The organism is Janthinobacterium sp. LPB2021202312-11-4 (assembly GCF_037049705.1).
Lineage (GTDB): Bacteria > Pseudomonadota > Gammaproteobacteria > Pseudomonadales > Pseudomonadaceae > Aquipseudomonas.
This window is the reverse complement of sequence record NZ_JBAGKV010000019.1, coordinates 1-112,800: the sequence shown is the minus strand read 5'-3', so window position 1 is coordinate 112,800 and position 112,800 is coordinate 1. Positions and strand designations below refer to the sequence as shown.

108 protein-coding genes and 2 pseudogenes (1 of these 110 only partly in view) are annotated in these 112,800 nt (G+C 59.3%); 58 read left to right on the top strand and 52 right to left on the bottom strand.

Annotated elements, in window-relative coordinates; all coding sequences use genetic code 11:
• The 3 genes from V5E99_RS20385 to V5E99_RS20375 all read right to left on the bottom strand — a co-directional run.
• A protein-coding gene (locus V5E99_RS20385; RefSeq protein WP_499804050.1) for a DUF1652 domain-containing protein crosses the window boundary here: on the bottom strand, positions 1–72 show its 5' end (the start). 177 nt of this gene lie to the left of the window's left edge; 72 of the gene's 249 nt are visible here — the first part of the coding sequence; it begins with the start codon at positions 70–72; its stop codon lies beyond the left edge, outside the window.
• A gap of 119 nt (positions 73–191) precedes the next feature.
• On the bottom strand, positions 192–1,091 hold the full coding sequence (locus tag V5E99_RS20380) for a polysaccharide deacetylase family protein (RefSeq protein WP_499804049.1): 900 nt from the start codon (positions 1,089–1,091) through the stop codon (positions 192–194).
• 146 nt (positions 1,092–1,237) lie between these two features.
• On the bottom strand, positions 1,238–2,185 hold the full coding sequence (locus V5E99_RS20375; protein WP_499804048.1) for an ABC transporter substrate-binding protein: 948 nt from the start codon (positions 2,183–2,185) through the stop codon (positions 1,238–1,240).
• 297 nt (positions 2,186–2,482) lie between these two features.
• Between V5E99_RS20375 and V5E99_RS20370 the strand changes: the two genes are divergently transcribed.
• From V5E99_RS20370 to V5E99_RS20350, 5 genes and pseudogenes are all read left to right on the top strand, one after another.
• On the top strand, positions 2,483–3,469 hold the full coding sequence (locus tag V5E99_RS20370; RefSeq protein ID WP_499804047.1) for an aliphatic sulfonate ABC transporter substrate-binding protein: 987 nt from the start codon (positions 2,483–2,485) through the stop codon (positions 3,467–3,469).
• Positions 3,470–3,559: 90 nt separating this feature from the next.
• Positions 3,560–4,395: pseudogene (locus tag V5E99_RS20365) on the top strand (ABC transporter permease).
• A 3-nt stretch (positions 4,396–4,398) separates the two neighbouring features.
• On the top strand, positions 4,399–5,112 hold the full coding sequence (locus tag V5E99_RS20360; RefSeq protein ID WP_499804046.1) for an ABC transporter ATP-binding protein: 714 nt from the start codon (positions 4,399–4,401) through the stop codon (positions 5,110–5,112).
• Between the two features lie 307 nt (positions 5,113–5,419).
• Positions 5,420–5,692 (top strand): hypothetical protein, encoded by a 273-nt coding sequence (locus tag V5E99_RS20355; protein WP_499804045.1) that lies wholly within the window; start codon positions 5,420–5,422, stop codon positions 5,690–5,692.
• A 193-nt stretch (positions 5,693–5,885) separates the two neighbouring features.
• On the top strand, positions 5,886–6,113 hold the full coding sequence (locus V5E99_RS20350; RefSeq protein WP_499804044.1) for a DUF6555 family protein: 228 nt from the start codon (positions 5,886–5,888) through the stop codon (positions 6,111–6,113).
• Between the two features lie 87 nt (positions 6,114–6,200).
• On the opposite strand, the gene V5E99_RS20345 is transcribed toward V5E99_RS20350, so the two are convergent.
• From V5E99_RS20345 to V5E99_RS20335, 3 genes are all read right to left on the bottom strand, one after another.
• The gene (locus tag V5E99_RS20345; protein ID WP_499804043.1) at positions 6,201–6,359 is read right to left on the bottom strand and encodes a hypothetical protein; all 159 of its coding nucleotides are present in this window, start codon (positions 6,357–6,359) and stop codon (positions 6,201–6,203) included.
• Positions 6,360–6,425: 66 nt separating this feature from the next.
• Entirely contained in the window at positions 6,426–6,740 is a 315-nt protein-coding gene (locus V5E99_RS20340) for an AzlD domain-containing protein (RefSeq protein ID WP_499804042.1), read from the bottom strand.
• Complete coding sequence (locus tag V5E99_RS20335; protein WP_499804041.1) at positions 6,737–7,435, bottom strand: AzlC family ABC transporter permease; 699 nt, start codon at positions 7,433–7,435, stop codon at positions 6,737–6,739. Before V5E99_RS20335 ends, V5E99_RS20340 begins: the two co-directional genes overlap by 4 nt.
• Positions 7,436–7,612: 177 nt before the next feature.
• Here V5E99_RS20335 and V5E99_RS20330 point away from each other — a divergent pair, with 177 nt between their 5' ends.
• From V5E99_RS20330 to V5E99_RS20315, 4 genes are all read left to right on the top strand, one after another.
• Positions 7,613–8,548, top strand: coding sequence for a diguanylate cyclase (locus V5E99_RS20330; RefSeq protein ID WP_499804040.1), 936 nt, complete (start codon positions 7,613–7,615; stop codon positions 8,546–8,548).
• A 296-nt stretch (positions 8,549–8,844) separates the two neighbouring features.
• Positions 8,845–9,711: a 4-hydroxy-tetrahydrodipicolinate synthase gene (gene dapA / locus V5E99_RS20325; RefSeq protein WP_499804039.1), complete on the top strand. Its 867-nt coding sequence runs from the start codon at positions 8,845–8,847 to the stop codon at positions 9,709–9,711.
• Between the two features lie 60 nt (positions 9,712–9,771).
• Positions 9,772–10,146 carry a DUF2784 domain-containing protein gene (locus V5E99_RS20320; protein ID WP_499804037.1) on the top strand — a complete coding sequence of 125 codons (375 nt, stop codon included), beginning with the start codon at positions 9,772–9,774 and terminating at the stop codon, positions 10,144–10,146.
• 94 nt (positions 10,147–10,240) lie between these two features.
• A complete protein-coding gene (locus V5E99_RS20315; RefSeq protein ID WP_499804036.1) occupies positions 10,241–11,158 on the top strand; it encodes a LysR family transcriptional regulator in 918 nt (305 codons plus the stop codon).
• A 2-nt stretch (positions 11,159–11,160) separates the two neighbouring features.
• On the opposite strand, the gene V5E99_RS20310 is transcribed toward V5E99_RS20315, so the two are convergent.
• On the bottom strand, positions 11,161–12,738 hold the full coding sequence (locus V5E99_RS20310) for a sensor domain-containing diguanylate cyclase (protein WP_499804035.1): 1,578 nt from the start codon (positions 12,736–12,738) through the stop codon (positions 11,161–11,163).
• Positions 12,739–12,840: 102 nt separating this feature from the next.
• A complete protein-coding gene (locus V5E99_RS20305; protein WP_499804034.1) occupies positions 12,841–13,368 on the bottom strand; it encodes a DUF3087 domain-containing protein in 528 nt (175 codons plus the stop codon).
• Between the two features lie 232 nt (positions 13,369–13,600).
• Between V5E99_RS20305 and ppnN the strand changes: the two genes are divergently transcribed.
• The 4 genes from ppnN (at position 13,601) to V5E99_RS20285 (ending at position 16,918) form a co-directional block, all read left to right on the top strand.
• Positions 13,601–14,974, top strand: coding sequence for a nucleotide 5'-monophosphate nucleosidase PpnN (ppnN, locus tag V5E99_RS20300; protein WP_499804033.1), 1,374 nt, complete (start codon positions 13,601–13,603; stop codon positions 14,972–14,974).
• Between the two features lie 78 nt (positions 14,975–15,052).
• Positions 15,053–15,493 (top strand): NUDIX hydrolase, encoded by a 441-nt coding sequence (locus V5E99_RS20295; protein ID WP_499804032.1) that lies wholly within the window; start codon positions 15,053–15,055, stop codon positions 15,491–15,493.
• 349 nt (positions 15,494–15,842) lie between these two features.
• Positions 15,843–16,577 (top strand): substrate-binding periplasmic protein, encoded by a 735-nt coding sequence (locus V5E99_RS20290; RefSeq protein ID WP_499804031.1) that lies wholly within the window; start codon positions 15,843–15,845, stop codon positions 16,575–16,577.
• 107 nt (positions 16,578–16,684) lie between these two features.
• Positions 16,685–16,918, top strand: coding sequence for a hypothetical protein (locus tag V5E99_RS20285; protein WP_499804030.1), 234 nt, complete (start codon positions 16,685–16,687; stop codon positions 16,916–16,918).
• A gap of 60 nt (positions 16,919–16,978) precedes the next feature.
• Here V5E99_RS20285 and V5E99_RS20280 read toward each other — a convergent pair whose 3' ends face one another.
• The 12 genes from V5E99_RS20280 to V5E99_RS20225 form a co-directional block, all read right to left on the bottom strand.
• Positions 16,979–18,046 carry an FAD/NAD(P)-binding protein gene (locus tag V5E99_RS20280; RefSeq protein ID WP_499804072.1) on the bottom strand — a complete coding sequence of 356 codons (1,068 nt, stop codon included), beginning with the start codon at positions 18,044–18,046 and terminating at the stop codon, positions 16,979–16,981.
• Positions 18,027–18,407: an FAD/NAD(P)-binding protein gene (locus V5E99_RS20275; RefSeq protein ID WP_499804029.1), complete on the bottom strand. Its 381-nt coding sequence runs from the start codon at positions 18,405–18,407 to the stop codon at positions 18,027–18,029. The genes V5E99_RS20280 and V5E99_RS20275 overlap by 20 nt, the downstream gene beginning before the upstream one ends.
• Positions 18,408–18,420: 13 nt before the next feature.
• Positions 18,421–19,188: an ABC transporter ATP-binding protein gene (locus V5E99_RS20270; RefSeq protein WP_499804028.1), complete on the bottom strand. Its 768-nt coding sequence runs from the start codon at positions 19,186–19,188 to the stop codon at positions 18,421–18,423.
• A 3-nt stretch (positions 19,189–19,191) separates the two neighbouring features.
• Complete coding sequence (locus tag V5E99_RS20265) at positions 19,192–20,532, bottom strand: ABC transporter substrate-binding protein (protein ID WP_499804027.1); 1,341 nt, start codon at positions 20,530–20,532, stop codon at positions 19,192–19,194.
• Positions 20,533–20,557: 25 nt separating this feature from the next.
• Entirely contained in the window at positions 20,558–21,607 is a 1,050-nt protein-coding gene (locus V5E99_RS20260; protein ID WP_499804026.1) for a branched-chain amino acid ABC transporter permease, read from the bottom strand.
• Positions 21,608–21,611: 4 nt separating this feature from the next.
• Positions 21,612–22,493 carry a branched-chain amino acid ABC transporter permease gene (locus V5E99_RS20255; RefSeq protein WP_499804025.1) on the bottom strand — a complete coding sequence of 294 codons (882 nt, stop codon included), beginning with the start codon at positions 22,491–22,493 and terminating at the stop codon, positions 21,612–21,614.
• Complete coding sequence (locus V5E99_RS20250; RefSeq protein WP_499804024.1) at positions 22,493–23,269, bottom strand: ABC transporter ATP-binding protein; 777 nt, start codon at positions 23,267–23,269, stop codon at positions 22,493–22,495. The genes V5E99_RS20255 and V5E99_RS20250 overlap by 1 nt, the downstream gene beginning before the upstream one ends.
• On the bottom strand, positions 23,266–24,171 hold the full coding sequence (locus tag V5E99_RS20245) for a hypothetical protein (RefSeq protein WP_499804023.1): 906 nt from the start codon (positions 24,169–24,171) through the stop codon (positions 23,266–23,268). Before V5E99_RS20245 ends, V5E99_RS20250 begins: the two co-directional genes overlap by 4 nt.
• Positions 24,172–24,357: 186 nt before the next feature.
• Positions 24,358–25,761: an LLM class flavin-dependent oxidoreductase gene (locus V5E99_RS20240; RefSeq protein ID WP_499804022.1), complete on the bottom strand. Its 1,404-nt coding sequence runs from the start codon at positions 25,759–25,761 to the stop codon at positions 24,358–24,360.
• Entirely contained in the window at positions 25,761–26,198 is a 438-nt protein-coding gene (locus V5E99_RS20235) for a hypothetical protein (protein WP_499804021.1), read from the bottom strand. Before V5E99_RS20235 ends, V5E99_RS20240 begins: the two co-directional genes overlap by 1 nt.
• 10 nt (positions 26,199–26,208) lie before the next feature.
• A complete protein-coding gene (locus V5E99_RS20230) occupies positions 26,209–27,402 on the bottom strand; it encodes an SfnB family sulfur acquisition oxidoreductase (protein ID WP_499804020.1) in 1,194 nt (397 codons plus the stop codon).
• Between the two features lie 157 nt (positions 27,403–27,559).
• Entirely contained in the window at positions 27,560–28,123 is a 564-nt protein-coding gene (locus V5E99_RS20225; protein ID WP_499804019.1) for a helix-turn-helix domain-containing protein, read from the bottom strand.
• A gap of 84 nt (positions 28,124–28,207) precedes the next feature.
• Here V5E99_RS20225 and V5E99_RS20220 point away from each other — a divergent pair, with 84 nt between their 5' ends.
• The 7 genes from V5E99_RS20220 to V5E99_RS20190 all read left to right on the top strand — a co-directional run bounded on the left by V5E99_RS20220 (position 28,208) and on the right by V5E99_RS20190 (position 35,391).
• Positions 28,208–29,146 carry a DMT family transporter gene (locus V5E99_RS20220; RefSeq protein ID WP_499804071.1) on the top strand — a complete coding sequence of 313 codons (939 nt, stop codon included), beginning with the start codon at positions 28,208–28,210 and terminating at the stop codon, positions 29,144–29,146.
• 181 nt (positions 29,147–29,327) lie between these two features.
• Complete coding sequence (locus V5E99_RS20215) at positions 29,328–32,246, top strand: monovalent cation/H+ antiporter subunit A (protein WP_499804018.1); 2,919 nt, start codon at positions 29,328–29,330, stop codon at positions 32,244–32,246.
• Positions 32,246–32,590 (top strand): Na+/H+ antiporter subunit C, encoded by a 345-nt coding sequence (locus V5E99_RS20210; RefSeq protein WP_007944721.1) that lies wholly within the window; start codon positions 32,246–32,248, stop codon positions 32,588–32,590. The genes V5E99_RS20215 and V5E99_RS20210 overlap by 1 nt, the downstream gene beginning before the upstream one ends.
• On the top strand, positions 32,587–34,272 hold the full coding sequence (locus tag V5E99_RS20205) for a monovalent cation/H+ antiporter subunit D (RefSeq protein ID WP_499804017.1): 1,686 nt from the start codon (positions 32,587–32,589) through the stop codon (positions 34,270–34,272). Before V5E99_RS20210 ends, V5E99_RS20205 begins: the two co-directional genes overlap by 4 nt.
• On the top strand, positions 34,269–34,757 hold the full coding sequence (locus tag V5E99_RS20200) for a Na+/H+ antiporter subunit E (protein WP_499804016.1): 489 nt from the start codon (positions 34,269–34,271) through the stop codon (positions 34,755–34,757). Before V5E99_RS20205 ends, V5E99_RS20200 begins: the two co-directional genes overlap by 4 nt.
• Positions 34,754–35,032, top strand: coding sequence for a K+/H+ antiporter subunit F (locus V5E99_RS20195; protein ID WP_499804015.1), 279 nt, complete (start codon positions 34,754–34,756; stop codon positions 35,030–35,032). Before V5E99_RS20200 ends, V5E99_RS20195 begins: the two co-directional genes overlap by 4 nt.
• A complete protein-coding gene (locus V5E99_RS20190; protein WP_499804014.1) occupies positions 35,029–35,391 on the top strand; it encodes a Na+/H+ antiporter subunit G in 363 nt (120 codons plus the stop codon). Before V5E99_RS20195 ends, V5E99_RS20190 begins: the two co-directional genes overlap by 4 nt.
• Before the next feature lie 101 nt (positions 35,392–35,492).
• Here V5E99_RS20190 and V5E99_RS20185 read toward each other — a convergent pair whose 3' ends face one another.
• The gene (locus V5E99_RS20185) at positions 35,493–35,930 is read right to left on the bottom strand and encodes a DUF3995 domain-containing protein (RefSeq protein WP_499804013.1); all 438 of its coding nucleotides are present in this window, start codon (positions 35,928–35,930) and stop codon (positions 35,493–35,495) included.
• A 95-nt stretch (positions 35,931–36,025) separates the two neighbouring features.
• On the opposite strand from V5E99_RS20185, the gene V5E99_RS20180 reads away from it, so the two are divergent.
• Both V5E99_RS20180 and V5E99_RS20175 read left to right on the top strand, forming a co-directional pair.
• Positions 36,026–36,412 (top strand): DUF2946 domain-containing protein, encoded by a 387-nt coding sequence (locus V5E99_RS20180; protein WP_499804012.1) that lies wholly within the window; start codon positions 36,026–36,028, stop codon positions 36,410–36,412.
• Positions 36,413–36,501: 89 nt separating this feature from the next.
• A complete protein-coding gene (locus V5E99_RS20175) occupies positions 36,502–38,634 on the top strand; it encodes a TonB-dependent receptor (protein ID WP_499804011.1) in 2,133 nt (710 codons plus the stop codon).
• 110 nt (positions 38,635–38,744) lie between these two features.
• Here V5E99_RS20175 and V5E99_RS20170 read toward each other — a convergent pair whose 3' ends face one another.
• From V5E99_RS20170 to V5E99_RS20160, 3 genes are all read right to left on the bottom strand, one after another.
• Positions 38,745–39,761, bottom strand: coding sequence for an ABC transporter substrate-binding protein (locus V5E99_RS20170; protein ID WP_499804010.1), 1,017 nt, complete (start codon positions 39,759–39,761; stop codon positions 38,745–38,747).
• 129 nt (positions 39,762–39,890) lie between these two features.
• On the bottom strand, positions 39,891–40,094 hold the full coding sequence (locus V5E99_RS20165; protein WP_499804009.1) for a hypothetical protein: 204 nt from the start codon (positions 40,092–40,094) through the stop codon (positions 39,891–39,893).
• Positions 40,094–40,564: a hypothetical protein gene (locus V5E99_RS20160; protein WP_054052821.1), complete on the bottom strand. Its 471-nt coding sequence runs from the start codon at positions 40,562–40,564 to the stop codon at positions 40,094–40,096. The genes V5E99_RS20165 and V5E99_RS20160 overlap by 1 nt, the downstream gene beginning before the upstream one ends.
• Positions 40,565–40,973: 409 nt before the next feature.
• Between V5E99_RS20160 and V5E99_RS20155 the strand changes: the two genes are divergently transcribed.
• From V5E99_RS20155 to V5E99_RS20145, 3 genes are all read left to right on the top strand, one after another.
• Positions 40,974–41,222 (top strand): hypothetical protein, encoded by a 249-nt coding sequence (locus V5E99_RS20155; RefSeq protein WP_499804008.1) that lies wholly within the window; start codon positions 40,974–40,976, stop codon positions 41,220–41,222.
• Between the two features lie 90 nt (positions 41,223–41,312).
• Positions 41,313–41,609, top strand: coding sequence for a hypothetical protein (locus tag V5E99_RS20150; protein WP_499804007.1), 297 nt, complete (start codon positions 41,313–41,315; stop codon positions 41,607–41,609).
• Positions 41,610–41,738: 129 nt separating this feature from the next.
• Complete coding sequence (locus tag V5E99_RS20145) at positions 41,739–41,978, top strand: DUF2789 domain-containing protein (RefSeq protein ID WP_033057641.1); 240 nt, start codon at positions 41,739–41,741, stop codon at positions 41,976–41,978.
• Between the two features lie 199 nt (positions 41,979–42,177).
• Here the strand turns inward: V5E99_RS20145 and V5E99_RS20140 are convergent, their stop codons facing one another.
• The 13 genes from V5E99_RS20140 to V5E99_RS20080 form a co-directional block, all read right to left on the bottom strand.
• Positions 42,178–43,740 (bottom strand): methyl-accepting chemotaxis protein, encoded by a 1,563-nt coding sequence (locus V5E99_RS20140; protein ID WP_499804006.1) that lies wholly within the window; start codon positions 43,738–43,740, stop codon positions 42,178–42,180.
• 278 nt (positions 43,741–44,018) lie between these two features.
• Complete coding sequence (locus tag V5E99_RS20135) at positions 44,019–44,423, bottom strand: TraR/DksA family transcriptional regulator (protein WP_074875645.1); 405 nt, start codon at positions 44,421–44,423, stop codon at positions 44,019–44,021.
• A 327-nt stretch (positions 44,424–44,750) separates the two neighbouring features.
• Positions 44,751–45,773 carry an ABC transporter permease gene (locus V5E99_RS20130; RefSeq protein ID WP_054052830.1) on the bottom strand — a complete coding sequence of 341 codons (1,023 nt, stop codon included), beginning with the start codon at positions 45,771–45,773 and terminating at the stop codon, positions 44,751–44,753.
• A gap of 57 nt (positions 45,774–45,830) precedes the next feature.
• Entirely contained in the window at positions 45,831–47,396 is a 1,566-nt protein-coding gene (locus V5E99_RS20125; protein ID WP_499804005.1) for a sugar ABC transporter ATP-binding protein, read from the bottom strand.
• A gap of 70 nt (positions 47,397–47,466) precedes the next feature.
• The gene (locus V5E99_RS20120) at positions 47,467–48,393 is read right to left on the bottom strand and encodes a sugar ABC transporter substrate-binding protein (RefSeq protein WP_499804004.1); all 927 of its coding nucleotides are present in this window, start codon (positions 48,391–48,393) and stop codon (positions 47,467–47,469) included.
• A gap of 146 nt (positions 48,394–48,539) precedes the next feature.
• Positions 48,540–49,592, bottom strand: coding sequence for a Gfo/Idh/MocA family protein (locus V5E99_RS20115; RefSeq protein ID WP_499804003.1), 1,053 nt, complete (start codon positions 49,590–49,592; stop codon positions 48,540–48,542).
• Between the two features lie 167 nt (positions 49,593–49,759).
• Positions 49,760–50,770, bottom strand: a complete 1,011-nt coding sequence (iolG, locus tag V5E99_RS20110) for a bifunctional inositol 2-dehydrogenase/D-chiro-inositol 1-dehydrogenase (RefSeq protein ID WP_499804002.1) — start codon at positions 50,768–50,770, stop codon at positions 49,760–49,762.
• 33 nt (positions 50,771–50,803) lie between these two features.
• Positions 50,804–52,735 carry a 3D-(3,5/4)-trihydroxycyclohexane-1,2-dione acylhydrolase (decyclizing) gene (iolD, locus tag V5E99_RS20105; RefSeq protein ID WP_499804001.1) on the bottom strand — a complete coding sequence of 644 codons (1,932 nt, stop codon included), beginning with the start codon at positions 52,733–52,735 and terminating at the stop codon, positions 50,804–50,806.
• Between the two features lie 128 nt (positions 52,736–52,863).
• Positions 52,864–53,685, bottom strand: coding sequence for a TIM barrel protein (locus V5E99_RS20100; protein ID WP_499804000.1), 822 nt, complete (start codon positions 53,683–53,685; stop codon positions 52,864–52,866).
• Positions 53,686–53,710: 25 nt separating this feature from the next.
• Positions 53,711–55,213 carry a CoA-acylating methylmalonate-semialdehyde dehydrogenase gene (locus V5E99_RS20095; RefSeq protein ID WP_499803999.1) on the bottom strand — a complete coding sequence of 501 codons (1,503 nt, stop codon included), beginning with the start codon at positions 55,211–55,213 and terminating at the stop codon, positions 53,711–53,713.
• A 44-nt stretch (positions 55,214–55,257) separates the two neighbouring features.
• Positions 55,258–56,067, bottom strand: a complete 810-nt coding sequence (gene iolB / locus V5E99_RS20090; protein ID WP_499803998.1) for a 5-deoxy-glucuronate isomerase — start codon at positions 56,065–56,067, stop codon at positions 55,258–55,260.
• Complete coding sequence (iolE, locus tag V5E99_RS20085) at positions 56,067–56,957, bottom strand: myo-inosose-2 dehydratase (protein WP_499803997.1); 891 nt, start codon at positions 56,955–56,957, stop codon at positions 56,067–56,069. Before iolE ends, iolB begins: the two co-directional genes overlap by 1 nt.
• 134 nt (positions 56,958–57,091) lie before the next feature.
• Positions 57,092–59,029 (bottom strand): bifunctional 5-dehydro-2-deoxygluconokinase/5-dehydro-2-deoxyphosphogluconate aldolase, encoded by a 1,938-nt coding sequence (locus tag V5E99_RS20080; RefSeq protein WP_499803996.1) that lies wholly within the window; start codon positions 59,027–59,029, stop codon positions 57,092–57,094.
• A gap of 309 nt (positions 59,030–59,338) precedes the next feature.
• Here V5E99_RS20080 and V5E99_RS20075 point away from each other — a divergent pair, with 309 nt between their 5' ends.
• The 30 genes and pseudogenes from V5E99_RS20075 to V5E99_RS19930 all read left to right on the top strand — a co-directional run.
• A complete protein-coding gene (locus V5E99_RS20075; RefSeq protein WP_499803995.1) occupies positions 59,339–60,259 on the top strand; it encodes a MurR/RpiR family transcriptional regulator in 921 nt (306 codons plus the stop codon).
• An 83-nt stretch (positions 60,260–60,342) separates the two neighbouring features.
• Positions 60,343–60,954 (top strand): glutathione S-transferase, encoded by a 612-nt coding sequence (locus V5E99_RS20070; protein ID WP_499803994.1) that lies wholly within the window; start codon positions 60,343–60,345, stop codon positions 60,952–60,954.
• A 25-nt stretch (positions 60,955–60,979) separates the two neighbouring features.
• Positions 60,980–62,083, top strand: coding sequence for a DNA alkylation repair protein (locus tag V5E99_RS20065; protein WP_499803993.1), 1,104 nt, complete (start codon positions 60,980–60,982; stop codon positions 62,081–62,083).
• A gap of 336 nt (positions 62,084–62,419) precedes the next feature.
• Positions 62,420–63,847: a purine-cytosine permease family protein gene (locus V5E99_RS20060; protein WP_499803992.1), complete on the top strand. Its 1,428-nt coding sequence runs from the start codon at positions 62,420–62,422 to the stop codon at positions 63,845–63,847.
• A 102-nt stretch (positions 63,848–63,949) separates the two neighbouring features.
• Entirely contained in the window at positions 63,950–64,564 is a 615-nt protein-coding gene (locus V5E99_RS20055) for a TetR/AcrR family transcriptional regulator (RefSeq protein ID WP_499803991.1), read from the top strand.
• A 1,440-nt stretch (positions 64,565–66,004) separates the two neighbouring features.
• A complete protein-coding gene (locus tag V5E99_RS20050) occupies positions 66,005–66,856 on the top strand; it encodes an ABC transporter ATP-binding protein (RefSeq protein WP_499803990.1) in 852 nt (283 codons plus the stop codon).
• 39 nt (positions 66,857–66,895) lie between these two features.
• Positions 66,896–67,897 (top strand): ABC transporter substrate-binding protein, encoded by a 1,002-nt coding sequence (locus V5E99_RS20045; protein WP_499803989.1) that lies wholly within the window; start codon positions 66,896–66,898, stop codon positions 67,895–67,897.
• Positions 67,898–67,925: 28 nt separating this feature from the next.
• On the top strand, positions 67,926–68,702 hold the full coding sequence (locus V5E99_RS20040; RefSeq protein WP_027923579.1) for an ABC transporter permease: 777 nt from the start codon (positions 67,926–67,928) through the stop codon (positions 68,700–68,702).
• Positions 68,702–69,466, top strand: coding sequence for an SDR family oxidoreductase (locus tag V5E99_RS20035; RefSeq protein ID WP_499803988.1), 765 nt, complete (start codon positions 68,702–68,704; stop codon positions 69,464–69,466). The genes V5E99_RS20040 and V5E99_RS20035 overlap by 1 nt, the downstream gene beginning before the upstream one ends.
• A gap of 13 nt (positions 69,467–69,479) precedes the next feature.
• Entirely contained in the window at positions 69,480–70,031 is a 552-nt protein-coding gene (locus V5E99_RS20030; RefSeq protein WP_499803987.1) for a cupin domain-containing protein, read from the top strand.
• 4 nt (positions 70,032–70,035) lie between these two features.
• Positions 70,036–70,920, top strand: coding sequence for an alpha/beta fold hydrolase (locus V5E99_RS20025; protein WP_499803986.1), 885 nt, complete (start codon positions 70,036–70,038; stop codon positions 70,918–70,920).
• On the top strand, positions 70,917–71,753 hold the full coding sequence (locus tag V5E99_RS20020) for an IclR family transcriptional regulator (protein ID WP_082555898.1): 837 nt from the start codon (positions 70,917–70,919) through the stop codon (positions 71,751–71,753). Before V5E99_RS20025 ends, V5E99_RS20020 begins: the two co-directional genes overlap by 4 nt.
• 1 nt (position 71,754) lies before the next feature.
• Positions 71,755–72,552, top strand: a complete 798-nt coding sequence (locus tag V5E99_RS20015; protein ID WP_499803985.1) for an SDR family oxidoreductase — start codon at positions 71,755–71,757, stop codon at positions 72,550–72,552.
• A complete protein-coding gene (locus tag V5E99_RS20010; RefSeq protein WP_499803984.1) occupies positions 72,545–74,227 on the top strand; it encodes a thiamine pyrophosphate-binding protein in 1,683 nt (560 codons plus the stop codon). Before V5E99_RS20015 ends, V5E99_RS20010 begins: the two co-directional genes overlap by 8 nt.
• 10 nt (positions 74,228–74,237) lie before the next feature.
• Positions 74,238–75,041, top strand: a complete 804-nt coding sequence (locus V5E99_RS20005) for an aspartate dehydrogenase (RefSeq protein WP_123368849.1) — start codon at positions 74,238–74,240, stop codon at positions 75,039–75,041.
• A gap of 10 nt (positions 75,042–75,051) precedes the next feature.
• On the top strand, positions 75,052–76,548 hold the full coding sequence (locus V5E99_RS20000) for an aldehyde dehydrogenase (protein WP_415756765.1): 1,497 nt from the start codon (positions 75,052–75,054) through the stop codon (positions 76,546–76,548).
• Positions 76,545–77,510, top strand: coding sequence for a VOC family protein (locus tag V5E99_RS19995; RefSeq protein WP_499803983.1), 966 nt, complete (start codon positions 76,545–76,547; stop codon positions 77,508–77,510). Before V5E99_RS20000 ends, V5E99_RS19995 begins: the two co-directional genes overlap by 4 nt.
• 13 nt (positions 77,511–77,523) lie before the next feature.
• Positions 77,524–78,666, top strand: coding sequence for an FAD-dependent monooxygenase (locus V5E99_RS19990; protein ID WP_499803982.1), 1,143 nt, complete (start codon positions 77,524–77,526; stop codon positions 78,664–78,666).
• A gap of 14 nt (positions 78,667–78,680) precedes the next feature.
• A complete protein-coding gene (locus tag V5E99_RS19985) occupies positions 78,681–78,998 on the top strand; it encodes a hypothetical protein (protein ID WP_123368846.1) in 318 nt (105 codons plus the stop codon).
• Position 78,999: 1 nt separating this feature from the next.
• Positions 79,000–79,227: a recombinase-like helix-turn-helix domain-containing protein gene (locus V5E99_RS19980; RefSeq protein WP_027923567.1), complete on the top strand. Its 228-nt coding sequence runs from the start codon at positions 79,000–79,002 to the stop codon at positions 79,225–79,227.
• A 27-nt stretch (positions 79,228–79,254) separates the two neighbouring features.
• Positions 79,255–80,283 carry an aromatic ring-hydroxylating oxygenase subunit alpha gene (locus V5E99_RS19975; protein WP_236713353.1) on the top strand — a complete coding sequence of 343 codons (1,029 nt, stop codon included), beginning with the start codon at positions 79,255–79,257 and terminating at the stop codon, positions 80,281–80,283.
• Positions 80,280–80,717 carry a Rid family hydrolase gene (locus tag V5E99_RS19970; protein ID WP_499803981.1) on the top strand — a complete coding sequence of 146 codons (438 nt, stop codon included), beginning with the start codon at positions 80,280–80,282 and terminating at the stop codon, positions 80,715–80,717. The genes V5E99_RS19975 and V5E99_RS19970 overlap by 4 nt, the downstream gene beginning before the upstream one ends.
• 3 nt (positions 80,718–80,720) lie before the next feature.
• Positions 80,721–81,680, top strand: coding sequence for a PDR/VanB family oxidoreductase (locus V5E99_RS19965; protein ID WP_499803980.1), 960 nt, complete (start codon positions 80,721–80,723; stop codon positions 81,678–81,680).
• A gap of 389 nt (positions 81,681–82,069) precedes the next feature.
• Complete coding sequence (locus tag V5E99_RS19960; RefSeq protein WP_499803979.1) at positions 82,070–83,299, top strand: putative porin; 1,230 nt, start codon at positions 82,070–82,072, stop codon at positions 83,297–83,299.
• A 760-nt stretch (positions 83,300–84,059) separates the two neighbouring features.
• Complete coding sequence (locus tag V5E99_RS19955; protein WP_499803978.1) at positions 84,060–84,443, top strand: fimbria/pilus outer membrane usher protein; 384 nt, start codon at positions 84,060–84,062, stop codon at positions 84,441–84,443.
• Positions 84,377–84,529, top strand: a complete 153-nt coding sequence (locus V5E99_RS19950; RefSeq protein WP_499804073.1) for a hypothetical protein — start codon at positions 84,377–84,379, stop codon at positions 84,527–84,529. The genes V5E99_RS19955 and V5E99_RS19950 overlap by 67 nt, the downstream gene beginning before the upstream one ends.
• Before the next feature lie 15 nt (positions 84,530–84,544).
• A complete protein-coding gene (locus tag V5E99_RS19945) occupies positions 84,545–84,862 on the top strand; it encodes a fimbria/pilus outer membrane usher protein (RefSeq protein ID WP_499803977.1) in 318 nt (105 codons plus the stop codon).
• A gap of 29 nt (positions 84,863–84,891) precedes the next feature.
• Complete coding sequence (locus V5E99_RS19940; RefSeq protein WP_499803976.1) at positions 84,892–85,029, top strand: hypothetical protein; 138 nt, start codon at positions 84,892–84,894, stop codon at positions 85,027–85,029.
• Between the two features lie 152 nt (positions 85,030–85,181).
• Positions 85,182–85,592: a hypothetical protein gene (locus tag V5E99_RS19935; RefSeq protein ID WP_499803975.1), complete on the top strand. Its 411-nt coding sequence runs from the start codon at positions 85,182–85,184 to the stop codon at positions 85,590–85,592.
• A gap of 216 nt (positions 85,593–85,808) precedes the next feature.
• Positions 85,809–86,107 (top strand): annotated as a pseudogene (locus V5E99_RS19930) (IS21 family transposase); the annotation flags it as partial.
• Positions 86,108–86,365: 258 nt separating this feature from the next.
• Here the strand turns inward: V5E99_RS19930 and V5E99_RS19925 are convergent.
• From V5E99_RS19925 to V5E99_RS19905, 5 genes are all read right to left on the bottom strand, one after another.
• Positions 86,366–87,430 carry a 2,3-butanediol dehydrogenase gene (locus V5E99_RS19925; protein ID WP_499804070.1) on the bottom strand — a complete coding sequence of 355 codons (1,065 nt, stop codon included), beginning with the start codon at positions 87,428–87,430 and terminating at the stop codon, positions 86,366–86,368.
• Positions 87,431–87,520: 90 nt separating this feature from the next.
• On the bottom strand, positions 87,521–88,633 hold the full coding sequence (locus V5E99_RS19920) for an acetoin dehydrogenase dihydrolipoyllysine-residue acetyltransferase subunit (protein WP_499803974.1): 1,113 nt from the start codon (positions 88,631–88,633) through the stop codon (positions 87,521–87,523).
• Entirely contained in the window at positions 88,630–89,649 is a 1,020-nt protein-coding gene (locus V5E99_RS19915; protein ID WP_499803973.1) for an alpha-ketoacid dehydrogenase subunit beta, read from the bottom strand. Before V5E99_RS19915 ends, V5E99_RS19920 begins: the two co-directional genes overlap by 4 nt.
• Before the next feature lie 33 nt (positions 89,650–89,682).
• Positions 89,683–90,666 (bottom strand): thiamine pyrophosphate-dependent dehydrogenase E1 component subunit alpha, encoded by a 984-nt coding sequence (locus tag V5E99_RS19910; RefSeq protein ID WP_499804069.1) that lies wholly within the window; start codon positions 90,664–90,666, stop codon positions 89,683–89,685.
• Positions 90,663–91,739 (bottom strand): ATP-NAD kinase family protein, encoded by a 1,077-nt coding sequence (locus tag V5E99_RS19905; protein ID WP_499803972.1) that lies wholly within the window; start codon positions 91,737–91,739, stop codon positions 90,663–90,665. The genes V5E99_RS19910 and V5E99_RS19905 overlap by 4 nt, the downstream gene beginning before the upstream one ends.
• 352 nt (positions 91,740–92,091) lie before the next feature.
• On the opposite strand from V5E99_RS19905, the gene V5E99_RS19900 reads away from it, so the two are divergent.
• Positions 92,092–93,978 carry a sigma-54-dependent Fis family transcriptional regulator gene (locus V5E99_RS19900; protein ID WP_499803971.1) on the top strand — a complete coding sequence of 629 codons (1,887 nt, stop codon included), beginning with the start codon at positions 92,092–92,094 and terminating at the stop codon, positions 93,976–93,978.
• 254 nt (positions 93,979–94,232) lie between these two features.
• Here the strand turns inward: V5E99_RS19900 and V5E99_RS19895 are convergent, their stop codons facing one another.
• The 4 genes from V5E99_RS19895 to V5E99_RS19880 form a co-directional block, all read right to left on the bottom strand.
• A complete protein-coding gene (locus tag V5E99_RS19895) occupies positions 94,233–94,469 on the bottom strand; it encodes a helix-turn-helix domain-containing protein (RefSeq protein ID WP_499803970.1) in 237 nt (78 codons plus the stop codon).
• An 843-nt stretch (positions 94,470–95,312) separates the two neighbouring features.
• Positions 95,313–96,248: a diguanylate cyclase gene (locus V5E99_RS19890; protein WP_499803969.1), complete on the bottom strand. Its 936-nt coding sequence runs from the start codon at positions 96,246–96,248 to the stop codon at positions 95,313–95,315.
• 11 nt (positions 96,249–96,259) lie between these two features.
• Positions 96,260–100,891, bottom strand: coding sequence for a PAS domain-containing hybrid sensor histidine kinase/response regulator (locus V5E99_RS19885; protein ID WP_499803968.1), 4,632 nt, complete (start codon positions 100,889–100,891; stop codon positions 96,260–96,262).
• Positions 100,892–100,904: 13 nt separating this feature from the next.
• Complete coding sequence (locus V5E99_RS19880) at positions 100,905–102,029, bottom strand: response regulator (RefSeq protein WP_499803967.1); 1,125 nt, start codon at positions 102,027–102,029, stop codon at positions 100,905–100,907.
• Positions 102,030–102,412: 383 nt separating this feature from the next.
• Here V5E99_RS19880 and V5E99_RS19875 point away from each other — a divergent pair, with 383 nt between their 5' ends.
• Complete coding sequence (locus tag V5E99_RS19875) at positions 102,413–102,595, top strand: hypothetical protein (RefSeq protein WP_499803966.1); 183 nt, start codon at positions 102,413–102,415, stop codon at positions 102,593–102,595.
• A 651-nt stretch (positions 102,596–103,246) separates the two neighbouring features.
• Here the strand turns inward: V5E99_RS19875 and V5E99_RS19870 are convergent.
• From V5E99_RS19870 to aldA, 4 genes are all read right to left on the bottom strand, one after another.
• Complete coding sequence (locus V5E99_RS19870) at positions 103,247–104,863, bottom strand: GMC family oxidoreductase (RefSeq protein ID WP_499803965.1); 1,617 nt, start codon at positions 104,861–104,863, stop codon at positions 103,247–103,249.
• Between the two features lie 2 nt (positions 104,864–104,865).
• A complete protein-coding gene (locus V5E99_RS19865) occupies positions 104,866–106,101 on the bottom strand; it encodes a mandelate racemase/muconate lactonizing enzyme family protein (RefSeq protein ID WP_499804068.1) in 1,236 nt (411 codons plus the stop codon).
• The gene (locus V5E99_RS19860; RefSeq protein WP_499803964.1) at positions 106,101–107,390 is read right to left on the bottom strand and encodes an MFS transporter; all 1,290 of its coding nucleotides are present in this window, start codon (positions 107,388–107,390) and stop codon (positions 106,101–106,103) included. Before V5E99_RS19860 ends, V5E99_RS19865 begins: the two co-directional genes overlap by 1 nt.
• Before the next feature lie 88 nt (positions 107,391–107,478).
• Complete coding sequence (gene aldA, locus V5E99_RS19855; RefSeq protein WP_499803963.1) at positions 107,479–108,903, bottom strand: aldehyde dehydrogenase; 1,425 nt, start codon at positions 108,901–108,903, stop codon at positions 107,479–107,481.
• 325 nt (positions 108,904–109,228) lie between these two features.
• On the opposite strand from aldA, the gene V5E99_RS19850 reads away from it, so the two are divergent.
• Positions 109,229–109,990, top strand: a complete 762-nt coding sequence (locus tag V5E99_RS19850; protein ID WP_499803962.1) for an IclR family transcriptional regulator — start codon at positions 109,229–109,231, stop codon at positions 109,988–109,990.
• Positions 109,991–110,246: 256 nt separating this feature from the next.
• Here V5E99_RS19850 and V5E99_RS19845 read toward each other — a convergent pair whose 3' ends face one another.
• Entirely contained in the window at positions 110,247–111,776 is a 1,530-nt protein-coding gene (locus V5E99_RS19845) for an aldehyde dehydrogenase (protein WP_499803961.1), read from the bottom strand.
• A gap of 142 nt (positions 111,777–111,918) precedes the next feature.
• The coding region (locus V5E99_RS19840; RefSeq protein WP_499803960.1) for an NAD(P)-dependent oxidoreductase at positions 111,919–112,800 on the bottom strand (882 nt) is incomplete at its 5' end.

Genomic DNA, 112,800 nt, shown 5'->3' with positions numbered 1-112,800 from the left:
CACCGTGCAGTCGCAGGCGAGTGGCTGAAAACCGGACGCCATAATGCGACAAAGCTCTGGAACTGAAACCATGAGTGGGGCCTCCATGGCGATTGATCGGATTCAACCCGATCAGGATAGATGAGCTTTTGCCACGCCGCGCCCGCCAACATGAGCAATAAGTGTTATCGACGTCTCATTTCGGCCAGCCATCAGTGGGAATCGCCATCCCAAAACCAGTTCCAGATCCCCGGCAACCGCACCGGCTCGGCACTTTCAGTAACCGCGCGAGCCATGGCCGCTCGGAGCAATTGGCCTTGATCGTCGTAAAACGGCTTCTCTGCGGTTTTCACACCGGTGGCGCGAGCACTGTCGAGCAGGATTTGCAGGTACTCGCGGGTGTGCCTGGCGGTGTACCGGTTGATGTCATGGAAAGTCACCACCACCGGAATCACCCCGTCCACCGTGGGCAGTTCACCTTGGGCGATGCGCTCGCGGACTTCCGATAGCTGACGCAGCATGTTCGACCGCCGCCGGGGGCTGGCGTTGAAACCCCAGATTTTGCCGTCATTGGCGCTCAGGTCGGTCAGCAACACGTGCAGGCCATGCCGTTGATAAGCGGCGAAGGTTCGTTTGTCGTAATTCCAGAACGGCGGACGCAACAGGATCGGCGGCGCCCCGGTGATGGCCGCGATGTCGGCACAGCCCTTGGCCAGGGACTGCTCCAGGTCTTCGGGGCTCAACGAGCGATGATTGGTATGCCAATGGGTGGCGGTGTGAAAACCGAGGATTTGCCCCTCGGCGCGCTCGCGATGCATGACCCGCCGACCGATGTCACTGTCGCCGGCCCGTGGCGCGCCGGTCTGGACGAAGAACACCGCTTTGATGTTTGGCTGTACCGGGTTTTGCGCGAGGCTGTCGAGCACCGTTTCGGTCGGGTTCCACAAGCTCGATGCGCTGGGGCCGTCGTCAAAGGTCAGCAGAAAACGGATCGGCGGCTGCGCTTGCAGACGCTGTTGGGTCTGGGTGGTCAACTCGATGGGCGACGCAATACAACCCGCCAGCCCGAGAGTCAGGGCGAGCGTCGATAGAACCTTGAACAGCTGTGTCATGTTTTGCCTTCGGCCAGACCTTTGCGGTCATCACGTTAATGGCAAAAACCCCTCGCCCGGTGATCCTCCAATCGGCCCGCCTGTCGCTGCGGGCCGAAGTTGGATAAGGGTACACAGTTTTGGTTCAAGTGCTCGTATCGAATGGATTACTCGGCCAACGCCTGCTGGAACGAGTTGTCGATGATCGGGGCTGTCGCCAATGCCGTCGGCAGCGCCTTGACCTTGAACAGGAAGTCGGCGGTGCTCTGCAAATCAGCGGCGGCCTGCTGATCCACCGGGCCGACGGTCATTTGTGCCTGACGCAGCCAGTGACGCGAAACGTCTTGGTCGAGGTTGGCCTTTTTCGCCCAGAGGTCGGCGTATTCGTCAGTGTGGTGATCGACCCAGGCCCGGGCCTTTTTCAGGCGCCCGAGGAAATCAGCGATGGCTTCGCGCTTGCTGTCGATCGAGGGCGTCGAGGCGGCAATTGCGCTGAGGCCGGGCATCAAATTCTTGGCCGTGAGAATCGGGCGGGCGCCGGAAAACAGAATCTGTTGCGAGATGTACGGCTCCCAGACCGGGAACGCATCGATGCTGCCTTGGGGCAAGGCTGCGGCGGCGTCGATAGGCATCAGTTTGATGAAGTCAACGTAGTCCTCCGGCAAGTCGGCTTTCTCCAGGGCGCGCAAGGTCAGTTGCTGGCTCCAGGCGCCGGGCCAGTAGGCGACTTTCTTGCCCTTGAGGTCGGCGATGGTTTTGACCGGCGAATCCTTGGGCACCAACAAGGCGATGGTGTCCGGGTTCTGCCGCGACACGCCGATCAACTTCACCGGCGCCTGTTTCGCGGCGAGGAACAGAAAACCCGAATCACCGAGAAAGCCCAGGTCCAGCGCCCCGGTGTTCAACGCTTCCGCCAGCGGTGCGGCGGCCTGGAAGTGTTTCCAGTCAACGGTATAAGGCGCGCCTTCCAACACGCCTGACGCTTCGACCGAGGCGCGCACGTTGTAGTAATTCTGGTCGCCGACGTGCAGGACAACGGGTTCAGCGGCGTAGGCAAACGGTGCAGTAAACAGCGCGCCAGTCAGCAGGCTGCGCAGGAATCGGGACAGGTTCATCGGTGGCTCCGAGGGGTGTTATTCCGATAGACCATAACGTTCTTATATAAACATTTTTAAATTCGATTTATGCATAAGCTAATGACCGACAACGCTCAGTGTTTGCCCAGCAACAGCGGTGCAACAGTGCTGTTCTGGCACCGACATTGTTTGGGCCGACCACACCCCGCAAAGCCCGGAAAACCGTGATTTCGGCAACATGGCACAGAGCCTGCAATATTCCTTTTATGCAGGAAGCATTCATTCGTACCAACAATCAGGACATAAGAATCCCGTTGCCTTGCCGGAGTTGCATCCATGAGTTCCCTCTTCCGTTTTCCCAAAGCCAGGCACTTGATCAGCGCCGTTGCCATTGCCCTGAGCCTGCAACCCCTGGTCCAGGCCGCCGAAACAACACCAGCCGAAGTACACCTGGATTACGCCTATTACTCGCCAGTGAGCCTGGTGCTCAAACACTTCGGCTTCCTGGAAAAAGCCTTGCCCCAGACCAAGGTCGGCTGGGTGTTGAGCCAGGGCAGCAACCGTTCGCTGGAATACCTCAACAGCGGCGGCGTCGATTTCGCCTCTTCCGCCAGCCTCGCCGCGGTGTTGAGCCGAGCGAATGGCAGCCCGATCAAATCGGTTTACGTCTACAGCCGCGCTGAATGGACCGCACTGGTGGTGCGCAAGGATTCGCCCTACAAGACCGTGGCCGACCTGAAAGGCAAGAAAATCGCTGCCACCAAAGGCACTGACCCGTACCTGTTTACCCTGCGCAGCCTGCAACAGGCCGGCCTGAGCAAGGACGATGTGGAACTGGTGCACTTGCAGCATCCGGACGGTCGCACCGCTTTGGAAAAAGGCGATGTCGACGCCTGGGCCGGGCTCGACCCGCACATGGCCGCGAGCCAGGTCCAGGCCGGTTCCCGTTTGCTTTATCGCAACACCCACTTCAACAGTTATGGCGTGGTCAGCGTCACCGACAGCTACGCCAAGGAACACCCGAAAACCATCGAAACCGTGCTCAATGCTTATGAACAGGCGCGGGAATGGGCGGTAAAAAATCCGGAAGAATTGGCAAAACTGCTAGCCACCGAATCCGGCCTGCCGCTGGAAGTGGCCAAGTTGCAACTGTCGCGTACCGACCTGAGCAGCCCGCAATTGACCGCCAAGGACGTGATTGCCTCCAAGGCTGCGGCGCCGATTCTGGTGTCTGAGGAACTGGTTCGCAAAGGGGTGAATGTCGATCAAGTGATCGATCAGTTGATTGACACCGGCTTCAAGGAAACCGTCGCCCGTCAATAAAAAGCAAAAGATCGCAGCCTCCGGCAACTCAAAAAGGCGCGTAGGAGCTGCCGCAGGCTGCGATCTTTTGATCTTCGCCCGGAGAACCCCATGACCAGCAAAACCAAAAACCTCCCCGCCCAACTGACATTGCCCGCACCGAAGCGCCTGAACACCGCATGGAAACTGCGCCTCAAGGGTCTGGCCCTGCCAGTGCTGATCATCCTGGTGCTGGAATTCGTCGTACGCATCGGCTGGCTACCGTCCTACCAGATGCCCGCCCCCAGCGAAGTGGCCCTGACCCTGCGCGACCTCGCCGAAGGCGCGTTGTGGAAACACATCAGCGCCAGCCTGCTACGAGTGCTGCTGGGCTTTGCCATCGGCGCGACCTGGCCCTGATGTTTGCCGCGTGGGTCGGTTTGAGCCGGGAAGCCGAGGCCTATCTGGAGCCGACCTTCGCCGGCCTGCGCTCGATCCCGAGCCTGGCCTGGGTGCCGCTGTTGCTGTTGTGGCTGGGCATCGACGAGACCTCGAAAATCGTCCTGATCGCCATCGGCGCGTTCTTCCCGGTGTACCTCAACGGCGTCGCGGCGATCCGCGACATCGACCGCAAACTGGTGGAAGTCGGGCAAATGTACGGCTTCAGCCGGGCGCGCCTGGTCCGGCGAATCCTGCTGCCCGCCGCCCTGCCCGGCCTGTTCACCGGACTGCGCAGCGGCATGAGCCTGGCCTGGATGTTTCTGGTGGCCGCCGAGCTGATCGCCGCGACCAAAGGCTTGGGCTATCTGCTCAGCGACGGTCGTGAAACCTCACGCCCGGACATCGTGCTCGCCGCGATCATCGTGCTGGCGGTGCTGGGCAAACTCAGCGACGGCATTCTCGCCAGCCTGGAGCAACGCTTCCTGGCCTGGCGCGACACCTTCAACGGCCAAAGCGCAGAGGATTGAGCCATGACCGAACACCTGCTGGACATTCGCGTGGCGCGCAAAACCTTCGCCACCACCACCGTACTCCACAACATCCACCTGCAATTGCAGCCTCGGGAAACCGTCAGTCTGCTGGGCCCCAGTGGTTGCGGAAAAAGCACCTTGCTGCGGATCGTTGCCGGCCTGGAAAAGGATTTTGAGGGCGCGTTGCACAATAACGCCGCGCAAGTGGCGTTTGTGTTCCAGGAGCCGCGCCTGATGCCTTGGCTGACGGTGGAACAAAACATCGGTTTCAGCGACGACGGCCACTATGACAAGGCCTGGGTCGCGCAACTGATCGAAGAAGTCGGCCTCGGCGGTTTTCCCCAGGCGCTGCCCAAAGCCTTGTCCGGCGGCATGGCGCAACGGGTGGCGATAGCTCGGGGTTTGTATTCACGCCCGCAAGTGCTGTTGCTGGACGAACCGTTCAGCGCGGTGGACGCCTTTACCCGGATGAAACTCCAGGACCTGTTGCTGCAACTGGCCGAGCGCCACGCCATCGCCCTGCTGCTGGTGACCCACGATGTCGACGAAGCGCTGTACCTCAGCGACCGGGTGCTGGTGATGGACAATCGGCCCAGCAGCATTCGCCAGGAGCTGGCGGTGGACCTGGCCCACCCGCGGGATCGCCGCGATCCATTGCTCGCACAGCTCAAGGTCCTGTCATTGACCGAGTTGCAAAGAGCCCATGTCATCTAGGCAATCAGCGCTCTGGATGAACTGCCCTGAAGTTCATTCAGAGCGCGTTGAGAACCCTTACAAAAAAACTTGCCTAAACAATCAGGAATTTCAAACGTTACAGTAAGTGTTTCATGGGCGAGACACTTATATAAATGCGGCCGTTTGACGCATAACCGCTGGTCTGAGATTTCAGTCGTCATACATACATTTAACAAGACTACGGATAGCATGCGCGCCGCATTTCCAGAAGCATTGCCCAGTTGACCAAAGAGTCAACAACCCAAGGAAATCCCTACAACTTTTACATATCTTGCAGAGAAATAAGTTGCGCAACGATTTTGCAATCCATCAAGTCGATGGGCTGGCGTGTGTCTATCTTTCGATGACAGAACACTTGCAACTCGACTGCTTTATCGGCAATTACATAAAGACTCGAAACCTGCGCTCGGTGGCTGATATCAGCAACGTTTTACGCGCGACCTTGCAAAACTATCCGGGCAAACCGCCGGTGATGGTGAATGAACTTAACGCCTGGATCGACAAGACGCTCGGCTACCGAGCGGCCCATCCCGACTTTCCAACGCTGGAAGATGCCTAAGTCAGCGCTCTGGGGGCACTTCAGCAAAAGAACTGAACGAACCCGCCATCCACACACTCTATAACCACGAGGCCGACTTGGCCTCTTGAGTTTTCAGCCGCCCCTATTTCTGCATGATGCTTGCACCGCAGATCTCTCTGAGTTCCCTGTTCAACGTCTGAGCCTATGCCTTGTCTGGCTTCGGGAGGAATACATGAGCGAACTAATTCCTTATGCCGTGCATTACCTGCTCGACGGGGTGCGACAGCATTTTTTCAAACTGTCGGAGGGGTTTTCAGAAGTGGAAGCCATTCATTGGGCCTCAGCGCATGCCTATCCCGAATCCCGGCATGCGATTGTTTTATATGCAAATCTTGATACCGCGCGCGATAACGCTCAGCAATTGGGTATTACGCAAATACGCTGGAATGAAGCTATTTAACAGATCAAATGATCGCAGCCTTCGGCAGCGCCTACAAAGGCGCGTATACACCTGTAGGAGCTGCCGAAGGCTGCGATCTTTTGACCTTTAAGGTCTAAGCGGAATCTCTATATCCCTATCTGACAGTTCTTTACCATCGTCCGGATGCTTCCAGTCCGGCGTCGAACGCCGCTGACGCTCGATCTCTTCCTCGCTGGGTTCATCGGTGTCTTCATCCAGGTCCGGCTGTTTGGGTTCAATTGCCATGTCCACCTCTCTTCCTGAAGGGAATCCGTTATCCCCTTAAGCGTAGAACAGATTCCCCGGCCCGACTCAAAGCCACCAGCGCAGCAGAAAGAAGAACCCCATGCTCAACAACATGCTGAGCAACGTATTACGGGTGTACAGCACCAGCCCCACCGCCACCAGCGAACTCAGCAGGTAAGGATTGTCCCACTGCAGGTTCAGTTGTTTGTCCGGCATAAACACAATCGGCCCGCAGATCGCGGTCAACATCCCCGGCACCGCAAACCCGAGAAACTGCCGCGCATTGCTGCTCAACCGCACCGGCAGTCGCGGTTCGAGAAACACGTAGCGGTTCAAAAACACCAACACGCCCATGCCGATAATCACGGCCCAAACCATCATGTGCGCCCCGAATAAAGTTTGTTGCAGATAAACCCGGCGGTCATGCCCGCCAGCCCCGACAACACCAGGGCCGAGCCCCATTGCCAATAGCTGAACAGCACCGAACAGAACAGCGACACCGCCACACACACCACCGTCGGCACGTTGCGCACCACCGGAGTGATCAGGGCGATGAAGGTCGCGGCGATGGAGAAATCCAGGCCCAAGTGTTCAAGCCCCGGAATGCTGCTGCCGAGCACGATGCCGGCCAGGGTAAAGAGGTTCCAGGCGACGTAGAACGTCAGCCCCACGCCCAGTGCATACCAGCGATTGAACTGCTGCTTGTCATGTTGACTGGTCAGGGCGAACAACTCGTCGGTGAGCAAAAAGCCCAACCCGACCCGCCAGCGGCCCGGCAGCGGTGAAATCACCGAGCGCATGCTCATCCCGTACAGCAAATGCTGGGAGGTCAGCAGCAGCTTGGTCAACAGGATTGAAAAGACCCCGGCCCCGCCCTTGAGCATGCCGATGGCCACCAGTTGCGCGGCCCCGGCAAACACAATGCTCGACAACCCCTGACCTTGCAGCGGCGTGAGATTGGCCTCGATGGCCATGGAGCCGGCCAGCAGCCCCCAGGGCGCGGTGGCCAAGGACAACGGCATGATCGCCGCCGCGCCTCGCAGAAAGGCACTGCGCGGCATGAGTGAGTTCGACATAACGCTCTACAACCAGGGAAAGACCATCGACTGTGCCATCCGTCGTCGCCGAAGGCTTGAACAATCTTGCGCACTTTCCCGCCCTGCACGCCGCGATGCCTTTCATCGGCTGCCCGCTTGATTCGTGGTGACAGTATCAACATGATGGCCCAGCACTTCTCCACGAGGCCGGCCCTTATGAGTTCCGTCGACACCGACAGCGATGTCTACAAAACCCTGCTTGAGTCGACCAAGGCGATTCCTTGGCGGATCGACTGGAAAACCATGACCTTCAGCTACATCGGCCCGCAGATCGAACAGTTGCTGGGCTGGAAGCAGGACAGTTGGCTGTCGGTCAATGACTGGGTCGAGCGCATGCACCCGGATGACCGCGACTATGTCGTGGACTTCTGCGTTTCACAGTCGCGCGCCGGGGTCGACCACGAGGCCGACTATCGAGCGCTGACTGAAAGCGGCGACTACGTGTGGATTCGCGATGTGGTGCACGTGGTCCGCAAGGACGGCGAAGTGGAGGCGCTGGTGGGTTTCATGTTCGACATCAGCGAGCGCAAGAAAACCGAAGAACACTTGGTTCGCCTGCAAAAACAGCTTGAAGAATATTCATTCCAGGACGGCCTCACCGGCATCGCCAACCGACGCATGTTCGACACGGTGCTGGAGCGTGAATGGAGCAACGCCCAGCGCACCGGGCTGCCGCTGTCCTTGCTGATTCTGGATATCGATTACTTCAAGCAGTACAACGATCACTACGGGCACCTTCAGGGTGACGAATGCCTGCGGCGCGTGGCGCAGACCTTGTCCCTGGCCGCCAACCGGCCGAGGGATTTCATCGCCCGGATCGGCGGCGAAGAGTTCATCTGGCTGCTGCCGGAAACCGATGCCGAGTCGGCCGGACTGGTGGCGCGCAAATGCCTGCACTTGATTCGCCAGCAGCACATCCCCCATGAATGTTCGGCGGTTTCAGCGTTGATCACCCTAAGTCTGGGAGTGGGCACCACCGTGGTACATCTGGGGGATAGCGCACTGAACTTCGTCGAACAGGTAGACAAACTGCTGTACCTGGCAAAGCACAATGGACGGATGCGCGCCGAGTTCGCCGATTTTCGGGATTAAAAAGCCTGATTGACAAACACGTCCGCGCCTTTTAAAACTGAGCGCCTCATTCAGGGTGTAACGCAATATGTCCGCAACCTTCAACTTCAACACTGTCGTCATTGGCTTGAATGCCAAGGCGCAAGGTTGCGTTGCGCACGCCCTCAAATCGAAGAAACAGTCGCTCATGTGACCGGGGCGCGCTGTCCCGTCAGATGAGCTGACAGGACATTGAGCGCGACGGGCACCCTTCCCTTGCTTACTTCCTTCTACGCTTCTGACGGTGACGAAATCGGTCAACCTTCAGGAGCACGTACATGTCATCGTTTCAAGGTATCTGGGTCCCCATCGTCACGCCTTTTCACAACGGCGCCATCGATTTTGTCGGGTTGCGGCGGCTGGTCAGCCATCTGCTGGAAAGCGGCGTGGATGGCATCGTGGTCTGCGGCACCACCGGGGAAGCGGCGGCGCTGGGCAAACATGAACAATTGGCGGTACTCGATGCGGTGCTTGAGCAAGTGCCGGCGAACCGCGTCGTCATGGGCCTGGCCGGCAATAACCTGACCGAGCTGTTGCAGTTCCAGAGCGAAATCCTCAAACGCCCCCTGGCCGGCCTGCTGGTGCCGCCGCCGTATTACATCCGTCCGTCCCAGGCGGGCCTTGAAGCTTTTTTCAATACCGTCGCCGATGCCTCCAGCGTCCCGATCATTCTCTACGACATCCCTTACCGAACCGGTGTGGCGTTCGAGCAGGCGACCTTGCTAAACATCACCGCCCATGAGCGGATCGTGGCAATCAAGGACTGCGGCGGCAACCACGCCACAACCCTGGCGCTGTTGGCCAGTGGCAAGGTCGACGTGCTGTGCGGTGAAGACCCGCAAATCTTCAATGCCTTGTGCCTGGGCGCCACCGGTGCGATTGCCGCGTCGGCTCATGTGCATCCAGAGCTGTTCGTGGCGCTGTACCAACAACTGCGCGACCACCAACTCGTCGCCGGCCGAACGACATTCTTTCAATTGCTGCCGCTGATCCAGAGCCTGTTTGTCGAACCCAACCCAGCCCCCGTCAAAACCGCCCTGGCCCTGCAAGGCCTGATCGGCGATGAACTGCGCGCCCCCATGCAACGCAGCGGCGAAAGCACCGTGCGGCGCCTGAAAGACGTGCTGGCGGCGTTGAATCGATAGAGCCCGGACCACCAGCCCGAGTAACATGCAGCGATTCACTTGAAGAGTCAGGGAGTCGACATGCTTTACCGAATCGCCGCCGACGGGCTGGTGCTGTTTCACCTATCGTTCATTTTGTTCGTGCTGTTCGGCGGGCTGCTGGTGCTCAAATGGCGCCACCTGATCTGGTGGCACGTCCCCGCCGCCACATGGGGCGTGATCGTCGAAGTCTTTCACCTGACCTGCCCGCTGACGTACTGGGAAAACCTGATGCGCGAGGCCGCCGGGCAAACGGCGTATGGCGGAGGTTTCATCGAGCATTACGTGTTGCCGGTGATTTACCCGGCCGGGCTGACGCCGACGATTCAGTTGGGCCTGGGCAGCGTGGTGCTGGCGGTGAACCTGGCGGTTTACGTTCGGTTGATTCGGTTGTGGCGTTTGCGCCGGGCGGCCTGAAAAACGTAAAAGATCGCAGCCTTCGGCAGCTCCTGCAGGCGTACCCCGTAGGAGCTGCCGAAGGCTGCGATCTTTTGATCTTCGAGGATCAGAAATGCTATCGATTGAAGACCTGACCCTGCTGCAAGCCATCCGCGAAACCGGCAGCCTGTCCCGCGCCGCCGCCCATTTGGGCAAAGCACCCTCGACCGTGTCCTACGCCGCGCGACAACTGGAAGAACGCTTCGATGCCCTGCTGTTCGACCGCCGTCGCTACCGTTTGCAACTCACCGCGGCCGGCGAGTTGCTGGTCAACGAAGCCGCGCGGCTGATGCAGGACGTCTCCCGGCTGACCCAACGGGTGCAACAAGTCGCCAGCGGTTGGGAGAGCCGATTGTGGATCGTCACTGATGAACTGCTGGAGTTCGAGACCTTGATCCCGGTGATCCACGAGTTCGACGCGCTGGAATCCGGCGTGCCGCTGCGCATCACTCAGGAAGTGCTCAAAGGGGTCTGGGAAGCCCTGCGTGAAGGACGCGCCGACCTGATCATCGGCGCCACCAACGAACCACCAGCCATCCCGTCATTGCGCTGGATGCAACTGGGGGAAATGGAGTGGGTGTTCGCTGTTTCGCCCAAACACCCATTGGCCAAGGCCAAAGAACCGATTTCCCGGGCCCTGGTGACGCAACACCGGGCGATTGTCGTGGCCGACTCCTCCAGAGCCACTGAAGGCAGCACGTATGGCGTTTCCGGCGGACAACCGATGCTCGCCGTGCCAACCATGCGCAGCAAAATCCTCGCCCAATGCGACGGTTTGGGCGTCGGCTGGCTGCCCCGGCATCGCGTCGGCGCCTTACTGAAGAACGGCACGCTGGTGGAAAAACAGATGGCCGACCCACGCGAACCGAACATCCTCTACGCCGGCTGGCGTGGCGACCATGACGGTCGCGCCCTCGGCTGGTGGCTGGAAAAACTCAAGCAAACCTGGCTCGCGACCCGACTCGTCCAGGGCAATGACCGCTTTGTCTGAATTCAGTTGGCAATGACGCTCATGTTCCGGCCACTGGCCTTGGCGACGTACAACGCCTTGTCCGCCGCGCCGATCAAGTCGTCCGCCGTCGCTTGCGACGCCGGGTCGTAAGCGCAAACCCCCAGGCTGACGGTGATCGTACCTTCCGCGCTTTCGCTGTGCTTGATGCCGGCCATCTGAACCGCGCGGCGGATTTTTTCCGCCACCAGGAAGGCGCCGACATAGTCAGTACCCGGCAGCACCACCGCAAACTCTTCGCCGCCATAACGCGCCGCCAGATCGCCTGGGCGCTTGATGTTGTCCTTGATGATGGCGCTGACATTGCGCAAACACTCGTCACCGGCCAGATGCCCATAGTGATCGTTGAACAGCTTGAAGAAATCGACATCGATCATCAGCAGTGCCAGACCGGTCTGGCTGCGTCGGGAGCGGCCCATTTCCGCCACCATGAACAGGTCAAACTGACGCCGGTTGGACAGCCCCGTCAACGCGTCCTCCAGCGCCAGCAATTCCAGGCTGCGATTGACCTCGATAAGTTTTTCCTGGGCCCCCAGCAACTCGCTTTGAATGTGATTCTGCTGATTCATGACGCGAATCAGCCGATAACCGAGCGCGCCAAGAAACGTCAGCAGCAACGCCACGATCACCGCACTGTTCATGGCCTCGTCGCGCCAGCCGGCCAGGACTTCTTCCTTGTTCAGTGCCGCGAAAACGATCAGCGGATAACCCTCGACCCGGCGAAACCCCACCACCCGCTCGACGCCGTCAATCACCGACCTGACGGTAGCCGTGCCGAAATTGCCGATGGGCAGCAACTGGGTAAACAGCGGCCCCTTGGCGACGCTGCTGCCGATGTCAGACTCGTTAAACGGACGACGCACCACAATCGTGGCGTTGTTGGCGATCAGGTTGATCACGCCGTTATTGCCCATGTCGATGCTGTCGTACAGTTCAAGGAAATGGTTGAGATAGATCGTTGCCAGCGCCACACCGGCAAAACTGCCGTCGGGATGATTGATCCGGCGTGAAACGGTCATGATCCATTCGCTGGTCGAACGGCTTTTTATTGACGGGCCAATATGCGGGCCACGGTCAGTGTGATCACGATGGAAGATGAAATATTCACGGTCGGCGTTGTTCGCGTCCGGCACGGACGCACCGTTGGAATTGGCGATCCAGCGACCGTTTTCGTCGTAAATGAACAATCCGTGGAGCTGGGACAATTCGCTGCGCTGGGCGCTGAGCAAACGTTGCAGGCGCGGGATTTGTGCCGGGCCCATGCCATCGGTTTCGAGGCGATCCACCAGGGTAAACAACAGCGTATCGGCCTGTTTGATCGAAGCCTGTGCCTGGGAAGCGAGGGTTTGTGCGAGGTTGGACATCGCCACTTCTTTGTCATGCAAGTGGTACTGACGCGAGTTCCAGCCTTCCCAGATCGCGATGGCTGTCATCGACAGGCACACCGCAACCAGCAAAACCACGGCATAACGAACTTTGAGCTTGGCCTCAACCTGCTCGGCCAGCAGCGTCGCCGTGGGCTGAAGGTTTTCAAACCGGGCTTTAACGGATGGGTGTCCCATGACGCTCCCTGAATCCTGTTGAAGAAGCGATACTTCCTGATCGCGTCTTTGACCAATCGACCGCGTAACTATGCCTGATCATCGAGCAGATTAGGCCAGGCTTTAGCGCGGCATCTGCTTCACGGCCTCAAGCCACGCCGGATTCAATCGCGTTTGTTCGGTATCGAGGCCCAACGCGTCCATACGCGCCTTGTGTTGATCCATTTCCCGGGTCAACTGGCTGTGATCGCTGGAGTTGCCATCCAGTTCATGCATCTGGTTCAACCCCAAGTGATAGAAACGCAACAACTTCATGGCGTTCGGGTCGTCCTTCTCCACCGCCGCCGTCACCTGGTGCATGACGTTGGTAACACGCATCAGGCTGCGTTTGAGCCGCCAGCCATACACCGCCGGGGCCATCCATTCCTGACTCCAGAACTTGCCGCGCATCAGCGCCGCCATCAGCAACACCGCGATAAACACGCCGCCGACGTTAAAGCGCAGGTTGTCGCCGCCCGGTTCGCCGAACAACGCGACCGCCGTGGTCGACAGCAGCATGGCCAGCGCCAGGAAAATCAGGGCAATGATCACCGTGCTGCGCCGGGTCTGGCGTCGAAAGGTTTCGGCATTCATCGGCTGGATTTCGAACATTTTGGAGGGGGTCCCTGCATCAATGGTAAAAGGCTCAGTGAGCGAAAAGCGTGCGCGCATTATCGCCTCTGTGGGGGATTTAGCTATGCTGGGGCTCCTTTTCATCTTTTCATCGTCAAAAGGAGAGCATGGCGAGACCCTGTAGTTCGTGCCATCTTCTTTCATGGATACATTTTATTCGGATGCCAATCGCTCCTCCTTTTATGAACGGCATCGTTTTAAGGATCATTGAATGTCCCAACGACAAGTAATCAACGCCTCGGTCAGCCCTAAAGGCAGCCTGGAAACCCTGTCCCAACGTGAAGTTCAGCAACTGAGCGAAGCCGGTTCCGGCAGCACCTACACTTTGTTCCGCCAGTGCGCCCTGGCCATCCTCAACACCGGCGCCCACGTTGATAACGCCAAGACCATCCTCGAAGCCTATAAAGACTTCGAAATCCGCATTCACCAGCAAGATCGCGGCGTGCGCCTCGAACTGCTGAACGCCCCGGCTGACGCATTCGTCGACGGCGAAATGATCGCCAGCACCCGGGAAATGCTGTTCAGCGCCCTGCGCGACATCGTCTACACCGAAAACGAACTCGATGCCCAGCGCATCGACTTGAGCACCTCCCAGGGCATCAGCGACTACGTCTTCCACCTGCTGCGCAACGCCCGCACCCTGCGCCCCGGCGTTGAGCCGAAGATCGTCGTGTGCTGGGGTGGCCACTCGATCAACACCGAAGAATACAAATACACCAAGAAAGTCGGCCACGAACTGGGCCTGCGCAGCCTCGACATCTGCACCGGTTGCGGCCCCGGCGTGATGAAAGGCCCAATGAAAGGCGCGACCATTGCCCACGCCAAGCAACGCATCCACGGCGGCCGCTACCTGGGCCTGACCGAGCCGGGGATCATTGCCGCCGAAGCACCGAACCCGATCGTCAACGAACTGGTGATCCTGCCGGACATCGAAAAACGCCTGGAAGCGTTTGTGCGCGTCGGCCACGGCATCATCATCTTCCCGGGCGGCGCCGGTACCGCCGAGGAATTCCTGTACCTGCTCGGCATCCTGATGCACCCGGACAACGAAGGCCTGCCCTTCCCGGTCGTCCTCACCGGGCCGAAACACGCGGCGCCGTACCTTGAGCAACTGGACGCGTTCGTCGGCGCCACCCTGGGGGACGCCGCGAAACAGCACTACACGATCATCATCGACGACCCGGCGGAAGTGGCGCGGCACATGACCGCCGGCCTGAAAGAGGTCAAGCAGTTCCGCCGCGAGCGCAACGACGCGTTTCATTTCAACTGGCTGCTGAAGATCGACGAAGGCTTCCAGCGCCCCTTCGATCCGACCCATGAAAACATGGCCAGCCTGCAACTGAGCCGCCAATTGCCGCCCCACGAACTGGCCGCCAACCTGCGCCGGGCGTTCTCCGGCATCGTCGCCGGCAACGTCAAGGACAAGGGCATCCGCCTGATCGAAGAACACGGGCCGTACCAGATCCGTGGCGACGCGGCGGTGATGCAGCCGCTGGATCAACTGCTCAAGGCGTTCGTCGCCCAGCACCGGATGAAACTGCCGGGTGGCGCGGCTTATGTGCCGTGTTATCAAGTGGTTGCGTGACAATTCTTAAGTAAGTTGTAACGTGGAGAGCCGAAGCTATTGCTTCGGCTCACTGCCCTCTATGGAAAGAGAAATCCCATGCGCCAACGCAACGCCGCAAGACTCCTCGTGATCAACCCCGCCCATCAAGTGCTGCTCTTTCGCTTCCAGCACAAGGGCGATGCCCTTGACGGTCGAGATTACTGGGCAACGCCTGGGGGTGGCGTGGAGGACGGTGAAACTTTCGAAGCGGCGGCCATTCGCGAGCTGCGGGAGGAAACCGGCTTGCGAGTCGACACCGTGGGCGATTGCGTGAGTGAACGGCATTTTTCGATGATGTTGCCCAGTGGCGAAACGGTCTTGTCCGTGGAGCACTATTTCGTGGTTCACACCGCCAGTGAGCAACTGTCCCGTGAGGGCTGGACTATCGATGAAGCGCGGGTGATGACCGAGCACAAGTGGTGGTCGGTGACCGAACTGCAAGCCACTGCCGAAACGTTCTGGCCAGAGAAGCTCATCGACATGCTGCAAAACGCGTAATCCCCTTCACCAGCAAAAGATCGCAGCCTTCGGCAACTCCTACGTTTTGGAATGCGTATTCCCGCAGGAGCTGTCGAAGGCTGCGATCTTTTGACTTTTCGCCGCCGCATGGGAACGATCCTGCGCGGTATTACCGATGATCAGCGTCGATAACGGCGTTGGCAAACGCCCTGGGATCTTCCTGCGGCGGGATGCGGCCAAAGCGCCGCGACGGTGTCTGCCGAGCGCGCGCCCATGGCTGAAAGCGCTGCCCTTAAGCCCTGATCTGACACATAAGCCCCGACAATTCCCGGGACAGTCCTGGCACCTTCGTACTAAGCTTTGCGCTTCACCTCATCAAGGATGATTCATGAAACGCTTCGTCGGCTGCCTGTTGTCCCTCCTGTCGTTGAGCGCCGTCGCGGCCGATCTGCGGATGCTCACCGATAACCATCCACCGCTGCATTTCCAGCAGGGCGGCGAATTGGTGGGGTTTGGCGTGGATGTGGTACGCGCACTGGCCGAACAAACCGGCGATCAGGTCCAGTTGCAACAGATCCCGCTGCTGCGAGCCCTGCGCGTTGCCAGCACCGAGCCCGACACGGCAGTGTTTACCGTGTTACGCACTGCCGAGCGGGACGCGCAGTACCAGTGGGTCGGGCCGTTGCTGGACGTGGAAACGGCGCTCTACGCCGCCACCGACAAGCAGCCACCGGTGCACAGCCTGACCCAGGCCGATAGCCTGGGGCGGATCGCCGTACCGCGCAAATGGCTGGCCTACGATTACCTGCAAAAGCAGGGGCTGAACAACCTGTACGGCGTGGAAACGCCTGAGCAGATGATGCGGCTGCTGCGCCTGGGACGCGCGGACTTCGTGGTCGCCGACACGCTGTCCTACGCCACGTTGGCCCGGGAGGAAGGGTTATCGCCCAGTCAATTGCACTACCAGATGTCGCTGATGAAGCAAGGCACCTACATCGCGTTTTCCCTGCAAACCGATGCTCATCAGGTCGCTCGCTGGCAACAGGCGCTGGACGCCATGAACCGCGACGGACGCCTGGCGCAACTCAAGCAGCGCTGGCTGGCGGACAACGCGCCACGCTGACCGGGGATCAATGCTCTTGATATCGACTATGCGCAAGGGTGTTTTTTCATCGCCGCGCCCCAGCACTAGAGTGGCCACATCTTCTTCCCCCACTCTGGAGCATCACCATGAAACGCATCATCGGTCTGACCTTTGCCCTGACAGTCCTCGGCGCCACCTCGGCCTTCGCCGCACCGCACGCCAGCGTCACCCAACCAGCAACCCTGAACGTCAACACCGTCGGTATCGACACCGAACATAAAGGCAGCGTGAACCTGCAACAGAACGCTGAACAAACCAAACTCTTCGTCGCGGAAAACCGCCCTGAGTTCGGTTCGAAGTATCAACGTATCGATTCGTAAGTTTGTGCCGTTTCAAACAACAAACCCCGGGGCACTCCGGGGTTTATTGTGTCTGATGCTTTAACCCGCCAACCGCGCCGCCAAGGCCTTGGCCTGGCTCGCCACATCCGTCACCGCCGTGCTTTCCCACCACATACCGCGCAACGGCGGCCCCATGGCAAATAACCGTTGGGCGACCTGCCCCTCGGCGTCCAGCACCGCGCCATCCGGCGCCGCCGCAATCCCCAACGCCAATGGCCCCGGCTGGATCAGGCCACGCCCCAGCAATTGCTGTGGCAACGGCCGCGCGACCCGCCGCCAGTCGTATTCGATGCCGCTGGAATTGATCAACGCCGCGCCGCTGACGATCACCGTTTCGGCTTCGCCACGACGCCGGATGCGGATGCGCACGTCACCGTTCAAGCCAGGCTCCAGCCCTTTGAATGATGCGGCGTGAATCCGCAACCGCCCTTCCCCGTGCAGCCTGTCCACCAACGCCGCACTCAACGGTGGCGAACGATGATGATGACTCTCCCACCACGGCCTGACATGCCGCACAAACTGACGGCGTTGCACGTCTGTCGCCTGACTCCACAACCGGCCGATATGCGCCCGCACCGTGTCGAGCGGCGATTGCCAGTCGATGCCTTGGGCGATGGCATCCTTGCAATGCTTACGCAGTTCACGCAGCAACTGACGCGGTGTGCGAATGCTGTGGTCCTCGGCCAGAAAATCCACCCAGGCCGGAGGCTGGCGTCTTACATGGGGCAACAACCCGTGACGGGAAAACACCTCGATCGGCCCGCGATGCCCGGCCTGCTCCAGCGACACCACCGCATCGACCATGGTCAGGCCCGAGCCGATGATCAGCACGGTGGCTTGCGGGTCGAGTTGCCGCATGGCGGTCACATCCCACGGATCAAGCGCTGCCGCGTTCAAGCCGCTGGATTCGGTCTGCGGCGTGCGCGCCGCAGGAAACATCCCGGTGGCCAACACCGCGAACGCACCTTGCACACATTGACCATCGCTCAAGGTCAGCGTTACCGAATCGACGTGAGTTTGCAGATCAACCACTTCGGCCCGCACATGCTCAACTGAAGAGCCATTTAACACGCCCACCGCTTGCGCCTCAGCCAAACGCTGCTGCACGTACAAGCCAAAAAATTCCCCTGGGCGGGAACAGCTCGCTGATCGGCACGTGCTGTTGGTCAGATTCGGGCCAGCCACCAGCGGCGATGTACGCGGTCAGCCATTGGGTCAGATCATCGGCGTTGTCCGGATCGACGCTCATCCGCGCCGCATTACCGTTCAGCGTATGGCCCAACTCGACCGCGCTGTAGGCCTCGCCCCGGCCCAGTTCGGCCCGGGGTTCGATTACCAGCAATTGGCGCTTGCCGGGCAACCGCAGCAACTGCGCCGCCAGCATCGCGCCGCTGAGGCCGCCGCCAATGATCAGGATGTCGGCGTGGCGGATGGCGTCGGTCGCCTGTCCGCTGGGGGTTTGATTCATGGCGTTCTCACGGTCAGTGTTTGCCTAAATAGAAGTCATGCAAGTCGCCCCGGGCCAACAGTTCTTCGGCGGTTCCGGACAACACCACGCGCCCGGTGTCGAGCACATACGCCTGGGACGCGTACTTGAGCGCCACATTAATGTTTTGCTCCGCGATCAGGAAGCTCACCTGCGCGTCGCGATTAAGCTGGGCGACGATCTCGAAAATCTCCTGGACGATAATAGGCGCCAAACCCATGGAAGGTTCATCGAGCAGTACCAAAGTAGGACGCGTCATCAATGCCCGCCCGATGGCAACCATCTGCTGTTCGCCCCCGGACGTCAGCCCGGCCTGAGTCTTGCGCTTGGTTTTCAGCCTTGGGAACCAGGCGTAGATCCGCTCCAGGTCCCGGGCCATGTCCTGACGACTCAAACGCCGGACAAACCCGCCGCTGCGCAGGTTGTCCTCCACCGTCAATTGCGGGAACACATGCCGGCCCTCCAGCACATGCACCATGCCCTGGCGCACCCGCACGCTCGGATCGACGCCGGCCAAATCACGCCCGAAAAACGCGATGCTGCCGCGACTGACCTCCGCCCGTTCGGCCCGCTCCAGCCCGGAAATCGCCTTGAGCGTGGTGCTTTTGCCGGCGCCGTTGGCACCCAGCAACGCAACGATGCCGCCCTTGGGCACCGTCAGCGACACCCCGGCCACGGCGAGGATCGCGCCGTCGTAGATCACTTCGATGTCGTTGACCTGCAACAGATCATTGGCAGCAATGTCGCTGGCGGCGTGGCTCATGGTTTATTCATCCCCGGTGCAGGTGCGTGGTGTCAGGCCTTTTTCCTTGGCGAACGCCGCGGACTTCTCGTCGATCAACGGCCGCAGCAACGCGCGATCCGCTGCAATCCAGTCGCTGATCAGCGTCCAGTTCGCGCCATCCCACTGCTGGACCCGCGCCGAACCGCCGCCCTCGTGGTCCTTGCACGACAGCTTGAGGTTCTGCATCAGCCCGAAATAGCCCATGTCCTTGAGCCGCGCGTCGTCGATGTTCAAGTGCTCCAGGCCCCAGCGCCCCTCCTCGCCATTCAACGGACGCTTGCCAAACTTGCCTTGGGCCGTGCGGATGGCTTCGACCATCACGGCGGCATTCACCAGCCCGGAGTTGTAGTAGACGCTGCCGAAATTCTTCAGGTCCTTGAGGTCGCTTTTGCCCTTGTCGAGGATGTACTGCTTGAGGCGTTTGTGGATCTCGAAATCGGTGCCTGCCGGGTATGGCGTCAGTGCCAGATAACCTTTGGCGGCGGCGCCGGCCGGCAATACGTCTTCGCTGGAACTGGCCCAGATGTCGCCGACGATATGGTCCACCGGAAAGCCGAAACGCGCGGCGGTCTTGACCGCCACTGGCGTCGACACGCCCCACGTGCGCAGGAACACCCAGTCCGGGTTGAGCTGACGAACCTGCCGCCATTGTGCGGACTGCTCGTTGCCCGGATCGGCCACCGGAATCTGGATGTTCTCGAAGCCGTACTTCTCGGCCAATAACTTCAGCGGACCGAGGGTTTCGCGGCCGTAAGCCGAGTCGTGATAGACCGTGGCGATTTTCTTGCCCTTGAGTTTGTCGAAGCCGCCCTCCCGTTGGGCGATGTAATTGATCAGGCTCGACGCCTCGCTGTAGAAGGTCAGCATCACCGGGAAGTTGTAGGGGAACACCGTGCCATCGGTGGCTTCGGTGCGGCCGTAACCGAGGGTGATCAACGGGATCTTGTCGACCTCGGCCCGTTCGCTCAGGGCATAGGCCGCCGGCGCGCCATTAGGGGAATAGATCGCCACCGGCGCGCCGTCCAGGCCTTTCTTGAAGCGCTCATAACACTCGATGCCCTTCTCCGCCGTCCACTCGGTTTCGCATTCCTGCCAAACCAGTTTCACCCCGTTGATCCCGCCTTCTACCTCGTTGATGTAGTTTAGGTAATCGAGCATCCCGGCCCACACCTGCACGCCGCTGGAGGCGTAAGCGCCAACCCGGTAGGTGGCCAACGGGAAAAATTGCTGGTCCGCCGAGGCCTGGACCATCGGCACCGCACTGCCGAAAACTGCCAGCGTCAACGCGGCGCCGGCCAACGAACGTTTCAAGGATGCACGCATGTTGTCTCTCTAATAGGTTGGGAATTCAGAAGCGCAGCGGCCAGTGACGCAGCCGTTCACGAAGGTTGCTCAGCAGGCGAATCAAGCCTTCCGGTTCCTTGATCAGGAACAGGATGATCAATACGCCAAAGATGATTTTTTGCAGGTTTTGCAATTGCCCGGCGTCCACCGAACCGCCGAACAAGGCTTGCCCGGCGTGGCTGAGCAGAATCGGCAGCAGGCTGATAAACGCCGCGCCGACGAAGTTGCCGGCGATGCTGCCCATGCCGCCGATAATGATGATGAACAGGATCTGGAACGAACGATTGATATCGAAGCTGCTGGCGCTTGCCGTGCCCAGATAGGCGAAGGCCCACAGCGCCCCGGCGATGCCGAGGTAGAACGAACTGACGGAGAACGCGAGGTATTTGTAACGCACCACCGGGATGCCGATCACGGCGGCGGCGGTGTCCATGTCGCGGATCGCCATCCAGTTGCGGCCGATCTGGCTTTTCACCAGGTTGACCGCGATCCAGGTCAATAGCAGCACCGTGGTCAGGGTCAGCAAATAGCGGCCGACGGGGGTGTTCAAGTCATGGCCGAACAGCGCCAGTTTCGGCGCGGAAATGGTCCCGGACGAGCCGTAGTTGTAGAACCAGGGGAATTTGACGAACAGCCATTCGAGGAAGAATTGCGCGGCCAACGTGGTGACCATCAGGTAAAAACCCTTGATCCGCGAACTCGGCAAGCCGAAGACAAAGCCCACCACCGCACTGATCAATCCGCCGCCCAGCAACGCCACCGGCAAACCCAGTTCGGGCAATCGCAGCAGAAAACCGTAAGTCGCAAAAGCACCGACTGCCATGAATCCGGCCGCTCCGACCGATGTCTGGCCGGTGTAACCGGTCAGCAGATTCAGCCCGAGCCCGGCCAGGGACAGCACCAGGAACGGAATCAGAATCGCGTTGAGCCAATAGTCATTGCCGGTCAGCGGTACGCCGATGAAGGCGATCAACAGTAAAACGCCAAGCCCAATGGGCACACGACGCTGGACCAGCACCGACGGCGCGGTTTCGCGGGTAAGGGAAATCGACATGGGTTCAGACTCGCTCGATGGCGCGCTCGCCGAACAGGCCGGCGGGACGGATGTAGAGGAAGGCCAGGGCCAGGACGTAAGCGAACCACGGCGTGATGCCGCCGCCGATCAGCGGGCCGATGTAGACCTCGGCAAGATTCTCCGCCGCGCCAACAATCAGCCCGCCGACAATCGCCCCGCCAATCGAGGTAAAACCACCAATGATCAACACCGGCAAGGCCTTGAGCACCACCAGCGACAGGGAAAACTGCACCCCTTGGCGCGCGCCCCAGAGCAATCCGGCCACCAACCCGACCACACCGGCCACCGCCCAGACGATCTGCCAGATGCGGTTGAGGTTGATGCCGATCGACAGCGCGGCGGTGGTGTCATCCGCCACGGCGCGCAGGGACACACCGATCCGGGTCTTGTTGAACAACAACGCCAGCACCGTCACCAGCACGATGGCCGCAGCGGCGGCGATCAGGTCGAACTGACTGACCATCATCCCGCCGATGAAAATCGGCACGTCGTCGATCCCCAGGTCCAGCGCCCGCACCTGCGAGCCCATCAGCCCCTGGGCCAGGCCTTCGATGATGAACGACAGCCCCAACGTGGCCATGAACAGGGTGATTTGCGAACGATTGACCAAGGGCCGCAGCACCAGCCGTTCGATCAGCAATGCGCCAATGATCATCACCACCACCGTCAGCAACAGCGCCAACGCAAATGGCACACCTTGGTCATGCAGGCTGACGAAGGTCAGCGCGGCGAACAGCAGCATCGCGCCCTGGGCGAAATTGAACACGCCGCTGGCCTTGTAGATCAGCACAAAACCGATGGCGACCAGCGAATACAGGGTGCCGGCGAGCAAGCCGCCGAGCAGGGTTTCGAAGAAGAACGTCATCAGTGCACCACTCCCAGATACGCCGCGATCACGTCGGGATCGGCCTGCACTTCGGCGGGCGTGCCGTCGCCGACCTTGCGCCCGTAATCGAGCACCACCACATGGTCGGACAGGCCCATGACCACGCTCATGTCGTGTTCGATCAACACCACGGTGGTGCCGAGGTCGCGGTTGATGTCAGCAATGAAACGCGCCATTTCCTGTTTTTCTTCGGCGTTCATTCCGGCCATCGGTTCGTCGAGCAGCAACAGGCGCGGTCCGGCGATCAAGGCACGGCCCAACTCGACACGCTTTTGCAGGCCATAGGACAGATTGCCAACCGGCACGTCGCGATGGGCTTGCAGTTCGAGGAATTCGAGAATGCCTTGGGCCTGCTGGCGGAAATCCTCGGCCTCGCGTCGGGCGCGCGGCAGGTTGAGGGCTTGTTCGATGAAGCGGCTGCGCAAGTGTCGGGACAGACCGGTGAGGATGTTGTCGATCACGCTCATCTTCTTGAACAGTGCGTTGTTCTGGAACGTGCGACCGATGCCCCGGCGGGCGGCGGTCAGCGGGTCGATGCGTTTGAATGGTTGCTGCTCAAAGACGATGGAGCAGGCGTCAAAGCGGTACACGCCATTCAGCACATTGAGCAGCGAACTCTTGCCCGCGCCGTTGGGGCCGATCAGCGCGCAGATCTCGCCACGGCGCACGTCGAAGGACAATTCGTTGATCGCCTTCACGCCTTTGAACGACAGGGAAATGCCGCTGACTTGCAGGATGGAATCGGTCGAGCTCATGCGATATCCCGTTTGAATTCGGCTAGCCAGGTCGGCTCGGTGTAAGCGCCGGGGGTGCGGGTCGCTTGCCAGATGAAATCCAGGTTCTGAAAACCCAGCAGCCGGCGAACGCGGTTTTTGATCAGCCGTTGCAGGCCTTTCTCGGGGTGAGCGATGGCCCAGTCGCACAAACGTCGGCGCCAAGTGCCCTGCGGGGCGAGGCGGCTGTCGATGTCGTCGGCCAGCCGTTGCAGGCGTTCGGCGGACAGCAGCAGCCCGGAGGGCGCGACTTCTCGGCGATCACGACTGGCGCTGCCGGGGCTTTCCGGGAAGGCCAGGGATTGGCCGCTGGTGAGCCATTGGCCGAGCAACACGCCAAGACCGTCCTGCCACTGGGTGCCCTCTTCGCTCCAGAGCTGGGCGCCGAAAACGCCGAGGCGCAGGCGTTGCGGCGACTCCACCGGGCCAAGCAACTGGGCAAAATCCAGTAGCGTTTGGCCGTGGTTGAGCCACAGTTGCCGGGTTTGCCGCCCCTGGATAAAGGCGTGGGTAGGACGACTGCGCCACAGCGCTGTGTGCAACGCCTCGGTGTCGAGGGTGTCGGGCAGCGTCAGCACTTCTCCGCCGACATGCCGGGCAGCCAATGCCAGCAGTAATAGATCCGGTTCGAAAGCGCCGCTCAGGACCAGCCGTGAATCTTCGGTAAAACCTTGCTGACGCAAGCCATCGGCCAGACGCTCGACATCGCGCAAGGCATCGATCCAGCGCCAGACAAACCACTGACCATGCCGCTTGTGCCGCAGCGCCGGTTGCAACGGACTGACCTGTCCCCAGTGACGCAATTGCTCCAGAGCCTGGGGCACATTGACCTGCCACTCGGCGCTGTCCGCAGTGGGCGGACGTTTGAGTTCGTGCACGCTCATGGGTTGACCTCCTGTTCATGGGCAAAAGCGTGCGGTGGTCCGCTGGGCCGAAATCTGTAGAACAACCGCCATCCAATGTGGGGCTTGCTCGCGAAAGCGGTGGATCTGTTGCCATCAATGCTGAATGTGCCGGCCCCTTCGCGAGCAAGCCCGCTCCCACAAGGGGGTGGTGTTGGGCTGCGATGTTTAGGCGGACTGCACTTTTTTCGCCTGCTGGCGCAACCCTGCCAAATCCCGATACCCCGCCCCCGGATGAATCTCCGGCAAGCGCGGCCCGTCGCCGAACAACTTCTCACGCAAGGTCCCCGGCGCGTATTCGGTTTTGTAGGCCCCGCGTTTTTGCAACTCCGGCACCAGCAATTCCACGGCGTCGATAAAGGTTTCGTGGGTCAACGCGTAGGCCAGGTTGAAGCCGTCCACATCCGTATCCTCGACCCACTCCTGCAACAAATCGGCAACGGTTTCCGGGCTGCCGACGAACAACGGCCCAAACCCGCCGATCCCCACCCAATCGGCCAATTCATTCGGGGTCCAGACCTTGCTCGGGTCCGCCGTGGAGAACGCTTCCACCGCCGATTGAATGGCGTTGGTGTGCACGTGTTTGAGCGGCTCATCCGGTTTGAACTGGCTGAAATCGATGCCGGTCCAGCCCGAAATCAGCGCCATCGCGCCTTCGTAGCTGACCCAGGTTTTGTATTCCTCGAACTTGGCTTTGGCCTTGGCGTCAGTCTCGCCGAGGATCACCGTTTGCAGGTTGAAGATCAGGATCTTCTTCGGATCGCGCCCTGCTTCAGCCGCACGACGGCGAATGTCGGCCACGGTTTTCTTCAGCAGCACTTTCGACGGCGCGGCGACAAACACGCACTCGGCATGTTCAGCGGCAAACTGTTTACCACGACTTGATGCGCCGGCCTGAAACAACACGGGCGTGCGTTGCGGCGACGGCTCGCAGAGGTGAATACCCGGCACCTGGAAGTGCTTGCCGACGTGTTGAATCTCATGAATTTTGCTCGGATCGCTGAAGATCCGCCGCTCACGATCACGCAGGATCGCGCCCTCCTCCCAACTGCCTTCCCAGAGCTTGTAGCAAACCTCCAGGTACTCTTCGGCGAAGTCGTAACGGGCGTCGTGCTCGGTTTGGTTTTTCTGGCCGAGGTTCTTTGCACCGCTTTCCAGGTACGAGGTGACGATGTTCCAGCCGGCGCGGCCCTTGGTCAGGTGATCGAGGGTCGACAGGCGTCGGGCGAACGGGTACGGATGCTCGAAGGACAACGACGCCGTCAGGCCAAAACCCAAATGCTCGGTGACCAGTGCCATCGGCGGGATCAGTTGCAGCGGATCATTGACCGGCACCTGCGCCGCCTGACGAATCGCCGCGTCGCCGTTGCCGTTGTAGACGTCATAGATGCCCAGCACGTCGGCGATGAACAAGCCGTCGAACTTGCCGCGCTCAAGGATTTTCGCCAGGTCGGTCCAGTATTCGAGGTCCTTGTACTGCCAGGAACGATCTCGCGGGTGCGCCCAGAGACCGGGCGATTGATGGCCGACGCAGTTCATGTCGAAGGCGTTAAGACGAATTTCACGGGCCATCAAACAGCACTCCGCAAGCTTGGGGGATGGATGCCATTGAGGCGGAAGTTGCCGATCAGGTGCAGTTTCCAGCGCAGCGGGTCGTGCAGCGATCCGTGCAATGCCGTGCGTTGACCGGTGAGTTCGAACTCGGCGTTGCTCACGGCATTCAAGGCGTCGGCGCTGGCCAGATACGATTCGGCGATGGCGACGCTGATCTCGGTGTCGTCTTCATGACTGTTCAGAAAGTCTTCGGCACGCTCCAGCAACGCCGCCGCGACTTCGATACGAATGTGCAAGTCGCCGAAGCGGCTGATGACGTAAGGATCGTCCGTGGCCTGGGCCTGTTGGCGGACGGCACGCAGGGTGGCGTCGAGCAGGCTGCGGGCGTTGTGCAGGTCATGCTGACTTTTGGCCAGGGGTTGCCCGGCGATAATCGGTTGGGTCAAAGCGTTCATGGTGGGCTCCTCAGTTCCAGGCGTGGCGCGCAGGCTTCACGCCGTTGAGCAGGTAGTTGCCGATCAGGTGGTATTTCCAGCGCGCCGGGTCGTGCAGGGTGTGGGTCCGGGCGTTGCGCCAATGGCGGTCGAGGTTGTACTTGCCGAGCACCGAGCGGGTGCCGGCCAGTTCGAAGAGTTTGCTGCTGGCGAGCAAGGCGATGTCGGCGGACAGGACTTTGGCCTGGGCCACCACCACCGAAGCGTGGGCCACCATGTCTTCGTTGGCGTTGAGCAACGCAGCGTCGATGGCTTGACCGGCCTTCTTCAGAATCGCTTCGGTGCCGTGGACCCGCCATTCGAGGTCGCCGATGGCGGCGATGCTGAAGGGGTCCTGCCAGCCGTGATCCTGGCCGCTGTCGATCCATGGCCGGGCTTCGCGGGCGTAGCGTTTGGTTTCTTCCAGGGCGCCGACGGCGATACCGGTGTCCACGGCAGCCTGGATGATTTGTGAGATCGGGCCATCGGCGGTGGGCTCGTCGAAGGCTTTATGCGCGGGGATCACCGCGCTCAACGGCACGGCCACCGCGTTGAGGGTCACACCGCCGCTGGCCGTGGTGCGCTGGCCGAAACCGTCCCAACTGTCGATCACCGTCAGGCCGGGATTGTCCCGTTCGATGAAGGCAATGAATGCCTGATTCTGTTCGTTGACCGCCACCGCCGGCACGATGTGCGCAAACAAGGCGCCGGTGCAGTAGAACTTCTCGCCGTCGATTTGTGCGGTGTCTTTGTCGAAGCGAATACGGGTTTCGAAGGCACCGGCGTTTTTACTTTTGGATTCGGAGAAGGCGTTGCCGAAACGATAGCCCTGCAGGACTTTGCCGAAGTAATAGTGCTTCTGCTCCTCGGTGGCGGTTTGCAACAGGATGTCGAGCACGCCGAGGTGGTTTTGCGGGATCTGGCCGAGGGACGAGTCGGCGGCGGAAATGATCTTGATCACTTCGGCGACGGTCACATAGGAAACGCCGGCGCCCCCGTAGGCCTTGGGAACGGTGATGCCCCACAAGCCGCTGGCGGAGAATTCGTCGAGCTCGGCCACTGGCAAGCGTCGCTCGCGATCTCGGACACTGGCCTCGATGGCGAAGCGAGCGGCGAGTTTGTGCGCGACAGCGATGGCCTCGGCATCCGAGCGGATGATATGGGCAGTGCGGGGTGAAGTTGTCATGAGCCGACTCCGTGGTTCCGGGTGAATACCCAAAACCTTTTGCAGGAGTCATGCCTAAATCTAAAAACCTTTATTTTCAGGTAGTTACATAGCTTTCAGAGAAACACCTACAGCTTCAAAACAGCAAAGTGTTTATCCGCTGTTGGCCTGTAAACAGTCAGATCACCACATTACGCACAAACCGCGCTGCCACATTCCCATCATTGCGATAGGCGTGGGGCTGGTTGCTGGCAAACATATAGAACTCACCGGCGGCGATTGCATGGGGGGTGTCGCCGAGCATCAGGGTCAGGCAACCCTCGAAGACGTAGATCTGTTCGCTCCAACCCTCGGCGTCCGGTTGCGAGGGGTAAATCTCGCCCGGTTGCAGGCACCATTCCCATTGCTCCACTTCACGAGTGGCAGTGGCTTTGGAGAGTAAAACCGCTTTGCTGCCAGGAATCGTCCCCGCCCAGGCGACTTCGTTAATTCTGCTCGGATCGCGGGCGTCCGGGGCCTGGATCAGGTCGCTGAAGGCAACGCTCAACGCTTCGGCCACGCGGTCAAGGGTGGTCAGGCTGACGTTTTTCTCGCCGGCCTCGATGGCCACCAGCATGCGGCGGCTGACACCGGACTTTTCGGCCAGGGCGGTCTGGCTCATGTCGGCGGCGTGGCGCAGGCGTCGAACGTTCAGGCTGACGTGCTGGAGGACCGAAGCCCGCGGGGTGGAATCTTTGTGCACTATATTGCTCACTTGATGGGGTTGGGCAGTATACTGCGCAACTTCGGGCGCATTGTGCGTCCGCCTTATGTAGCGCGCAAGGTCATGACGTCGGTGAACTCCCCCCAGGCTTCTTCCCGTTTCTCGCGATTCAGCAAGGCCGAGTGCGTGCTGGTGCTGATTACCATGGTGTGGGGCGGGACCTTTTTATTGGTCCAGCACGCCATGACCGTCAGCGGGCCGATGTTTTTCGTCGGCCTGCGCTTTGCGGCGGCGGCGATCATCGTCGCGCTGTTCTCCTGGCGCCAACTGCGGGAACTGACCCTGTTCGAACTCAAGGCCGGGGCCTTCATCGGCGTGGCGATCATGCTCGGGTATGGCTTGCAGACCGTGGGTTTGCAGACCATTCCCAGTAGCCAGTCGGCGTTTATCACCGCGTTATACGTGCCGTTTGTGCCGCTGCTGCAATGGCTGGTGCTGGGACGACGGCCGGGGCTGATGCCGAGTATCGGGATCATGCTGGCGTTTACCGGGTTGATGCTGTTGTCGGGGCCTTCCGGGGCTTCTTTCAACTTCAGCCCCGGTGAGATTGCAACGCTGATCAGCGCGGTGGCGATTGCCGCAGAGATCATTCTGATCAGCACCTACGCCGGGCAAGTCGATGTGCGCCGGGTGACCGTGGTGCAACTGGCGACCACGTCGGTGCTGGCATTCTTGATGGTGGTGCCGACGCAAGAGCGCATTCCGGATTTTTCCTGGTTACTGTTGTGCAGCGCGCTGGGCCTGGGCGCCGCGAGTGCGGCGATTCAGGTCGCGATGAACTGGGCGCAGCAAAGCGTCTCACCGACCCGGGCAACGTTGATTTATGCCGGGGAGCCGGTGTGGGCCGGGATTGTCGGGCGTATCGCCGGGGAGCGCTTGCCGGCGATCGCCTTGCTCGGCGCGGGGTTGATTGTGGCGGCGGTGATTGTCAGTGAGTTGAAGACCAAGGGTAAGGGTGCCGTTGCGGTCGACGATGCATTGGAGCGCGAGGGCGAGCGTTAAAACAGCAAGATCAAAAGATCGCAGCCTTCGGCAGCTCCTACGAGGCTGCGATCTTTGTTCTTTGAACAATGAAAAATCGGCTTTTCCCGCCTACCTTGTATGATCCTGCCACAGGTTGGCGTTTGGCGATCCGGGAGCTGGCACGTATGATGCTTCACAAACTTCCGCAGATTAGAAGCCTATGTCCCTGATAGTTCTACTGCTTCTGCCTTTTATTGGCAGCTGTGTCGCGGCCTTGCTGCCGCACAACGCGCGTAACACCGAATCGCTTCTGGCTGGCCTGGTTGCCTTGATTGGCACCATTCAGGTCGCCCTCCTGTACCCGCAAATCGCCCATGGCGGCGTTATCCGCGAAGAGTTCTTCTGGCTGCCGAGCCTGGGCCTGAACTTTGTCCTGCGCATGGACGGGTTTGCCTGGCTGTTCTCGCTGCTGGTGCTGGGCATCGGCACGCTGGTCTCGCTGTATGCGCGCTACTACATGTCGCCGGACGATCCGGTGCCGCGATTCTTCGCGTTTTTCCTGGCATTCATGGGCGCCATGCTCGGGCTGGTGATTTCCGGCAACCTGATCCAGATCGTATTTTTCTGGGAACTGACCAGCCTCTTCTCGTTCCTGTTGATCGGCTATTGGCACCACCGCGCCGATGCCAGGCGCGGTGCCTATATGGCACTGATGGTCACCGGCGCCGGGGGCTTGTGTTTGCTGGCGGGGGTCATGCTGCTTGGCCATGTGGTCGGCAGCTATGACCTGGACAAGGTCCTGGCCGCCGGCGATCTGATTCGCGCACATGCCCTCTACCCTATCCTGCTCCCGCTGATCCTGATCGGCGCCTTGAGCAAAAGCGCGCAATTCCCCTTCCACTTCTGGCTGCCCCACGCAATGGCGGCGCCGACCCCGGTTTCGGCTTATCTGCACTCCGCGACCATGGTCAAGGCCGGGGTGTTTCTGCTCGCGCGGCTCTGGCCATCGCTGTCCGGCAGTGAAGAATGGTTCTACATCGTCGGCGGCGCCGGTGCCTGCACCCTGTTGCTCGGCGCGTACTGCGCGATGTTCCAGAACGACCTCAAGGGTTTGCTTGCCTATTCGACCATCAGCCACCTGGGCCTGATCACCCTGCTCCTGGGCCTGAACAGTCCGCTGGCCGCCGTGGCCGCGGTGTTCCACATCCTCAACCACGCCACGTTCAAGGCCTCGCTGTTCATGGCCGCCGGGATCATCGACCACGAGAGTGGCACCCGGGACATTCGCAAGCTCAGCGGTCTGATCAAACTCATACCGTTTACCGCCACCCTGGCGATGGTCGCCAGCGCGTCGATGGCTGGCGTGCCGCTGCTAAACGGCTTCCTCTCGAAAGAAATGTTCTTCGCCGAAACCGTGTTCATCAATGCCACGGCCTGGGTCGAGATGAGCCTGCCGATCATCGCCACCATCGCCGGCACGTTCAGCGTCGCCTACTCCCTGCGCTTCACCGTCGACGTCTTTTTCGGCCCCACCGCCACCGATCTGCCGCACACCCCGCACGAACCGCCACGCTGGATGCGCGCACCGGTGGAGCTGCTGGTGTTCACCTGCCTGATCGTCGGGATCTTTCCCGCGCAAGTGGTCGGCCCTTTGCTCGCGGCGGCGGCCTTGCCCGTGGTCGGCGGCACCCTGCCTGAATACAGCCTCGCCATCTGGCACGGCTGGAACGCGCCGATGATCATGAGCCTGATCGCCATGTACGGCGGCATCGTGCTGTACCTGTTGCTGCGCAATCAGCTCAAACGCGGGCGCTTCAAGTACCCACCGATCATCGGGTTGTTCAATGGCAAGCGCCTGTTCGAACGCAGCCTGGTGATCATGATGCGCCTGGCCCGTCGCCTGGAGCGGCGGATCAGCACCAAGCGCCTGCAAACTCAATTGTTCCTGATGGTGCTCGCCGCCGTGCTGGCCGGGTTGATTCCGATGCTGCACAGCAGCCTGAGCTGGGGCGACCGGCCGAAGATTCCGGGCTCGATCGTGTTCGTGATCCTCTGGCTGCTGGCGATTGCCTGTGCCCTCGGCGCCGCTTGGCAAGCCAAGTATCACCGTCTCGCGGCCCTGACCATGGTCAGCGTTTGCGGGCTGATGACCTGTGTCACCTTTGTCTGGTTCTCGGCGCCGGACCTGGCGCTGACGCAACTGGTGGTCGAAGTGGTGACCACCGTGCTGATTCTGTTGGGCCTGCGCTGGCTGCCTCGACGGATCGAAGAGGTCTCGCCATTGCCGAGCAGCCTGCGCAAGGCGCGCATCCGCCGTATCCGCGACTTGCTGCTGTCGACCGTCGTCGGTGGCGGCATGGCGTTGCTGGCCTACGCGATGCTGACACGGCAGACGCCGAACGACATTTCCTCGTTCTACCTCAGTCGCGCCCTGCCCGAAGGTGGCGGCAGCAACGTGGTCAACGTGATGCTGGTGGATTTCCGTGGCTTCGATACCCTCGGTGAAATCACCGTGCTGGTGGCCGTGGCGCTGACCGTATTCGCCCTGCTGCGACGTTTCCGCCCACCGAAAGAAAGCCTGCAATTGCCGGCCCAGCAGCGTTTGCTCGCGCCCGACGTGGTCACCGACCTGGTCAACCCGCGCCAGGCCAGCGACACCGCCCTCGGTTTTATGATGGTGCCGGCGGTGCTGGTGCGCCTGTTGCTGCCGATTGCCATGGTGATTTCGTTCTACCTGTTCATGCGCGGCCACAACCAACCGGGCGGCGGGTTTGTCGCCGGGCTGGTGATGTCGGTGGCATTCATCCTGCAATACATGGTCGCCGGCACCCAGTGGGTCGAGGCGCAAATGAGCCTGCGGCCGCTGCGCTGGATGGGCACCGGACTGCTGTTCGCCACGGTCACCGGGCTGGGCGCAATGGCGGCCGGGTATCCGTTCCTGACCACCCACACCTGGCATTTCGAATTGCCGGTGCTGGGCGACATTCACATTGCCAGTGCGCTGTTCTTTGACGTCGGCGTGTACGCCGTGGTGGTCGGTTCGACGCTGTTGATCCTCACCGCCCTGGCTCACCAATCGGTTCGGGGCCACAAAACCGCTTCGCAACCTAAGTCCGTTACCGCCAAAGGAGCCGTCTGATGGAAGAAGTCATCGCAATCGCCATCGGCGTCCTGGCTGCGTCCGGCGTCTGGCTGATCCTGCGGCCACGGACCTTCCAGGTGGTCATGGGCCTATGCCTGCTGTCCTATGGCGTCAACCTGTTCATCTTCAGCATGGGCAGCCTGTTTATTGGCCGGGAGCCGATCATCAAGGACGGTGTGCCGCAGGACTTGCTGCATTACACCGACCCGCTGCCGCAAGCTCTGGTGTTGACCGCCATTGTCATCAGCTTCGCCATGACCGCGCTGTTCCTGGTCGTGTTGCTAGCCTCCCGGGGCCTGACCGGGACCGACCACGTGGATGGCCGGGAGCCTAAAGAATGAATGTGATGACGCACCTGATTGCCGCACCGATTCTGCTGCCGCTGCTGACCGCCGCCATCATGCTGATGCTCGGCGAAAAACATCGCCCGCTGAAGGCCAAGATCAATCTGTTCTCCAGCCTCATGGGCCTGGGCATTTCCGTGGCATTGCTGCAATGGACACAAACCACGGGCGTGCCCGGCTCCATTGGCGTTTACCTGCCGGGTAACTGGCAGTTGCCGTTCGGCATTGTGCTGGTGGTGGATCGCCTTTCAGCCATGATGCTGGTGCTGACCGGGATCATCGGCGTCAGTGCCTTGCTGTTCGCCATGGCCCGATGGGATGGCGCTGGCTCGAGTTTCCACGCGTTGTTCCAGATTCAGCTGATGGGTCTGTACGGCGCGTTCCTGACGGCGGACCTGTTCAACCTGTTCGTGTTCTTCGAAGTGCTGCTGGCCGCGTCCTACGGCTTGATGCTGCACGGCTCGGGTCGGGCGCGGGTATCGTCGGGGCTGCATTACATCTCGATCAACCTGCTCGCCTCGTCGCTGTTCCTGATTGGCGCCGCGCTGATCTATGGCGTCACCGGCACACTGAACATGGCCGACCTGGCACTGAAGATCCCGTTGGTGCCGGAGGCCGATCGCGGCTTGTTGCATGCCGGCGCGGCGATTCTGGCGGTGGCATTTCTGGCGAAGGCCGGGATGTGGCCGCTGAACTTCTGGCTGGTGCCGGCCTACTCTGCGGCCAGTGCGCCAGTGGCCGCGATGTTCGCGATCATGACCAAGGTCGGCATCTACACCCTGCTGCGGCTCTGGACGCTGCTGTTCTCCGGCCAGGCCGGGGCTTCCGCTTACTTCGGCGGCAACTGGCTGATCTATGGCGGCATGGCGACCATCGTCTGCGCTGCCGTGGCGATTCTCTCTGCGCAACGCCTGGAGCGCATGGCCAGCCTGAGCATTCTGGTGTCGGCGGGGATTCTTCTATCGGCCATCGGTTTCGCCCAACCGAACCTGATTGGCGCGGCGCTGTTCTACCTGGTCAGCTCGACGCTGGCCTTGAGCGCACTGTTTTTGCTGGCCGAGTTGATCGAACGCTCGCGATCGGTCAATGAAATGCCGCTGTTCGACGACGCCGATCTCATTGCCCGACCGCCGCCATCCCTGCAGCCAACCAAAGGCATCAACCTCGACGACGATCAGAAAGCCGTGGTCGGTCAAGTCATTCCCTGGACCATGGCCTTCCTCGGTTTAAGTTTCATTGCCTGCGCGCTGCTGATTATCGGCATGCCACCACTGTCCGGATTCATCGGCAAGCTCGGTTTGCTGAGCGCGCTGCTCAACCCGCTGGGCATGGGTAATAGCGGCGACGTCCCCGTCTCGAACGCGGCGTGGGGCTTGCTGGCGCTGCTGGTCCTGTCGGGGCTGGCTTCGTTGATTGCCTTCTCGCGGATGGGCATCCAGCGTTTCTGGACCCCTGAAGAACGGCCATCGCCGCTGCTGCGACGTTTTGAATGTGTGCCGATCATCGCGCTGTTGGGGCTCAGCATTTTGCTCACGTTCAAGGCAGAACCGCTGCTGCGCTACACCCAGGCTGCCGCGACTGCGTTGAATAATCCCGAGCAGTACGTGATGGCCGTGCTCGGCACCCGGGCCGTTCCGAGCCCCGAAGGCAAAGCCGCCATGCTGGAGGGGCAGCCATGAAGCGCCTGTTTCCCGCGCCGTGGTTGTCCCTGGCGCTCTGGCTGTTATGGCTGGTGCTGAACCTGTCGATGAGCCCGGGCAATCTGTTGCTGGGCGCGGTGCTGGGGTTCTGCGCACCGTTGATGATGCGCAAGCTGCGACCACTGCCGATTCGGATTCGGCGACCTGGGGTGATTCTGCGCTTGTTTTTACTGGTCGGTCGCGATGTGGTGGTGTCCAACCTCACGGTGGCCTGGGGCGTGCTCAATGCCGGTCGCCGTCCACCACGCTCGATGTTCATCAAGGTGCCGCTGGACTTGCGCGACGCCAACGGTCTGGCGGCGTTGTCGATGATCTGCACCGTGGTGCCCGGCACGGTCTGGTCGGAATTGGCCCTGGACCGCAGCATTCTGTTGCTGCATGTGTTCGATCTGGATGATGAAACGTCGTTCATCGAGCACTTCAAGACGACCTACGAGCGTCCCTTGATGGAGATTTTCGAATGAGCGCCTTGCTGTCGAACGCGATCCTGCTGAGCCTGTTTGTCTTTTCCCTGGCGATGATCCTGACGCTTATCCGCCTGTTCAAGGGGCCATCGGCCCAAGACCGGGTTCTGGCGCTGGATTACCTGTACATCATCGCCATGCTGATGATGCTTGCGCTGGGTATTCGTTATGCCAGTGACACCTACTTCGAGGCGGCGCTGCTGATCGCCCTGTTCGGCTTCGTCGGCTCGTTTGCCCTGGCCAAATTCCTGCTGCGTGGCGAGGTGATCGAATGAATGGTGAACTGTCGTTGTGGGTCGAGATTCCGGTGGCGATCCTCCTGGTGCTCAGCAGTCTGTTTGCGCTGATTGGCGCGATCGGGTTGCTGCGGATGAAGGATTACTTCCAGCGCATGCACCCGCCCGCCCTGGCTTCGACGCTGGGCGCGTGGTGTGTGGCGTTGGCGTCGATCATCTACTTTTCGGCGCTCAAATCCGCGCCGGTACTGCATGCGTGGCTGATTCCGATTTTGCTGGCGATTACGGTGCCGGTGACCACGCTGTTGCTGGCGCGGGCGGCGTTGTTTCGCAAGCGGATGGCCGGGGATGATGTGCCGGCAGAAGTGAGTAGTCGGCGGACCGACACCGGTAGCTAGACGCAAAAAGATCGCAGCCTTCGGCAGCGCCTACGGGTGTACACATCACTATGTAGGAGCTGCCGAAGGCTGCGATCTTTTGCTCTTGCTCTACTCGCGACTCAAATCCAGGCAACCGCCAACAATCCGGCCCCCAACACCACACACAACGGCGAATAAGCCCAGGTGTCGAGTCGGGCAAACTTCGAATCCTTGACCTGCTTGAAGAACCCCACCAGGTTCGAATCGCCAATCGCCCGGGCGAACATCAGCATCGCAATTGCGCTGATCACCCATTGCAGCGACCAGTGCTGCACCGTCGGCAAATAAAGCCCGACCCGCAGGCAAACCAGCATTGCAATCAGCAGTAACCCCACCGCCACCAGCAACGTGGCAAAGCCCGATGGCTTGAACGCCGGCCTTGACTCTGCCCCTCCCTCTCCGGGGATTCTCGGCACTGCAGCTTCACTCCCAAGTGTGCCTCCCGCCGCCCAATACAAGTGAATCAGGCTGATCAACAGGAAGATTGCAGCAATCCATTGCGCGACCATTAGGCTCATATTCAGACATCCAGCGTGAAATGTCGCAGCAGGATGAACTTCATTTGAGTTTTTTGTAAGGGTATTCGTCATGTGTGGTGGTAAAGTGCGGCCCCATGAAATTCGCCCGAACTGATCGCACATTGATGGCCTGGATGCTTTATTGCTGCGTCCTGTTCAACGTGTTCGCCTGCAGCATCGGTCACGGGCAAATGGTCGGAATGCAGCTCAACGGCCTCGGCGGACAGTTCTGCACCGTCGACCCGGCAACCCAGGCGCCCGCCTCGTCGCACACGTCCGAGGAGAAGCTGCCGACCCTGTCCAAGGCATTCGGCTGCCCGCTGTGCTCCACCGGTGGCATGGGCCCGGCGTTCAACTCCAGCCTGACCCTGGCGGTTCTCCCGCAACAACACAGCCCGCCGCTGGCCGTGGTTGCCAGCCTTGACCTCCCAGCCCGCCACACCTGGCCATCGGCCAACCCTCGCGCCCCGCCTGTCGCCTGAATGACCTCGCCTAACTGATCAGCTCACTTCGCTAACGCGTGGCGTTCGCCTGTGCGCTGTTTCCTAGACAAGCATTCAGGATTCAATCGATGAAACACATTCCTTTATTGGCGAGCCTGTTCGGCTGCCTGTCCGTTAACGCCTGGGCGCAATCCACCGTCGATCTGGCGCCGATCACCATTGAGGGCGAAACCAACGCCGAGCCCGGCTTGAGCCTCGACCAATCCAGCGGCATGGCCTCACGCCTGGGCTTGAGCGTGCGTGAGACCCCGGCGTCGGTGGCCATCGCCAACCGCAACGACATCGAACGCCACGGCGCGCAGAATTTCCAGGACGCCGCCAACAGCCTGCCCGGTGTGAATGCCAGTGCGCCACCCGGTTTCGGCGGTTTTGTTTCCTATCGCGGCTTCACCAACAGCCAGATCACCCAGATGTTTAACGGCATCAACGTATCAGGCGGCCTGGCCCGCCCCGTGGACGCGTGGATTTATGATCGGGTGGAGCTGATCGGCGGCCCTTCGTCGCTGATCAATGGCGCCGGTTCCGTGGGCGGCTCACTGAACTACGTGAGCAAACTGGCGACTCGCGAAGAGCAAGCCATCGAAGGCCGGGTCAGCTACGGCAGCTACGACACCACCGAGACCGCATTCGGCCTCAACCACGCCCTGAGCGAAGCCGGGGCGGACGTTCAGCACTACGCGCGACTCGACGTCAGCCACAACACCAGCAACGGCTATATCGACCGTCAGGAACGCGATGCCTGGAGCGTGGCGTTCTCGCTGCTGAGCGACCTGACGCCGAACCTGTCCCACACGCTGGCCCTGGAATATCAGGATGAACACGAGGACAGCCCTTACTGGGGCACGCCAGTGCTCAATCCCAAGGCCGGCGAGTTGAAGATTGACAAACACAACCGCTTCAACAACTACAACGTCGAGGACGGGCGCTACGAGCAGCGCACGATCTGGGTTCGCTCGATCATCGATTACCGGATCAACGACAGCACGACGCTACGCAACACCCTGTACCACCTCGACAGCCAGCGCGATTACCGCAACCTGGAAACTTATCAGTACAACGCCGACAACAGCGCGGTGAACCGCTCCACGGCGTATCAAGTGCGACACCAGGGAGAGCAGAACGGCAACCAGTTCGAGTTGCGCCACGACGATACGCTGCTGGGCCTCGACACTACGTGGTCCGGCGGTTTCGAGTACAAGGTCAACCAGACCACCAATTCGCCGCTGAACATCAAAGGCGCCAGCACGGTTGATCCGGACAACTTTGAGCCGGGGCACTTCTATGACATACCGGGCACCAATCCGAAACTGATCAGCGACAAGACCAACGAGGTCACCACTAAAGCCCTGTTCGCCGAGAACCGCCTGGCATTGACCGACAAACTGGCGCTGCTGACCGGTTTGCGTTACGACGACATCGACCTGGACGTGACCAATCACCGGGCCGTAACCGCCAGCAATCCAAAACACCTCAAGCGCAGTTGGGAACCGGTCACTGGCCGGGTCGGCCTGACTTACCAGTTCATTCCTACAGCCAACGTCTACGTGCAATACAGCACCGCCGCCGAACAGCCCAGCGGCACGCAGGATTTCGACGTATCCACCGGCAAGCAGTGGGAGGTCGGCAGCAAGTTCGATTATCTGGACGGTCGTGGTTCGGCAACCGTGGCGGCGTACACCATCGAGCGCAAGGATTTCGCGGTGACCGACCCGCTGGACCCAACCCAAAGTATCCCGGTGGGTCAGCAAACCTCCAACGGTATCGAGTTGGCCAGTTCCTTCAGGATTACCGACAAGCTGTTGGCTGAAGGCAACTTCGCCTGGGTCGATGCGCAGTACGACGAGTTCACCGAGAAAAACGCCGCAGGCGTGGTGGTGTCGCGCAAGGGCAACACACCGACTAACGTGCCGGACCGGGTCGGCAACCTGTGGTTGACCTATGACTTCGCCCCGCAATGGCAGGGGGGCGTCGATGCGCGATACGTGGCCTCGGTGTTTGCCGACAGCGCCAACACCATGACCGTACCGTCTTACACGCTGTACGGATCGTTCGTCAGTTACAAGGTTGATCAGCACACCACCGTCACCGGCCGGGTCCGCAACCTGACCAACGAGGTGTATGCCGAGTTTGCCCATGTGTCGCCGGCGTATTACCTCGGCACGCCGCGAACCTTTGAATTGGCAGTACAAACAAGGTTCTAATCGACACCGTCCCCCGTAGGGGCTGCCGAAGGCTGCGATCTTTTGATCTTGCTTTTTAAGATCAAGATCAAAAGATCGCAGCCTTCGGCAGCTCCTACGGGGGGTATTTTTTATTTCAATTCGGCGCTGACTTTATCCGCCACATCCTTCGACACCCACGCCTGCCACACCTCCGGATGCGCCTTCATGAACGCTTCGGCCGCCTGACGCGGTGCGGTGTGTTTCTCGCTCATCTCGGCCAGGGCCTTGTTCAACGGCCCGATCGGTAAATCGACCTTATTGAAGAATGCGGCAATCTCCGGATATTGCGTCTGGAATGGCGTGGACACGCCAATCGACAGCTTCGATGCCAGCGACCGGGTCGGTTTCGGATTCGGGTTGTCGGCGTCGGTCAGGGTTTTCCACGCCTCGGCATCAAACGGCGGTTCTTCCAGCTGAATCAGCTTGAAGCGCCCAAGCAACGGCGTCGGCGACCAGTAATAAAACAGCACCGGTTTGCCACGACGGATCGACGAGGTGATTTCCGCGTCCAGCGCAGCCCCCGAGCCACTGCGGAAATTCACAAAACTGTCGTTCAACCCATAGGCCGTCAACTTCTGCTTGTTGACCACTTCCGAGGTCCAGCCAATCGGGCTATTGAGAAAGCGGCCCTTGCCCGGGGTTTCCGGATCGCTGAACACATCCTTGTAGCGCGGCAGGTCGCTGACACTGCGCAAGTCCGGCGCCAAAGGCTTGATGCCTTTGGCCGGGTCGCCCTTGATCACGTATTCCGGCACCCACCAGCCTTCGGTGGCGCCCTTGACCGTATCGCCAAGGCTCGCGACCTTGCCTTCGGCCTCAGCCTTGACCCACACCGGGCTGCGTCCGGCCCACTCCTCGCCAATGACCTGAATGTCATTGTTGGCCAGGGCGGTCTCCAGGGTGATGGTGGTTCCCGGCAGCGTATCGGTCGGCAGGCCATAGCCCTTCTCGACGATGATCCGCAGGATATCGGTGATCAGACTGCCGCTTTCCCAATTGAGGTCGGCGAAGTGGATCGGGGCCTGGGCAGCGAATACCGGGACCGGCGCCATCAACAACCCAAACGTGGCCAGGGTGGCGGCCAGCAACCGTCGAAGTCCTTTCATGCTTTTGCACCTCGTGCTGTTCACAGCAATAGCAGGATGGCCTGGCAGACAAGACTGCAAGCCTCTGAATACTCAGTCCACTGACTGTAGTAGAGGTTCCTGCTTTTTACGGTGAGACGAGGCGCCGGATTATTTTTCAGAAGGTTGCTGCAAGCTCGCCAGCTCCCTTCGCACCATGCTGGCGTACTCCGCCGGCCGCAAGGTGTAAAGCTGTGACGCCACCCAGGTCAGCCAACCGCCTTGCAGAACGGCCTTTTGTGCGAACAGGCGCTGGGCTTCGGCTTGTGCACTGGCAAGGTTCTGCTCGTGGAAATCGGCGCGGGTCAGGGGCATTACTCGCTGGCCTTGAAGGTCACCAGTTCGCCTTTGCGCCACTTGGCGGCCTTGGCGGTAACGGCTTTCAGGGTTTTGGTCAGGCCTTCCTGCAATTGCTGGTGGGCGGCAAACACCATCACCACACTGTGACCTTCCTTGAACACAATCCCGTGACCGTCAGCGGTGGTCACAAAGGCGTAATCGCCCAACCCGTAAACGGTCAGTTTGATTTCGCGGAACTTGATGTCCAGCTTGCCGCCTTCACGACTGGGCAATACCGAAGCGCTGAAATGATCGCCGACCTTGAGCTTGAGGCCTGGCTTGTCGTCCACCACCAGCGCTTCTTCGGTATCGATTTCGGCAATGTAAATGCCTTCGGCGTTCTGTTCGGTGACATAAACAAAACGGGACTGAAACTGCTTGACCAACTTTGCGCGCAAATCACCCAGAACAAACAGCGCATGCATATCGAGATTACTTACTGCCAAGGAAACATCCCCACATCTGAAAATGATGCCGCACGCAGGAAAAACGCACAGCAGAAAAAGCGGCCATGGCGAATGTGTTGCCGAATGGGCCGGGTTGAAATCCTGAATTGAGCACAGGGCTCATTTCTCGCGAGGTCAGTGAGAGTACTGGATTGTCACTCGCGCCGTCCTGCCTGACGTTCGCCAGATGTTGAAGGAAAAGACCTTTCTGGCAGCCAGAAAAAACGGATTACCGACTTTAGGGAAAAAACTCTTTAAAAAAAGCACTTTTCCGACATATCGCAAGTAAAAAATTGCTTTAGATGAATGCCAATCGCCAACCGGTGACGGCGATTCTAGAGCAGCCATGCTCACAGAGACTACTCAAAACGACGCACACACGTCGGTTAAACCTAGAAAAGGACTTCTTATGTGCACGATGACCCACTTTGCGCATCACTCGACGGATCACACTCACCACGCTGCAACCCCGCATCCAGTGGGGTTTCAAGCCCATGTGCGGTCCCTTCAGGACCTTGCCCTGCCACGTTTTCAGGTGGTGCCCGCCGGCAAGGCATTTTTCCATATCAAGGAAACTTCCACCGGTCGTGTAAGAGGTTTCCGCGCTCAGCATAACGAAGCCTGCGCCCTCGCCCGTTCTCTGGAGGTGCACAACTGAGTTTTCCCAATACATACCTTAATGACGTTTCGTCACGCCGATGACTTATCTCAGCCGTCGGCCGGCAACTACTGCCATACTGCGCGCCCCATGAAACCCGTCCCTTCGGCGGACGGCTTTCACTACAACAGACTATTTCCAAGGGAAGGCTGCTACGTGACGGAATTTGATATCGGCGAATTTTTTATCCGGGGCGAAGCCAGAGAGGTCGAAGGCGAATTCCAGGCTGTCATTGTGATGCGTGCCAAACCACCCTTGACCACCGTGACCTATCACCAGGTCGAGAAGGACCGCTGGTTCAAGACCTCGGACGTTGCCGCAGTTGCCGCCCAGGAAGCCGCCCAGGCTCTGAAGGTTGCCGTCGATGAGGGCGCATTGAAAGCCTGAGTCAGGTTTGCCGTCTATGCTCTCTCCTGCTTTCGAACATCGCCATCGAACTCCTGAAGCGCGGCCCCCTCAGATGCAGTGAAGCCGCCCTCAGATCTCGCACTCGACGCGACCCGCAAGGAGATGAACATGGATTCACCTACACACGACTTGAAAGGTTTGTTTGATCAGCTCGGCCTGGACTCCAGCGAGAAGGCCATCGACGATTTCATCGCCAGCCATTCGCCGCTGGCCGACGATAAAAAGCTAATCGACGCCGAGTTCTGGACCCCGCAACAAGCCGGTTTCCTGAAAGAACAACTGCGTGAAGACGCCGACTGGGCGCGGGTGGTCGATGACCTGAACCTGCGCATGCACCAGATTCACTAGCCCGCCCACGAAAATCTTCGGCCAAGTGTTTTCCTATGGCCAAGTGCTTGCTTGCCCCGGTTGGGTCGCGAAGCGGCCCCTGCATCCGTTCAGAAAGACCGCGCGGCCTGGATTGACGACTGCTGCGCAGCCGAACGGGGGCAAGCTCCCTCGCCACAAATCCACAAATCCACAAATCCACAAGCCGAAAGCCGCGTACCTAGCGCGGCTTTTCCGGTTTGTAACCCAGTCGCAACCCACCCCAATGCCGGCCCTTGAGCATGATCGGCACCGACAGATCGTGCATCAGCTCGCCGGTGTCGCGGGTATACGTCTGCAACAGCACCGGTTGCTGATGGCTGCCGCAGCGGATGCCGGTGCGGTCGGCGAACTTGCGTTTGGTGCGGTTTTGCAAGGTATCGACCTGCGCATCACCGGTCAGCGGCTGGCTGAACACGGTGTTATGGGTCGGCACGTAGCCCTGTTGGGTGCAGGCGATAGCGAACACCAGGCCTTCATGACGCGGCAGCAGCGGTTCCTGGATCGCCGGCAGCACCTGATCGGTGTAGCGGTCGAAACGGGTCTGGAACTTGGCGGGGCTGGTGTTGGGAATCGCCTGGTAATTACGATCGAACAGATCATCGAGGCTGACCCGGCCCTGGTCGATATCCGCCTCAAAACGCGCGGCAATCTGGCTCGCGCCTTCGCGGGCCAGGTCATAAATCCGCTGGTGATAGTCATCCAGACCGACTTCCGCCAGGCGTTCGCTGATGGTCTCGGCCTGGCCTTCCATCTGTACGGCAGCCTTGGCCAGATGCTGGGTTTGCTGATCGCTGATCGCCAGGTCACTGCGCATCTGCTCGATGGCGTGAAACAGGCTGTCCAGTTGCTCACGGTTGGTTTCCGCGCCCCGGGCGATTTCGCCGACCTGGTTTTCCACACCCGCCGCCAGGCGTGCGATGTTTTCCAGGTGTTGACCGGTGTGCTCGACCTGCGCGACACCGATATCCAGGTCACTGGAGAGCTGACGGATCTGCTCCACCACTTGCGCCGTGCGCTGATGGATGTCGGCGACCATTTCCCCGACCTCGCCAGTCGCGGTCGCCGTGCGGGCGGCCAAGCCACGCACCTCATCCGCCACTACCGCAAACCCGCGACCGTGTTCCCCGGCCCGGGCGGCTTCGATGGCGGCATTGAGTGCCAACAGGTTGGTCTGGCTGGCGATGGACTGGATCACCAGGGTGACCCGCTGAATATCGTCGCTGCGCAAACTCAGGGCTTCGATCAATTCACGGCTGTTACTGGCGCGCTGGCTGAGCTGATGCATGCGCGCAATCGACTCAATCAGTTCGGTCCGCCCCGCCGCGCTGCTCTGATGGGCCTCGCTGGCCGCGCTCAAGGCTTCTCGACTAAGTGTCGAGGTCGCTTGTTCGGTGGTGATCATCACTTCGGCATTGCTGACAATCCGTTTGGCCGCGTCGAGTTGCGATTGCACTTTATCGGCCAGTTGCTTGACCGAAAACGCCACGCCAGCAGCGGACAGCGCGTTATGACTGGTGGTGTAGGAAAGGTCGCGGGTCAGCTCAGCAATGGCGCTGGCATTATCGACGGGCGTTGAATCGGGGATCGCGCGCGAACGCAGGCGTGGCAGCCAGATGATCAGCACGGCCACTGGCAAGCCGATATAAAGCGACGCGCCGCCCAGGGACATGCCACAGAGCAACAGCACCAGGGCGATGCTTTGCAACGTCGGCGTCAGCCAAAGGTTTTTTGGCGCTGGCACGGGTGCAGAAACTGCCCCGACCAGAGATCCGTCTCTCGTCATCTTCGTCACCCCACGCATCTTCTATTTGTTGTGACTGCATTAAACGCCACTAGTGGGCCATTATCCATGGTCCGTTAGTAGCGGATGTTGCAGCAGGTCAACAGAAGTGCGGGGGTTTCGCAGACGTCGAAAAGCAAAGATCGCAGCCTTCGGCAGCTCCTACGGGGTCGTGTAGGAACTGCCGAAGGCTGCGATCATTTCAAGGCAACCCACATTTAATGGGTTGCCTCGCAGAATCAGGCCTGACGCTGGTGCTTGTCGATTTGCTCGTGACGCTCTTGAGCTTCGATGCAGTACTTGGTGGTCGGGCTGATCAGCAGGCGTTTCAGGCCAATGGCCTCGCCGCTGTCGTCGCACCAGCCAAAGCTGTCTTCTTTGATGCGTTCCAGAGCCTGTTCCAACTGAGGCAGCATGCGCTGGTCGCGATCGATCGCGTTAACCAGCCAGGTGCGCTCTTCTTCAACGGAAGCAGCGTCGGCCGGGTCAGCCGGGGTGTCCAGGCTTTCGATGGCGATGCGGTTCTGCTCGATGCGCTCGTGGGTTTCGACTTTCATGTTCTGCAACAGCTCGAAGAAAAAAGCATGTTGCTCGGCATTCATGTAGTCATCCGCCGGCATGGCCAGCAACTTGTCCTTTGTCATTGATATCTCTATAAAAAAACGTGCATTAAGGCGAATTAGGGAGCGTTGCGCCGGACCTCGTTCGTCCGTCGCAAAGGCGCCGTTTATTCCAAGCGCCACCCGGCACTCAATTTACGAGGGGCGGCAGTCTAAGGCCGACTTGAGGCCTCAGCAACTGAAAAGACAGCGAATTTGTCCGACAAGGCCCCGAATGTGCTCTATGGCAGCTGTTGTGGCGGTCATCGGAGTGCGTTTATAGCAAGAAATTCAATCCAGCGGCTGTATATAGAAGACAAACGGCCGCGCCACGCGGGTCAGGCGTGGCGCGTTTTGCTGTTTATTGCGGTTTCAGCGCTTGAGTTTGCGCTTGTTGCGGTATTGGTCGATGACCACCGCCACCACAATGATCAATCCCTTGATGATGTCCTGAATATACGCATCGACCCCCACAAAGGTAAAGCCGCTGGCCATCACCCCGAGAATCAACGCACCGATCACGGTCCCGGTAATGCGCCCGACGCCGCCGGCCAGACTGGTGCCGCCGATGACCGCAGCGGCAATCGCGTCCAGCTCATACGACATGCCCATCCCCGCCTGCCCGGTGGCGGCACGGGCCGACGCCACGACACCCGCCAGGCCTGCGAGCAACCCGGCGATGCTGTAAACGATCACCAGATGCCGTTTGACGTTGATCCCGGATGTCCGCGCCGCCTGCATGTTGCCGCCGATGGCGTAGGTGTATTTGCCGTACTTGGTGTAGCGCAGGGCGATGTGGAAGATCACCGCCACCACCAGGAAGATGATCACCGGCATCGCACCATGGCCGATGGCAGTGTATGAATCGGACAGCATGCTCACCGGTTGGCCTTCGGTGTAATACCGCGCCAGACCACGGGCCGAGACCATCATGCCGAGGGTGGCAATGAACGGTGGAATTCCGGTGACGGCAATGATGCTGCCGTTGATCGCCCCCGCCAGCAACCCGACCCCGAGCCCGGCAATTACCGGAATCCATACCGGCAAGTCGGTCAGCGACGGAAACACCGCCCGGGCGAAGTCCGAGGTCTGGGCCAGGCTGGCGGCAATCATTGCCGACAGCGCCAGCACCGAGCCGGAAGACAAATCGATACCCGTGGTGATGATCACCTGGGTCACGCCGATGGCCAGCAGTCCGATGATCGAGACTTGCAGGATCATCAGCACCAGGCGCTGGGAATTCATCAGGAAGCTCTGGTCGCGCACGATCCAACCGAACACTTCAAAGACCAGGCCGATGCCGATCAGCACCAGGAAGATACTCAGTTCCGTCGGAAAGCGCCGACGACTCTTGGTCGGTGCCGTTGCTGGCTTGTTTTCCAGTATCGCGTTCATAACCACTCACCCTTCTATCCCATCGCCAGCGCTGGCCAGAGCCACCGCTGGCATCAATTAGTGAACCGCGGACATACCCGAGGCCAATTGCATCACCCGCTCCTGGGTCGCTTCGCTGCGATCAAGGGTGCCCATCAGGTCGCCCTCGTGCATGACCATCACCCGGTCGCTCATGCCGAGCACTTCCGGCAGTTCCGAGGAAATCATGATCACCGCCATGCCTTCGCTGGCCAGGTAGGAAATCAGCCGGTAGATCTCGGCTTTGGCGCCGACATCGATGCCACGGGTCGGCTCGTCGAGAATCAGGATGCGCGGATTGGTCATCAGCCAGCGCGCCAGCAAGGCCTTCTGCTGGTTACCGCCGGACAAGGTGTCGATGCATTGTTCCAGCGACGGGGTCTTGACCCGCAGCTTCTTGCACATGTCTTCGCACAGCACCCGCAGGGCTTTCTGCTGGATGAAGCCGTGGCCGGCGTAATGCGGTAGCACGGCCATTTCCATGTTCTCCAGCACCGACAGGCACGGAAACAAACCGCTGAGCTTGCGATCCTCGGTCAACAGCGCGAAGCCCTTTTCGATGGCCATGTGCGGGTCGGTGATGCGCACCACCTGCCCGTCCAGGCGTATCTCACCGCCATCGCTGGGGGTGATGCCGAAAATCGCTTCGGCGACGTTGGTCCGCCCGGAGCCCATCAACCCGGCGATGCCGAGAATCTCCCCGGCGTGCAAATCAAACGAGACACCTTTAAAGATGCCGTCCAGCTTCAAATCCCGCACCGACAACAGCAAATCGCCAATCGGCTTCTCGCGCACCGGGAACAACTGGCTCAATTCGCGACCGACCATCATCGAAATCAGGCTGTCGCCGTCCATGCTGTCAGCCCGTTGCAGGCCGATGTAGGCACCGTCGCGGAACACCGCCACTTCATCGGCGATGGCGAACACTTCGTTCATTTTGTGGGTGATGTAGATGATGCCTTTACCCTGGCTTTTCAGATCGGCAATGATCGAGAACAGGTGGGCGACTTCCTTGTCGGTGATGGCCGACGTCGGTTCATCCATGATCAGGATGTCGGAGTCGTAGGACACGGCTTTGGCAATCTCGACCATCTGCCGTTCGGCAATGCTCAGGTTGCCGACCTGCTCCTCAGGATCGAGGTTGATTCGCAGGCGCTCCAGCAAAGCGGCGGTGCAGCGGTGCATTTCGCGGTGATCGATCATGTGGAAGCCATTGAGCTGCTCACGACCGATCCAGATGTTCTCGGCGATGCTCATGTGCGGCATCAGGTTGAGTTCCTGGTGGATCATCACGATCCCGGCCTGCAGCGCTGCCAGCGGCGTTTCGAACACCACCGGTTTGCCCCGCAGGCGCAGTTCGCCGGCGTCCGGCTGGTAGATGCCGGCGATGATTTTCATCAGGGTCGATTTGCCCGCGCCATTCTCACCCATCAGCGCCAGCACGGAGCCGGGGCGCACTCGCAGTTGCACATCGGACAAGGCCACCACACCGGGAAATCCCTTGCTGACGTTGATGATCTCCAGCAGGTACGGCTCATCGACAGGTGTTGCGGTTGGCTGGATACCCACCAACGGGGTGCTCGAAGCAGTCGCTGAAGCGAACATGATCAGGTACTCCATCAGCAAGGTCACCGTGGCAACCTTGCGTACTTATTGTTGTTATTGAACGGACGGACTATTTGAAGGTGTCGACGTTTTGCGGGGTGATCAGGCGATACGGCACCCAGACGTTCTGTTCCACCGCCTCGTTCTTGGCCATTTTCACCGCCGTGTCGATGGAACCGTCTGCCTGACCCTTGGCGTCCTGGAACACCGACACCGTCATGTTGCCTTTCTTGATCGCGTTCAAGCCGTCCGGCGTGCCGTCGACCCCGGCGATCAGAACAGAGCCCTTGTCGACGCCGGCCTGATTCAGGGCCATCGCCGCGCCAATGGCCATTTCGTCATTGTTGGCCACCACCGCATCGAACTTGCGGCCCTGGGTCAGCCAGTCGTTGACCAGGGTCATGCCTTTATCCCGCAGCCAGACACCGGTCTGCTCTTGCTCGATCTTGATGTTCGGGTACTTGGCCAGCACCTCTTTGACGCCTTTGGTGCGGTTGGTGGTGGAGTTGTTAGCGAGGTCGCCGAGCAGAATCACGATGTCGCCCTTGCCGCCCATTTTGTCGGCCAGGTATTGCATCTGCATTTCACCGGCCTCCAGGTCGTTGGAGGCCACGGTGACCACGCCTTTGGGCAGTTTCAGGTCATCCGGGCGGCGGTTGACGTAGACCAGCGGGATGCCGGCCTTCACGGCGGCTTCGGTGATTTTACGGGTCGCGGCGGTATCCACCGGGTTGACCACGATGGCATCGACTTTCTGGCTGATGAAGCTTTCCACCTGGCTCAGTTGCTTGACCACATCGCTGCGGGCATCTTCGAATTGCAGCTGCACACCATCGGGGTAGGACTTGGCTTTCTTGTCCATGGATTCGCGCAGGTAGGTCAGCCAGGTGTCATCGAACTGGGACATGCTCACGCCAATTTTCATATCGGCCAGTGCAGCGCCGCTGACGAACATCAGGGACAGGGCAAGTGAGGCGAAACGGATCTGGGTCTTCATGAAAAGTCTTTCTCCACATTCTTGTTGGTTTTATGGATAAAGCGTGTCGATTTCAGTCAGTAGCTACAGCGTGAAACGTGTCGCGAGGCAGTCGCTGGAAATGACTCTATTGGAATATAATTTCTATATCAACTCATTTTAGAATTTTATTCTGATTTTATTCCACGGTGATCAAACAGCCCCAAATCCACCACTTGATGGCGCTCGGCGCTCAATCGCGCGGCGTCCAGGACGCGGGTGGTCGCCAGTGCATCACGAGCTTCGACCGGCAGTGGGCCACCGCTCTGTAACGCGGTTTGTAGCTGCAAATAGAACTGGTTCCAGCAGCCACGCTCGGACGGCACGCGCTCGCGCACCTCGCCTTGCTCAAACCAGCCCCAGCGTCGGTGTTCCTCGACGCCCCAGCGCTCGCCTTCGGATTTTGGCGAGAGACCGGCCAGCGCCGAGGCTTCCTGCCCGTCCAGGCCGTCGACGCTGTAGCAGCCCTGGGTGCCGGTGACCCGAAAACGCGGTCCGGGAGTGTTTTGCAGGCAACTGCCACCCAGGTGTGAGATGACACCGTTGGCATGGGTCAGGGACATGAAGAAACCGTTGTCGTAGGTCTGGCCTTTTTCGAGGTAATCCAGTTCGGCATACACCTGCGTGACCGGGCCAAATAACAGCAGCGCCTGATCCACCAGATGGCTGCCCAGGTCGCGCAGGAAACCGCCGCCACTGCCGTTGTTCACCGAATGAGGAGCGTAGCGCTCGACCCGGGACTCGAAACGCGTGATCTGCCCCAGAGCGCCAGACTCAATGAGTTTGCGCACCGTGAGGAAGTCCGAATCCCAGCGCCGGTTCTGGTAGACACTCAGCCGCACGCCCTGACGTTCGGCCATGGTGATCAAGGTTTGCGCCTGTTGCGCGTCGGCGGCGAAGGGTTTGTCGCTGACCACCGCCACGCCGTGTTCGATGCCGTCGAGCACCAGGGCCGGGCGGCCCTTGAGCGGCGTGGAGACCACCAGCACATCAATCCCGGCCTCCACCAGTTGGCCGATGCTGTCGAAGGCCGGCACGCCGGGGTACTCGGCGGCCAGCAACTGTCGGCGCTCCGGCGAACGGGTGACCACACCGACAAACGTGGCGCCCGGCAGGCTGCTGAGCAGCGGAGCATGAAAAAACCGGCCACCATGGCCGTAACCGACAAGTCCGATACGCATGTGTGCATTCCTTCTTATTGTTCTGTTACCAGTGGCGGAATCTGCCCCGCCCCCCCGTAGGAGCTGACGAGTGAAACGAGGCTGCGATCTTTTGATCTTGATCTTTAAAGGCAAGATCAAAAGATCGCAGCCTCGTTTCACTCGTCAGCTCCTACGTGGGCTGGGGGTTAGCCGTAGAAGTGTGGGCGCTCTGGCAGGCCGATTTTGACGATCTGGCCGCTGTTTTGGGCTTCGATGCAGGCGTCAGCGGCTACGGCGGCGGCAAAGCCGTCCCAGGCCGATGGGCCGCCGACTTGGCCCGCACGCACGCCGTCAATAAAGGCCTGAAGTTCAACGTCGTAGGCGGCGATAAACCGATCCTTCCAGTCCATCAGAATCGCATTCGACAGCTTCGCCCCACTGCGTAACTGAACCTGGGACGGCTCCGGCAGTTTGGCAATGCCGGTCTCCCCCACCACTTCACACTGGATGTCGTAGCCGTACTGGCAATTCACAAACACTTCCACATCGATGCGCGTGCCTCTGGCGGTTTCCAGCAGGACGATTTGCGGGTCCTTCAGGTGCGCGAGGGCTTTGCTGGATTTGCGTGGGAACACCACTTGCACCGAGACGTAATCGTCATCAAGCAACCAGCGCAGTACGTCCAGTTCATGGATCAGCGTGTCGGTGATCGCCATGTCGGTCTTGTAGTTCTCGCCCACAGTCGGGTTGCGGTGGGCGCAATGCAGCATCAGCGGTTCGCCGATCTGGCCGCTGTCGATCACCGCTTTGAGGGCGCGATAACCTTCATCGTAAGGACGCATGAAACCGACCTGCACCAGGCGCTTGCCGTGGGCCACTTCGGCCTCGACGATCTTGCGGCAGCCTTCGGCGGTGACGGCCAGGGGTTTCTCGCAGAACACCGGTTTACCGGCGGCAATCGCTGCCAATACGAACTCTTCGTGGCTCGGCCCCCAGGACGTGACGAGGATCGCCTCGACTTCTGGCGCCTTGATCAATGCGTGGCCGTCGGGATAGACCTCGGCGGTCAGCTTCAGGTCAGACACGACTTTCGCGGCTTGCTGCAAGTTGATGTCGGTCACGGCCACCACCTGGCTATTGAGCAAGGTCTGGCTGCAACGACGGATATGGTCCTGGCCGATGGCCCCGGTGCCGATGACGCCTAGCTTCAATGACATAAAAACACTCCCGTTTCTTGGTTTCAGGGGCAATCAGTACTGACGGGCCTTGGCCAGTCGTTCGTTCAGGGTCTTGGCCACCGCGTTGGTACGGGCGCTGGTGGAGACTTGCGCCACGCCGACCCGCCACCAGGACAGGTAGCCGTGAATCATGGTTTTAGGCAGCACTTTGATGTCGATCAGCGTCGATACCGTCTGCAACCGCGCATCAGCCAACGCTGCCTGCAACTCTTCAACGGTGTTCACTTTGTAGGTCTTGCAGCCATAGGCCGCCGCGCTCATGGCGAAATCCACCGGCACGAAGCCGCCATCGAGCTTGCCGGTTTCGGGATTACGAAAACGAAACTCGGTGCCGAAACTGTCCATGCCATTGCCCATCTGCAAATTGTTGATGCAGCCGAAGGTCATGTTGTCCAGCAGCACCACGTTGATCTTGCGTCGCTCCTGAATCGAGGTCGCCAGCTCCGAGTGCAGCATCATGTAGGAGCCGTCGCCCACCAGCGCATAGACCTCGCGCTGCGGCTCGGCGAGTTTCACGCCCAGCGCGGCGTTGACCTCGTAGCCCATGCAGGAATAGCCGTACTCGACGTGATAGGTGTTCACGCCTTTGCTGCGCCAACTGCGTTGCAAGTCGCCGGGCAGGCTGCCGGCGGCGGCGACAATCACCGCGTCGTCGGCCAGGGTTTCGTTGAGCACGCCGAGCACGCGGCTTTGGGTCAGGCAGGAACCGGTCAGTTCGATGAATTCCCGCAGCACGGCCGGGTCCATGTGATCGTTGATTTCCGGGACAAAATCCTGGGCCTGGTATTCGACCTGATAGATACGATCGACTTCTTCATCCAGTTGCACCTTGGCCTGGCGCGGTTGATCGCCCCAGCTCGAACGGTAGTCGCCCAAGGCATCGGCCAGTGCCAGCAGACCGGTCTTGGCGTCGGCCAGCAGTTGCACGCCATCGAGTTTCAAGGCATCGCAGGGGCTGATATTCAGGTTGAGGAATTGCACCTCAGGATGTTGGAACAAGGACTTCGACGCAGTAGTGAAGTCGCTGTAACGCGTGCCGATACCGATGATCAGGTCAGCGTCTTTCGCCAGCAGGTTGGCGGCGAGGCAACCGGTTTCGCCGATGCCACCGACGTTCAGCGGATGGCTGGACACCACCGCACTCTTGCCCGCCTGGGTTTCAGCGAACGGAATATCGAAGCGTTCGGCAAACGCCTGCAACGCCGCGTTGGCCCCGGAGTAGCGCACCCCGCCACCGCAAATGATCAGCGGTTTGCGCTTGCCTTTGAACAGCGCCAGCGCATCGCCGAGCATCGCTTCAGTGGCCGGGCGCCGCTCGATGCGGTGTACGCGTTTTTGCAGGAAATAATCCGGGTAGTCGTAGGCCTCGGCTTGCACGTCTTGCGGTAAGGCCAGGGTTACGGCGCCGGTTTCGGCGGGGTCGGTGAGCACGCGCATGGCGTGGATCGCGGCGGTCATCAATTGCTCGGGACGGTTGATGCGGTCCCAGTATTTGCTCACGGCTTTGAAGGCATCGTTGGTGCTGATGCTCAGGTCGTGGAACTGTTCGATCTGTTGCAGCACCGGGTCCGGTTGGCGGCAGGCGTAGACATCGCCGGGCAGCAGCAACAACGGAATACGGTTGGCGGTGGCCGTGGCGGCAGCGGTCAACATATTGGCTGCGCCGGGGCCGACCGATGACGAGCAGGCGTAGATCTTGCGCCGCAGGTGTTGCTTGGCGAAGCCGATGGCAGCGTGGGCCATGCCTTGCTCATTGCGGCCCTGGTGGACGATCAGGTCAACGCTGTCCTGCTCCAGGGCCTGGCCCAGGCCCAGCACGTTGCCGTGGCCGAAAATGGTAAAGATCCCGGCGACGAACTTGCTCTGAACCCCATCGACCTCGATGTACTGGTTATCGAGGAATTTCACCAGGGCCTGGGCCATGGTCAGTCTTGTTGTGGTCATGTCCGATCCTTTCAAATACACATCCGATCCCTGTAGGAGCTGCCGAGTGAAACGAGGCTGCGATCTTTTGATCTTAAAGATCAAGATCAAAAGATCGCAGCCTTCGGCAACTCCTACAGGGGCATGTGTCAGGCCAAAGAGTTCTTTAGGTGATTCATGCTCGCGCCGAGGGCTTGTTCGATATCCACCAGGCCATGCACGCTGTCGGCAAACGGTTCGAATGACAGGTAGCCGCTGTAACCGGCGCCCAGCAAGGTTTCGATCTGCGCGGCGTTGCCGAGGATGTCGCCCTCGCCCACCAGCACCCGATGGCAATCGCGAATGCTATTCAGCGGCGCTTCGGCATCCTCGACACCCGAGATGTGCACCAACCCGGTCAGCTCAGGGAAAAACACCTGCTCACTGGCGAGGTGATGGTGGAAGGTGTCGTGGACCAGGCGGAACACATCCAGCCCGCCAATCGCCTTGATCGCATCCACCGCCGGGCGTTTGCTCCGCAGTGAACACTCTTCAAACCCCAGCGGTTCGATGAAACCCAAGATCCCGTGATCGCGCAGAATGGGCGCCAACTCCGTCAGTGCGGTGCGCAAACCAGACGCGCGTTCGGCCTCATTACGAGTATCGGCGCGATCATTCAAAGGACACATGACCAGCCCCTGCGCGCCGCAATCCCGGGCATACGCCGCAAGTTTCAGAGCCTGGGCCCGGCGCTCGTCATTCCACACATCAAACGGGTACAGCGCGTTGATCGACAACACGGTGATGCCTTTGGCCGCGCACAATTCACGCACTGTTTCGGGCGCTGTGCCGTCTTCGATCTCCACACCTTTAAGGTCGTTGCGGATCTCGATGGCGTCAGCCTTGAGGGTCACCGCCAACTCGATGAATGCGGGCAGGGACAAACGGGGGGCGACCATACGGTTCAAGGCGAAACGCAGGGGCTGGCTCATTATTGTTGTTCTCCGCAATGACCAGTTATTTGGCGGTGGGCATGCTGAATTCGGGGCCTTTGGCAATGCTGTCAGGCCAGCGCTGCATCACGCTTTTGTAGCGGCTGTAGAAACGAATGCCTTCTTCGCCGTAAGCGTGGTGATCGCCGAACAACGAGCGCTTCCAGCCGCCGAACGAATGCCACGCCATCGGCACCGGAATCGGCACGTTGATGCCGACCATGCCGACCTTGATGGTGCGGGCAAACGCCCGGGCAATGCCGCCGTCGCTGGTGAAGCACGACACGCCGTTGCCGAATTCATGGGCGTTGATCAGCGCCACGGCACTGGCGAAATCCGGCACGCGAACGATGCCGAGCACCGGGCCGAAAATCTCTTGCTGATAGATGCTCATCTCGGTCGTGACGTTGTCGAACAGCGTCGCGCCAACGAAAAATCCGTTCTCGGCGCCGGGCACCTTGAAATGGCGACCATCGACGATCAACTGCGCGCCCTGAGCCACGCCTTGGTCAATAAAGCCTTCGACCTTGGCCTTGTGCTCAGCGGTGACCAGCGGCCCCATGTCGCTGTCGCCCTGCATGCCGTTGCCGACCTTCAATTGATCGATGCGCGGTAGCAATTTGGCAATCAACTGATCGCCGACATCGCCCACCGCCACCGCAATCGAAATCGCCATGCAACGTTCGCCGGCCGAGCCGTAAGCCGCGCCGATCAAGGCGTCGGCGGCCTGATCCAGATCCGCGTCGGGCATCACGATCATGTGGTTTTTTGCGCCACCCAGTGCTTGTACACGCTTACCGCGAGCGGTGGCTTGCTGGTGGATGTACTCGGCGATCGGCGTCGAGCCGACAAAGGAAATCGCTTCGATGTCCGGGTGCTGCAGCAACGCATCCACCGCGACTTTGTCGCCCTGGACCACGTTGAACACACCGTCCGGCAACCCGGCTTCGGTGAGCAAACGGGCCATGAGCAAACTGGCCGATGGATCGCGCTCGGACGGCTTGAGGATGAAGCAGTTCCCGGTAACCAGCGCCAGCGGGATCATCCACAGCGGCACCATCACCGGGAAGTTGAACGGCGTGACCCCGGCGCAAACACCCAGCGGCTGACGCAGGTTCCAGTTGTCGATGCCGCCACCAATGTTGTCGCTGAAATCGGTTTTCAGCAGGTTCGGCGCGCCGCAGGCGTATTCGACGATTTCAATGCCGCGCGTGACTTCGCCTTTGGCATCGGACAGTACTTTGCCGTGTTCACGGCTGATGATTTCCGCCAGTTCGTTGTGGTGGCGGTCGAGCAACTCCTTGAGCTTGAACATCACCCGGGAGCGCCGTAGGGAGGATTGCTCGGACCAGGCCGGAAAGGCTTTTAATGCCGAGGCAACGGCTTCGTCGACGGTTTTACCGGTCGCCAGACCGACCCGTGCCTGCACCGCGCCGGTGGCCGGGTTGAACACGTCGCTGAACCGCTCGCTGCCGCTGTCCTGCACCTGACCGTCGATGTAATGACCTAAAACCGGGGCGTTGCTCATTGTTTTTGTTCTCCGTGCAGATGTTGGAATTCAGGCTTTTGAGTTCAAAGATCAAGCAGCCAACTGTGCTGCGGATCGTTATGGAACTGCCAGACACGTTTCGGCCCGGCCATCACGTTCAGGTAATACGACTCGTAGCCGTAGGGCACGCTGACCGGGTGATACCCCTTGGGCACTACAACGAGGTCGCTGTTTTCCACGGCCATGGCCTGGTCGATGCTGCGGTCGTCGGTGTAGACGCGCTGGAACACAAAGCCCTGGGGCGGGTTGATCTGGTGGTAATAGGTTTCTTCGAGAAAGCTCTGGTGCGGCAGGTCGTCGGTGTCGTGCTTGTGCGGCGGGTAGCTCGACGAGTGCCCGGACGGCGTGCGCACTTCCACCACCAGCAGCGAATGGGCGGGCTCGGTGTCCGGCAGGATGTCGCACACGTAACGGGTGTTGGCTCCCTTGCCGCGCACACTGCGCTTCATGGTGTCGGGTTTGATCAGGCGCGGGCCGAGGTTGGCGGCGGTTGAACCTGGCGCGGCGCACACGGCGATTTGCACATCGCTGAGGGCGACCACTTGCGCCTGGCTGCCGGGCGGCAAGTATGCGGCGTAGGGGGATTTGTCTTCGAACACCGATTGGCGATCGCCTAGGTTGTCCCAGTCGAACGCGCCCTGCCCCGGCGCTTCGCCCTTGATGCTGACGCGGCCACTGAGCAGCACCAGGCACAGTTCTTTATCGCCAGCGCTGACGGGCAAGGTTTCACCGAGGCTCAAGCGATAGGCCGCGAAGCCGACGTATTCCAATTCACCTTTGCCCAGCTCGACCATGGTCCGGCCCCGGGCATTGCTTTTGACCAGCAGGCTCATCACTTAGTCCTCTCGTCGAGCAACGCACGCAAGGTATCGAAGCCTTTCTTGGCGTAGACATAACTCGGTGCCACCGCCGGGTCCTGCTCGGCCTCGACCACCAGCCAGCCGTGGTAATCGGCGGCCAGCAATACGTCGAGCAAGGCGCCGAAATCGATGTCGCCATCGCCGGGCACAGTGAGGGTGCCGTTGATGATGCAGTCCGGGAAGCTCCACAGGTTATTGCGCGCCAGTTGCACCACCGGTTTGCGCACGTCCTTGAAATGCACGTGGCAAATCCGTTCGATGTGTTTGCGCAGCACCTGCAACGGTTCGCCACCGCCCATGTAGCAATGGCCGGAATCGAACAGCAGACCGACTTCGCTGCCGGTCAACGCCATCAACTTGTCGATGTCCGCCGGCGATTCGACATAGGCGCCCATGTGATGGTGATACGCCAGGCGCACGCCTTGGGACAGGGTAAAACGCGCCAGTTCGGTAAGTTTGTCGGCGTATTCTTGCCAGGCCTGTTCCGTGTGGAAACGCGGGCGTTCCACCAGTGGAATGCGCTGGCCCTGGATGGAATCAGCGACTTCGCCGTAGACCAGCACTTTGGCGCCGTTCTTGGCCAGCAGCTCGACGTGGCTGCCGATGGCGTCAATTTCCTCGGCCACCGAACGGCGGGCCAGACGGCTGGAGTACCAGCCGGAGACCAGCGCCAGATCGTAAGGCCGCAGCACGTCACCGACGCCTTTGGCATCCTTGGGGAATTTACCGTTGAGTTCGAAACCTTCGTAGCCGATCTCTTTGCCTTCGCTTAACGCGGTGCTCAGCGGCGTCTCGCCACCGAGGGACGGCAAGTCGTCGTTGCTCCATGAAATCGGGTTGATGCCAATTCGGATAGCGGGCATGGCTGCACCTTTTATTGTTTTCTAAGTTTGCGTTGAGTCTGAGGCCGCCTTCGCGGGCAAGCCTCGCTCCTACGGGTTTGCGGTGATCTGTAGGAGCGAGGCTTGCCCGCGAAGAACGATAACGCGGTCCAACGTCAGGCGCGGGCGGTGCGCCAGGCATCGATCAACTCGACAAACGTGCCCTGTACCTGGCGGATCAGCGTTTCGTCGTCAATCTCCCCGGCCATCCACGCCCGGCTCGGCTCCTGGAAAATCGTGCGGCCCACGGCGAACCCGCGACAGGTCTGGCTCTGACTCGCCTGTTGAAAGCCTTCGGCCAACGCCGCCGCCGGGGCATTCAGGCCCAGCAACACGACCCCACGGCAGTACGGATCGCGCTCCTGGATCAGTTCGTCGAGCTGTTTCCATTCCTCGGCACTTTGCGCTTCGATCTTCCACCACGCCGGGTAGATGCCCAGGTTGTAAAGGCGTTTCAGCGCCCGATACAACACGTCCGGGTGCGCCGACGGGTGATCCTTGGGCGGGATGATTTCCAGCAGCAGTTCATGCCCGCTGACCTGGGACGCCTGGTACAAACCCTTGATCTGCGCTTCCTGCTCCAGGCGCAACAGCGGTTCGTCATCTGGGTGAAATTGCACCAGGCACTTGATGATTTGTTCTTGCGGCCAGGCAATCAGGTTGCTGCCAATGGAGCGCCCGTGTTCGAACGCCAATGGCCGCGAACCCTGGACTTCCACCGGCCGCGCCACCCACCAGCCACGACCGGTGGCGGCGTTCAGCGAGTCCTGGCCGAAACGTTGATCCGCCAGCAGCCCGACGTCGGCTTCGATGCCCTGCTTGTGTAAGTCGGCTTCGACCCGCTCCACGGCTTTAATAAAGAGTTGTTTGAGCTCGCCAATCGCGCTCAGCTCACGACCGCCCTTCTGCGCCAGTTCCACCAGTTGCCCGCGATGGTCGAAGGCGAAGATGAACAGTTGCTTCCACTGTTTGCGCGGCACGCTGACCTGATGCAGGCGCTGCAGCGTGGCGTCCTGATCCGGCCGGGTGATCGGCACCGGGCTATTGAACAGATAATCGAGTTCGGCGCGGGTCGGCATCGCCGGGGCGCAGGCATGGCGCGACACCACCAGACCACCGCAGGCATTGGCCAACTGGCAGCAGCGCTCGTCACTGGCGTCGTCCAGCCAACCGGCGAGGAAACCCGACATGAAGGCATCGCCGGCACCCAGCACGTTAAGCACTTCCACGCGCACGCCGGGGTAGATCGCGCCGTCTTCAAGCCGCACCGGGATCACCCCGTGAATCACCGTGCAACCTTGCGGGCCGAGTTTGACCACTAACGTCGCGTCACTCAGGCGCCGCACGTTGCGCAATGCGCTGAGCAGATCCTCGGCCCCTCCGGCAATTAAAAACTCTTCTTCGGTGCCGACGATCAGGTCAAAACGCGGGAGGATTTTCTGTACGTGCTCGCTGACATTCTGGTCGGCGACGAAACGGGTTTCACCATCAGCCTTGCCGGCCAAACCCCAGAGTACCGGGCGGTAGTCGATGTCCAGAACCCGTTTGACGTTGTGTTTCTCGGCGTAGTCCAGGGCCTGGATGCTCGCCTTGTACACGCCGTCGGTGGAGAAATGGGTGCCGGTGATCAGCAAGGCTTTGCTGGAGGCAATAAAGGCTTCGCTGATGTCTTCGGCCCGCAGCGCCATGTCGGCGCAGTTTTCGCGGTAGAACACCAACGGGAAGGTTTCGCGGTCCTTGAGACCCAGCAAGACCATGGCGGTCAGGCGCTCCGGATCGACCTTGATGCCGCTGACATCGCAACCTTCACGGGCCAGGGATTCGAGCAGGAAACGGCCCATGTGATCGTCGCCTACCCGGCTCAACATGGCCGACTTGAGGCCCAGGCGTGCAGTGCCGAACGCGATATTGGCGGACGATCCACCGAGGTATTTGGCGAAGCTTGAAACATCTTCCAACCGCGCGCCGACTTGCTGCGCATAGAGGTCGACGCCAAGGCGCCCCAGGCAAATCAGATCCAATTGACGCCCACTGGCAAAACGAGTCTGGCCCATGCTGGCTCCTGTTATTTTTATCAGCCTGCGTTCGGGACGATGGCCGTGCCGAACACTCTTGGTGGATGCAGACTAAATCGTCCCGGGCCGAATAATCAATAATTATTCTATAAATTTTTTACGTGGAATATTTTTTCCAATAAACTCTGAACAAGCGTTCCAGACCCAGTGCATCGTTTCAGCAGGCCCCGCGCCGACGGCAAGCTCAAGATTTTATTCCGGCCTACCCTGTAGACTGCGCACAGCCAACCTATTGTCAGGGGATGACCGATTCGTCATTCCTATAAGAACAAGCCAGAAGGATCCTTTATGTCCCGCACCGATCAGCCGGCGACCACCGAGAGCACGCCCGAGAGCGACCTCCCCAGCCCACCGATCAATGCCGAGCGTTTGCTGCAGCTGATCACCAATGAATACGAAAGCCTGCCGCGCCAGCTCAAACGCATCGCCAGCTACATGAGCCAGCAGAGCGACCGGATCATGGTCGACCGCATCAGCGACATCGCCCGCGAGTGCGAAGTGCACCCGTCGGCCATCGTGCGCTTCTCCCAGCGCTTTGGTTTCAGCGGGTTCAGCGAGATGCAGGCGTTGTTCCGCGAGGCGTACACGCACAAGACCACACCGGTGCAGAACTACCAGCAGCGCATTCGCAGCATGATCGCCAACAAGTCGCAGAAGGCCAGCGGCGGCGATCTGGCGCGCGAATGCATCGACGCCACGCTGTCGGGCATCGAACGCCTGGGCATGGAGCTCGACGATGTGGCCTTCGACAAGGCTGTGGACCTGGTGGTGAATGCCGACAACATCTACGTGGTCGGCGTGCGCCGCTCGTTCGCGGTGGCTGACTACCTGGTCTACAACCTGCAACACACCAACAAGCGCATTCACTTGGTTTCCGGGCTTGGCGGCAGTTATCGCGAGCAGATGCGCAGCGTGCGCGCCAATGACCTGGTGATTGCCATCAGCTTCACGCCCTACGGCAAGGAAACCCAGCACTGCCTGCGCATCGCCCAGCATCATCAGGCGAAGACTTTGATCATCACTGACAGCAACCTTTCGCCGCTGGCCAAACGGGCGAGCACGGTGTTGTTGGTGAATGAGGGGAGTTCGTTTGCGTTCAGGTCGTTGAGTGCGACGTTGTGCTTGTGTCAGGCGTTGTTTATTGCCGTGGCGTATCGGTTGGAATTGAAGGTGGATGAGATTCATGAGCAGGTGGGGTTTGAGGATTAGCGCGAGAGGGTTTACAGGTCGCGGCACCTCTGGCTAAGGTTGACCGCATCGCGAGCAAGCTTTGCTCCTACAGGGGAACGTTGATGAAACTGATCGGCATGCTGGATTCACCTTACGTGCGGCGTGTGGCGATTTCCGCCAGACACCTGGGCATTGAGCTGGAACACGACTCGGTGTCGGTGTTCCGGCATTTCGAGCAGTTCCAGCAGATCAACCCGGTGGTCAAGGCGCCGACGCTGGTGCTGGACGACGGTGAGGTGTTGATGGATTCGACGCTGATCATCGACTACCTCGAAGCCCTCGCCGGCCCGTCGAAAAGCCTGATGCCGAGCGATTTGCAGCAGCGAGCGCGGGCGTTGCGGGTGATCGGGTTGGCGTTGGCGGCGTGCGAGAAGTCGGTGCAGCTTTACTACGAGCGCAACCTGCGCCCGCAAGACATTCAGTACCAGCCGTGGGTTGAGCGGGTTGAAGGTCAACTGGCAGCGGCGTATTCGGCACTGGAGCGGGAGTTGGTGAAGCGGCCGCTGGTGGGCGGCGCGTCGATTGCCCAGGACGGGATTACCGTTGCAGTTGCCTGGAGTTTCACCAACCTCGTGGTGCCGGATCAGGTCGATGCCTCGCGCTTCCCGCACATCGCTGAATTCACCGCCCAGGCGGAAAAGCTTGAGGCGTTCATCGCGACCCCGCTAACCTGAGCCGCCCTTCCCCACGGACTCACCCATGACCGCCGCTGAAACCTCCGCCCCGGCGTTGAAGGAAATCTTCAACGCCGAGCGCCTCAAGCACATTGCAACCGAAATGACAGCGGTTTACCCGGCGTTCAACGCCAAAGCCTTCCTGAAAATGGCCAATGAAGGCCTCGCTGACCTGTCGATCATGCAACGCATGGCGCGGGTCAGTGAGTGTCTGCATGCGGTGTTGCCATTGGGGTATGAAGAATCCCTCGACGTGCTGCGCGCCCTCGCCCTGCGCCTGAATAGCGGTTTTGTCAGCATTTCGTTGCCGCATTACGTGGCGATGTATGGCACGCACGACTTTGAGCAGTCGATGGAAGCGCTGAAGTTTTTCACCTCGTTCGGTTCTTCCGAATTCGCGATCCGGCATTTCCTGCGTAGCGACCTTGAGCGCTCGTTGGCGTTGATGCAGGTGTGGTCACGGGATGAAAACGAACACGTGCGCAGGCTGGCCAGCGAAGGCAGCCGCCCGCGTTTGCCGTGGTCGTTTCGCCTGGAGCCGATTCAGGCTGACCCGTCGTTGGCAGCGGCGATCCTCGACAACCTCAAGGCTGATGAAAGCCTCTACGTGCGCAAGTCCGTGGCCAATCACCTCAACGACATCACCAAGGACCACCCGGAGTGGGTGCTTGACTTGATCGAGGGCTGGTCGCTGGAGAACAAGCACACCGCGTGGATTGCCAAGCATGCACTGCGCAGTTTGATCAAACAGGGCAATCAGCGGGCGTTGGCGATTATTGGGGCGAGTGGCAAGGCTGAGGTTGAGATTGTCGGGGTGAAGGTTGAGCCGGCGGTGATTCGGTTGGGGGAGAAAATCACCTTGTCGTTTACGGTGAAATCCACGGTGGCGACGAGTCAGCGGCTGGTGATTGATTACGCGATTGATTATGTGAAGGCCAATGGCGGGACGTCGGCGAAGGTGTTCAAGCTTAAGGCGTTGACCCTGCCCGGCCATGCCAGTGAATTCATCAGTCGAGGGCAGCAGATCAAGGAACTGACCACGCGCCGGCATTACGCGGGGGCGCATGCGGTGCACATCATGGTCAACGGCGAACGCCTCGCCAGTACCTCATTCGAAATCCTTCCCTGAACCACAAGTCCCCGGTAGGAGCTGCCGAAGGCTGCGATCTTTTGATCTTGTTTTTTAGAAGCAAAGTCAAAAGATCGCAGCCTTCGGCAGCTCCTACAGTGGCAACTGTTAGATTGCGTGAGGGAGCAAGCCCCCTCACTGCCCGGCGACTACCCAGGCTTGTGGTTATCCAGTACCCGATTGACCGCTAACTCACCCAACTTGATTACCTGTTGCAGCACCAGCATTGCCCAGCGCTAACCGAGCGAAAAACCGGGGCCTGTCCAACAGGCCTCCTCCTTAGTGTCTCAATCCCGAGAAGGTTGTCGTATCCAACGACACCCGAGAGGAACCGCCATGTCCGCCTCCAAAGAAAGTGCGCAGCGCAAGACGTATATAGAACGGCGATCCATCGATTACATCCCCGAATCGGAGCGCCATGGCCGACTGCTCAGCCAGTTCACGCTCTGGTTCGGTGCCAACCTGCAAGTCACCGCGATCGTCACCGGGGCGCTGGCCGTGGTGTTGGGCGGTGATGTGTTCTGGTCGCTGATCGGTCTGCTGATCGGGCAACTGCTGGGCGGCGCAATCATGGCGCTGCACGCGGCCCAAGGCCCGCAGCTGGGCCTGCCACAAATGATCTCCAGTCGTGTGCAATTCGGGGTCTACGGCGCCGTCATCCCCATCGTCCTGGTCTGCATGATGTATGTGGGGTTTTCGGCCAGCGGCTCGGTACTCGCCGGCCAAGCCATCAGCCAACTAGTCAACGTCAGTGACGCTACCGGCATTCTCATCTTCGCGGCGATGATCGTCGTGCTAACGGTGCTGGGCTATCGGACCATCCATTGGATCGGACGGTTGTCGAGTTTGATTGGCATGGTGTCATTCTTCTATCTGTTCTACCGATTACTGTCAGCCCATGACATCAGCGAGCTGCTCGGAAACCGACACTTTTCGCTGAGTAGTTTTCTGCTGGCGATCTCATTGTCGGCGTCTTGGCAGATCGCATTCGGCCCTTACGTAGCGGACTATTCGCGCTACCTGCCGCGAAAAACCTCTACCTGGAAGACCTTTCTCGCCGTGGGCCTGGGCTCGGTTATCGGCACACAAATCTCCATGGTCTTCGGTGTCTTCGTCGCGGCCCTGGCAGGTGATCAGTTTGCTGGCCACGAGGTTTCCTACATCGTCGGCATGGGTGCCAGCGGCATCGTGGCTTCCCTGCTGTTTTTCAGCATTGTGTTCGGTAAGGTGACGATCACCACTCTCAACGCTTACGGCAGCTTCATGTCGTTGGCGACGATCGTCAGCGGCTTTCGCGGGAACCAGGAAATTTCCAAAACCTTGCGCATGATCTACATCCTGGTCATGGTCGGGCTCGCGACGGCACTGGCACTTATGGGAAGGCACTCTTTCCTTCACGATTTTTCTGCCTTCATCCTGTTCCTGCTCGCCTTTTTCACCCCTTGGAGCGCCATCAACCTGGTGGACTTCTACCTGGTGACCAAGGAGCGCTATGACATACCCGCGCTCTCCGATCCGGATGGCCGCTATGGACGCTGGAATGTGCCGGGCATTGCGGTCTATGTCCTCGGCGTGCTGATACAGATGCCGTTCATTGCCACCAGTTTCTACACCGGTCCTTTGGTAGAAACCCTGGGCGGGACCGATATTTCATGGCTAATCGGGCTGACAGTACCTGCCCTGATTTACTACCTGGTGGCTCGCGGCTCGCGTCAACGGATTCCCGCACAACTGATTCTTCCGCAAGAAACCAGCCCGGCCTGATCCACCATCACCACAGGGCGGCCTGCCAGGGCCGCCACTGCTCATCTGACTGATCAACGCCGAATGATCGCTCGCTCATTTTTCCTCATTGATGGATCCACCATGCTTGCAGCCATCGCATCAGCCAATCCAACACTCAGCGCTCGCGACCGTCTTCTTGACGCCGCGATCGAGCTTTTCGCAACACGCGGCTTCCAGGCAATCGGCTTGCGCGATCTGGCAGGCCACGTGGGACTGCATGCAGGGTCCTTGTACCATCACATCGAAAACAAACAAGGCTTGCTGTTCGAACTCATTGAGTCAGCCTTGTCGGACTTGTTGGTCGATACCAAGCGCCGGATGAAAGGCGCCAGGACCGCCTCTGAACGTGTACGCCGCTTTGTCCACGCCTTCGTCACCTTTAATCTGAATGAAAAGCACCGAATGGTCCTGGTAACCCGCGAGTTTGTGAATCTCAACGAAGAACACAAGTACCAGGCTAATCAACTGATAAATGCCTACAGGTCTCTGTTGAGCGCAATTATCGCCGATGAGTACGAGGAGAAAGGCAAGCTCGATGGTGAGATCGGCCTGATCACCAATACAGCCATTGGAATGCTGTACGGCCAGTCACAGTGGAACGATGTGGAGATAACCGAACAGCACCTGACAGAAGTACTCACAAGCTGTGTCATGTGCATTATCGCAAGTGGCAAGAAAGCTACGGACCAGACATGACTATCATGCATCGTCAACGACAAGTCATCATATGGCGTCCCCTACGCTGTCTCAGAGGCAGTTCATCAAGGCCGCTAGTTGCCGTTCGAAAAAGACAGTTATGGGTCGATTTCGGTCAGTCGCGACTGGCAGAAAACGGCCCAGGCTGTGTGAAAACGCATGCGCCATTTTGAAGTCTGCGTTGCTACGTAAAATCTGCCAGCGTTTGGTTAATCAGCAGGCCGTAAATTTGAGTAGGAACGCGATTTTCTTTGCAGTCCTGACTGTCAAACCTACTTCAAAACGTTTTCACACAGCCTGGACCAATAGCAGTCATTGGTTAACGATGCGGTTTACTGGGCGTTTTGGGGGGATTTGCGTCGACTGCTATACCTGCATCGACGCTTCGCGGCCCATTCAATGTGGGGCGAGGGATAGTCTTGAGCAAGTCTTCGGGGCCGATGTGGCCGACGATCTGCACTACCGTGCTGCCCGGTGGCGGCCGCTCGCGAAGCAGGTCCGCCGGATAAGTCTGCGGACTCAGCCCTTGGTCGCCATCGCGGTGACTTCCACGCCTTGCCTTCGACCGCCAAGGCGGCCACGCCAACGGCCAGGTTTTGATTAAGAAGCGCTGGTAGACCTTCGTTGAAGGCGGCACGGTCGGCCATGTCGGTGAGGTAGATGGTCAAATGCAGGACCCGGTCCATGGAACTGCCGGCGCGCCCCAGCTCTATCTTGAGTGCCTGCAGGGTGCACTCGCTGTGCTCGACGATGCACTGCCGTCGGGCGGGAGGGGATCTGATTGGAGACCAGCAGACCGCCGAAATCGGTGACGTCGGAGGAGATGGATTCCGGGGCGGGGTCTGGGAGGAAGGTAAGGTCGTGGTTTGTCATGAGGATCTCTTGCTTGAGGTGGTAATGGGGCGGCCGGCCCGACATCCTCAACGTGCCGGTCAGCCACGCCCGCCGGGCATTCAATAAAGCGCCGCCTTCTGCACGGCCAGTTTATAGCCCCATCGCCGCACCGTCCGTGAATTAGCTCGAGAATCCCGAAGGCAGATGGGCGCTCCCCGCGGCATGCCAACTTTTCGGGGATTTATCCACGCCGTAAATCTCGCGAGCCTTACCCCTCTCCGCTAATCACTCCTGCTTATATAAGTGCACGGCGCACATTACGTATCTCGTTTCATATTTGAAACAAATCCGTCACTTCCCCGCGTTCGGCGTTACCTGACAAAGCACCTCCTTCTCGCAATCCGCCGAGCCTCGCACAATCGATGTGCAATTTCGTGCCATACAAGAAACCTTGTTTCGTATGTGAAACACGCCAAAAACCTTATAAAACTCGCAACTCATTAATAAACAAAGTTTTTAAAACAGAAAATCAACCTGGCACCGGGGTGGCATTGTTCATGCACTAACCACCGTATCACCTATAAAACAGACCAGAGACCCTTCCCAATGGCTGTGAACGAGATGTACGCCATCGCCCCTCAATGGAATAAACCCGCTCCCAAGGAAGATCTGGAGCCCATCGAAATTGAATTTCGCAATGTCGGTAAATGTTTCCCGGCCAAAGGAAAATCCGAAGCGCCGTTTGCCATTCGCGAAGTCAATTTCAAGATTCGCCGCGGTGAAGTGGTGTCGATCATCGGCCCTTCCGGTTGCGGCAAAAGCACCATCCTGAACATGGGCTCCGGCCTCTATCGACCTTCCGAAGGTGAAGTGTTCGTCGGCGGTGAAGCGGTGACAGGTCCGGTTCGCCAAGTCGCTTTCATGTTGCAAAAAGACCTGCTGATGCCATGGCGCAGCATTCGTCGCAATGTCGAACTGGGCCTGGAAATTCAAGGTGTACCGGCCGCCAAGCGTCAGGCCGTGGCCAAAGATCTGCTCGATCGTTGCCACCTGCAAGGCTTTGCCGACCACTACCCGTTCCAGCTGTCGGGTGGCATGCGTCAGCGTGCAGCCCTGGCTCGTACCTTGGCCATCGACCCGCAGGTGCTGTTCCTCGACGAGCCGTTCTCGGCCCTGGATGCGCAGACCAAGATGATCCTGCAGCAGGACATGGCGCGGATGCTGTTCGATGAAAAGAAAACCGCCCTGTTCATTACCCATGACCTGATCGAAGCCATCGCCATGTCCGACCGGCTGCTGGTCATGAGCGCCCGCCCCGGCACCATCATCGAAGAAATCACCGTCGACTTGCCGTTTCGCGACAACCCGCTGGAGCGCCGCAAGCTGCCGGAAATCGGTCCGTTGGCCGGTCGCCTGATGGAATTGCTGAAAGTCGGCGAAGACACCGAACTGCATTGATCAACGCCCTTGCGGCCATCAACCGATTCAGGAGTACGCATGTTCAAGTCTCTGTTTCAACGCTTCAGCCAGGCCACCGGCATTGCGCTCGGCCTGGGCATGGCCTTCGCCGCGCAGGCGCAGCCCACCGACGTAACCTACTTGTTGCCGGCGCCGCCGAACTCGCCGGCGTTCGCCCCGTGGATCATCGCCCAGCAAAAGGGTTACTACGCCGCCCAGAACCTGAACATGACCTTCATCGCGGCCAAGGGCGGTGTGGACGTGGCGAAGCAGATCGGTGCCGGTAACGCCATGCTCGGCGGTGCCCTGGGTGATACCCCGATTGTGGTGCGGGCCAACGGTATTCCGGTGCGATCCGTCGCTGTGTTGGGCGCCGGCGGTGTGACCATGATTGCCACCAATGCCGCCGAAAATATCAATTCGATCACCGACCTCAAGGGCAAGACCATGACGGTCATGTCCTACTCGGACACCACCTACTACGCCTTGCTCGCCTCCCTTCGCAAAGCAGGCCTGAGCAAAACCGACGTGAACATCCAGGCTGCCGGCCCGTCGGGCGTCTGGCAGTTGTTCTCGGCTGACAAAGCCCAGGCGATGGCGGGCGTACCGGACTGGGTGGTCAACGCCGAAGAAGCCGGTGTGAAGATCAAACTGATCCCGCAATCGCAAATTTTCGAAAGCATGGCCCAGGCGATTCTCGCGTCGGACGACGCCATCAAGACGCACCCGGAGATTGTTCGCGGCGTGGTCCAGGCCACCCTGCAAGGCATGCGCGACATCATCCAGGACCCGCGCGCCGCTGCGGTCACCTTCGCCAAAACCGTGCCCGCCTACGCCGGCAAGGAAGATTCGCTGGAGAAGGTCTTCAAGCTTTACGTCGAACACGTCTACGCCAACCAAACCGTACTGGGTCGCATCGATCCGGCGCGGCTGGAAGCGGTGCGCACGTTCTATGTCAGCGAAGGCATCGTCACCCAGGAACCGAAGCTCGACGACCTGTACACCAACCAGTTCATCGACACCCAAACAGCTGCGCAATAACGGCGAGTGACAACAAGGTAACGACACGATGAAAAACCTCAATAACTCCATGCTCGGCAGCGTTGCCCTGCTGATCCTGTTCCTGGTGCTCTGGCAATGGGGCCCGGGACTGCTCGGCATGCCCGAATTCGTCATGCCGCACCTGAGCCGCGTGGCCCAGGAAAGTGTGGTGATGTGGCAAACCGGCGGCCTGCTGCAACATACCTTGATCACCGCATTCGAGATCATCGTCGGCTTCGGCCTGGGCGCTCTGCTCGGTGTGGCGATCGGTGTTTCGCTCGGGCTCTCGCCCGCTGCCGAAGCCATGCTGTCGCCTTACATTCTGGCCCTGCAAATCGCCCCGAAAGTCGCCTTCGCCCCGCTGTTCGTGATGTGGCTGGGCTACACGATTTACCCGAAGATCCTGATCGCCATCCTGATTGTGTTCTTCCCGGTGATGATCAACGTGCTGTCGGCCATCCGCACCGTTGACCCGGACATGATCAACCTCGTCCGGACCATGAACGCCAGCCGCTGGCAGATCTTCCGCCTGGTGGAGTTCCCATCGGCCATGGCCGCGCTGTTCTCGGGCTTGCGCATTGCCTCGACCCTGGCGGTGATCGGCGTCACCGTCGGTGAGCTGGTCGGCGGCAACCAGGGCCTGGGCTTCCTGCTGGTCGATGCTGAAGGTCAGGGCAACACCGCGGGCGTATTCGTCGCGATTGTGATGCTCACGCTGATCGGAGTGCTCTCTTACGGCGCGGTGGTCTGGGCCGAAAAACGCGTTCTGCATTACATGCCCAAAGCCATGCTGAGTACGCAATGATGACGGCCCTCAATCGTTTGCTCGAAGGCCGCCGGATCCTGGTCACCGGGGGCGCCCGCGGATTGGGTTATGCCTTTGCCCAGGCCATCGGCCGCGCCGGTGCCCACGTGGTGATCGCCGACATTCTTGCCGAGCGCGTCCAGCAATCGGCCACTGAACTCGTCGCCGAAGGCCTGACGGTGCATGGCGTGACGGTTGATCTGGCGCAACCCGATTCGATCGATGCCTGCGTGGCTGAAGCCACCCGCTTGCTCGGCGGCCTCGACGGTCTGGTGAACAACGCTTCAATCACCAATTCCGGTGGCAAAACCTGCGAAGAGCTAAGCCTCGATACCTGGAATCAGGTCATGCAAGTCAACGTGCGCGGCACCTGGCTGATGACCAAAGCGTGTCTGCCGGCCCTGCGCGCCAGCGGTCGTGGCGCCATCGTCAACCTGGCGTCGGACACGCCGCTGTGGGGTGCGCCCAACCTGCTGGCCTATGTCGCCAGCAAGGGCGCAATCATCGCGATGACCCGCAGCCTGGCCCGCGAACTGGGCACCGACAACATCACGGTCAACGCCATCGCGCCCGGCCTGGTGCTGGTCGAAGCGACCGCCTACGTGCCCGAAGCACGTCACCGTTTGTACAACGACCACCGGGCCATTCAACGCCCGCAACTTCCCGAAGACGTCAGCGGCGCCGTGCTGTTCGCGCTGTCCGACCTCGCCCGCTTCATCACTGGACAAACCTTGCCGGTCAACGGCGGGTTCGTCATGCCTTGATCAGGAGACAGCCATGACCGATCTATCCGCACACTCGTCATCACAGCAAGACACCCCGAAAAGCTGGGAACAGCCGGCCGGCAGCGATCTCGAAAGCTGGATGAAAACCCGCATCGCTCGCTACGACACGCGCAAGTACGACTGGAACGCGCTGAAGTTCCAGGCCGACTACGACCCGAAGTTCCGTCGTGCGCAAATGCGCTACATCGGCACCGGCGGCACCGGCGTGAGCACCGACATGAACACCATCCCGTCGGAGAACTTCACGTTCTCCACCATGGTGATTCCGGCCGGTCACGAAGGTCCGCCGCACCTGCACACCGACGTTGAAGAAGTGTTCTTTGTGCTGCGCGGCAAACTCAAAGTGGTGATCGAGAAGGACGGCGAGCGTTTCGAAACCATCCTCACCGACCGCGACGTGATTTCCGTGCCGCCCGGCGTGTACCGCGAAGAGATCAACATCGGCGATGAAGACGCGCTGATGTGCGTGATGCTCGGCGCGAAAAAACCGCTGACCCCGACCTACCCGCCAGAACACCCTCTGGCCTCGATCAAGCGCGGATAAGACCATGTCGTACGCCATCGATAATCTCGTCCCGCCGCTCACGGCTGACCTCCAGGCACAACTGGCCCTGAACTTTCCGGTGCGCACGCTGGAGATCGCCGGCGGTCGCCAGGCCTTTCGCGAATGCGGGGCCGGGCCGGCCATTGTGTTGTTGCACGGGATCGGCTCGGGCTCGGCGTCGTGGTTAGAGGTGGCGCAGGAGCTTGGCCAGAGCGCCCGGGTGATTGCCTGGGACGCGCCCGGCTACGGTGATTCCACGCCGCTGAGATCGCTGGCCCCCGACGCTTCGGACTACGCCGAACGACTGCTGCAACTGCTCGACGCACTGGGCATCCAGCGCTGTGTGCTGGTGGGTCATTCCCTGGGCGCGATTACCGCCACAGCGTTTGCCAGCGGCGTGCAGCAGCAACGGATCAGCCGGCTGGTCTTGATCAGCCCGGCCCAAGGCTATGGCCATCCATCACGCGCGTTGCAGCGTCAGGAAGTGCGCAACAAACGCCTGCGTGCCCTGGAACAACTGAGCATTCAGCAGATGGCCGAGCAACGCAGTCCCTACATGCTTTCACCCGCCGCCAGCCCGAAAGCACTGGCCTGGGTGCGATGGAACATGGCGCGACTCAATCCCGATGGCTATCGCCAGGCCATTGAACTTCTGTGCAGCGATGACCTGCTGCGGCACCCACCGCTGTCGATGCCTTGCGAAGTGCATTGCGGCGAAGCCGACGGCATCACGGCGCCCGAAAGCTGCCTGACCCTGGCCAAGGCGTTGGGCGCCACGTTCAACCTGATTGCCGATGCCGGGCATGCCAGCCCTATTGAACAACCTTATGTCGTGGCGGGCCGTCTGGCCTTTGCCATTAAAGAATCCCTGACAGGTGCATCTCTATGAACGATTCAGATCTGCTGAAGGACGCTCAGGACAAATACATCGTGCCGGGCCTGGAGCGCGGCCTGCTGCTGCTCTGCGAATTCAGCCGGCGCAATCGCACGCTGACCGCGCCGGAACTGGCCCGGCGTCTGGCACTGCCACGCTCGACCATATTCCGTCTGCTGACGACCCTGGAAACCATGGGCTTCGTCACCCGCAGCGGCAATGAATACCGCCTGGGCATGTCGGTGCTGCGCCTGGGCTTTGAATACCTGGCTTCGCTGGAGCTGACCGAACTGGGTCAGCCGCTGCTGGCTCGTTTGTGCGACCGCCTCAACTACCCGAGCAACCTGGTGGTGCGCGATGGTCGTTCGATCGTTTACGTGGCCAAGGTCTCGCCGCCGTCGGTGTTCTCCAGCGCGGTCAACGTCGGCACTCGCCTGCCCGCCCACGCCACTGTCCTCGGGCGCATTCTGCTCGAAGACCTGTCGCTGGCCGAGTTGCGTGAGCTGTACCCGGAAGAACACCTGGAGCAGTTCTCGCCGTGCACGCCGAAAACCGTGATGGAACTGTTCGACCTGGTTCAGGCGGACCGACAGCGCGGGTTCGTCAGCAGCGAAGGCTTCTTCGAGTCAACGATCTCGACCGTCGCCGCCCCGGTGCGCGATGAGACAAGCAGGATCGTCGCGGCGCTGGGCGTCACGATCCCGACCGCACAGATCGCTCACGTCAACTTCAACGAGTTGCTGCTGCAAGTGCGCCGTAGCGCCGACGAACTGTCGCGACTGCTCAACTACAACAGCGCTGCTGCCCATGACGGTCAGCACCGCGTCACTGCATTGATGAGGGATTGAGATGAACCTTTATCAACTGCAAGACAGCACCGCGATTGTCACCGGTGGCTCTTCGGGCATTGGCCTGGCCTGCGTCGAGTTGTTGCTCGAAGCTGGCGCGGCCGTGGCCTTTTGCGGTCGGGACGAAAACCGGCTGCGCAGCGCCGAAGCCGAGTTGCGTCAACGCTTCCCCGAAGCACGGCTGCTCGCCCATGTTTGCAACGTGCTCGATGCGGACTCGGTCAAGGCGTTTGCCGCGGCTAGCCTGGCCGCATTGGGCCCGGCCAGCGTGCTGATCAACAACGCCGGGCAAGGTCGGGTGTCGACCTTCGCCGACACCACCGACAGCGCCTGGACCGAAGAGTTGAACCTGAAGTTCTTCTCGGTGATCAACCCGGTCCACGCCTTCATGACACAGCTGCAACGCCAGCGGAACGCGGCCATCGTCTGCGTCAACTCGCTGCTGGCCAGCCAGCCGGAACCGCACATGGTCGCCACTTCGGCCGCTCGCGCCGGGGTCATGAACCTGGTGCGCTCGATGGCCACCGAATTTGCCGGTCAAGGCATTCGGGTCAACGGCATCCTCATTGGCCTGGTTGAGTCCGGGCAATGGCGCCGACGTTTCGAGGCCCGCGAAGAGCGGGATCTGGACTGGACCCAATGGACCGCCCGGCTCGCGCAACAAAAACACATTCCCTTAGGGCGTCTGGGCCTGCCGATTGAAGCAGCCCGCGCGATCCTGTTTCTGGCCTCGCCTCTGTCGGCTTACACCACAGGCAGCCATATCGATGTTTCTGGAGGCCTGTCCCGCCATGCGTAATGAAAATACTGTCACCGTTGGCGCTGCCATCACCGCGTTTCTCGAACAGTGCGACGTCAAGGCCGCGTTCGGCGTGATCTCGATCCACAACATGCCGATCCTCGATGCCTTCGCCGTTCGCGGAAATATCCGTTTCGTCATGGCTCGCGGTGAAGCCGGCGCCACCAACATGGCTGACGCTTATGCCCGCACCACCGGCGGCCTCGGTGTCTGCCTGACGTCCACCGGCACCGCAGCCGGCAACGCCGCTGGCGCCATGGTCGAAGCGTTGACCGCCGGCACACCGCTGCTGCACATCACCGGGCAGATTGAAACGCCGTACCTGGACCAGGAATTCGCCTACATCCACGAAGCCCGCGACCAACTGACCATGCTCAAGGCTGTATCGAAGGCTGCATTCCGTGTACGCAGCGTCGAAACCGCCATCAGCACGATGAAACTGGCCGTGCAAACCGCCCTGACCGCTCCTACCGGGCCGGTCAGCGTGGAAATCCCGATCGACATCCAGTCGACGTTTATCACGATGCCGACCGACCTTTCACCGCTGCCAGTTCCAGTGGCCGTCCCCGCGCCCGAAGCGCTGGACCTGGTGGCCGAGCGTCTGGCCACAGCCACCCGCCCACTGCTGTGGCTCGGCGGTGGGGCGCGGCATTGCGGGCCGCAAGTCAAACGCCTGCTGGACATGGGCGTCGGTGTGATTACCTCGACTCAGGGTCGCGGTGTGGTCAACGAAGATGACGAACGTTGCCTCGGGGCGTTCTCGCAAAACAAATTGGTCGAGCAATTCCTGCAAAGCTGCGATGCCTTGCTGATCGCCGGCTCCCGTCTGCGCAGCAACGAAACCTTCAAGTACGCGTTGAAATTGCCACGCAACACCTTGCGAATCGACGCCAACCCGGCCATCGAAGGTCGCAGCTATAACAGCGAGCTATTCATCTGTGGCGACTCGGCGCTGGCCCTTGAAGGCCTGGCGGATCGTCTCGAAGGTCGCCTGCAGATCGACCCGACATTCCTCGCCGAACTCAAGGACGTCCGCGAAAAATCCCGCAGCCAATTGATCGCCGACCTCGGCCCGTACTCGGCCATGGTCGAACAGCTGCAAGCCATCACCGGGCGCAATTTCTCCTGGGTGCGCGACGTCACGCTGTCCAACAGCATCTGGGGCAACCGCCTGCTGACCCTGTTCCACCCGCGTGCCGGCGTGCATGCCCTCGGCGGCGGCATTGGCCAGGGTTTGTCGATGGGCATTGGCGCGGCCGTGGCCGCAGCGGAAACCGACCCTGAGCGTAAGGTCTTTGCCCTCGCCGGTGACGGCGGTTTCATCCTCAACCTCGGCGAATTGGCGACGCTGGTGCAAGAGAAAGCCAACGTGGTGATTCTGCTGATGAACGACCAGCGCTACGGTGTGATCCGCAATATTCAGGACGCGGTCTACGGCAGCCGTCACTGCTACGTCGACCTGCACACGCCGGATTATTCCAAGCTGGCGGAATCCCTGAGCCTGCGCCACGGCCTGGTCACCGACCTGAAGGATTTCGGCCGCGTGGTCGACGGCGCACTGGCTCAACCCGGCCCGTTCCTGCTGGAAGTCGACATGCTCGCCGTCGGCAGCTTCGCCACCCAGTTCGCCGGTCCGCCCAACAGCGAAACCAAAGCGCAAAAAGCCACGGCCTGAGGACTTCGTCATGTTGCATATCACCATGATCGGCTGCGGCGCCATTGGCGTCGGCGTGCTCGAACTGTTGGAGAAGGACCCGCAGCTTTGCGTTGACTACGTCATCGCTTCGGCCGGGTCTGAAGAACTGGTCCGCCAGCGGCTGGCCAGTTTCAAGCAACCGCCGCAGGTGCTGACCGCCTTGCCGGCCGATGCACGCCCGGACCTGTTGGTCGAGTGCGCCGGCCACCGCGCCATCGAAGAACATGTGTTGCCGGCGCTGGAACGTGGCATCGCCTGCCTGATCGTCTCGGTCGGCGCGCTGTCCGAAGTCGGCCTGGTTGAACGCCTGGAAGCGGCAGCCGAACGCGGCCAGACCCGCATCGAGTTGCTGCCCGGCGCCATCGGCGGCATCGACGCCTTGTCGGCGGCCAAAGTCGGCGGGCTGGATTCGGTCAATTACACCGGCCGCAAACCGGCTAAAGCCTGGAAAAACACCCCCGCTGAACAGGCCTGTGACCTGGACAGCATTACCGAAGCCACGGTGATTTTTCAGGGCAGCGCCCGGGAAGCGGCACGGCTCTATCCAAAAAACGCCAACGTTGCGGCGACCTTGTCGCTGGCCGGGCTCGGCCTGGACCGTACCCACGTGACACTGATCGCCGATCCGCTGAGCGAGGAGAACGTCCATCACTTCGAAGCACGCGGCGCTTTTGGCGGTTTCGAACTGAGCTTGCGTGGCAAACCGCTGCTGGCCAACCCGAAGACCTCGGCGCTGACCGTTTACAGCGTTGTCCGCGCCTTGGGCAACCACGCCCACGCGATTTCGATTTAGGGGACCGTCGATGACTCTCGAACAGACTTTACCGATCTGCATTGCCGGCGACTGGCGCCTGGGTCGCGGCGAGCGTTATGCCACGTGCTATCCCGCCACGGGCGAAGCCGTCGCCTGGCTGAATGCCGCCAGTGTCGAGGACGTCGAAGACGCCGTGCAAGGCGCCCATCAGGCGTTTTTGCACAGCGGCTGGGCGCAGCGCAAACCTCACGAACGGGCCAGCGTGCTGTACCGCATCGCCGAGCTGATCCGTGAGCGCAGCGAAGAACTGGCGCAATTGCAGCGCCAGGACAATGGCAAACCGATCAACGAAACCCGTGCCCTGGTGGCCAGCGCCGCCGGTACGTTTCAGTTTTTCGCCTCGGCCTGCGAAACCCTCGAAGAAACCATCACGCCATCCCGTGGTGATTTCGTCAGCATGAGTGTGTACGAACCGATGGGCGTGATCGCCGCGATCACCCCGTGGAACTCGCCGATTGCCAGCGAAGCGCAGAAGGTCGCTCCGGCGCTGGCGGCGGGCAACGCGGTGGTGATCAAACCGGCGGAAATCACCCCGTTGATGGCTTTGCAACTGGCGCGCATCTGCGAAGACGCCGGGTTGCCGAAAGGATTGCTCAGTGTGCTACCGGGCAAGGGTTCGCTGCTCGGTGATGCGTTGACCCGTCACCCGCTGGTAAAGCGCGTGTCGTTCACCGGCGGCACCAAAACCGGCAAACACATTGCCCACATCGCCGCTGACAAGATGATGCCGGTGTCGCTGGAACTGGGCGGCAAATCGCCGACCATCGTCCTCGACGATGCCGATCTCGACCACGCGGTGGCCGGTGTGTTGTACGGCATCTTCAGTTCTTCGGGCGAAGCCTGCATTGCCGGGTCGCGGTTGTTCGTCGCCCGCGCCTTGTATGAGCCGTTCATGGCGCGTCTGGTGGCCGCTGCGGCCGAACTGCGCGTCGGTGATCCGGCCGATGAACGTACCCAAATGGGGCCGTTGATCAGCGCCGGCCACCGCGACTCGGTGGAGCGTTATGTTGCTCTAGGGCTGGCCGAAGGTGGACGCCTGCTGCTCGGTGGCAAACGTCCGAGTGGTGGCGTGTACGACCAGGGTTATTACTACCCGCCGACCATCCTCGAAGGCCTGAACAACAGCCAACAGGTTTGTCAGGAAGAGATCTTCGGCCCCGTTTTGGTGGCGATGCCCTTCGATGACGAAGCGCAATTGCTCGAGCAGGCCAACGACAGCCTGTACGCGCTCGCCGCCGGCATCTGGACGCGCGACTACAAACGCGCCTGGGCGCTGGGCCGAAAAATTCAGGCCGGGACGGTGTGGATCAACACCTACAAACAGTTCTCGATTTCCACACCGTTCGGCGGCTGGCGCGACAGCGGTCTGGGCCGTGAAAAAGGTCGCCTCGGCATCCTGCAGTACATGGAACAGAAAAGCCTTTATTGGGGCATGAATGAACAGCCACTGGCCTGGGCCGGTGTGCAACGAGAGGTTGGGTTATGAGCGTTTTAGGCATTGATGAAGTCACCTACGGCGTCGAGGACCTCGACACCAGCGTGCGTTTTTTCAGCGACTGGGGCCTGACGAAAGTCAGCGAACAACCTGACGAAGTGGTCTTCGAAACCCTCAACGGTTGCCGCGTGGTGCTCGCCGACATCAAAAAGGCCGGTTTGCCGCCCGCCATCGAAGCCGGTTCGACCGTGCGCGAAGTGGTCTGGGGCGTCGAAAGCGACGCTGACTTGAAGCTTTATAGCGAACGAATCGCCAACGATCCGGGCTTCATCGAAGCGGATGGGCGCATCGGTTGCACCGACCCCAACGGCCTGGCGATCCGCCTGCAAGTGACCCGCAAGCGTGAACTGGAGATCGAGTGCAGCGGCCATAACACCTGGCAGACCAAAGGCCGGATCAACAAGGCTGCGCCGATCTACGACCGCGCCACGCCGATCGAAGTCGGCCATGTGGTGTTTTTCGTCAAGGACGTCAACGCCTGCGAAGCCTTCTACCACGAGCGTTTCGGCTTCCAGGCCTCTGACCGCTATCCGGATCGCGGGGCGTTCCTGCGCACCGCCGAAGAAGGCGGCCACCACGACCTGTTCATGTTGCAACTGCCCGCCCCTCGTGCCGGCCTCAACCACGTCGCCTTTACCGTGCGCGATGTGCACGAAGTGTTCGGTGGCGGCATGCACATTTCCCGCCGCGGCTGGGCAACGGAAATCGGTCCGGGTCGGCACCCGGTGTCGTCGGCGTTCTTCTGGTACTTCAAAAACCCGGCCGGCGCGCTGGTCGAGTACTACGCCGACGAAGACCAACTGACCGGCGCATGGCAGCCGCGGGACTTCGAGCCGGGCCCGACGATGTTCGCTGAATGGGCGATTGCCGGCGGCATCGATGGCAATACCCGACGCCAGCAGCATGTCGAAGCGCCGCAAGGCAAGTTCCTCACCGACAAACCGAAACCCTGAGCAGGAGTTACTCATGTCCGCACTGAATATCGCGATTGCCGGGGCCGGTATCGGTGGCTTGACCGCCGCCATTGCGCTGCTTCGCGCAGGCCATAACGTCACCGTATTCGAACAGTCGAAAGCCTTTTTGCGGGTCGGCGCCGATATCAACCTGACACCTAATGCCGTACGTGCTCTGGATGGTCTTGGGGTGGGCGCTGCCGTGCGCATTCCGGCCGCTCGTCCGACGCACCGGATCAGCCGCCTGTGGGACAGCGGCGAGGAAACTTCGCGCCTGGAAATGTCCGATGCCGCCGAACAGAAATACGGTGCACCGCAACTGACCATTCACCGCGCCGATCTACTGGCCGCACTGGCGGACGTCTTTCCACCCGAACAGGTGAAGTTTGGCAAACGCGCCGAGCACGTCGTGCAAACCGCCGACGGCATCGAGTTGCGCTTCAAGGATGGCAGCCGCCACGTCACCGATCTGTTGATCGGCGCCGATGGCATCCATTCGGTGGTGCGTAATGCGCTGTTCGGTGATGAGCAGCCACGCTTTACCGGAGTGGTCGCTTACCGCGCCGTCGTACCTGCTGAAAGCGTGGCCCATGTGCCGAACATTCAGGCGTTCACTAAATGGTGGGGCCCTACCCCGCAAAGCCAGATCGTGACGTTTCCGCTGAACCAGGGCCGGGACATTTTCATCTTCGCCACCACCGCTCAGGACAGCTGGCATGAAGAGTCCTGGACCAGCGCCGGCGATGCCGACGAGTTGCGCAGCCACTATCAGGACTTCCACCCGGACGCTCGCGCTCTGCTGGATGCGTGTAACGAAGTGCTCAAGACCGCGCTGTACGAACGCGATCCGCTGCCGTTCTGGTCCAAGGGTGCGATGACGTTGCTGGGCGATGCCTGCCATCCGATGATGCCGTTCATGGCTCAAGGCGCCGGCCAGGCGATCGAAGATGCGGTGGTGCTCGCTCGCCATTTGCAAGACCTGACCAGCACCGCGCAAATCGCCGATGCCCTGCAGGCTTATCAGCAGGCGCGGTTGCAACGCACCAGCCAGATCCAGATCGGCTCGCGTGGTAACCAATGGCTCAAGGACGGCGGCAACGCCGACTGGGTTTATGGCTATGACGCCTGGGCCGTGCCGATGCCGAACGTGGCGTGAGCAGGACCGCAGGCATGAGCGAGACCTTGCTGGTGACCGTGCTGCTCAAGCACGACCAATCAAAGAACCTGGAAGAGATTCAGCGGCACATGAAGCAGCAGGACTGGTGGGAACGGTTTCCCCCGCAAGGCGTCGAGGTGGTGTCCTGGACCGTGGCCATGGGCCTGGGCCAGATCGTCACCCTGCGGTTGCCGCCGAGCCTGCTGCCGACCCTCAACGTCGAGCTCGAACGCTCGGCCTGGGGCGTGTTCAGCACCGAAGTTTTCCCGACGTATGACTTTATTCCCGTGCGCGAAATGATCCGCGAACGGGTACGTAATGGAGGTCAATGAGATGAGCAATACCGAACCCTACCTGGAGCCCCATCAGGCCCGTAAACGTCCCAACACCCAGTTCGAAGAGTTGCTCGGCGACTCCATCGAACGCGCCTTTGGCAACGGGGTGACCGAGTTGCCCGACCTGCTCGCGCACCTGAATCTGGCCGGGCCGCCCTGCCCGCTGACCACCGGAGAGTGGACAGCAGACGCCTATAAAACCCTGATGGCTCGGCTGGGCGAATGACCCGCCGGAGGACAATAAGAAATGAACATGAATACAACCGTCGATCCCGCTGAAAACCTCTTGGCCAACGGGTTGAAAAACCTTTGGTTCCCGGTCCTGCCTTCCGACCAATTGGGCGAAAAACCGGTGTCGATTCGCCGTCTGGGCTACAAGATCGCCCTGTGGCGCGACAATGACGGCAGCGTCCACGCCCTGGAAGATCACTGCCCTCATCGCGGCGCGCCGCTGTCCCAGGGGCCGGTGCTGGGTGACCGTCTGCAATGCCCTTATCACGGCGTCGAAGTGCGCTGTGACGGCACCGTCACCAAAGTCCCCGGCAGCCCCGGTTGCAAGCTTGAAGGCAGCCGCCCGACACGCATGTTCCACACCCGTGAAGCCGCTGGCGCGATCTTTCTGTACAACGCGGCAGATCCGCACGTGGACACGCCGCCGGAGCTGGTCCTGCCAGAGCAACTGACCTCCCCGGAATGGAGCAGCTTCCTCTGCTACACCGAGTGGAAAGGCGATTATCGCTACGTCATCGACAACGTCATGGACCCGATGCACGGCACCTACCTGCACAAGATGTCGCACTCCATGAGCGAAGGCGAAGCCACCGCCAAGTTCGTCACCCGCGACACCGACAACGGTTTCTTCTTCGAGAAAGAAGGCCAGCGCGGGGTGAATTTCGACTGGACCGAGTTCATGGATAACGGCTGCCACTGGCTGCGCCTGGAAATCCCCTATCCGAAAACCGGCGGCCCGGGCGGCAACTTCACCATCATCGGCAGCTACACACCGAGCAGCCGTTCCTTGTCGGCAGTGTTCCACTGGCGTTGCCGTCCGCTGACCGGCTGGCAGCGCGACACCTGGCGTTTCCTCTACAAAAATCGCCTGGAAGCACGCCACTGGGCGGTGCTGGAACAGGACCGGGTGCTGCTCGAATTCATGGAGCCGGACGCCAACCAGCGGGAAAACCTCTACCAGCATGACCTCGGTGTGGTGCGTCTGCGTCGCTACCTGAAAAACGCGGCCAAGGCCCAATTGGAGCTGATCGACGCGAAGCAGTTGCCATGAACGCAGCCGTGCAACGTGTTCAGGCCGGCTCGTTGATCGAGCCGGCCAGCGCCACCTGGTCGAATGCCTTGCTGATCGGCAATGAAGTGGTGATGTCCGGCATGACCGGCCATCCCGCTACACGCCTGGCCGTTGTGGCTGACGCGCCGCTCGATGCCTACGCCCAGACACTTGTCGTGTTGAACAAAGTCCGGGCGCTGGTCGAGGCGGCGGGTGGGCATATCGGCAACATTTACCGGCTGACGGTGTATGTCACCAATATTGCCGACAAGGACGAAGTGGGTCGCGCACGGCGTGACTTCTTCGAAGGTCAGGCGGTTTTTCCTACCTCCACGCTGGTTGAAGTGAGCGCGCTGGTGTTTCCCGAACTGCGGGTGGAGATCGAGGCCGGCGCGCGTCTCGATCTCGATTTGCGTACTGTCGAAAAGAGGTGACCGATGTCCCATTCCTCCCCCCTCACCGCTCGCGTGCACACGTTGCGCTATGAAGCCGAAGGCATCATCAGCGTCGAATTGCGGCCGTTTGGCGACACGGTGTTCGCCCCGTTTGAAGCCGGCTCGCACATCGATCTGCATTTACCCAACGGTCTGGTGCGCAGTTACTCATTGCTCAACTCGCCAAGCGATCAAGGCCGTTACGTGATCGGCATCCTGCGTGATCGCAACAGCCGCGGCGGCTCGGAATTTGTGCACGCGCAACTGCGGGTCGGCATGCAACTGCCGATCTCGTCGCCGCGCAATAACTTCCAGCTCGACCTGAGTGCCAGACACAGCGTGCTGGTGGCCGGCGGTATCGGCATCACACCGATTTACTGCATGTTCCGCCAACTGCTGGCACTGGGAAAATCCGCCGAGCTGATCTACTGCGCCCGCTCGCGACAGGAAGCCGCGCTGGTTGAGGAACTCAGCGGCTTGAGTGCCAAAGTCGTCTATCACTTCAACGATGAAAAGGGCATGCCGCCAGACCTGAGCGCCTACCTGGCCGATCAGCCCAGCGATACGCACTTCTATTGCTGCGGTCCGACGCCGATGCTCGACGCTTTCGAAAGCACCTGCGAAGGCCTCGGTTACCCTCATGCGCATATCGAGCGCTTCGCGGCGGCCGAACTGCCGCCGTCTGAAGACGCGCAGAGCAGCTACAGCGTCGAACTGAAAAAATCCGGCAAGACGCTGTCGATCGAGCCAGGTTTGAGTTTGCTCGATGTGCTGCTCGAGGCGGGTTGCGACATCGAGTACAGCTGTCGCGAAGGGGTCTGCGGGTCGTGCGAAACACGCGTACTGGAAGGTGATGTCGACCACCGGGACGGCGTGCTGACCAAAGCCGAACGTGCGGCCAACAAATCGATGATGGTGTGTGTGTCGGGCTGCAAGAGTCGGCGATTGGTACTGGATCTATAACGCGAGTATCAAGTTTCCAGGGTTAAACAGGCCGACAGGTATGTCGGCCTTTTTTATGCGCGTGACATAAAAAACGCACAGTGAACGTGCAGTTTCGTTACCCCTCGAGGCGCCTGTTTCATGGGCAATACAAACAAACATGTTTCCCATATAAACAATTGTTTTTATTGAGTTTTTAAGTACCTGACAGACCTCTTACAGTTGGCATAGTTTCTGCTCAGGTAACCCTGAGTTCATAGGCCATACGCCGTATTACCCATGAAACAATAAAAACAGAAACGCACTTAATCAAAGCAACACTCGACGTTATCCGCCCATCGCCACTTTCAAGGCGAACGGAACAGTGTTGCCGGTCACTTTGTAGCGTTCAATTGAGCAGCGGAGTCAACATGAAGCATTACGTTATATGTATGGGACTGATGATGAGCAGTTGCGTGAGCTTCGCCGGTGAACCCGGTCCCGCTGCGCCCGTGACATCGACTACCGGTAAAAAGCCGTTTCCGCATATCGCCTGGCGCAGCGACGATGGCGAAAGCAGCCTGGACATCGGTGGTGCCCTGCGAACCAACTACCGCGACGAGCATTGGGACACCACCGAAAACAATGGGCGTTTTCTCTTCGACACCTTCCGCATCGACGTACAGGCGACCTACAAAAATCTCTATAGCGATGTCGGCTACTGGTTTCAGGATGACGGCAAGCGCTCCATCGACCGCGGCTTCGTCGGCTACCGCCTCAACAGCAACTCAAACCTGCAACTGGGCGCGCCGTTCAAACCGTTTGGCCTGGAGCCCTATCCGCAATTCGGCTGGAGCTATCACCTGCCCTTCTTCATGGGCTATGGCGTCAGCGCCGGCACAGGCTTGAAGTACAGCTACAAGGATCAGGACTGGGATCTGCAACTGGGGTACTTCCCGCGCATGTTGCCTTCCGACATTCGCTACTCGCCGGAAGTCGGGCGTTACGCCGACCTCAAGGACAATGCGATCCCCTTCACCCAGTCGCGCCAGGACAACGAGAAACACAACCAGATCAACGCCCGGGTCGCGCGGACCTTTATCAATGACGGCTGGAAAACCGAAATCGGCGCGTCGGTGGCCGCCGCCCAGTTGTACAACGCCACCACCAAAGACGACGGCGATTACTGGGCCGGCGGCATTCACGCCATCATCAATGCCGGCGCGTGGACCGTCTCCACCCAAGGCATTCGCTACGAGTACGATCCAAAGAATCCTGCCGGGGTCAGCAACGACTCGGTGCTGATGGGCGGCAACGGCCTGACCCCGGCGTACCTGATCGCCTCCAAAGCCACCATCGCCTCGCTGAACGTCAGCTATGACATCCCGACGCCGAAACTGGGTCAGTTGAAGAAGATCAAACTGTACAACGACTACAGTCGCATGATGAAAGACAAGAGCGGTTGGGACGACTCGCAGATGTACACCGTCGGTGCGCAATTCCTGGCCATGCCGATCATGGCGTGGGTCGACCTGACCTGGGCAAAAAATGCCAACCCCTATGGCGGTGCCGAAAACGGATCCGGCTTTACCAACACCAGTTCAATCGGCAGCAATGCCTGGTACTACCGGACCAATATCAACATTGGGTATTACTTCTGATGCCTGCCCTATGGCCGCTGTTGTGGCTGCGATAAATCCGCCGACAGACGTGATTTTCGGCAACCGCACGTCCTAATCTGGCTGATTGCAATGGGTCGTTTACTGCCGGTCGCGACCGGCAAAAATCGGCCAATAGCAGGCACTCGAACACTGCTTTAAATCAGAACCGTTTAGATCCCTATCCCCTTTCAGTACGTGGCCGAGTTGCGCAGCTAAGCTGCTTTACCAGTCGAAATCTGAACCTGGCCTCTTGCTCAGCACCAGTTGTCTGAGCAAATTCGCCAACGACGGGTCATTGTCCACAACCATTACGCGCATTAGAGTTCCTTCTCAGGCATTGAGTCTCAACAAAGGTCAGCACATGCCCGGTTACTTACACATCAGCCTTGGCGCGCTTATCAGCTGATAACGCCGGAACGAGAGCCATCTAGCTTACGCGCACCCTGCATCTTTTAAGACTCGTCTGATTCAATCTTCCCTGTTGCGCCTACACACTTGGCCGATGAAGCTCAAACAATTCGTCGCGCCCATGGACTCATCCTTTTCGCCCGCGGAGGCAGCGCGCAAGCTGCTGCACCTATTCCCGCTGCGTTGATCTTAGGCGTACCTATCGCTGCCTACAGTTTTCCCACGACCCGGCTCAACAACCGCTACGAACTGGCTGCCGCAATACGCCAAGCACATTCCGTTCTGCCCGTCATCGGAGCCACAACATATGCCAATCCCCAGAAAACCCAGCAATGCCTGGCTGTGGGCATGAATGAATGCCCGGCCGCCTACCAAAGGAGAACGCTATGAGGACCTGGCCGGCAGCAACAACTACCCAACCAGCGCCTCGCGACCCCGCACGAACCTGAGCATCAACCAGAGCCTGGGCCGCGACCGTAAGTACGGTAGCCTGTACCTCAATGCGACCGACCAGCGCTTCTGGGACGGCAGGGGAACCCGCAGCCTTTCCGGCGGCTACAGCAGCACTTGGCGGGATCTCAATTACAGCGTTGGCGTGTCACGCAACCAAAGCACCTCGAACTACGACAGGGCCAACGCCGACACCCAGATGACCCTATCGCTATCCCCTTGGGCAGCAAACCGCGCTCGCCCCGCGCCACACTCAATACCATGCGCCAGAGCGATGGTGACCTGAGCACCCAGGCAGGGGTCAGCGGCTACTTGGGCGAGAGCGGCGACAGTTTATATTCGCTGCAAGCGGGCAATGACCACACCGGGTAATCCGGCTCCGCCTCGGTGACCAACCGCACGCGCTCGGGGGAGGTGTCTACCGGTTACAGCCAAGGCTCGGGGTTCAGAACCCAGAGCCTCGGCGCTGCTGGTTCGGTGGTTGCCCATGCCAGTGGTGTCAATCTGGGGCGTCAAGTCGGCGAGACCTTCATCTTAGTAAACGTGCCGGACGTCGCCGACGTCAAGATCAAGAGCTATGCAGGTGCCCGCACCGCAGGCAATGGCTACGCCGTTGTGCCCAACGCCCTGCCTTACCGCACCAACTGGGTCACCCTAGACACCCGCGATCTGGGCGGCGATATCGAGATTGAAAACGCTACCTAGCAAGTGGTGCCGCGCCGGGGGCCATGGTGGTGTCCACCTTCGTCGGCAATAGCGGGCGCCGGGTGCAATTCGAACTGTATGACACCGATTGCCAGACCATCCCCTTCAGTGCGGCCGTGGAAGACGCCAGCGGCAAGCAACTGGGCATATCGGACCCTACCGGCTAGGCCCTGGCTCTGCTGGAAGAGGATGCCGGTGAACTGACCATCAAGTGGAGCAAGCAGCAATGCGTGGCCCCTATCAATTACCGACGCGTGATCCGGCGATAAACTTCCTGCGGGCCCGGCTTGAGTGCCGCTCCTGATCAATGAGGTACGACATGACTATCGCACGACTCAGACAGTCGATGTGGCGGTGGCTTTTTGGGCTAGCGCTGATATGCGGGGTCATGAATCCCGCAAAGGCCAACTTCGTTAACAACAGCTGCATGGCGAAGGTCAATGGTCTGCCCTGGAACTATACCGAGATACTGGCGAATCCCCCCGAGGGGCTGGTGGTCGCTCGCAGAGTAGTCATCCTCGACGTCACCTACCAGAAAACCGGTAATGTCATGGACGAGTTGATGATCGGGGGTTACTGGCATGCATTTGGCCGTTTCAATTCAATCTACAACACGACCTCGATTAGCGGTCTGCCCGGAGTGGGGATTCGCTTTGCATCGCTGCGCTCCCCCCAAAAGGTTTTTCTCGGAACAACTGGGGATGGACAGTGCGACCAACATCGGCCCTGACGAAAACTCCGGCCATTACCGGGATTACTACCTGATGGAACTGGTCATCACTAATGCGCAGACGTTTAAGGGATGCACCGGAACACAGGTCAATGGCCTGCCGGTGTTCGTCGCAAGCTCGAGGTTCACTTATCGAAATCCAGGCCTAGCGCCTATTTGCATAGCGGCCCAGACAATTCCGCAAGGCGAGGTTCTGACCATTAGCGGCGACAGCCTTACGAGCCGGATATCAACCCCAGCTACCGCGATCTAGCCCAGCATTACAGGGTCGCTGTGTTGCCCGCTCGCGCTCGAAAACCCAAGGATAAAGCCAAGGTCGAAGTCGGCGTGCAAGTGGTCGAGCGCTGGATCCTCGCGGCGTTGCGCAACCGTCAGTTCTTCTCGCTGTGTGAACTCAACACCGCGATCGGCGTGTGCTGGAACGCCTCAACCAACGGCCCTTCAAGAAGCTGCCAGGCTCGCGTCGCTCGGCATTCGATACGCTCGACCAACCCGCACTGCAACCGCTGCCGGATTATTGAGAGGTCAAGAGCGAATTGATGCGAAAACTACAAAAGTAGGAAACGCTGAAGGAGGACGGCTACGGCGCAGAGCAGCAACGGATTGCGAAAAAATCGCGTGACGACAGAAAGAACAACGTTGGCCACTGGCAGGAGTCTTGAACAATCCGGATGCGATGGAATTCGCCGCATCCTGGCCAAAAGTAGAACCGCAAAACCCGAAAAAGTGCGATGGCCTGTAACGGCCATCGCCAAGGCGAAGTTCGGGATCGGTCAGAAGGTGCTCGGCGAGACGATGATCTTCACGTTGTGCTCCTTGTTGTTGACCAGTTCCTCGAAGCCCTGCGTGACGATCTGTTCCAGGTTGATTCGGCCGGTGACCAGCGGGCTGATATCCAGCCGCCCGTCTGCGATAAAAGCGATCACGTCAGCGAATTCGCCGTTGTACGCCAGGGCTCCCAGCACCTGTTTCTCGGTGGCCACCAGCTCGAAGAAGTTGAACTCACTGGGCTCCTCGAAAATCCCCACCAGTACACATTTACCGGCCTTGCGAATCAGGTCAATGGCCAGTTTGGCGGTGTGTTTATTACCGATGCATTCGAAGCTGACGTCAGCGCCGAGGCCGCCCGTCAGTCGGCGAACTTCAGCGAGTGCATCGCACTGGTTGGGGTCGAGGACGTGGCTGGCGCCGACTTGCAAGGCCTTGGCCTTGCGCGCGCTGGACATTTCCAGCGCGATCACCTGGGCGGCACCGGCCGCTTTGGCACACATGATGGTGCACAGGCCGATGGTCCCGGCACCGACCACTACCACGTTCTGCCCCAGCAGGCTGCCGGCCTTCTTCACCGCATGCATGCCCACCGCCAGCGGCTCGATCAGTGCTCCGGCTTCGGCCGGGAAGTTGGCCGGCAGTTTGTACAGCAGGTTGGCCGGAACGTTGACCAGCTCGGCGAACGCGCCGTTGTTCATCAACCCGGTGAACGCCAGGTTCTCGCAGATGTTGTACAGCCCATGGGTGCAGTAGTAGCAAATGCCGCAATGCTGACAGGCATCGGCGGCGACTTGCTCGCCGATGTTGAAGCCCTGGACGTCGGCGCCGATTTCGACGATTTCGCCGCAGAATTCGTGGCCGAGAATGCATTGGCCCATGATCCCGGTCAGCGGGTGCGGTGCGTCCACCGGGATAAATACCGGCCCGGCCACGTATTCATGCAGGTCGGAACCGCAGATGCCACACCACTGCACGCGGATCTGCACCCAACCGGAGGGTGGTGCGATGGGCAGTGGCACGTCTTCCACGCGGATGTCGTTGCGGCCATGCCAGACGGCCGCCCGCATGCTACGGGTGTCGATGATAGGAAGTGTCATGGATCAATGCTCCTTGAAGTCGCCAGGACCCGACTGCCTCACCGGCAGCCGGGCATGCCGTCAGTGTTGTTGCACAAACTCCAGAATCAGCCGGTTGACCTGCTCCGCCGCTTCCAGCTGCACCATGTGCGCCTGGCCCGACAGCAGCTCGACCTGTGCCGACAAGCCCTCGGTGTGCGCCGCCGGAATGATCGCGTCGTCGCTGCCCCAGATCAGCAGCACCGGCTGTCGCCCCTCTTGCACCACCGCGCGCAGGTCGAGCTGCTGGCGGCCGTCGGCGAACAGCGTCGCGGCCAGTTGGCGCAATGCGCTGTCGACGCCTTCCAGACGCTTGTACTTGAGCATGTCTTCGAGCATTTGCCGATTTACCAGCCCCGGGTCGGAGAACAACTGCGTCAGTTGCGGTTTGAGCGCGTTGCGGTTGGCGGCCTCGATAAAGCCTTGCAGGTAGTCGCCGTTGATCTGCGGGCCGAGACCGGCGCTGCCGATCAGGGTCAGCGAGCGCACCCGCTGTGGCGCCAGCCGGGCGGTGTTCAAGGACACCGCGCCGCCCATGGAATGGCCGACCAGATGCACCGCTTCGATATCCAGATGGTCGAGCAGCGCCAGCACCACTTCGCTCAGTTCATCGAGGTCACCGCGCTGCAAGACTTTGCCGGACTCACCATGGCCAGGCAGGTCGAGGGCGATGACCCGGCGCCCGGCCGCCAGCGCCTCGTGGTTGAACATCCAGTTGTTCAGGTCACCGCCGAAGCCATGGATCAGCAGCATCGGTGTGCCGCCTTCGCCGCGCTCGAAATAGCGGATGATCCGCCCATCGAGTTCGATCTTTTGCGGAGCCGGGCCGCTGTCTTCGTCGCCGACAGCACCCGGCACGAAGCTGGCCTGGAACTGCTCGACCACTGCGTCGATCTCGGCCTCGCTGGCTTCGCCTTCGACCACTATGCCGAGCAAGGCACCGACCGAAAGGGTTTCGTCCTGGCGCGCGATCTGCCGGCGCAACACCCCGGCGAACGGAGCTTCGACGCTGCTGGAGATCTTGTCGGTTTCCACATCCAGCACTTCATCGCCCTTGGCGATGGCCGCGCCCTCCTCCTTGAGCCAGGCGTCGACCCGGCCTTCGGTCATCGACAGGCCCCACTTGGGCATGGTCAGGGTATGGATCTGACTCATGGGCGTTTCCTCCACTCGATGAGCTTGAGCACCGCGGCTTCGATCTTCGCCGCGTCGGGGATGTACAGATCCTCCAGGGCGTCGGAAAACGGCACCGGGGTGTGCGGCGCGGTGACCATTTCGATGGGCGCCTGCAAGAACGAAAAGCCCTTCTGCGCCACCAGCGCGGAGATGTCGGTGGCCATCGAACAGCGCGGGTTGGCTTCGTCGATCACAACCAGGCGTCCGGTCTTCTCGACGCTTTCGAGGATGCTGTCTTCATCCATCGGGCTGGTGGTGCGCAGGTCGATCACTTCGCAGTCGATGCCACGGCCCGCCAGGCTGCGGGCCGCGTCCATCGCCAGGTTGACCGTGCGGCCATAGGACACGAGGGTCACGTCCTTGCCTTCGCGCAGGAAGTTGGCCTCGCCGAAGGGGATGGTATAGAGCTCTTCCGGCACCTCGCCCTGCATGCTGTAGAGCAGTTTGTGCTCACAGAAAATCACCGGATCATTGTCGCGGATCGCCTGGATCAGCAGGCCCTTGGCGTCGTAGGGCGACGACGGGCACACCACTTTCAGCCCGGGAATGTGGGTCCAGAGCGAGGTGAGCATTTGCGAATGCTGGGCGGCCGCCCGCAGGCCGGCCCCGACCATGGTGCGGATGACCAGCGGGGTCGAGGCCTTGCCACCGAACATGTAGCGGAATTTCGCCGCCTGATTGAGGATCTGGTCCAGGCAGCAGCCGGCAAAGTCGACGAACATCAGTTCACAGACCGGCCGCGTGCCGCAGGTCGCAGCCCCGACGGCGGCGCCGACATAGCCCAGTTCCGACAGCGGCGTGTCGAGCACCCGCCCGGGAAACTGGTGGTACAGGCCCTTGGTCACCCCGAGCACACCGCCCCAGGCGTCGCTTTCGCCGGGAGCTCCGGCACCGCCGGCAACGTCCTCACCCATGATGAATACGCTCGGATCGCGGCGCATTTCCTGGGCCAGGGCTTCATTGATTGCCTGTTGATAGCTGATTTTTCTCGCCATGATGAAGGTCTCGATTCTTGTTATAGGGGGCGTTCAGGGATAGGAAACGTAAACGTCGGTCAGCAGGTCGGCGGCGCTCGGCTTGGGATCGGACTTGGCCTTGCGCACGGCGTTTTCGATCAGGCTCTTTACTTCCTCATCGATCTGGTCCAGTTGCCCGGCATCGACCAGTCCGGCGCGGGTGGTGCGCTCGCGAAACTGCATCAGGCAGTCGTTGTGCTCGCGAAAATGTTTCACTTCATCCGGGGCTCGATAGGTCTGGGCATCGCCCTCGAAGTGGCCGTAGTAACGAGTCAGCTTGACTTCGATCAGCGACGGCCCTTCGCCGGCCCGGGCCCGTTCGACGGCGGCACCAGCGGCTTCGTGAACGGCGAAGAAATCGAAACCGTCCACCGTGACCCCGGGCATGCCGAAGCCCGCGGCGCGATCGGCAATGTGATCACAGGCCACCGACCAGTTGGACGCCGTGGCCTCGGCATAGCCGTTGTTCTCGGCAATGAACAGGCATGGCAGGTTCCACACCGAGGCCATGTTCATCGCCTCGAACACCGCACCTTCGTTGGAGCCGCCATCACCGAAGAACACCACCGCCACGCTGTCGGTGCCCTTGAGTTTGGCCGCCAGTGCCGCGCCGACCACCAGCGGCGCTCCGGCGCCGACTATGCCGTTGGCGCCGAGCATGCCCTTCTCGAAATCGGCAATGTGCATGGAGCCGCCCTTGCCCTGACAGACTCCGGTTTTCTTGCCGTAGATCTCGGCCATCATCCCGTACACATCGACCCCTTTGGCGATGCAATGGCCGTGGCCGCGGTGGTTGGAGGCAATGCAGTCGGCATCTCCGAGGTGGGCCATGACCCCGGCGGCAGACGCTTCTTCCCCGGCATAGAGGTGGACGAAACCGGGGATCTCGCCGGTGGCGAATTCCACATGCAGGCGCTCTTCGAAAGCGCGGATGGTGCGCATCACCTTGTAGGCATGCAGCAATTGATCAGCGGACAGGTGTGTCGACATTTTTATTCTCCAGGGTTGTCTCGGGACAAAAGGTTCAGGGGGTGTTGCGGGTGTTCACGGCCGATGGCCAGCAGCCGCTGTTGTGCGGCGTAGGCCAGCGCGGCGTTGACGTCGATGCTCAGCGGGCCGTGGTTATCGAGGGTGACGCTGGGCCGGTCATCGGCGTTGAACTCGATCTCGCGCTCGCCATCCAGGGCCAGGGTGCCGCTGGGCAATGCCAGGAAATGGGCGACGCCCGGTTCCAGGCTTCCGGCGGCCAGCACCCCACAGCCTTGCAGCAGGCCGGGAGCCAGCGGCACCAGCAGCGCCTCGGGGGACTGCGGATCGAGGCGCATCCAGGCCCCGCCCGGTGCTTGCCGGGACACCGGAAACCACAGCCCGCAGAGCGCCGAAAGGCCAATGGCCTGGGGCTCGGCGAAGGTCACAAAGACCTGCGCCAGATCCGCCGCGCGACTGATCGCCCGGGCGCCGACAAAGGGCAGCGAGGACACCGCAACGTCCACCAGTGCCCACTCGCACAGATCGCGGTTCGGCACGCGCACCAACAGCCGCTTGTTGCGGCGCAAGGCAATCTCGGCAGGAATCCGCCCGCTGACGAACAACCCGCCAGCCAGGCCGGCGCTGGTGGCTTCGCGCAATTCGGGAAAGGCGTTATTGGTGCCGGTGGACAGGGTCAATAACGGGATATCGCCGATCTCTGCCGCGACGGCCTTGTGGGTGCCGTCGCCGCCGAGCACGGCGATCAGCGAAACTCCGCGCTCGGCCATCAATCTCGCGGCCTTGCGGGTGTCTTCGACGCTCTGGCGCAAGGTGATGTCGAGGAATTCGAGGGCCGGCCAGTGACTGTTGCGGGCCTGGCGCCCCTGGCTGTTCTTCAGCACGGCGGCGGCAATCCCGGTCATGTCGGTGGGCATCAGCACCTGCTCGACGCCGGTCGCGCCGAACGCCGCCAGCAGGCGCTGGATCACCGAGACCTTGTCGGTACTGGAAAACAGCCCGGCATTGGCGGTCAGCCGTCGCACGTCGCGGCCCGAAGCCGGGTTGGCGATGATCCCCACGGTCAATGGCCGACGGCTCATGGCGCCATCCGCACAGATGTGCTGTGAGGTCGGGAGCCAGCCAGGGACAGGTATCGGCAGTCGAACATAAGGGCACCTCTGGTTATTGTTATGCTTTCCAGGGCTAGAGCAAGGCCGGTGCCAGAACCTGAAAAAACGCAGGAAATGCCCGAATTAGAGAGGTCAAGCAGCAGGACGGGAGATCTGTCAAGGAGCTATTGGCGAGACGCGACATGTCAGGTTGCCCGGGCCCGGCATGAGACGTTGAGACGTTGCGTCTCACCGCCGCCGGGTACCGTCCGGGTGCTTGTCTGAAGGGGATGAACAGAGCTTAATGGCGGCACAACTACAAGAAGCTGGAAACGGAGGCCCTATGCTATCCGCACACTCGAAGGCCCATGTGGATTGCGTCAGCCGCGTGTTGAAGAACGCCGCGCAGCTGCCGCAAGTGCCGGTGTCGAGCCTGATTCTCGACTCCTGGCGCCGCTCCATGGAGCAACACCATCTCGACCCCGGCTCGCTGCAGGGGCCGCGCATCCTGTCGCAGAACGTGCTCAAGGAGTGCCGCGAGCGCTCGGAATTGTTCCTGCGCATTGCCAGCGAAGAAGTTGCCCGCCTCCACGGCCGGGTGCGTGGTGCCGACTACTGCGTGATGCTCACCGATGCCCAGGGCCGGACCATCGATTACCGGGTCGAGACGGCGATTCGCAACGACTGCCGCAAGGCTGGTCTGTACCTGGGGACCTGTTGGTCGGAAGGCGAAGAAGGCACCTGCGGCGTGGCGGCGGTGCTCACCGCCAGGGCGCCGGTCACGGTGCACAAAAGCGATCATTTTCGCGCTGCGTTCATCGACCTGACCTGCTCCGCTGCGCCGGTCTTCGACCCCCAGGGCGAACTGCTCGGGGTGCTCGACGTATCGGCCGTACGCTCCCCCGACGAACGCCGCTCCCAGCACCTGATCCGGCAGATGGTGGTGCAGAGCGCCCGGGAAATCGAACAAGCGTTTTTCATGAGCAGCGCCCAGGGATACTGGGTACTGCGCGCCCATAACAGCCAAGGTTATGTCGATAGCCAGCCCGACTACTTGTTCGCCTGGGATGACGATGGCTGCCTGCAGGCGCTGAATCCGGCGGCGCGGCAGTTCCTGCTGCAGCGCTATGGGCGGCTGCCCGAGCATATCGGCCAGGTGTTCGACCAGCAGTTGCTGCATCGGGCCAGGGACGAGTCCTTGTGTCTGTTGCGCAACCACGGTGGGCAGAACGAATTGCATGCGCGCTTGAGCGCACCTCGACGGCCGCTGGCCAGACCTTGGCCAATCGACAATGCGGTGCCACAACTCGACCCGCGTATCGCCGAAAGCCTGCGCCTGGCGGTGCGGGTCAAGGACCGCAATCTACCGATACTGATTCAGGGCGAGACCGGCTCGGGCAAGGAGGTCTTTGCCCGTCAACTGCACCAGGCCAGCCGCCGCCGCGACTGCCCTTTCGTCGCGGTGAACTGTGCGGCGATCCCGGAAAGCCTGATCGAGAGTGAACTGTTCGGTTATGTCGCCGGAGCCTTCACCGGCGCCTCGAGCAAGGGCATGCAAGGCCTGCTGCAACAGGCTGATGGCGGCACGCTGTTCCTCGATGAAATCGGCGACATGCCGCTGGCCTTGCAGACCCGCCTGCTGCGAGTCCTGGCGGAAGGCGAAGTGGCGCCTCTGGGCGCTTCACGGCGCAAGGTGGTGGACATCCAAGTGATCTGCGCGACCCACCGTGACCTTGAAGCCCAGGTGGCCAGCGGCGACTTTCGTGAAGACCTGTATTTCCGCCTGGGTGGTGCGCGCTTTCAGTTGCCACCGCTGCGTGAACGCAGTGACCGCCTGGCATTGATCACGCGGATTCTCGACGAAGAGTCGACGCTGTGCGGGGTGCAATTGAAACTCGCTACGACAGCGCTGGAATACCTGCTCGGCTACCGCTGGCCGGGCAATGTCCGGCAATTGCGCCACGTTCTGCGTTATGCCTGTGCAGTCTGCGAGACTGACCTTATCCAGTTGAGCCATTTGCCGGAGCTGCTGCAGGGGTCCGATAGCCGACCGTTGGACGCTTTTGTTGAACCCAATGACAGTCCGGAGCGCCAGGAACTGCTCGATGCGTTGGTACGCCACCGCTGGAAACCGATTGCCGCCGCCAAAGCCCTGGGTATTTCCCGGGCAACTCTTTATCGACGGGTGCATCAGCACCGGATCGACATGCCCGGCAGGAGCCCGGTTTGAAACGCGAGCGGTTGGGTTGCGCGGTTGCAGGGAGGGCTGGTGCTGATGCCAGTCAGCTAACAAAAATCTACGGCCTGGCGCTCAATTGTGGCGAGGGAGCTTGTTCCTACTCGGCTGCGAAGCGGCCCTAAAATCGGCAACACCGCTGTGTCAGTTAACAGTTTCGTCGGTTTTACGACTGCTTCGCAGCCGAGTAGGAACAAGCTCCCTCGCCACAGTTTTGCATTCGGCGCCGCTCTCTTAACTGACTGGCATCAAGGCTTGTCCTGAAACTTCGCTCTATAACGCCCCGGACTCTCCCTCGTCCATTTCTTGAACGCCCTATGGAACGCGCAGGGCTCCTGGAAGCCGGTCTGCTCGGCAATCTCGGTAATGCTCACTCGGGTCTGGCGCAGCTGTTCAAAGGTCTTGCCCTGGTGCACTTCGTCCTTGATCTCCTGAAACGAACAGCCTTCGCGCTCCAGTTTGCGCCGGAAGGTGCTGGGGCTCATGCGTTGTTCCAGAGCAAAGGTTTTGCAACGTCGGCCATTCACTGTAGTGGCTGTTGCGCAATGCAAACGCTGATGGACCTGTGCCGCGAGGCCGTGCTGGTTATTTGCACACCACCGCGCCGATTGCCTGCATTTTCTTCTTGCCGCGACCAACCAAAGCTCCGTAAAACGCCTTCACATAGAGATCGCAGCGGATAGCCGTCATCGCAGGCATGAACATCGCCAAGCGTAAATAGGCGTTCCCAGCCTGATCATGCGTCCGGACTTATTGATGCTCGTCACCGACTGCGTGAGCCTCACATCCAGTCCCGCGTCTCGGCCTCCTTCTACAGAGATACTGCAAGAGCCTTATCCTGATGGCAGCGCAGAGTTACACAATCCATCCCTACTGTGGCGAATCCCTTCTCGTGCATGCGGCTCAACACGAGGTCAACCGGGAATAGATTTATTTTCCTATCCATGTCCACTTTTTGCCCAGAGCTGCAGGCCATGAAGAGCCGCTGTCGACCCAGAGTGTGTAAAAACGCTTAGTCAAAATTGAAGTCTGCGCTTCTATGTGAAATCTGAAGTTTATCGGCTGGTTGGCAGACCTGGATTTTGCGTAGATGCGTGATTTTCAGCTCTGATTTGGGCGCCAATCTCGCTGAAAAACGTTTTTACACACTCTGGACCCGAAGCTGCTAGTGATCACCGGCAGAGATCGGCGTGAAGCGGTCACTGGACAGTAAACGTCCGGTACCCCGTAGGGCAAGAAACACACATTTCAAATCGCTGGCCTGCGGGGGCTTCAAAATCAGCATGGGTGTTACGCAGTCGTGTCCCTAGGGAACTGCAACGGGGCTCTTACCCGGATGACATTGCAGATGAGCATACCCTGGCCCTGCCCGCTTTCTTTGCTTCGTAGAGTTGTTTGTCAGCAGCTTCTATCAACGCCTCGAATTCAATATCGCCAGAGGGCGTCAATGTTGCGACGCCCAGAGAAATAGTCACCACACGATCTACATCAGAAGCCGAATGTTCAATGCCCAGCGCCCGGACACGCTCTTGCATTTTTTCTGCAATTTCGACCGCTCCAGAAAGACCTGTATTGGGCAGAACGCAGGCAAACTCTTCGCCACCATACCGAGCGACCAGGTCGTAGGGGCGTCTAACCGTTTCAAATAACACTTGGGCAACGGATTTCAAGCAGCCATCTCCAGCCTGGTGCCCGTATCGGTCGTTGTAGCGTTTAAAAAAGTCGACATCCACCATAATGAGCGACAGCGGCTTTTGCTCTCGAAAGCACTGGCGCCAATCCGCCAATATGTCCTCATCGAATTTGCGTCGATTGGCCACTCCAGTAAGGCCATCCATCAACGCCATGGAGCGCAGCAGATCGTTCTGTAGCTTCAGGGTCAGGTGTGTTCGCACACGAGCTCTGACAATGATTGGATTGATCGGCTTGCTGATGAAGTCCACCGCGCCTAGCTCCAGACCTAGCACCTCATCCGACTCCTGCTGCTGCGCGGTAATGAATATGATGGGGATGCCCTGGGTCGCAGGGTCAGCCTTGAGTTGACGGCATACTTCATGCCCGTCCATGCCCTCCATGACCACGTCCAGCAGAATCAGATCGGGTAGCTGGGTCCGACATAGGGTGATCGCCTGCTCACCACTGGTGGCCATAAACACATCACAGTCCTTACGAAATAGCTCATGGAGTACCCGGATATTAGTCGGTTGGTCGTCGACAATGAGGAGTTTTGGACGGTTATGGGGATGTGGTAACCAGGTTTGCATCGATTGTTCCATCAGGCAGATCTCAATAGGTCACGACCAATCGGCATCGCAGCGAAAAAGTCTAGTGACTGCACCATGACAACAAGTTCGTCGAACTGTGGGCGCAGGGATGGCGGCGTTTTTGACGCCAATGCGTCTGCCAGCTCGATGGCTTGAAGGTTGCCTGTTTCAAGCAACAGCAAAATCTCTTTGAGGGATTCTCGCCATTGTGTGAGCGCCATTAATTCCGAGTCAGCACTGACCTTCCCGGGCGGGCTCTGGCCAAACTCGACATTCAATTGCTCAACACTTGTCTGCAACAACGCGCTCAATTCATCAGCGCACCTCGAGTCGATCAGAATGCTTGCAGCCGTCGCGGCATCTCCATGCAGCAGCTTATGCTCCAGGCTACCTGCTAACGATGACAGCGCCTTGGCACCCATGGTACCAGCGCTGCCTTTTATAGCATGGAGCACGGAAGCCGCCCCCGATGCGTCTTGCCGTTGGATCTGATCGTGCAACCGGACAAGCTGTTTTTCTAACTCCGGGCCAAAGTTTCTCAGCACGTTGCGTATCAACTCGAGGTTACCGCCAAAGCGGCCGATGATCGATGCACGAGGCTCGATGACGCCTTCTCCTGCATTAGTTTGGCCCATGGCTAGAGATGCCTGACGATCCTCACGGCCCGCTTGAAAAAGCAATGTTGCGACAAGTTGTTCCAGATCTATGGGCTTGCCGACATGATCATTCATCCCCGCCGCAAGACACGCCTCACGGTCGGTATTGGAGGCATTCGCGGTCATCGCCACTATCGGCAGCGCTGCAAAGCGTGGACTCGATCGAATGCGACGGGTCGCCTCCAAGCCATCAATATCCGGCATCTGGATATCCATCAACACGACGTCGAAGGGCACACTCTCAGCCATCACCCTGCTCACCCCTTCCAACCCACCTTCAGCCAGCGTCACCTGAGCGCCTTCCCCTGTCAGTAACTCATCGGCAACCTGCCGATTAAGCATGTTGTCTTCCACTACCAATAGCCGCAGCCCGGCCAGACGCTGCGGCCTGTCAACAGTTGACTTGGACGGGAGTGACTGCGGAAGGCCTTTGCCGTTGAGTGCTCGCTGAACAGCGTCGGCTAACTGCTTGGGAGTGACAGGCTTGGTGAGAAACCCCACGAAGGGAGCGTCTCCCATCTCGTTTGCGTCGGCCAGCACTTCACGGCCGTAAGCGGTAATCATAATGACCATTGGAGGAGGTACGCCGTTGCCCTGCTGACGGATCAATTGCGCAGCGCTCAGCCCATCCATATCGGACATCCGCCAGTCCATCAGTACCACGTCGTAGGCTTCGCCTCTCGTCTGGGCACTCTTCACCCATTCCACTGCTTGCGTGCCGCCGCTCACGTGGTCGGCCTTCCACCCCAATGCATGAACCGTTCGCAACAGCAATTCACCCGCCATGGCATTGTCGTCGACGACCAGTATCCGTATGGACACATCGACTCTAGAGCTGTCAGATCTCAGCAGCGAATTCGGCGCTACCTCAAGGGTGATATCGAACCAGAAGCGACTTCCCACACCTTGCTGGCTCTCCACCTGAAGTTCACCGCCCATCAAGCTGACCAACCGCTTGCAGATCACCAAGCCCAGACCGGTGCCGCCAAAGCGGCGGGTGGTTGAAGCCTCGGCCTGAGTGAATCCTTCAAAAATGCGTTGAAGTTGCTCCGGGCTGATACCGATACCGGTGTCAGAAACGGCGATGCGCAAGCTCACAGCGTTTTCCGTGCGCATCAGTTGCTCGACGCTGACCACAATCTGGCCTTCCATGGTGAACTTGAGGGCATTACCCGCCAGGTTGATCAGCACCTGTTGCAGCCGCAGGCTATCGCCAATCAGGTCGTTGGGTAGATTGGAGTCCAGGTCGAACATGACCTCGACCTCTTTCTGGCCCTGATTACCTGCCAGCACAACGGCGAGATCACGCATGAGCGGTTCGAGTTCGAACGGGTGCGCATCCAGCTGTAGCTTGCCGGCCTCAATTTTGGAGTAATCAAGGATGTCATTGAGCAAACCCAGCAGTGATTTCGCAGCGGTCTGCGCTTTGGTCACATAGTCGAGTTGGCGACCATTCAGGTCAGTGTTCTGCACCAACTGCAACATGCCCAGCACGGCGTTCATCGGCGTGCGTATTTCGTGGCTCATGTTGGCCAGGAACGACGATTTTGCCGCACTCGCAGTATCGGCCTGTTCCTTGGCGTACAGCAGATGTGATTCCAGCTCGCGCTGGGCAGTGATGTCCCGATTGATACCCGTCACGCGCAGGGGCGTACCGTTGGGACTGCGTTCGACCTGCGCGCCTGCCTGTATGAAGCGGATCTGGCCGCCTGGGTGTACGACACGGAAAACTGTGTCGTACACACCATTCCCCTCAACGGCGGCATTCAGCTTTGCAGCCGCCGCCACAGCATCCTCACGGTGAATGCGAGAGTACCAGTGCTTATAACTCAGACCAGTATTGCGCAACGTCAGTGGCTGACCGTAGAACTCGAACATGCGGTCATTCCACTGCAAGTTATTGTCCGCCAACGTCCAGGACCAGATGCCCAGTTCGGCTACCTCAGCAGCCATCACTAACTGGTCGTGCACCGCCATCAGTTCACTACGTTGTTTCTGCGTCGTCTCCAGGCTCGCAGCCAGCTCCTTTTCTGCCGCTTTCCGTTCGGTGATGTCTACCGCGATGCCCAGGTAGCCGCTCAATTTCCCATCGTCATCGCGCATGGAGGTGACCACCAGCGTGACAGGAAACCGCGAGCCGTCCTTACGTATGTAAGTCCACTCACGTGTTTCTGCGCCTTCAAGCTCAGGTTTATGGGTAAACACATGGAAGCCGTCGATCGCCTGAGCGTACTCCTCGCTCAGTTCTACGCCACGAGCAGCGACTTCCTCTGGTACATGGATCAGCGCTGGTGTGTTTTTTCCCAGTAACTCATCGGCGTCATAACCCAACAAATGCTCGGCGCCTTTGTTGAACACACGGATAACACCGTCGAGATCTGTCGCAATGATCGAGACCTCAGTGGCCGAGCGCAGCACAGTACCCAACAACAGATTGAGATGCCGCAACTCGGACGTTCGCTGCGCAACTTGCTCCTCCAGGTTGGAATTGAGTTCGAGAATTCGGGCCTCTGCTGCTTTTTTCGCCGAGATATCCCTTAACGTCTTGGAGGCTCCAACGACGCGACCACCCTCGCCATAGATGGGTGAGATGCTGGCGGAGACATCGATCAGCCGACTATCCTTGCAGCGACGTTGGGTATCAAAGCCGGTGATACTCTCCCCCGCCCTTATGCGCGCAAGGATATGGGCTTCTTCAGCTACAAACTCCTCAGGAACAACCAGACTGACCAGCGTCTGGCCCACAGCCTCCTCGGCGGTATAGCCAAAAAGGTGCTCGGCACCCTTGTTCCAGTTGGTCACGATGCCATCGAGTGTTTTTCCGATAATGCCATCGGCCGAACTTTCGACGATGGCAGCCAGCCTTGCCTGCTCGGCGAATATCTGCCGCCGGCGTTGACGGCTGACACTCACAACACCCGCCAGAGTAGCCAGAAGTAGGGTGAGCAAACCACCCATCAACAGAACCACCGTTGGTGAAACCTGATGCAGGCGCTGGATGAACAACGGATGCGCGCCGAGTTCAACTTGCCATCGCCTCCCGTATACCTCGCGCTCCACCTGGTGGGTCATTAGCGTTTCATGGCTGGCCGAGTCGTCGGTGCTTTCATAAAACAGCTTCTCTTGCCCAGGGACAGTGATATCCCTCAATCGCAGATGCACCGTCTCATTTTCTATGCGCAGGCCTCTGAGTACCTCCTCTGAACGCAACACGACATAGCTCCAGCCAAAAGCTGCGGCCTCTCGTTCAGCAACGGTCACCGGAATCACTCCGCCGCGAAAGACAGGCATCAAAACCAGGAAAGACTGCTGCGGTTTCGATGCGGTCTGCACCAGAGTGATGGGCCCAGTAATCCGGGCCACACCGCTTTGTATCGCGGATTGGGCAGCCTCCCGCCGCGATGTTTCCGAAGCTATGTCCAAGCCAATTGCAGGCTGGTTACCCTCAACCGGTTCGACATACTGGACAACGTAACGCTCGCCTGAATGGGGTGAGAATTGACGTATGGAGAAATCAGCTTTGCCGTCGGCCCGAGCGTGCTTGAGAAACTCGCTTTCATCCTGCTCCGGTACACGCCTGATAAAGCCCAAGGCACTGGCGCCGGGGAACTCGGCAGCAAGGTCGCGCGTTTGGTGATATTGGTCAAAAACTTCGCGACTGATGCCATGCTCACCCGCTGTCAGCACCGCGCCACGAGCGCCTCGCAATCCGTATTGGTAAAGATCGAGGCGAGTTAAAACCAACTCTGCGGCTTCCTCGGTAGCCGCTGCGACCTTTTCTTGTGCCTGCTGCTCGTTGATGCGTTCAAGGATCCAGGCGCCCAGAATGCTTGCCCCTACCCCCACCACCAGAGTGATTGCCACTCCCCAGCTCAATGCAAAAAACTTATGTTTTCTCACCCGCATGATACCATTGCAGAAGACCTTCAAGCCTTCAATATTAAAGTTTAAGCCCTGTTGGGGGGCGGCGAGATGTCCAACCTGCAAGTCCCGAATACGCTCAGGCCAGGCCCGCTAATCGTTGAAGTCTTTCAAGGTCTGTTTCAGGTTCGCCATTGTTCATGGCTGCGGCAAGGCGCATAACCACTTGCTCTCGGCGTACTTGCATGGGAGGCAAAGCATAGATAGCACCTATCAACTCACGCAGCGCCATAGGCAGTCCCCAGCGTGCTTTCAAGCGAACTGCAAAAGGGGCTGCAAAATCACGGACAGCGTGCATGAGTACTTCTTCGTTCACGCTATTCCCTTGGTTCTCCCATTTCTGAGTTTGGTACAGCACACAGAGTTCGCCCATGCGGTGCAACAGGGCGGCGCTTTGTAGTGGCGCGGGATCCAAACCGCATTGCTGAGCCAAGAGCACAACCCTTTCTGCTAATCGCTCAGCATCATCTAAATGAGCTTGGACGAACTTCATTAGCATGGCGTTAGGTTGAATAGTGGTCTGTCGTAAGGCCTGGCTAATCGCCAAATTCACGCTGGTAAGCCCCCCTAACCGGGTGAGGGCAGCGTTTAAATTCGTGCACGGCTGGCCGTGTCCAAGATAAGCAGCACTGTTGGCTGCTGCGATCAGATGGGCGCACAGCGCCGGGTCCTGCTGCCAATCATAGGCAAGTTCTCGGAAATTCAGCAGCTCCCCCCCATATCCAAGCTGGAGTTTTTCCTTTACCGACGCGAGTAAAGGCAAGTCCAACTCACCCGCAGACAAACCACTGAGATAGCTGATCAGGTCTTCAGTAATGATAGAGCCAGCTCGGGTGGGCTCATCAGGAGGAAGGAGCGCTTCCAGGCATTGCACAACGCGCGAAACCTGAAATGGTTTGGTGAAAAATGCGCTGATCCCGAGCGGTCTTACCGTCAGCACACTGTCTCGATCAGCGCGCCCAGTGATCATGATGAGCGGAGTGTCTTGATCTTTTTCGCGAATTCTCTGCAACAGGCTGACACCGGGAGCATCCGGTAGATTCCAGTCGGCCATAACCAACTGATAGGTATTCGGCTGCCAAGCGTCTAAAGCGCTCGCTACATCGCTAAAGCAATCGACTTGAGCAGCCGGGCGAATGCTCAACACGAGCTGTTTTAAAAGATCTGATATCCATGGGTCATCATCCAGAATCATCACTCGCATTCGGTAGTCCTCACTGGATTGACACGCAACTTAGCAGCGTCTTAATGACTGACTATCAGCCAACAGCAAACATAGACGTCGTTGAGATCAAGGGGTGAGGTTGTAACCGAGCGATTTTGAGTAAATCACGGCAATTTCCCTTTGGCAGGCGGATTGATAGCTTCCTTGAAGGATCGAATCTATTCCTCACCAGCGAACTATACAAGCAAGGGTCGCGGTAGGAGTGGCAGTTACCTGCCCCCCCGCACAGATCCGTACGTGCGGAACTACCGCATACGGCTCCCGCCTCAGGTACGTGACGCGAAGCGTTCCTCTGGACAAGGGTGAGCATGACGGGAGTTGGGTACGTAGAAGTGAGTAACTCACTAACCGAAGGACATCGAATGCTCATCGTCTTCAGCGACCTTCCAGGTACCGGAAAAATGACTATCGCCTATGATCTCGCCGCCAGAACAGGCGCTGTGTATCTGCGGATCGATACGATTGAGCAGGCTATTCTAAACTCTGGTGCTCTTGCACGGGGTGCAGGGCGCAGCGGTTACATGGTCGCTATGAGCTTGCGCTGAGTAAACTTTGTTTAAGCTGCACGGTCATCGTTGACTGTGTTAACTCCCCTCATCGAAAGCCGAAAAGCGTGGAGCGAAATATCCTCGCGCTCTGGTGTTCGATTTGTAAATACCCAAGTGATTTTCTCTGATAAACATGAGCATCAGCGCCGGGTAGACACAAGGAGGATCGATATTCCTGGGCTGACTCCACCAACTTGGAAGTATATACTGGATCATGAACATGTGGCTTGGGACGAAGCTCCGTTTGCATAGACACAGCCATGACATCTCCGGCGCACTCGGTCACGATGATCACCAACCGATTTTTGTCCAGTGAGTAGCGTGGGCTAAGCCCAAGGTTGTAAGGTACAATTAGCGGACGTACATGGACGCCCCCTGTTGCCAAGCTTTCATTTAGTAACGTTTTTCGAGCGCGCTTGAAAGTCAGAACCGCAACGAAAATTTCGTGCCTACGCAAACTTCTATTCTGGTTGACCAACCAAACGCTGGTAGATTTTATCCAGCAACGCAGACTTCAATAAAGGAGCATGCATTTTCACACAGCCTGTAATCATAGCGAACGCCAAAGAATGTCAACCAGACTGCACATATCATCGAAGGCACCACGGCTGAAATATATTTACTTTCTCAACCGTGGTTTTAGCTAGATTAGAAGCGGTTATCCTCCAAAATCATTTCGGCACCTTTTTCTGCAACCATCATTACCGGAGCGTTAACATTTCCTGATGTAATGTTAGGAAAAATCGATGCATCTACCACCCGCAAACCCATGACCCCGTGTACACGAAGGCGGTTATCAACGACTGACGTTGTGGCATCCGGCCCCATGGCACATGAGCCACAAAGGTGATAAATCGACCCACCTTTCTCGCGGAAAAACTGAAGCATATCCTCATCGCTCTGAACCGAGTCCGCCGGGATCACCTCCTCGGCCGTAATGGCTTGGAGCGCTGGCGCTCCCATGATTTTCCGGATCAAGCGACTGCCCTGAATGACTTCTCGAATGTCTTTCTCAGTAGAAAGATAGTTAGGCTTTATCAGTGCCGCATCTTCAGGCTTGCTGGATGCGATCTCGATACATCCCCTGCTGGTAGGTCGGCAGGAGTTGAATGCAACTAGGAAGCCTGAGTAAGGCTCTGGCACCAGCGTTGCCTTCGGATCATTTGGAATCTGATAGGACATTGGGTTGAAGTAGAGTTGTATATTGGGGTGCTGCTCACTGTCGTCACCCTTAAAAAATCCTCCCGACTGATTCACGCTCATCGATAGCGGGCCAGTCCGGTTCAGCAGGTACTGAATACCGGCCTTGGCTTGTCCCCAATAGGACCGAAACTCATCATTCAGAGTTTTTATCTTGGCGCGATAATAATAGCTGGTGCACAAGTGATCCTGGAGATTATGGCCTACCGCTGGCAGATGCATTCTTAATGCAATCTTATGTTTCTCCAGAAGCCCGCGATCGCCTAGCCCCGACAATTGCAACAGCTTCGGTGAGTCCACAGCGCCGGCAGCAAGGATTACTTCGCGCCGGGCCTTGTGCGTCTCAATTCCATTCCCCGTGCGCACCTGCACCCCTGTAGCCCGGTTGCTGTCATCGAGCAGCAATTTTTCAGCCACAGTGACCCGCTTAAAATGCAGATTTGGACGCTTTAAAGCAGGTTTCAAGTAAGCCGTGTTGCTGGACGAGCGCTGCCCCTGAAACGTATTGGTCTCATAGATGCCCGCGCCTTCAAAATCAGCACCATTGAAGTCATCATTGATCTTGTACCCGAGTTCTTTGGCACCTTTGAGGTAGTGCTGGCAAATCGGGTGCGCCCCCTCCTTCATCGGTGTAATGCCAATCAGGCCCTGACTGGAGTGATGTTCGGTATCGCCAAGCGGGTGTTTTTCCAGTTTTTTAAAGTAGGGCAACACTTCTTTATAGGACCAGCCCTCATTGCCAGCGGCCGCCCAATCGTCGAAGTCCATTGCCTGGCCGCGCACATAGATCATGGCATTGATCGACCCTGAGCCCCCTTGCACTTTACCGCGGGGCGCATAGAGCTTGCGCCCGGCCATACCCGCTTCTTCCTCGCTGTAGTACATGTAGTTGTACTGCGGGTTGTAATAGGTCTTGGCGAAACCGACAGGCAATTTTATCCAGGGAGAACTATCCTTGCCGCCTGCCTCCAGGAGCAGCACAGAGTAATCTCCTGATTCGCTGAGGCGATGGGCCAAAATGCAGCCAGCAGAGCCGGCACCTACGATAATAAAATCATATTCCATGCTCATCGCTCCGGCTGCGCTTTCCAGTCTGTTGAAGACTGTTCTTTGTAGTCGTACGGCTTGGAGTCCATGCTCAAGTGCAGCGCTTTGCCTGTGTAGGGAGAGTGCGCCTTAACCACCGCCATATTCAGTTCAATTCCCAGCCCTGGTTTGTCGGACGGAATTATATAGCCGTCTTTCCACTCAATCTTCTGCTGCAGCACTTCGGCATGGAAACCATCCCAGATGCCAATGCTCTCTTGAATCAAGAAGTTCGGGGTGGCAGCGGCCAACTGAATGCTGGCGGCTGCACCGACAGGCCCGTTGTAAAGGTGGGGAGCGATCTGGGCATAGTACGCCTCCGCAATGCTGGCGATTTTTTTACCCTCCAGAATGCCACCGACACGTCCCAGGTTCATTTGCAGAATTGAAGCCGCACCGTTTTTCAGCACATCATGGAACTCATATTTGGTGGTCAAGCGTTCACCGGTGGCGATCGGGATGCTGGTGTTCTGTGCCACCCGAGACATTGCTTCACTTTGGCCTGGGGGGACGGGCTCCTCAAACCACATAGGGTCGTAGGGTTCCAACCGCTTCGCCAAACGAATAGCTGAGGCTGGCGTCATTTGGCCATGAGTACCGAATAGCAGGTCGCAACTGTTGCCGACCGCTTCACGAATACGCCGGCAGAACGTCGCACTCTTATCCATTGCTTCCAGCGACAGCATATGGCCAGAGTACGCACTGTATGGCCCGGCCGGATCGAACTTCAGTGCAGTGAAGCCACGCGCTTTGTTTTCCAACGCACACTCAACCGCTAACTCAACATTGTCATAGTTGTAGTCACCGTTTTTATCTTTTGGATAGAGGTAGGTATACGAGCGCAGTTTGTCGTGAATCTTTCCGCCAATCAATTCATAGACCGGCTTGCCGGCGGCCTTGCCGATAATGTCCCAGCAGGCCATCTCCAGGCCGCTGACAATGCCCATCATGGTGAGGTCAGGGCGCTGGGTGAAACCACTGGAGTAAGCCTCCCGGAAGAAGCGCTCTACATGATGAGGATCCTTGCCTTGCAGGCAACGCTCAAACACATCATTGATTGCTGGCACCATCACCTTGGGATGAAAAGTGGCCGCGTAAACCTCACCAACACCTTCAATACCGCAGTCGGTTTTTAGTGTGACGAAGATCCAATACATACCGCCAACATGTGGTGGTGGTGTAGCAACGACGTAGGTTTCACAATATTTAACTTTCATCATAATGCCTTTTTCCTAGCGGTCACCCTTTTCAGTTTCAGGACGGCCAGCGTGCCAATTACACCCATGACCGCAATGTAGCCAAAGTACAGGTTGTAGACTGTTAAGCCTTCATAGCGGGCTGCGATATAGCCGTTGATTTGCGGCAGGAAGATATCGGGGGTATATGCGATTAGTGAAATCACCCCAATCGCTAATCCGGTGACGTGCATTGGGATATTGCAGTCATCCAGAATCGCCCAATAAAGGCCACGGATGGCGTAGGTCAGCACCCCTATCAGCAGGACAAGCGCCAACAGAAAGTAGACCGTATTCAATTTCGGAAACATGATCATGATGATCAATCCCGAAGTAGCGCCTACTAGAGAAGCTGCCAGAATGTTCTCTTTGCCATACTTGTCGCCGAGAAAGCCGGCACCTATACCACCTATCGGACGCATCCATAGCTTGGCAACGGTGATAAAGCCCGCAGTGATGGCAGTAATTTCATGGCCTTCTTGTAAGAAGGCAGAAATGGAATAGGTCGCCCAGAACAGTTGGTAACCACAGAAGATGACGAGAGCAACCAGCCACATCTCAGGGATAGATGCGAGGAATCTAAGGTCGCGAATCATATTTCCGCTAGCTTTGCTGCTGGTCTCTTCTTGGTCGGCATTGCCGCCACGGAAGAATAGGAAGGTCAATACTCCAATACCAATACAGGTGAAGGAGTACATGTAGATCACCTCTTTCAGCGCCAGCGCATTGCTCAGACCTTTAGTCTCAATTGCATAGGCAAAAATGGTAATTGCAATGGTCGCCAGTATCGCCTCAACCAAGCCACGGCCGCCGTCAAGGATGCCAAAGAATTTACCTTGCTCATCCTTGCGAGCCAGCATTTTCACGCCTTTGAGCATTGATGCCCAGAAGGTCAGGCCGGCGGCAACACCCCAAGCCATAAAGATGTAAAGCAGTACCTCCTTTGATGGAATGGTGGCAAACCAAAGTCCTAATGCGCCAGTGCCCACCATTGAAATGGTAACTAGCAGTCGTGGCGAGAGCCGATCCGCCAGCCATCCACTTGGTACGTAGCAGACGAAGTACATCACGCCGAGCATGGAATAATAATTACCCAGCTCACCCTTAGTTATCTGGAACACTTCAAGAATCGAAGTTTCAAAATTTTGGCGCAAATACAACAGTGGATAGATAGCACCAGCGGCCAGCAACAAGAGCGTAAATTGTAAGTAGCGTTTTAGATCGATTTTTTTTCCAGCAGACGCTGGAGTTTGGGCAATTGTATTTACCATCTTATTATTATTCCTTCGATAATTTTTCATGCCAGTGCCGGAGGTGGCCGCTGCGTAAAGTTACGAGACAGAAACTCCCAACGGGTTATTAGTAATTAAGAACTACCAGTCGTGTCTGAGTAAATTCCAGCATGCCGTGCTTGCCGTCATCACCTCCAAGACCAGAGCGCTTCCAGCCTGCGTGGTAACCTTGATAGGGATCAGATGGGGTACGGTTTATATATATCTCACCCGCCTCGATGTTGTTGGCTACTTTCATCGCCGTTCGGTAGTTCTCGGTATAGATGACTGAGGCCAGTCCGAACTGGTGATCGTTAGCCAATGCCAGGGCTTCGTCAGCATCGCGGTATTTAAGTACAGGAAGTACTGGGCCGAAAATCTCCTCTTGTACGATTTCCATATCCTGTCGGCAATGCGTCAGTAGCGTTGGCGGGTAGAAGTGCCCCGGACCTTCAGGGATGTAGCCCCCCACTTCCAGCTTGGCACCGTCATCGATCGCACGCTCTACCATTTGATGGATGTTTAGGCGCGCATTTTCGTTGATCAGGGGCCCCATAAATTTCGGGTTTAAGGCGCGATCACCAAACTGAACCTCGGACAGATAGGTACGCAAAAGCTCAACAAACGGCTCATAAACAGCTTCGTGCACATAGACACGCTCAATGGCAGTGCAAAGCTGCCCGCAGTTGGTGGTTTTCGATGCGACGATCTCCCGAGCAGCCTTTTCCAGATCTGCGTCGGCTTCTACGATCGCCGGAGATTTTCCACCCAGTTCCAATGAAGATTTGGCGATATTAACTTGAGAGTACTCAAGCACCTTACGGCCGGCGCCTACACTTCCGGTCAGGGTAATCATTCCCACCTTGGGATGGGTGCACACACTTTCTGCGGTAGCGTGATCCATGGTCAGGATATTCACTACCCCGGCAGGCATGCCTGAGTCCTGAACTGCTTTGGCAATCTCGAACGCAGAGCACGGGGTGTTATTGCTCGGGCGGACCACCACAGTATTACCGGTAATCAGGGCTGGCGCGACTTTGCGCAGAAGCGTGTAAACCGGGTAGTTAAATGGAATCAGGCAGGCCACAACTCCAATTGGCTCCCGTTGCAGCAGCAGGTTTTCAGACGGCGTATCACTTGGAATGATTTCGCCTTCAATACGGCGCGCCCACTCAGCGTGATAGCGAGTGATCTCGGCGGCGTAGACAGCTTCGTTGGTCGCATCTTCCAGACTTTTGCCAGACTCATCTGCCAGTGCTTGGCCAATCGAGTCTTTGCGTGCCAGCAGGGCATCTGCAAGTTTATGCATATGGCCGGCACGTTCGATACTGGTCAACTGACGCCAGCCTTTCTGCGCTGCAGCCGCAATCGCAACCGCTTCGATCGCTTCTTCTGAGGTTGCAGCCTGAACCTGTCCGACAACCACCTCTGTTGCTGGGTTATAGACCGAAAGCATCATTCCTTTGTTCGAGTTTACAAACTCGTTGTTAACAAAGTTCTTCTCGATACGCATGACAGATTCCTTAGTTTGGTTCAGCGAATCCTAAGACGTGGAAAAAACCGCGTCAACTATTTTTCCATATAGAAAACTATTATTCCGCATATGGAATTAAATGAGATGATCATCACGTAATATTGCGAATTTTAGCGATCGCCAGTAACCGCTTTCCGGTAGTAATGAACACATCCCTTGAGCCAAGACACCGACCATGCGAAGCTTTTCGTCGCTGAAATACCGAGAAATTTGAACCATACATAGACTTGAGGTACTGTTCACAGCAGCTGAGAGCTAAAAAAAAGCGCAAAATGATTTTTTCATATATGGAATATGCCAATTAATGCTAACTAAAGAGAAGTCCAAGGCGCCAGCCGTCGACAGCAGCGTGATGATTTTGGATTTGCTTGCCGCTTCTGCCTATCCCTTGACTCTTTCTGAGATCTGCGAGGGGGCGGGTATCGCCGCTGCCAGTGGTCATCGCATCATTAATGCGCTGCTTGATCACCAGCTAGTTGCACTTGATCCGAGCCGCAAGAAGTCATACTGCATCGGTTCCAGAATCTTTCAGATCGCGTCCACCATCTATAATAAGCAGAGCATTATTCCGTTCTTCTATCCGATTGCTGAGATATTGAAGAACGAAATCCACAAGACAATTTTCCTCTGCGTGCCGGTAGGCAACAAAGTTGTAGTGGTATCGAAGGTGGAGTCTTCACAGAGCAACGCTTTCAATATCCATATTGGCCAGACCATGCCGCTACACCAATCTGCTTCTGGCAAGGCGATCCTCTCCATGCGTTCGGATGAGTTCCAACTCAGTTACTTCAAAGGAGAGGAGAAAAGCAATCCGGCAATCATCGAAGGCCTGGAGCGAACACGTGAAGATCTAGCCCGCGCAAAGCGCCTCGGATACGCAGTGTCTTACGGAGAGATAGACACTCAGGTTAGCTGTATTGCTGCGCCGATCTTGAATTTGCGAAACGAGCCAGTAGCCGCAATTAGTGCCGCGATCAATGGCGAGTTCCTAAATACGCAGGATGCGAGAACCTATTCAAAAAATCTGGTTCAGGCGGTGCGCCAACTATCGTCAAGGATAGTCTGATGTGGTGCTTTTCAAACTTTGAGCAGGAAACTTATTGTACAACGCGTTTCTTATAGATAATGGTATTCGTTTGCGGAATTACCGAGATCAGGGCCTTTGTATAAGACTGGTAGGGCGGTGAGAAGACCTCGGCCGTGACGCCTCGCTCGACAATATGGTACGGTAGTTCGCCACCACCCGGTCCGCCAATGAATACTTACCTTGAGTAGGATTACGTGCCGTGCATTAATTTGCTAAGCAACAGGTCAGCCGCGGATCAACCTAGATTGAACCAAGCCGACTTACTCTGGGTGTAGCCAAGCAGACATTCAAAGGATTTGTCACGCGTGTTCCCGGACTGTTTGTAGCCGCCGAAGGGTTGTGTCATATCGCCATCACCGAAGCAGTTGACCCAGATCACCCCTGCCTCTATAGCCCGCACCATACGGTGTGCTGTTTTCAGGTTTTGTGTCCAGACACTGGCGGCTAGTCCATAGATTGAGTCGTTGGCAATGGCGACAGCCTCGGCTTCATCATCGAAGCTGATAACGCAGGCAACCGGTCCGAATATTTCGTCCCGTGCTATCCCCATACTTTGATTGACCCCTGTAAAAAGCGTTGGTGAGACGTAAGCACCCTGCTCCATCCCACCAGGCTCACAACCTCCTTGGACCAGTAGCGCCCCTTCCTGGCACCCCTGCTTGATCTTGGCCATCACCCCTTGTTGATGCGCGCGGGTCACCAAGGGCCCCAAGGTTGTCGCCGGGTTCAGAGGGTCTCCCGGCCGATAAGCCTCGCGGCTGCGCTCGACGAACTTCTCGATAAACACATCATGAATGTCTCGATGCACAAGCAACCGCGAACCTGCGTTACAGACCTGACCAGCGTTATCGAATATGCCGCCATAGGCACGGTCGACTGCCGCATCCAAGTCTTCCAGATCGGGCATGAATATCTGCGGACTCTTGCCCCCTGTCTCCAATGCCACACGTTTCAGATTGGATTGGCCGGCATAGATCATGATTTGCTTACCCACCGCGGTTGACCCGGTGAAGCTGATCTTCGCCACATCCCTGTGTAGCGCGAGCGCCTTACCGGTCACCGGACCATCCCCATTCACCACATTGAATACCCCAGGAGGGCCTCCGGCCTCGATAAATAGCTGCGCAAGCCGCAGGCAGCTCAGCGGAGCTTGTTGCGCAGGTTTTAGCACCACGCAGTTGCCGGCAGCCAATGCTGGCGCCACCTTCCAGGTGGCCATCAATAGCGGATAATTCCAGGGGGAAATGGCGCCGATAATTCCTAAGGGTTCCCGCTGGATTAAGTGCAAGGCATCAGCTTTGGTATTGGTGACTACCCCCTCGATCTTGTCGATGCATTCAGCGTAGAAACGGAAGGTGGAGGCCACCTCGGGCAGGTCGATGGTCAAAGCATCGGTAATAGGCTTGCCCATGTCTAGCGTTTCAAGCAGCGCCAATTGCGCGGTGTTCTTCTCGATCAACTCGGCCAGCCGATTGAGAACTGTCATTCGTGCACGCGGCGCCATATAGCGCCAGTGCCCCGCTAGCCAGGCGTCTTTGGCGGAAGCGACAGCGCGATCAATGTCAGCCTCGTCGCCGTAGGCGACTGAGGCCAATACTTCACCCGTGGCCGGATTAATGCTTTCGAAACGATTGCCCTTCATTGCCTCGAGGTAATGGCCGTCGATGAAAAGCCCGGTTTCGATATTCATTTTTTTCGCTAAGGCTATCCAGTCATGCTGATGCAATTTCTGAGTGGCTTCGGTTACTAAGGCTGCGGTCGACATGGCGCTGTCCTTGTTCATCTTGATGAGGGAGGCTAAAGAAGGCTCGGTCGTTTACATCTGGTCGCTGGATCTGCGAGCGAAATCCAGTTAATGGCTATCAGGTGTTGCCAGCGCGGTGGCTGGCAAAACTTATCAGGGCATATCAGACGATGCGGCCTGGCGGGACCACTTCAGCACCCAGCTCTTCCAGCTCATAATCCACCAGCTCTGCCGGAAAACCCGGGGCCAGAACCTCAAGGTCGCAGGCCTCTTCCAAGCGTTTGACAATGTTGGTGGACCATTCACGTGCGCCGAAACGCGCCTGGCCATCCTTGAAGATATCCAACACTAATGGAGAGATTTCTAGCGGCACGCCGAGTTGCTGTGCAAGCGAGTCGAACAGACCGACATCCTTGATAACCAGATCCATGGTGAAATTGACATTGCGGCTGCCATTGAGGATTAGTTGGGACTCCGTTTCATGTACGAAAGAGTTGCCCGAGGAAATGCGGATGGCTTCGTATGTAGTACCCAGGTCCAGCCCGGCCTTTTTGCAGACAATCAGTGCTTCTGCCAGCGAGCACAGGTTGGTGGTTGCGAGGTAGTTGGTCATAACCTTCAGCACCGAAGCTGATCCGACATCCCCGGTATGCAGCACCCGCCGACCGAGGATGGATAGCACGGGCAAAACGCGCTCAAAGGCTGCGCGCGAACCGCCAGCGAAAATCGAGATGTTACCGGTGGCAGCGCGGTGACAGCCCCCAGAAACCGGGCAATCCATGGCTTGGGCGCCTGTCGACTCGACCAATGCGCTCAGACGCCTCACTTCGGCGTCGTCAGTAGTGCTCATCTCCAGCCAAATCTTGCCACTACTCAGGCCGTGGAGAAGGCCGTCTTTCGCTTCCATGACCTGGGAGCAGGCTGCCGGAGATGGCAAGCAAGTGATCACAATATCTACGTTCTCTGCGAGCACTTTAGGCGACTCGGCCCAGCGCGCGCCCTTATCCATGAAGGGCTGAGCCAAATGACGATCAAGATCTCTGAC

What these genes read in the sequence shown, in the direction of transcription:
- V5E99_RS19895 (WP_499803970.1), bottom strand. Translation starts at nt 94,469, where the DNA reads ATGAGCCCCAGCACCTTCCGGCGCAAACTGGAGCGCGAAGGCTGTTCG.
- V5E99_RS20220 (WP_499804071.1), top strand. Translation starts at nt 28,208, where the DNA reads ATGACGTCGGTGAACTCCCCCCAGGCTTCTTCCCGTTTCTCGCGATTC.
- iolD (WP_499804001.1), bottom strand. Translation starts at nt 52,735, where the DNA reads ATGACCACAACAAGACTGACCATGGCCCAGGCCCTGGTGAAATTCCTC.
- V5E99_RS20375 (WP_499804048.1), bottom strand. Translation starts at nt 2,185, where the DNA reads ATGAACCTGTCCCGATTCCTGCGCAGCCTGCTGACTGGCGCGCTGTTT.
- ppnN (WP_499804033.1), top strand. Translation starts at nt 13,601, where the DNA reads ATGTCCCAACGACAAGTAATCAACGCCTCGGTCAGCCCTAAAGGCAGC.
- V5E99_RS20240 (WP_499804022.1), bottom strand. Translation starts at nt 25,761, where the DNA reads ATGGCCCGTGAAATTCGTCTTAACGCCTTCGACATGAACTGCGTCGGC.
- V5E99_RS19990 (WP_499803982.1), top strand. Translation starts at nt 77,524, where the DNA reads ATGTCCGCACTGAATATCGCGATTGCCGGGGCCGGTATCGGTGGCTTG.
- V5E99_RS20000 (WP_415756765.1), top strand. Translation starts at nt 75,052, where the DNA reads ATGACTCTCGAACAGACTTTACCGATCTGCATTGCCGGCGACTGGCGC.
- V5E99_RS20075 (WP_499803995.1), top strand. Translation starts at nt 59,339, where the DNA reads ATGTCCCGCACCGATCAGCCGGCGACCACCGAGAGCACGCCCGAGAGC.
- V5E99_RS20260 (WP_499804026.1), bottom strand. Translation starts at nt 21,607, where the DNA reads ATGTCGATTTCCCTTACCCGCGAAACCGCGCCGTCGGTGCTGGTCCAG.
- V5E99_RS20025 (WP_499803986.1), top strand. Translation starts at nt 70,036, where the DNA reads ATGTCGTACGCCATCGATAATCTCGTCCCGCCGCTCACGGCTGACCTC.
- V5E99_RS20155 (WP_499804008.1), top strand. Translation starts at nt 40,974, where the DNA reads ATGTGCACGATGACCCACTTTGCGCATCACTCGACGGATCACACTCAC.
- V5E99_RS20360 (WP_499804046.1), top strand. Translation starts at nt 4,399, where the DNA reads ATGACCGAACACCTGCTGGACATTCGCGTGGCGCGCAAAACCTTCGCC.
- V5E99_RS20245 (WP_499804023.1), bottom strand. Translation starts at nt 24,171, where the DNA reads ATGAGCGTGCACGAACTCAAACGTCCGCCCACTGCGGACAGCGCCGAG.
- V5E99_RS20115 (WP_499804003.1), bottom strand. Translation starts at nt 49,592, where the DNA reads ATGCGTATCGGACTTGTCGGTTACGGCCATGGTGGCCGGTTTTTTCAT.
- iolB (WP_499803998.1), bottom strand. Translation starts at nt 56,067, where the DNA reads ATGAGCCTGCTGGTCAAAAGCAATGCCCGGGGCCGGACCATGGTCGAG.
- V5E99_RS19980 (WP_027923567.1), top strand. Translation starts at nt 79,000, where the DNA reads ATGAGCAATACCGAACCCTACCTGGAGCCCCATCAGGCCCGTAAACGT.
- V5E99_RS19960 (WP_499803979.1), top strand. Translation starts at nt 82,070, where the DNA reads ATGAAGCATTACGTTATATGTATGGGACTGATGATGAGCAGTTGCGTG.
- V5E99_RS19850 (WP_499803962.1), top strand. Translation starts at nt 109,229, where the DNA reads ATGCTAACTAAAGAGAAGTCCAAGGCGCCAGCCGTCGACAGCAGCGTG.
- V5E99_RS20130 (WP_054052830.1), bottom strand. Translation starts at nt 45,773, where the DNA reads ATGAACGCGATACTGGAAAACAAGCCAGCAACGGCACCGACCAAGAGT.
- V5E99_RS19975 (WP_236713353.1), top strand. Translation starts at nt 79,255, where the DNA reads ATGAATACAACCGTCGATCCCGCTGAAAACCTCTTGGCCAACGGGTTG.
- V5E99_RS20005 (WP_123368849.1), top strand. Translation starts at nt 74,238, where the DNA reads ATGTTGCATATCACCATGATCGGCTGCGGCGCCATTGGCGTCGGCGTG.
- V5E99_RS20295 (WP_499804032.1), top strand. Translation starts at nt 15,053, where the DNA reads ATGCGCCAACGCAACGCCGCAAGACTCCTCGTGATCAACCCCGCCCAT.
- V5E99_RS20235 (WP_499804021.1), bottom strand. Translation starts at nt 26,198, where the DNA reads ATGAACGCTTTGACCCAACCGATTATCGCCGGGCAACCCCTGGCCAAA.
- V5E99_RS20035 (WP_499803988.1), top strand. Translation starts at nt 68,702, where the DNA reads ATGACGGCCCTCAATCGTTTGCTCGAAGGCCGCCGGATCCTGGTCACC.
- V5E99_RS20380 (WP_499804049.1), bottom strand. Translation starts at nt 1,091, where the DNA reads ATGACACAGCTGTTCAAGGTTCTATCGACGCTCGCCCTGACTCTCGGG.
- V5E99_RS20265 (WP_499804027.1), bottom strand. Translation starts at nt 20,532, where the DNA reads ATGCGTGCATCCTTGAAACGTTCGTTGGCCGGCGCCGCGTTGACGCTG.
- V5E99_RS19965 (WP_499803980.1), top strand. Translation starts at nt 80,721, where the DNA reads ATGTCCCATTCCTCCCCCCTCACCGCTCGCGTGCACACGTTGCGCTAT.
- V5E99_RS19925 (WP_499804070.1), bottom strand. Translation starts at nt 87,430, where the DNA reads ATGCGGGCGGCCGTCTGGCATGGCCGCAACGACATCCGCGTGGAAGAC.
- V5E99_RS20250 (WP_499804024.1), bottom strand. Translation starts at nt 23,269, where the DNA reads ATGAGCTCGACCGATTCCATCCTGCAAGTCAGCGGCATTTCCCTGTCG.
- V5E99_RS20350 (WP_499804044.1), top strand. Translation starts at nt 5,886, where the DNA reads ATGAGCGAACTAATTCCTTATGCCGTGCATTACCTGCTCGACGGGGTG.
- V5E99_RS20080 (WP_499803996.1), bottom strand. Translation starts at nt 59,029, where the DNA reads ATGGGCCAGACTCGTTTTGCCAGTGGGCGTCAATTGGATCTGATTTGC.
- V5E99_RS20340 (WP_499804042.1), bottom strand. Translation starts at nt 6,740, where the DNA reads ATGATGGTTTGGGCCGTGATTATCGGCATGGGCGTGTTGGTGTTTTTG.
- V5E99_RS19915 (WP_499803973.1), bottom strand. Translation starts at nt 89,649, where the DNA reads ATGGCGAGAAAAATCAGCTATCAACAGGCAATCAATGAAGCCCTGGCC.
- V5E99_RS20020 (WP_082555898.1), top strand. Translation starts at nt 70,917, where the DNA reads ATGAACGATTCAGATCTGCTGAAGGACGCTCAGGACAAATACATCGTG.
- V5E99_RS20255 (WP_499804025.1), bottom strand. Translation starts at nt 22,493, where the DNA reads ATGACGTTCTTCTTCGAAACCCTGCTCGGCGGCTTGCTCGCCGGCACC.
- V5E99_RS20285 (WP_499804030.1), top strand. Translation starts at nt 16,685, where the DNA reads ATGAAACGCATCATCGGTCTGACCTTTGCCCTGACAGTCCTCGGCGCC.
- V5E99_RS20270 (WP_499804028.1), bottom strand. Translation starts at nt 19,188, where the DNA reads ATGAGCCACGCCGCCAGCGACATTGCTGCCAATGATCTGTTGCAGGTC.
- V5E99_RS20185 (WP_499804013.1), bottom strand. Translation starts at nt 35,930, where the DNA reads ATGAGCCTAATGGTCGCGCAATGGATTGCTGCAATCTTCCTGTTGATC.
- V5E99_RS19890 (WP_499803969.1), bottom strand. Translation starts at nt 96,248, where the DNA reads ATGCAAACCTGGTTACCACATCCCCATAACCGTCCAAAACTCCTCATT.
- V5E99_RS20070 (WP_499803994.1), top strand. Translation starts at nt 60,343, where the DNA reads ATGAAACTGATCGGCATGCTGGATTCACCTTACGTGCGGCGTGTGGCG.
- V5E99_RS20150 (WP_499804007.1), top strand. Translation starts at nt 41,313, where the DNA reads ATGAAACCCGTCCCTTCGGCGGACGGCTTTCACTACAACAGACTATTT.
- V5E99_RS19935 (WP_499803975.1), top strand. Translation starts at nt 85,182, where the DNA reads ATGACTATCGCACGACTCAGACAGTCGATGTGGCGGTGGCTTTTTGGG.
- V5E99_RS20145 (WP_033057641.1), top strand. Translation starts at nt 41,739, where the DNA reads ATGGATTCACCTACACACGACTTGAAAGGTTTGTTTGATCAGCTCGGC.
- V5E99_RS20345 (WP_499804043.1), bottom strand. Translation starts at nt 6,359, where the DNA reads ATGGCAATTGAACCCAAACAGCCGGACCTGGATGAAGACACCGATGAA.
- V5E99_RS20215 (WP_499804018.1), top strand. Translation starts at nt 29,328, where the DNA reads ATGTCCCTGATAGTTCTACTGCTTCTGCCTTTTATTGGCAGCTGTGTC.
- V5E99_RS20170 (WP_499804010.1), bottom strand. Translation starts at nt 39,761, where the DNA reads ATGAAAGGACTTCGACGGTTGCTGGCCGCCACCCTGGCCACGTTTGGG.
- V5E99_RS20290 (WP_499804031.1), top strand. Translation starts at nt 15,843, where the DNA reads ATGAAACGCTTCGTCGGCTGCCTGTTGTCCCTCCTGTCGTTGAGCGCC.
- V5E99_RS19995 (WP_499803983.1), top strand. Translation starts at nt 76,545, where the DNA reads ATGAGCGTTTTAGGCATTGATGAAGTCACCTACGGCGTCGAGGACCTC.
- V5E99_RS20330 (WP_499804040.1), top strand. Translation starts at nt 7,613, where the DNA reads ATGAGTTCCGTCGACACCGACAGCGATGTCTACAAAACCCTGCTTGAG.
- V5E99_RS19865 (WP_499804068.1), bottom strand. Translation starts at nt 106,101, where the DNA reads ATGAAAGTTAAATATTGTGAAACCTACGTCGTTGCTACACCACCACCA.
- V5E99_RS20315 (WP_499804036.1), top strand. Translation starts at nt 10,241, where the DNA reads ATGCTATCGATTGAAGACCTGACCCTGCTGCAAGCCATCCGCGAAACC.
- V5E99_RS19905 (WP_499803972.1), bottom strand. Translation starts at nt 91,739, where the DNA reads ATGAGCCGTCGGCCATTGACCGTGGGGATCATCGCCAACCCGGCTTCG.
- aldA (WP_499803963.1), bottom strand. Translation starts at nt 108,903, where the DNA reads ATGCGTATCGAGAAGAACTTTGTTAACAACGAGTTTGTAAACTCGAAC.
- V5E99_RS19875 (WP_499803966.1), top strand. Translation starts at nt 102,413, where the DNA reads ATGCTCATCGTCTTCAGCGACCTTCCAGGTACCGGAAAAATGACTATC.
- V5E99_RS19920 (WP_499803974.1), bottom strand. Translation starts at nt 88,633, where the DNA reads ATGAGTCAGATCCATACCCTGACCATGCCCAAGTGGGGCCTGTCGATG.
- V5E99_RS20095 (WP_499803999.1), bottom strand. Translation starts at nt 55,213, where the DNA reads ATGAGCAACGCCCCGGTTTTAGGTCATTACATCGACGGTCAGGTGCAG.
- V5E99_RS20030 (WP_499803987.1), top strand. Translation starts at nt 69,480, where the DNA reads ATGACCGATCTATCCGCACACTCGTCATCACAGCAAGACACCCCGAAA.
- V5E99_RS20040 (WP_027923579.1), top strand. Translation starts at nt 67,926, where the DNA reads ATGAAAAACCTCAATAACTCCATGCTCGGCAGCGTTGCCCTGCTGATC.
- V5E99_RS20275 (WP_499804029.1), bottom strand. Translation starts at nt 18,407, where the DNA reads ATGAATCAAACCCCCAGCGGACAGGCGACCGACGCCATCCGCCACGCC.
- V5E99_RS20010 (WP_499803984.1), top strand. Translation starts at nt 72,545, where the DNA reads ATGCGTAATGAAAATACTGTCACCGTTGGCGCTGCCATCACCGCGTTT.
- V5E99_RS20120 (WP_499804004.1), bottom strand. Translation starts at nt 48,393, where the DNA reads ATGAAGACCCAGATCCGTTTCGCCTCACTTGCCCTGTCCCTGATGTTC.
- V5E99_RS20065 (WP_499803993.1), top strand. Translation starts at nt 60,980, where the DNA reads ATGACCGCCGCTGAAACCTCCGCCCCGGCGTTGAAGGAAATCTTCAAC.
- V5E99_RS20230 (WP_499804020.1), bottom strand. Translation starts at nt 27,402, where the DNA reads ATGACAACTTCACCCCGCACTGCCCATATCATCCGCTCGGATGCCGAG.
- V5E99_RS20190 (WP_499804014.1), top strand. Translation starts at nt 35,029, where the DNA reads ATGAATGGTGAACTGTCGTTGTGGGTCGAGATTCCGGTGGCGATCCTC.
- V5E99_RS19845 (WP_499803961.1), bottom strand. Translation starts at nt 111,776, where the DNA reads ATGTCGACCGCAGCCTTAGTAACCGAAGCCACTCAGAAATTGCATCAG.
- V5E99_RS20175 (WP_499804011.1), top strand. Translation starts at nt 36,502, where the DNA reads ATGAAACACATTCCTTTATTGGCGAGCCTGTTCGGCTGCCTGTCCGTT.
- V5E99_RS19870 (WP_499803965.1), bottom strand. Translation starts at nt 104,863, where the DNA reads ATGGAATATGATTTTATTATCGTAGGTGCCGGCTCTGCTGGCTGCATT.
- V5E99_RS20305 (WP_499804034.1), bottom strand. Translation starts at nt 13,368, where the DNA reads ATGTTCGAAATCCAGCCGATGAATGCCGAAACCTTTCGACGCCAGACC.
- V5E99_RS20135 (WP_074875645.1), bottom strand. Translation starts at nt 44,423, where the DNA reads ATGACAAAGGACAAGTTGCTGGCCATGCCGGCGGATGACTACATGAAT.
- iolG (WP_499804002.1), bottom strand. Translation starts at nt 50,770, where the DNA reads ATGTCATTGAAGCTAGGCGTCATCGGCACCGGGGCCATCGGCCAGGAC.
- V5E99_RS19860 (WP_499803964.1), bottom strand. Translation starts at nt 107,390, where the DNA reads ATGGTAAATACAATTGCCCAAACTCCAGCGTCTGCTGGAAAAAAAATC.
- V5E99_RS20370 (WP_499804047.1), top strand. Translation starts at nt 2,483, where the DNA reads ATGAGTTCCCTCTTCCGTTTTCCCAAAGCCAGGCACTTGATCAGCGCC.
- V5E99_RS20320 (WP_499804037.1), top strand. Translation starts at nt 9,772, where the DNA reads ATGCTTTACCGAATCGCCGCCGACGGGCTGGTGCTGTTTCACCTATCG.
- iolE (WP_499803997.1), bottom strand. Translation starts at nt 56,957, where the DNA reads ATGCCCGCTATCCGAATTGGCATCAACCCGATTTCATGGAGCAACGAC.
- V5E99_RS19955 (WP_499803978.1), top strand. Translation starts at nt 84,060, where the DNA reads ATGAATGCCCGGCCGCCTACCAAAGGAGAACGCTATGAGGACCTGGCC.
- V5E99_RS20205 (WP_499804017.1), top strand. Translation starts at nt 32,587, where the DNA reads ATGAATGTGATGACGCACCTGATTGCCGCACCGATTCTGCTGCCGCTG.
- V5E99_RS20060 (WP_499803992.1), top strand. Translation starts at nt 62,420, where the DNA reads ATGTCCGCCTCCAAAGAAAGTGCGCAGCGCAAGACGTATATAGAACGG.
- V5E99_RS20200 (WP_499804016.1), top strand. Translation starts at nt 34,269, where the DNA reads ATGAAGCGCCTGTTTCCCGCGCCGTGGTTGTCCCTGGCGCTCTGGCTG.
- V5E99_RS20015 (WP_499803985.1), top strand. Translation starts at nt 71,755, where the DNA reads ATGAACCTTTATCAACTGCAAGACAGCACCGCGATTGTCACCGGTGGC.
- V5E99_RS20210 (WP_007944721.1), top strand. Translation starts at nt 32,246, where the DNA reads ATGGAAGAAGTCATCGCAATCGCCATCGGCGTCCTGGCTGCGTCCGGC.
- V5E99_RS20165 (WP_499804009.1), bottom strand. Translation starts at nt 40,094, where the DNA reads ATGCCCCTGACCCGCGCCGATTTCCACGAGCAGAACCTTGCCAGTGCA.
- V5E99_RS20310 (WP_499804035.1), bottom strand. Translation starts at nt 12,738, where the DNA reads ATGGGACACCCATCCGTTAAAGCCCGGTTTGAAAACCTTCAGCCCACG.
- V5E99_RS20195 (WP_499804015.1), top strand. Translation starts at nt 34,754, where the DNA reads ATGAGCGCCTTGCTGTCGAACGCGATCCTGCTGAGCCTGTTTGTCTTT.
- V5E99_RS19985 (WP_123368846.1), top strand. Translation starts at nt 78,681, where the DNA reads ATGAGCGAGACCTTGCTGGTGACCGTGCTGCTCAAGCACGACCAATCA.
- V5E99_RS19880 (WP_499803967.1), bottom strand. Translation starts at nt 102,029, where the DNA reads ATGCGAGTGATGATTCTGGATGATGACCCATGGATATCAGATCTTTTA.
- V5E99_RS19900 (WP_499803971.1), top strand. Translation starts at nt 92,092, where the DNA reads ATGCTATCCGCACACTCGAAGGCCCATGTGGATTGCGTCAGCCGCGTG.
- V5E99_RS19970 (WP_499803981.1), top strand. Translation starts at nt 80,280, where the DNA reads ATGAACGCAGCCGTGCAACGTGTTCAGGCCGGCTCGTTGATCGAGCCG.
- dapA (WP_499804039.1), top strand. Translation starts at nt 8,845, where the DNA reads ATGTCATCGTTTCAAGGTATCTGGGTCCCCATCGTCACGCCTTTTCAC.
- V5E99_RS20050 (WP_499803990.1), top strand. Translation starts at nt 66,005, where the DNA reads ATGGCTGTGAACGAGATGTACGCCATCGCCCCTCAATGGAATAAACCC.
- V5E99_RS20180 (WP_499804012.1), top strand. Translation starts at nt 36,026, where the DNA reads ATGAAATTCGCCCGAACTGATCGCACATTGATGGCCTGGATGCTTTAT.
- V5E99_RS20100 (WP_499804000.1), bottom strand. Translation starts at nt 53,685, where the DNA reads ATGAGCCAGCCCCTGCGTTTCGCCTTGAACCGTATGGTCGCCCCCCGT.
- V5E99_RS20335 (WP_499804041.1), bottom strand. Translation starts at nt 7,435, where the DNA reads ATGTCGAACTCACTCATGCCGCGCAGTGCCTTTCTGCGAGGCGCGGCG.
- V5E99_RS20045 (WP_499803989.1), top strand. Translation starts at nt 66,896, where the DNA reads ATGTTCAAGTCTCTGTTTCAACGCTTCAGCCAGGCCACCGGCATTGCG.
- V5E99_RS20125 (WP_499804005.1), bottom strand. Translation starts at nt 47,396, where the DNA reads ATGTTCGCTTCAGCGACTGCTTCGAGCACCCCGTTGGTGGGTATCCAG.
- V5E99_RS20055 (WP_499803991.1), top strand. Translation starts at nt 63,950, where the DNA reads ATGCTTGCAGCCATCGCATCAGCCAATCCAACACTCAGCGCTCGCGAC.